Origin of the sequence: Moraxella pluranimalium (genome assembly GCF_002014825.1) — a bacterium.
Taxonomy (GTDB): domain Bacteria; phylum Pseudomonadota; class Gammaproteobacteria; order Pseudomonadales; family Moraxellaceae; genus Moraxella; species Moraxella pluranimalium.
Genome location: NZ_MUYU01000017.1, coordinates 1 through 101,151, shown reverse-complemented (window position 1 = coordinate 101,151; position 101,151 = coordinate 1). Strand labels below are relative to the sequence as shown.

Sequence of the window (101,151 nt, the reverse complement as noted above, 5' to 3'; positions counted from 1 at the left end):
GAATTGGGGGTCGGTTCAGCGCTGGCATTTTTTATTGGTTTTTTTATCAAAATCTTGCTATAGTAAATCCATCTCATTCTTACAATCATCGGAAAAAATAGCATGAAAGTATATCTGGTCGGTGGTGCGGTGCGTGATGGACTGCTTGGACTACCTATTAAGGACAAGGACTTTATGGTTGTGGGCACGGATACTGCCACCATGCTCGCTCATGGCTTTAGTCAAGTCGGTGCGGATTTTCCGGTATTTTTGCACCCTGATACGCACGCTGAATACGCACTTGCCCGCCTTGAGCGTAAAGTCGGCACAGGACATACTGCCTTTAGCGTGCATTCAAGCCCCGATGTCAGCCTAGCTGATGATTTATTACGCAGAGATTTGACCATCAATGCGCTTGCCATCGAAGTGACGGGCTTATTTGATGACACGCCAATCACAGGCGAAGTGATGGATTATTATGGCGGACTTGACGATTTGCACGCCAAAGTACTACGCCATGTCAGCCCTGCCTTTAGCGATGACCCCTTGCGTGTGCTACGAGTGGCTCGCTTTTATGTCCGCTTTGCCCCGCTTGGCTTTGTCATCCATGATGACACGCAGGCACTCATGCAAAGCATCTCCGCCCAAGGCGAATTATCACACTTAAGCCGTGAACGCATTTGGCAAGAGACAGCTCGAGCGATTGCCGAGCCACACGGTTATCATTATATCGACTGCTTGCATCAACTTGGGATTTTGGCGCATCTATTGCCGACACTTGCCGAGCGATTGGCAGATGATGACAGATATCAAGCGATGATGACAAGATTGCAAAACGCTTGTCAAGCAGACAGTCCGCTTGCCACTCGCCTAGCGATGCTGTTTTCGGTATTTGGCGATGACATTAATGGGCTTAATGACTGCCTAACACGGCTCAATGCCCCAAAAGCCATCGGTCAGTTTATCCATGCGTTTATTAATTATCATGCGACACTACTTGCCCTGCCAAATATCACCGCCGAGCAGCTACTCACCGTGATTGAGCATACCAAAGCCCATAAAGATGATACACTACTGATGTCGCTGTATGATGCTTGTGAAATTTATCAAAATAAATCAATGCCTTATCCAAAGGTATGGCTAGCTGATGCCATCACTCGCTATCAGTCAATCGGTATGGCAAATATAGATAGCACACTTACTGGCAAAGCCATTGGCGATGAGCTGACACGCCTACGCACACAGGCACTGTATGGGCTGATTGGTAATTTTCAGATGGCAAATGCGTTGACGGTATTTTAATATTTAGTTTGCTTATCAATTTATCCGTATCTTAATCACAACACTTAGCACTCATTAACTATGCCAAAAATCTACGCCATCGGTGATGTTCATGGCTGTCATGCACAGCTGACTACCTTATTAACTGCACTCTCAATTGGGCCTGATGATACGCTGATATTTTTGGGTGATGTCATTGATCGGGGCGCAGATAGTAAAGGTGTGCTAGATACCATTTTGCATTATCAGTCACTTTGCCAAGTTGTACTCATCAAAGGCAACCACGAAGAGATGATGCTAGGTGCGGTGCATGAACGAGAATATCTGAAATATTGGCTAAAATTTGGCGGTATCGAAACTTTACAATCATTTGATGTCAGCACTGATTTACAAGGCTTAAAGCAAATACCTTTTGAATATTTTAAATTGCTCAAATCTGCTGTGGATTATTATGAAACCGCAGAATTTATCTTTTGTCATGCCACGCCCTTGCCACACTTAACAATGGATAAGCAAAGCGATGAAGGCTTGCGATGGCGATTTATTCCGCCCGATGGTCAAGATGCGCATTGCACAGGCAAAACCATCATTTGTGGTCACTCAACCCAAAAAGATGGTAAAATCTATCATCATAATAACTTAATCTGCATCGATACCTGCGAACATGGCAATCATTGCCTGACAGCGATTGAAGTGACTCAAAGGCAAGTTTTTCAGGCGGATGCGACAAGCTGCCGAAGTTATTTTTTGACACCGATGAACACCGATTAGTCTGCTATGATTTGGCATATCTAAGCAAACTGATATAACCATACTGATAGAAATATTACACCACTTATGAACAAAACTGCGCTCATCACAGGTGCTGCCAAGCGAATTGGCAAAGCCATCACCACCACCCTACACGCCGATGACTATAATGTCATCATCCACTATCATCACAGCCATGATGAAGCTTGCGCCTTAGCAGATAGACTGAACGCCATTCGTCCCAACTCTGCCAAGACCATCGGTGCAAGCTTGGATGTCGTCAATGACAGTCAGATGCTTGATGCATTTACAAAACAAGTGCTGTCCTGCTTTGGCAGGTTGGATGTCTTGGTGCATAATGCGTCGAGCTTTTATGCTACGCCATTTGATGGCACGCATGAGACGATGATGGCACATTGGCAGGATTTGATGCTGACCAATGCCAAAGCACCGCTGTTGCTGACACACGCATTCGCCAAAGAACTTAAACAAAATCAAGGCAGTATCCTAAGCCTGCTTGACATTCATGCTGATGCCAAGCCCTTTGTCGGTTATCCGATTTATAATATGGCAAAGGCGGCGCATCGCATGATGGTACAGAGCTTAGCACTTGAGCTTGCGCCTGATATCCGCATCAATGGTGTCGCCCCCGGGGTGAATATCTTTCCTGATGACGACCAAAATCCCGAGCTAAACAGCCAAACCCAAGCCATCTTGACAGACTCTGTACCGCTCAAATGCATCGGCACACCCGATGACATTGCTAGCGCCGTGCTATTTATGGTTAATAGCCGCTATATCACAGGGCAAATCTTGGCAGTGGATGGTGGTCGTGGGCTGACCTTAAAAGGTGGGTGATGGTGGTATTTTATCACATTTATATAAGATATTATTGATATATTATATATAATAAAAAAAGCCAAGCAATTGATTTGCTAGGCTTTTTTATTGATATTACTAAAATATCATCTATAATATGTTTTATCAGAGCAGGTACTGGCATACCAAACTCTGATAGGTTACCGCCACCGACCTTAGTCAAGTGGTGGCATCCTAGGAGAAAGCGATGAATGTGTTAATCAGACTACTAATCGCCATCATCTTGTTCTTAATCAGCGGTAACGCTTACTAAGACAAGCACCTAAGGGTAGATGGGCTACCTAAGGTGGGCAGAAGGGAAACCCTGCCATCTCCTAAAACTTATTTTTATCTTAGCATATTTTGCCTGTTTGTCAAATCCCCTATTTTCTCAAATTCGCCCGTCAATCAACCAACTTTTCAAGATTAGAATAATTTTTCACCAATTTTTACAAAATAATTTGCCAAAATTGGTGAAAATTGAACAAATTACCAAAAAACTTGCTGACAAATCACTTTTTTTGGGCTAAAATTCACAAGAACTTACATGGGTATTGATTTTTGTTACAAACTAGCAATTTTGATACCCATTTTTTCAACCCTACTTTTTTTAATTCTTGGAGCAGATAGCCTAATCGAACCAAATTCAAACGATTGCGTTTGATACGATGAAGCTTAGTTCTCTTTTGTGTTGGCTGCATTTTGCACACTTAAAAGGAATACCATCGTTGAATACTTCACCTACCCCGAATGTCGCTAAACTAAAGCGAAATCTTGGACTTTGGCACGTCATCATCATCGGTCTTGCCTATATCCAACCAATGACTCTATTTGATACCTTTGGTATGGTATCTCGTGATAGTGGCGGTCATGTGCCAATGTCTTACCTGTTTGCTTTGATTGCGATTTTGCTGACTTCAATCAGCTACGGTCATATGATTCGCGCATATCCATCTTCAGGTTCTGCTTATACTTATACCCAAAAATCAATCAACCCAAGCATGGGCTTTATGGTAGGCTGGTCAAGCTGGCTTGACTATCTGCTATCGCCAATGGTTAATATCATCCTTGCGGTACTATACCTAGAAGCACTATTCCCATCAGTGAACCACTGGGTATGGGTGATTGGCTTGACGGCATTGATGACAGGCGTGAACATTTTTGGTTCAAAAGTGGTGGCGTATTTTAACAGCTGGATTGTCTTTGTACAGATTATCGTCATCGCTGTGTTCACCTATCTGATTTATACCAAGCTAAGCATTGGTCTGCACGCTGACGGCACGCTCAAAGAAAACACTTATGAGCTATGGAGTCTAAAGCCATTCTGGGATGAGATGACTTCTGTCGGTGCGCTAATCACAGGTGCGACCATCCTATGTTTCTCGTTCACAGGCTTTGACTCTATCTCAAGCCTAGCTGAAGAAACCAAAGATGTCAAAAACACCCTGCCAAAAGCCATGATTTTGACTACGCTGATTGCAGGTATCATCTTTATCATCAGCGCGTATTTTATGCAAACTTTCCTACCAAGCGATCCATCAATCTACTTTGAAGCGGTGGACGAAACTCAAGCAGAAATCCTGCTATTGGTCGGTGGTTCTGCATTCCAAGCAGCAGTTCTAGGCTTTGCGATTGTTACCGTCATGGCATCAGGTATCTCGGCACACGCTGGTGTATCTCGTCTGATGTATGTGATGGGTCGTGATGGCGTAATCAGCAAAAAGATCTTTGGTCAAATTCATCCAAAATTCTTCACTCCAGTGAACAATGTATTGATTGCAGGTGCGATTGCTTTGACCGCAGGCTTTATCAGTCTTGAGACTGTTGTAAACCTAATCAGCTTTGGTGCATTGACTGCGTTTAGCTTTGTGAACCTATCTGTCATCTTCCGCTATGCAATCCGTGACAAGATGGTACGCAACATCAAAGAAATCTTCAGCTATGTCGTCGTACCAGCATTGGGTTTCATTGCGATTTTCCTAATGTGGCTAGAAGTTGATGGCACGACCTTTAGTGTCGGTCTATTCTGGGCAGCACTAGGCTTTATCTGGCTAGGTATCAAGACTCGTGGCTTTAAAGCACCAGTCCCGCAGTATAAAGAAGAAGATGTATAATCTTTGATCATATACACAAAATATCCCCGATGCTTGTCGGGGATATTTTTTATTCTGCTTATAGATAATCTTATAGATTGGTTGTTATTTTTCCAAATTGTAACTATAATATAGCAATTTATTTCAGATTCCTAAGGGTTAAGTCATGCTATTTCCTACCGTGGAATATGCTTTATTTTTCATCGCTGTATTATTCTTATCATGGTATGTATTTCGTGGTAATGCCATAAAAAAAGCCTTTTTGCTCATTGCTAGTTATATTTTTTATGGCTTTTGGGATTGGATATTTGTACCGCTGTTGATTGGCATTTCGCTGATTAGCCATGTTGCCGCTTATTATATTCAACAAAATCCAGATTCACCCTATCGCAAAAAAGTACTCATTGGTGGTATTGTAATCTGCCTTGGCATCTTGGCATATTACAAATATATCGGGTTTTTCATTCTCAATATCGTCAATATTTCCAATTGGCTAGGCTCGCCACTGACCATCGATTTTGAATCACCGATTCTACCTTTAGGTGTATCATTCTTTGTGTTCCATGCAATCTCTTTGATGGGTGATGCTTATCGCAATAAAATCAGTGTCAAAATCACTACACTTGATTCATTGTTATATATCGCATTCTTCCCCCAGCTGATTGCGGGGCCAATTTTGCGCGCATCATCCTTTTTGCCACAACTTGCAATCACACCAGATGAGAATCGCATTCGTACCAATTTGGCACTTATGCTGATTGTGGCAGGCTTGTTCAAAAAAGTTATTATCTCCAACTATCTTGCCTCAATGATTGTTGATGATGTTTTTGCCACACCGACAGCTTATAGCGGTATTGATATTCTTTTTGCTGTTTATGGTTATGCCGCTCAAATCTATTGTGACTTTTCAGGCTATACCAGTATTGCAGCTGGCTGCGCTATGTTGCTAGGCTATAAGTTTCCAAAAAACTTCAATGCACCCTATACCGCTGCTAGCCCTCAGGAATTTTGGCATCGTTGGCATATCTCACTTTCAACATGGCTAAGGGATTATCTATACATTCCACTGGGCGGATCTCGCATTTCTGAAGGTCGAACGTATTTCAACCTATTCATCACCATGGTGCTTGGCGGCTTGTGGCATGGTGCAAGCTGGACTTTTGTCATTTGGGGTATCTTACACGGTGGTTATCTAGTTGTGCATCGCTATTGGTCAGGATTGGATATTGAATGGGTGCAGTCACTACGTGCATCAACTGCATGGCTTTGGATTTCTCGCTTGCTCGTATTTCACGCCGTTTGTATTGGTTGGGTATTTTTCCGTGCAACATCTTTTGAGAATGCATTCGACATCTTCAAGGGGATATTATCATGGGGAAGCTCAGAACTTCTTAATCCAATCGTCCTACTGCTAATCTTCTTGGGATTGTTTGCGCAATATCGTCCACGTCGCTGGGATCGCTTGGTTGAGTTTGAATTGTCACAATGGTCACCTGCACTGGTTGGTGTCTTATTGGCTCTATTTATTTTTGCCATTGAAGTGCTTGGTCCAACAGGTGTTGCACCGTTTATTTACTTCCAATTCTAGGGGGCGATATGAGACGCAAATATAATTATAAAACTGTTAAACAATTAAGCGTTACTGTGCTTAGCTTTATGGTAGTGTCTGCATTATTAGATGCTAAAGGGTTGGTTGCATGGGCCGAGCGGTTAGATCCTGGTGTTATTCGCACACTATCACTTCCAGTTGTTACAAAATTGGATCAAATGACCGAGCCGCTAAAACTCTCAAGCATTCGCCAACCGATTGTTGCATTTTTGCACGATACAGCACCAAGCGAGCCACAAGGTGTAGTTAATCAAGGTGACGCTACAGTTGCACAAACCTCGCCCACCAACATTACCACCACAGCACCAAAGCAAAAGGTAAGCGAAACAGACTTTGCAAGCATCAATGTCCCAATAAACACAGCGTTGCCAGCTGAATTTGCACAGCTTAATAACAATACACCAATCACAATTGCATTAGCGGGCGATTCGATGATGGCGGTTGGTTTGTCGAGCAGTATCCAAAATCACTTTGCCAACGACAAAAATCTAAAATTTGTCAAAGCAAGTAAAGCTGCCACCGGTCTTACTCGCCCTGAAATTTTTAGTTGGCCGATTAATTATCCGAAAATGATCGGTCAAAACCAACCCAATTTAGTCATTGTTGCTATTGGTGCTAATGACGCTCAGGATATTGATATTCAAGGTCGGGTAATTCATTATGGTGAACCTGAATGGTTTGCCATCTATGAAAAACACATGACTGAATATCTAGATATCATTAGCCAAAATAACGCAAAAGTTATTTGGATTGGTCTGCCTGTCATGAGACTACAAAAGTTCAACAAAAAACTTGAATTGATGAATAAATTCACTTATCAAGTAACTAAGAATTACCCAAATGTAACTTGGTACAATCCAAATCATATTTTCGCCGGAGAAAATGGCGAGTATAAAGAATTTGGCACAGGCACGGATGGCAAAAACATCCAGATTCGTAGTGGTGATGGCATCCATTTAACCAATGGCGGTGCCATGCTCATGGTACCATCGCTATTTTCTTGGTATAATCCACCCACTCATTCAGAAGATACTGGTACTTCACCATGAAATTTTTGACTAAATTATTACCATTTGCACTACTTGCCTCATCATGGGGAGTTATTATGCCCGCAACCGCAGCCGAGCCATATAGCAAAACTTATTATAAGCAAAAAGAAGTCTATCCTGCAGTAACTGCACATTCTATGGGCGAGGGCGCACAACGAGTCTATGTATTTTTGCCAACTGAGACACCTGCACATGTAAACACAAAAATGCCGGTGGTGTTTTTGCATCATGGTTGGCTTGGCATGAACCCAATGAACTTTGGTGCATTGATTGATCATCTTGCGCGATCAGGCCATGCAGTCATCTATCCTGTATATCAAGAATCAGAAGCTACTAATCCTGCAACCATAACCAAAGAGGCTGTTGACGCCGATAAGCGTGCATTAACCTTCTTGCAAGAGCAAGGATACACGATTGATCCCGATCGAGTGATGTATGTTGGCTTCTCGATGGGTTCAGCAATCAGTTTAAACATTGCATTAGATCCCACCCATTTTGGTTTGCCAAAACCAAAAGGCATGGTGTTGATGAATCCAGGTGATGCTCACCATGTCAAAAAAGGCGAACAAGCCAAAAGTATTATCTCAGACATCAGCCATTTTCCAACAGATATTCCGATTGTTGTTATGAGCGGTGAAGGAGATACAAGCATTGGTTTGCCGACTGCTCGCAAAATTGCAAGCAAGTTATGTCATCTACCAAACACTCATCGGTCTTTACTGATACTACCTTCGGATAGTCATGCAGGCAAAACCGTAAAATCAGGTCATGGCTCTGCTGGCTCACCTGATTTTCGTTATAATTTTGAATTAACATCACACGATTATCCAAAAACCTTGATTGGTAGAGAGGAATTTGAAGATACCGTCTCACTAAACCAGTTGGATTTTCATGGATTTTGGCGTGCAATTGTTGATCTCAACGACAGTTTGGCACATGGGTCGCCAGTTGTGTTGGGTGCACAAGGCGCTAAAGACTTACCATTAGGCGCATGGGATGATGGTACGCCATTCAAACCCATGCGAGTTGAAACTCCTTGTAAATAACACAAAAAAAGGGATAAAGTTTACTTTATCCCTTTTTTAAATCACATTGCTGATTACATATGATTTAAAACACCTAAATACTCATCTCCACCCGAGCGCCAATCGCATCGGCGATTTCTTCGATATCCACCGCTTCACTAAGCTCAGTGCTAAACTGCGCATTTTGTAAATCTTGCTCAGCATCGCTCTCACACTTAGGATATAGCTTTGGCAAATCAAGCATCTGCTTAACCAGTGCTTGCTTGAGTGTATCACGACGACCAAGATAGCGCTGATAAAACGTGGAATTAAGCAGGCTTGCCCCACCTTGCCCCACTGCATAAATCGTCGCCAGATAGTCTCTTGTGGTCATACCGCTATTTTGCTCTTGTAGATAGGTTTCTACAATCATCGCAAGACGCACCATCCGCTCACGACGCACCGTATATAGCTCACCAAACATCTTGTTAAGTCCAGATGTCGTTGATGACAATCGCTCTTCGATATGATTAAATAGCACCGCACGATGTGGCAAATTCAACAACTGAAGTACAATGCGCGCCACGCCTGCACCTGCGCCATCACCCACATCATTCATCAAAAACATCCGCTGTTCATAATCAATCAAGATTCGGAGCAACAGCTCATCCTTGCTCGAAAAATGCTTATACAGCGTCCCTTTTGCCAAATCAAGCTGCAACGCCAAGCTATCTAGCGTCAAATCCCCTTCGCCCGACTCCAGCAGCAGCTGCTCGGCCATTTGCAAAATCCGCGCTTCTCGAAGTTCAAACTGTTGCTTGCGATTTGTCATAGCTTTGCCCAATCAACATAATAACGCAAAATTATAGCAAACCGCACAAAAATTGGTAGTGGCTTTTTGTCAAAGTTGTGGCAATTTTGTCTTTTATTTATCAACTATTTATCACCAAAATCACCACAAAAGCACAACTCACAGCCACGCCATCGCCCAAGCCCATCATCTGTATCATTTATACTCAAGCCCCGATGTCTTTTTTGCCGTCTGTGGATGCAAATTTTTTTGCCAATAATCGTACAAAATTCATCCAAAAAACTGTGAATAATTGTTCACTTTTTATAGGAAGTATGATAGCATAATAAAAGGCGGTCACTGCGTGCAAACCTTTGCCACACCAAGCTTTGTGCAGTGCCATTGATAGGCTATTGATGGTATTTTGCCCAAATTTTTGGAATGCTGATCGCTGTTTTTGCAAACTTTTTGGAGAAAGCATTAAGTTTGTCGCCCAATTTTATAGGTAACCTTCGTTTATGAGTATCGAACGCAATCCTGAAGCCTTTAAAAATGCGCCCATCAACTGGGTGCCTGCCATCGTGCTTTTATCTACGCCACTATTGGCAATCATCCTAGTGCCTTGGTATCTATGGACACACGGGGTCAATCCTGCTATTTGGACAGCTTTTGCCATCTTTATGGCGTGGACGGGTCTATCCATCACCGCAGGCTATCACCGCCTATGGGCGCATAAGGCGTATGAAGCCCACCCGATTGTCAAATATTTCTTATTGCTTGGGGCGACCTTAGCCGTCCAAAGTTCCGCCTTTGACTGGTGCTCAGGTCATCGCACGCACCATCGCCATGTCGATGATGAATATGAAGATCCGTATTCGGCTCGCCGTGGTTTTTGGTTCAGTCATATGGACTGGATGCTACACAAATACCCAAGCGGTCAGTATGATTATAAAAATATCCCCGATCTCAAAAAAGACAAACTACTTACCCTTCAGCATAAATACTACGGCTTTTGGGTGGTTGCGACAAACCTAGTCGTCGTCGGTATCGCAGGTCTGATCACTGGCGATATGCTAGGAACATTTTTGATCGCTGGTCTATTGCGTCTTGTGCTGACACATCACTTCACCTTCTTTATCAACTCGCTTTGCCATATGATTGGCACTCGCCCTTATACTGATACCAATACTGCGCGTGATAATGGCGTGTTGGCAATTTTTACTTGGGGTGAAGGTTATCACAACTACCATCATTATTTCCAATACGACTATCGTAACGGCGTCAAATGGTGGCAATACGACCCAACCAAATGGTTCATCGCGATTTTGTCAAAAATCGGTCTCGCATCAGACCTGAAGCGTGTCGATAATCTGACCATCAAGCACGCCGAAGTCACCATGCAGTTTAAGCGTGCCCAAGAGCGTATCGCAAACGGTGGTGAACCTAGCCTAGATGAGCGTTTGATGGCGTTCAAAGAGCATATCAGCACTGAATATGACGAATTTACCAAAACCGTCGAAGAATGGCACGCTCTAAAAGCCCGAGCTATTGAACTAAAACGAGCGGAATTTGCCAATCGCCTACAAGAAGCTGATGACAAGCTCAAAGCGCAGTTTGCCGAAGTCGAAGCCAAAATCCTAGCGCACAGCGAACGCATCGAAAAAGCATTTTTACAGCTCAAAGGTAAAACTGCTTAAGCTAAAGACTAAGCTATCAAGCTTTAGCGACGCTTTTTCTCCGCCCTTTATCCGACACTTGGATAAAGGGTTTTTCTTTTTTTATTGCATTATCACACTTAGCCAAAGTGTGCTACACTTGTCTGAACCATTTATCACCACCCTTAAGATGCCATGAAATTTATCACCGACTACCATAAACATGACGAACGCCTGTACCGCCATATCAACCCCATGCCACTTGATACACCCAAGCTAGGTGCGCTCAATCGTGCATTGATTAATAAGCTTGGGCTTGGCAGTCTTAGTGATAACGACTGGCAAGATGTCATCAGTGGGCGACTGACACCACTGGCAAGCCAGAGTCCGCATGGGTTACAGCCGATTGCGATGGCGTATGCAGGGCATCAGTTTGGACAGTGGGCAGGTCAGCTTGGCGATGGGCGTGGCTTATTAATCGCACAGCTAATGGATGATGATGGACGGCTGACAGATTTACACCTAAAAGGTGCAGGACGCACGCCCTACTCTCGGCATGGCGATGGGCGAGCGATGATTGCTAGCACCATCCGTGAATATCTGTGCGGTCATGCGCTGACTTGTCTTGGTATCGGCTCATCGGATGCGATTGGCTTTGTGGTGTCGGACACGCCCATTCAACGCTATCAGATGGAGCGAGCCGCTGCACTGCTGCGTGTCAGTGATTGCCATGTCAGACTGGGGCATATCGAATGGGTGACGATGTATGCACCAGATTATTTATCGGGATTTATCACTCATATTTGCCAAAGTTATTATCCATCGCTATACGATAGCACGGCAGATACAGCAGATGTGCCTGCGCTGATAAAGCAAATCGCCATCAATACCGCACAGATGATTGCCAAGTGGCAACTGGTCGGCTTTAGTCATGGGGTGATGAATACGGATAATCTGAACATCACAGGTACGACGCTTGACTTTGGGCCCTTTGGATTTATGGAAAGCTTTAACCCTGCTTGGATTAATAACCACTCCGACCACACAGGCAGATACACTTACCAAAATCAGCCGATGATTGGCTATTGGAATTTGGCAACAGTGTTCAAAAATTTACAGCGTATCGGCGTGACACCGACCGCCATTGATGATGCGCTAGATAGCTATGAACAAGCGCTACAAGATGCTTATCATGATGGACTTGCGCATAAGCTTGGCTTTGCCAAAGCAAGTGATGAGACGACGGCGCTTGGCTATGAACTACTTGATTTGATGAAAACTTATCAGCTGGATTATACCAATACCTTTCGTGCACTGATTGCGGTGGTAGATGTTGCAGTGGATGACATGGCAAATAATACGCACAGCGATACTGCCGACACGCACGAACGCCGACTGCTTGGCACGCTCACTCGTGGCCTACCGCACAAGGCACTAGATACTTGGCAAGCATGGGTAGCACGCTTTACTCATCTTATCCAAGCCGAAAACGACACTCAAGCAGTGATACAGCGACTGACAACGCACAACCCTGTCTATGTGCTACGCAACCACATGGCACACACTGCCATCACGCACGCCCTAGCAGATGATTTTGGTGAAGTGCACCGTTTATTTGAGATACTTAGCACCCCTTATCAAGTCAGCCCCAAAGCAGTCGCCAATGACATCACGCCTGCCTTAGCCGACCAACAAATCGCCGTCAGCTGTCTATCCTAACAATCTTGCACCAAATGCACAGACAGGCGGATAATCCTTTATGCCAATCAGGATTTTTGGTAAAATAGCACAAATTTTGGGCAAAGCAACAAAAAAAGCTCTGCCAATCGGTCTAAGAGAGTGCCATGTTAAGCATTTATTTATTAATTCCGCTCAGTCTCATGCTATTTGTGGTGGCGATTTGGGCGATTTATTATGCGGTCAAGTCCAATCAGTTTGAAGACTTGGACAATGCCCCCGAGCAAATCATCCTAGATGACCGCCAAGCACGCCGAAAAATCCAACAATCAAAACATAAATAAGGCATCGTATGACTTTTGCACTGATTTTTGCTGCGCTAAGCATGGGTTTGCTTGGTTCGCCGCACTGTCTTGGGATGTGTGGCGGTATCGTGGCGGCGTTTAGCCTGTCGATGAAAGCACACAGCCCCACCAAAAAACTGCTACTCATGGCGTGCTATCATCTAGGACGCTTGGGCAGTTATGTACTGCTTGGGCTTGTGGCGGCGACCGTTGGTAAGCATATTTTTGCGCCATTGATGGCAAATGGCAATCTGCCAAAATACCTGCTTGGCGGTGTGCTGATCTTTGCAGGCTTGTTGATGTTTGGCTTGCCTGTGCTAAATAAGCTTGAAAAAGCAGGCCTTGGTCTATGGAACGCACTTGCGCCAATTCGCAGTAAGGTACTACCGATGGATACCGTGCCAAAGGCGGTGTTTGCAGGCTTGCTGTGGGGATTTTTGCCCTGTGGTCTGGTGTATGGGGCGCTTGGTGTGGCACTAGGGCTAGCGAGCAATGACCAATTTGGTCTGTCGGCAGCAGGGTTTATGGTGTTTTTTTGGCTTGGGACTTTGCCGATGTTACTTGCGACAGGTTCGCTGATTACTTGGCTAAAATCCAAAATCACCACCTTGCATCTGCGTAAATTTAGCGGTGCTATCATGATTATCTCAGGGCTTGCCATTGCCTTTAGTATGCCACTCATGCACAAACTGCACGGCAATCATGGCGACCACAGCAACCACAGTGCACACGCCAATCACAGCGACCATAGCACGCACGATACAGCAAGCGCAGATGGTAATCACACCGCCCACTCAGCGCATACAGACCACACACAGCATCAGCCTGCCAATCCATCCACCGACGCCAAGCCTGATGCACACGCCACTCATACTGACCCCAATCATACCGACCATAGTCAGCACACGCATCATTGACCAATAAAAATCAAACACCCCAATTGGCTAACAATGCTAACAATTGGGGTGTTGTGTCTTGGTTTAGTGCCATTAAAGATGCGCCAAATCACGCATCACACACATTAAGCATCGAGCAGTGCCTGCGCCGCCGCCAAATCCAGCGTCCCTTCATAAATCGCACGCCCTGTGATCGCACCAAGTAGATGCTCGCTATATGGCTTGAGCGCATGGATGTCATCAAGATTGGTCACACCCCCTGATGCGATCACCGGCAGACCGCTAAAGCGAGCCAGCTCCACCGTCTGCTCGATATTCACACCCTGCATCATGCCATCTTTGGCGATGTCGGTATAGACGATGCTTGACACGCCCGCATCAGCAAAACGCTTGGCAAGCTCGGTCGCCTTGACATCAGTGACATTCGCCCAGCCGTGTGTCGCTACCATGCCATCTTTGGCATCGATACCGACGATGATGTGTCCTGCGAACTCTCGGCACGCTTCTTCGACAAATTCAGGCGCTTCAACTGCCTTTGTGCCGATGATGATATAAGTCAGCCCGGCTGCCAAATAATGCTCAATCGTGCTCAGGCTACGCACACCGCCGCCCAGCTGAATCGGCAAATTCGGATGTGCTTTGGCAATCGCTGTCACCACATCTTTGTGCACAGGCACACCATCAAACGCACCGTTTAAATCCACCAAATGCAGACGGCGCGCGCCTTGAGCCACCCATTGACTCGCCATCGCCACAGGGTCATCGCTAAATACGGTGTCATCGTCCATTCTGCCTTGTTTTAGGCGGACGCATTTACCATCTTTTAGGTCGATGGCAGGGATAATCAGCATAGACATAAGTTTTCCTTATTAATAACGGTCTATCAATGGACAGCATTTTAGCAGGTTTTGGGCAATTATCCTAGCATTGCTTACAACAGTCTAAGGCAAAAACTTGCCAATCATCGCCCACATCACTTGTATATACTTATTAGTTTTAGAAATATAAATCGGTAAAACGGGCTTTTTTTGACAAGTTTTAATGATTTTTATCATGCAATCATTAGATAAGCCTATAATTTTTCGGCATTTTAGCGTATAATTGAAAGGTTACTTGTGTCAATTGTACTTTTTTGGTAATGTTATAGCAACATAGCTTTGATTAGCAGTTATCACTATTAGTCATTGCACAAGCCTTTAGACAAAATCAACTTGCAGCTATCTGATAGCCACAAGCTTTGGATGTTTTTAGGGAAATTTGGTAGCCAGCCATTGCAAGCCTTGTTTTGGGCTGTTGCTGTGCTGGTGTGTTTTGGTCTTAATTTAAGTATCCGCTTATGATTACCATCAAAAAAGGCTTGGACTTGCCCATCACTGGCGAGCCATCCAAGCAAATTAGCGAACACACGCCAACTCAAGTTGCGCTTGTCGGTTATGACTATATCGGTATGCGTCCAACGATGTTTGTAAAGGAAGGCGATATTGTTGCCAAAGGACAGGTGTTGTTCGAGGATAAAAAGCGTGCAGGTGTCAAATACACCGCTCCTGTGAGTGGTAAAGTCGTCGCCATCAACCGTGGCGAACGCCGTGTATTTGAAAGCCTAGTCATCGAGCGTGATGATCATGCTGCCGCCGAAATCACCTTTAATGGCTATAATTCAGAAGATTTGAGCCTGCTTGATCGTAGCACTGTGGTTGAACAGCTGGTCGCATCAGGCGAATGGACAGCACTTCGCACTCGTCCGTTTAGCCGCTCACCTGAAATTGATAGCACACCTGATGCCATCTTTGTCACCGCAACCGACACCAACCCATTGGCGGTTGATCCTGCGGTGGTATTATTTGAAGAAATTGCTTCTTTTAATGATGGCTTGGCAGTTTTATCAACGCTCTCACCAAAGACCTATGTCTGTCATGGTGATGTCGCCCCTGAGAAAGTAAGCAAAACCGCAGAAGGTAACGAAACCATCTATCAAGGTTTCACCGGTGTGCATCCAGCAGGTAATGCAGGCACGCACATTCACTTTTTGCGCCCATTGGGTCGTGGTACGACAGTTTGGACAATCAATTACCAAGATGTCATCGCCATCGGCAAGCTATTTACCACCGGTAAAATCCACACCGATCGCCTAATCAGTCTGGCAGGCCCTGTGGTCAAAAACCCACGCCTAATCCGTACCACTCGTGGTGCTGACCTGCTTGAGCTGACCCGTGACGAGCTAAACGGTGATGACAACCGTATCATCTCAGGCTCTGTGCTATCGGGTCGCAAGGCAACTGGCGCTGTGGCATTCTTGGGTCGTTTCCATAACCAAGTCTCAGCATTGGCTGAAGGTCGTGAACGCCCTGCGATGCACTTTTTTGCTCTAGGTAGCAACCGTTTTTCAAAATTGCCAATCTATATCTCGCAATTTTTCAAAGGCAAAAAATACGCCTTTACCACCAGTACCAACGGCTCACCACGCGCGATGGTGCCAATCGGTCTTTATGAGACTGTCATGCCACAAGACTACCTACCGACTCAGCTACTGCGTGCACTGATTGTCGAAGACATTATCACGGCGGTGGATTTGGGTGCTTTGGAGCTTGACGAAGAAGACTTGGCATTGTGCACCTTTGTATCACCGGGTAAATATGAATTTGGTGATATTTTGCGTGATAACTTGACCCGTATTGAGCAGGAAGGCTAACCATGAAGTTCATTCACAATATCTTTGACCGTATGGAGCCATCATTTGCCAAAGGTGGTAAGTACGAGAAATATTATGCTGTGTTTGAGATGTTTGACACCTTTTTCCGTCAGCCGTCATCTCAGACTTATAGCGCTTCTCATGTGCGTGATGGTGTGGACCTGAAGCGTATCATGATTACCGTTTGGCTATGTACTTTCCCTGTGATGTTCTGGGGTATGTACAATGTCGGCTTTCAAGCCCTTACCGCCATCCAACAACTGGGCATCACCCCTGACGGCTGGCGTACCATCATCACCGATATGGCAGGCTACGACCCAAATAGCCTTTGGGCGTGCTTCCTTTATGGTGCGATGCAATTTTTGCCAATTTATGCCGTGACCTTTGCTGTTGGTATCCTATGGGAAATCATCTTTGCGGTCGTGCGTGGCCATGAAGTGAACGAAGGTTTCTTTGTGACTTCGGTGCTATTTGCCCTATCACTACCACCAGATATTCCGCTATGGCAAGTGGCACTAGGCATCAGCTTTGGTGTTGTCGTTGCCAAAGAAGTGTTTGGCGGTACAGGTAAAAACTTCCTAAACCCTGCCCTAGCTGGTCGTGCGTTCCTATACTTTGCTTATCCTGCCTATATGTCAGGTGATGCGATTTGGACAGCGGTCGATGGCTTTAGTGGCGCAACCCCACTTGGCTTGGCAGCACTAGGCGTAACCCCTGATAAATTCGTCGATGCCTATGGCAACACCATCACTTGGATGGATGCTTTCCTTGGTAATATGCAAGGCTCTATCGGTGAAGTCTCTACCCTTGCCATCTTGATTGGTATGATTGGTCTATTGTGGACTCGTATCGCATCATGGCGTGTGATTGCAGGCTCTGTGGTGGGTCTGGTGGTGACTGCATTCATCTTCAACCTAATCGGCGGCGAAAACCCAATGATGAGCCTGCCTGCTCATTGGCACCTAGTCATCGGTGGCTTTATGTTTGGTGCGGTATTCATGGCAACTGACCCTGTGTCAGCAGCACATACCAATACAGGTCGTTGGTGCTACGGTTTACTTATCGGCTTTATGACTGTGGTTATCCGTGTGGTGAACCCTGCATTCCCAGAAGGCATCATGCTTGCCATCTTGTTTGCTAACTTATTCGCACCACTATTTGACTACTTCGTCACTCAAGCCAACATCAAACGCCAAACTGCACGGAGATTAAGCAATGTCAGCCAAAAATAGTAATATCAGCACCATGGCGACCGCACTCATTTTGTGCTTAGTGTGTTCGGTGATGGTGTCAGCTGCGGCGATTAGCTTGAAGCCTAAGCAAACAGCTAATATTGAGATTGACCGCAACAAAAACATCTTGATGGCAGCCAATATGTTTGATCCTGCCAAAAATACCAATGCAGATGCTCAAAAGCTGTTTGAAAATGTTGAGATTAAGCTTGTCGATACCAAAACTGGTCAATTCGCCACTGATGAGCAATTATCAGCGGCAGGCATCAGCGATGTCGGCGCTTATGATGCAACCAAAGCCAGCAAAGATCCAAAGACCAATATTGATCTAGGCTCTGATGACCCTGCACAAATCGGTGCATTGCCACAGTTTTTGAAAGTATATCTGATCAAAGATGAAGGCGGTCAGCTAAAAAATATCGTCCTGCCAATCAATGGTAACGGTCTATGGGGACAAATCTATGGCTTTTTGACCCTAAAAAGCGATTTGAACACCATCGAAGGTATCAGTTTTTATCAGCACAAAGAAACTCCGGGTCTAGGTGCACTGATTGAGACCCCGAAATGGCGTGCTACTTGGACGGACAAACAAGCCTATGACGAACAAGGCAACATCACCACAGGCGTGGTCAAGTCAGGTTCGCCTAAGCCAAATCCAAACTATGTCGATGGCATCACCGGTGCAACCATCACCAGTAGCGGTGTCAATCACATGGTACAGTTCTGGCTAAGTGATAGAGCTTATAAGCCATTTTTAGATAATCTAAGAAGTGCTAAGGAGCAATAAAATGGCGGAAAACAAAAAACTTCTGATTAGCCCAATCATCCAAAACAACCCGATTGCCGTTCAGGTGCTTGGTATTTGTTCTGCGCTTGCAGTCACCATCAGCATCAAAAACGCATTGGTCATGGGCATCGCTTTGACATTGGTTACGGCATTTTCTAGCTTCTTTATCTCATTGATTCGCAACAAAATTCCGTCATCAATCCGTATTATCATTCAGATGGTCATCATCGCATCGCTGGTTATCGTGGTTGACCAAATCCTAAAAGCCGTCGTCTATGACACCAGTAAGGCGTTGTCAGTCTTTATCGGTCTGATTATCACCAACTGTATCGTTATGGGTCGTGCTGAAGCATTTGCCATGAGCAACCCACCAATCCCAAGTTTCTTGGACGGTTTTGGTAATGGTCTAGGCTATTCATTGATGCTGTTTTTGGTTGCGGTGATTCGTGAATTTTTTGGTAATGGGTCATTGTTTGACATCCAAATCCTACAAAAAGTCACGGATGGCGGCTGGTATGTGCCAAACGGCTTGCTACTACTACCACCGTCAGCGTTCTTTGTGATTGCTTTGTTCATCGCTTTATTGCGTCTAAAAAACAAGCACCTACAAGAGCCTGCGGATTTTGTTATCAAGCCAAACTCTAAAGGGGGACACTAATGGAATACATTAACCTATTTATTACGTCCGTCTTTATCCAAAACATGGCGCTTGCCTACTTCTTTGGTATGTGTACCTTTATTGCGGTATCAAAAAAGGTCTCTACCGCACTGGGTCTGGGCATTGCTGTAACATTTGTGATGGCAATCACCGTACCTTTGAACAACTTGCTTTATCAATATCTACTCAAAGACGGCGCATTGGCGTGGGCAGGTTTCCCCACGCTTGACTTGTCATTTCTAGGTTTCTTGAGCTATATCGCACTGATTGCTGCTGTGGTACAGATTCTTGAGATGTTCTTGGATAAGTTCATGCCAGCACTGTACAATGCTTTGGGTATTTTCCTACCGCTAATCACCGTAAACTGTGCCATCATGGGTGGCGTACTGTTCATGGTTGAGCGTGATTATAACTTCGCCGAATCTGCGGTCTATGGCTTTAGCTCAGGCTTAGGTTGGGCGCTTGCAATCACAGCAATGGCAGGTATTCGTGAAAAGCTAAAATACTCTGATGTGCCAGCTCCTTTGCGTGGCATTGGCATCACCTTTATTACCGCAGGACTGATGGCTCTAGGCTTTATGTCCTTTGGCGGTATGTCACTATAAGGAGAGCAAGATGGATTTTGGTATTTTGTTTGGTGGTGTCGGTATGTTTATCGCCATCATCATGGCATTGGTCGTCGTCATCCTGATGGCTCGTGCCAAGCTTGTCAATACTGGCAAGGTTAATATCAATATTAACGAAAACCCTGATAATAACATCAGCGTCGAAGCAGGCGGCAAGCTACTACAAACCCTAGCAGGCGAAGGTATTTTCCTATCATCTGCCTGTGGTGGCGGTGGCTCATGCGGTCAGTGTCGCTGTAAAGTCATCTCAGGCGGTGGCGATATTTTGCCAACCGAAGAGAGCCACTTTACCCAAGGCGAAATCCGTGACGGTATGCGTCTGGCGTGTCAGGTTGCTGTTAAGCAAGATATGCAAATTGAGATTGACCCAGAATTTTTTGATGTCAAAAAATGGGAATGTACTGTTATCTCAAATGATAACGTGGCAACCTTTATTAAAGAGCTGACATTGAAGATTCCTGAAGGTGAAGTCGTCCCATTCCGTGCCGGTGGCTATGTACAGCTAGAAGCCCCACCGCACACCGTGCATTACAAGGACTTCGACATCGCCCCTGAATATCACGAAGATTGGGATAATTTCAATCTATGGCGTTATACCTCAACGGTCGATGAGCCTGTGATTCGTGCCTATTCGATGGCAAACTACCCAGAAGAAAAAGGCATCATCAAGTTCAACATCCGTATCGCAAGTCCACCGCCACGCGGCCCTGAAGGTATCCCACCGGGCAAGATGTCATCGTATGTCTTTAGCCTAAAACCGGGTGATAAAATCACCGTATCAGGCCCTTATGGTGAATTCTTTGCCAAAGATACCGATGCCGAGATGGTATTCATCGGTGGTGGTGCAGGTATGGCGCCGATGCGTTCGCACATCTTTGACCAACTAAAACGCCTAAAATCAAAACGCAAAATCAGCTTTTGGTATGGCGCTCGCTCAAAGCGTGAAATGTTCTATGTCGAAGATTATGACGGATTGGCAGCAGAGTTTGACAACTTTGAATGGCACGTCGCTCTATCTGACCCACAACCAGAAGACAACTGGGAAGGCTACATTGGCTTCATTCACAATGTGCTGTATGAAAACTATCTAAAAGACCATCCAGCACCTGAAGACTGTGAGTTCTATATGTGTGGACCTCCGGTGATGAACGCTGCGGTTATCTCAATGCTCAAATCACTGGGCGTTGAAGATGAAAACATCCTACTGGATGATTTCGGTGGCTAATCACCAAAAAACCCAAAATCCCTGCCGTTTGGCGGGGATTTTTTTGGGCAAGTCTTTTTGATAATTGGCAAGTTTATCACAAAGATTAAATCTCTATCAAAACAAAACCGCCTTTTATCACAAAAGGCGGTTTGCAGTGATTTAAACCAACAAAATCAGTCAATCGGCGGTGTGTAGTTACCGCTTGCGATGTCGTCTTTGATGCGTTCAGCCTCAGCGAGCACTTGGGCAAGTAGCGCTTGGACATTTTCAAGCGTCGCCACAGGGCTAAGTGTGGTCATCTTCAGCGACTGCACATCTTGGCAAGCATCAATCACCCGAGTTACGCCGATATTGGCTTCACCACGGGCAAACAGCTCATCAGCGACATTTTGGTTCAGACTGTCGATAAACTCGGCAGGATACCCCGCTGGCACGACACGGAACAGCACCGATGCAAACTGCGGCTCAACCAATAGCTCAAGCCCATCGGTCGCCTTGATATAATCCGCCACTTGACGAGTCAGCTTCACCCCATGGTCAATCATTGAGCCGTACAATTCTTCGCCCAATGCTTCAATAGTCATCCACAGCTTTAACGCATCAAAACGGCGTGTGGTCTGTAGCGACTTTGACACCAAATTTGGCACGCCATGCTCTTCGTCATAAGCAGAGTTCAGATATTCTGCTTCATAGTGCATAAAGCGGTAATTTTGCTCATCTTTTAGTAGGAACGCACCGCATGAGATGCTTTGGAAAAAGTGCTTATGAAAATCCAAAGTTACCGAATCCGACAGCTCAATACCATCAAGCATATCACGGTAGTCATTGGACAGCAATAACGCCCCGCCCCATGCTGCATCAATGTGCATCCACGCACCGAATTTATCAGTCAATGCACGCACCGCCTTTAAATCATCAATCGCCCCTGCATCGGTCGTGCCTGCTGTCGCCACCACACAGGCGACGATTTTGCCGTCATCTTGTAGTGCTTGCATGGTTTGCTCAAGGGCTGCGATGTCGATTTGGGCATTGTCATTGACAGGGACAGTCACCACCGACTGAAAGCCCATGCCCATCATCGCCATGTTTTTTTGGACGCTAAAATGAGCATTTTCAGAGCAAATCACCTTGACCTTTTGCATGGCGTCCGCAGGGATACCATCACGCTGTACTGACCACGGCTGACCATCAGCATTTTGATAGTTTTTGGCGATACACCAATCACGAGCCAGTAGTACACCCATCAAATTCGACTGCGTACCACCTGATGTAAAGACACCCGCCTGACCGCTACCATAGCCGACTTTTTGGCGTAACCAGTCGATGAGCTGTACTTCCATCAATGAGCCTGCAGGGCTTTGGTCCCACGAGTCCATCGATTGGTTGGTGGCGTTAATCAGCACTTCAGCGATTTGGCTTGTCACCATCGTCGGGCAGTGCAGATGTGCCAATGAATGTGGATGATGCACCTTTAGGCTTTTATTCAAAAACAGCTCAACCAGTCGCTCAAGCGATGCGTGCACACCTAAGCCTTCTTTGGTCGGCTCAAAGGCGATTTCTGAACGCAGCTGTTTGATACTACCGCCGGTGTACATTTTGTCATTTTTTAGCCAGTTGGCGACGGCTTGGGTTGCCTGCGCCATCGCTGATTCATAATCGGCGATCGATTGGGCATCGTTGCACAGTAGGGCTTGTTTATGTTGGTCAAAAGTTGGCATAATTCACCTGTTTATAAAATTTCTACAATTCAATTAATTGCAATTTATGGTCAATGAACTAATGATTAATTAACTATCAGTTAAATGCACAAAAAGCAGTTGCCATTTGATAGCAAATGACACTGCTTTTTTCATTGATGAAAGCTGATTAGCCACGCACTGCTTGTAGTGCTTCACCGACGGCTTTTTTGAAGCGTGCGATAACCTCGCTGCACTCATCAGCAGTGATGGTGATTGGGCAAAGTAAGCGCACTACCGTACCACCACGACCACCACGCTCAAGTAGCAGCTTATTATCAAAGCAGGCTTTTTGGATGGCAGCGGCAAGCTCGGCATCTGCAGGGTATGAACCCATGTGGTCAGCAGCTTTACGCTCATCGACAATTTCGATACCTGTCATCAGACCACGACCACGCACATGACCGATGCATGGATATTCTTCGGCGATTTTCTTTAATTCGCTACGCAAAAACTCGCCTTGGATGCGCGAGTTTTCGGCAAGATTATTTTTGGTGATTTCTTCTAAGACATTGTAGCCTGCTGCCATCGCCAGCTGATTGCCACGGAATGTACCTGTATGACCCGCTGGTGCCCATGCGTCAAATTTCTTATTGATTGCAAGTACGCACAGTGGCAAACCACCGCCAACAGCCTTACTCATCACCACCACATCAGGGGTGATGCCTGCGTGTTCAAAGGCGAACATCTTGCCAGAGCGAGCAAAGCCTGCTTGTACTTCATCTAGGATAAGTACGATGTCATGACGGGCAGTGACTTCACGGATTTTTTGTAGCCATTTGGCAGGTGCTGGGACGACACCGCCCTCACCCTGGATGGCCTCTAGGATGACCGCAGCAGGCTTGACCACACCGCTTTCGACATCTTCGATGAAATTCTCAAAATAATAAGTCAAGGCATCGACACCCGCTTCACCACCTAGACCCAGTGGGCAACGGTATTCGTGCGGATATGGCATGAACTGCACGCCTGCCATCAGATTGCCAACTTTTTCTTTGGCAGATAGGTTGCCTGTCATGGCAAGCGAGCCATGCGTCATGCCATGATAGCCGCCGCTAAAGGCGATGACATTGTCACGACCTGTATAAGTCTTGGCAAGCTTAATCGCAGCCTCTGTGCCGTCGGCACCTGTTGGGCCACAAAATTGCAGAACGAAGTCTTGTGGGAAAAATGACAACAACTTTTCGGTAAACGCATCTTTGATCGGCGTTGTGATGTCAAGGGTGTGCAATGGCAACCCGCTTTCCAATACATCTTTGATGGCGTTAATCGTGGCAGGATGGTTATGCCCAAGAGCAAGTGTGCCTGCGCCAGCTAAGCAGTCAAGGTACTCATTGCCCTCGACATCGGTGATCCAGCAACCTTGCGCTTTGGCGATTGCCAATGGCAGCTTGCGTGGGTAACTGCGAACATTAGACTCCATCTCATTTTGGCGAGTTAGGTAGTATTCATTGGTCGCATCAGTGATTGGTTTTACAGGTGTTGCATTCATAAAACAGCCTTAACAAAGTTTAAGTCGTGGTTATCTTTTCCTATGACTTATGGGTGAAAATGACCAAGTCTATGACTTGAGTGTATGCTTGTTTTCTATCACAAAAACAAACAAGCGCATGATACGCCTTTTTTTAAAAAATAAAAGCTTTTTTTGCCAAATTGCCAAACTTTTTTGTAACAAGGCGGATTTTAACAATCATCACACGCTTGCCATATTTACTTACGCTTTTTAGCGATTGACACAGATGATTTTATAGAAATTTTATGGCAATTTCGTTACAATAGCCAATTTAATTGACACACCAGTACAATGACCATCACCGACCCACTTCGCAACACCAAAATCCCCACCACTGACCCACAAGCAGGGCTAAAGCTCACCGAGATTTTTTATTCGCTACAAGGTGAAGCATTGGCCTCAGGATTGCCGACGATTTTTATCCGACTGACAGGCTGTCCGCTCCGCTGTACTTATTGTGATACCACTTATTCATTTACAGGCGGTGAGCGTTTTAGCTTAGATGAGATTATTGATCATATCAGTCAATATCCGTGCAAGCGAGTCTGCGTGACTGGTGGTGAGCCTCTGGCACAGCCCAATGCCATCGCTTTGATGGATAGATTATTAAGCTTGGGTTATGAAATCTCGCTTGAGACCGCAGGAGCATTATCTGTCAAGGATGTCCCTACTGCCGTCTCAAAAGTGATGGATCTAAAGACACCTTCATCCGGTGAGATGAATAAAAATCTGTGGAAGAATTTGGATTATCTCACTCATCACGACCAACTCAAAATCGTCATCGCCGACCGTGCGGACTATGACTGGGCGGTGGCACAGCTACACGCTTATGAGCTTGACAAAAAAGTCGGTACGGTATGGTTCTCGCCAATGTTTGATGTCCACACCGCTCACAAGGGCGAAGTGCCAAATATGGCAACACAACTAGCCGAATGGATACTGGCTGATGGCTTGCCGGTGCGTTTTGGGCTTCAGTTACACAAAATCATCTGGGCAGACGCCAAAGGTAAATAATCAGCAAACAAGGATGTCGTAATGCTAAAGCTTATCCTAATCGGTGTGGTCGCAGGGGCATTTTTTAGTGCGACTTTTGTGCTCAATGAGCTGATGGCAAGCCAAGGTGGTCATTGGTTCTGGTCGGCATCCATGCGCTATGTGTTTATGTGGCTACTGCTGTCCGTGATGATTGCCATCAAAAGTGGTGTGGGTACGCTTGTCGGCCTGTGCCGTTTATTTGGCGAGCATTATAAATTTTGGTGCATCGCAGGCGGTATTGGCTTTGGGTTATTTTATGCACCGCTATGCTTTGGTGCGGATCATGCACCTGGTTGGGTGATCGCAGCGACTTTTCAGTTTACGACAGTGGCAAGCCTGATCGTGCTTGCACTCTTTGGCGAGACGATCAATAAAAAAGTGATCGCCACCAGCGTGCTGATCTTTGCTGGGGTGGTGCTGACCAATATCGGTGAAGGTTTACATGGCGGTACGACAGGTTCGCTGACGACTTTGCTACTGCTTGGTGCATTGCCTTGCTTAGTGGCGGGATTTTGTTTCCCGATTGGCAATCAACTGGTTTGGTATGCCACTCGTCCACCATCAACGCATCCTTTGTTATCCAAAGTACCGCATTTGACCAGCGAGCTAATGGCTAGCCCTTTGCATAAAGTATGGCTATTATCGGTGGGCTCGCTACCGTTTTGGCTCGTGCTTGGACTCATTGCCCAGCCACCGATGCTTGGCGTGTCGCAGGCGTTCAATTCGCTGTTGGTCGCCTTATTTGCCGGTGTCATCGCCACATCGCTGTTTTTATTCGCCCGCTCTAAGGCAAGCAATAGCGGTCAAATCGCAGGAGTGGATGCCACTCAAGCCACCGAAGTGATTTTCTCATTGATTGGTGGTGTGCTACTGCTTGGTACGCCGATGCCGTCAGTGATGAGCTGGATTGGCATTGTAATGGTGAGCGTTGGGATTGTGTTATTTTGTCGGATACAAAGTTAGATGAATTTACCGTTTAGCCCTGAACAAATGATCTATCTGCTCGACATGGTCGGCATCATCGCCTGTGCCATCGCTGGGACGACGCTTGCTTTGTACAAGCGATTTGATTTGTTCGGCTGTATCTTGGTGTCGATGGTCAATGCCATCGGTGGCGGGACGCTCCGAGATGTGATGCTGGATCGCCATCCGCTGTTTTGGATGACGGATTTAAGCTATGTCGTAGTGATTACGCTAACATCCATCCTAGGGCAGATGTTCTTTCATCGTCATCAGCGGATTGATGGGATACTCAAGCTATTTGATGCGATTGGTCTTGCGGCGTTTAGCGTGATTGGGCTGACGGTGGCATTATCCTTTGATGCGCATCCGATTATCGCCATCTTGATGGCGGTGATGACGAGCATCGCAGGGGGTATCATGCGTGATATGATTTGTAACGAAATCCCCCTAGTGCTCCAAAAAGAAATCTACATCTCAGCAAGTATCGCAGGCTCGGTGCTATATCTGATACTGCTGCACTTTGGTGTCGCTGACTGGGTGCGTGAGACGGTGGCGCTAATGACCATCTTTGGCATACGGATGCTGGCGGTGAAGTTTGATTGGCATTTGCCATCGATACAGTTGAGACGGTAACGGGTTTATTTTTAATCGCCACAACAAGCCATTTTCTACAAAATGGCTTGTTGTTTAACCCATCACCCTGCGATGCCATCTATTCTCGGCTGCATAAGCATCCGCCCAAAGCCAATCACAAACAGCACAAAGCACATCACCCACAGTAGCTGCGAGTAGCTGAGCACTTGTAAATAATCATCCACCATCATCGGCAAAAACACACGCACCAGTACGCACAGTATCATCAGCCCAAACATCAGCGCAGTCAGCTTGGGCGGTGCATGGATATTACGCCCAGTATGTCCAAGACTTACCCGAGCCATCATCGCCACCGTCGTCATACCGATGGCAGTCAGCGCCAGCGAATGCACAGCAAGGCTTAGACTGTATGCTGTCCATGGTAGCCATGCAAGTAGCAGTAGTGACACCACCAAGCCCCAAAACGACAGATACAGCGACCACAAGAGCGGCTTTTGCCAAATACCCTGATGATACCAGCCAATCAATCGCCACGCATTGACCCCTGCACACACAAGCGCACTCACCGTCAAAAGTACAGGCTGCGATAACAAAGTACCAATCGCCACACCGATAAAGCTGATTAGGCTAATTCTATCTCGCCAAAGCGCATTAGGCAGTGCCACCTGCTCGCCTGTAGGCTTGCCATCACGGCCGACCATCACGCCTTTTTCGATAAAAAACGGCAACACCCGACGCCCAATCGTCAGCACCACGCCGACGATGAGAAACAGAGCAACATACAGCGACACGCTCATCCACGCCTGCTCATTACTCATCATGCCAACACCAAAGCCAAGCTGACACAGTAGCAGTAGCACAAGCTTGGCTACGATACCTGCTTGGCGCTTTTGACGAGCCAGCCACACCGCACGAGTCACCACAAAAGTCGTCAGCACCCAAAACAGCACATCGCACAGCCAAGCCATCACAAGCCCCACATCGCTACCTATGATGCCCGCACCAAGCCACAACACTCGTGCGATGAGCCACGGCACAAAAATCCCAAACAATCGCCAGCCCACAGGCATCGGCACACTCGTCCATGCCTTGACCGCTGTCAATAAAAACCCAGCAATCACCGCACAACCATAGCCAAACAGCATCTCATGCCCATGCCAAAAGATAGGGTTTAGCACCGCCAAAAACTGCACCTGCCCAATGAGCAACAAATGCCACGCCACCATCGTGATGATGGCAAAGACGGACGCACTTAGAAAAAATATCCGAAAGCCGAGATTAAGCACAGGATGTGGGGATTTTTGTGGTTTGGCGATATTAATTAGCATGGCTTAACCTTATTTGTATGTTTAATGATTATGATGACAAGCTTACACCCTGCGACTAGCGATAATCTCGTGCACCAAAAATCGCCGTGCCGACACGTACCATCGTCGCCCCCTGCGCCACCGCATCCGTCATATCATGGCTCATCCCCATACTTAGACTGTCCCAGTGTGGTAGCTCAAACTGCGCTGCCATCGCATCAAATAACGCCTTAGTACGGACAAAGGCATCACTACCCGCCTTATCAGGAATGACCATCAGCCCACGCAGGCGCAAATTCTCATAATCCATCATCGCACGGATAAGTGACGGTAACTCATCAGGCAGACAGCCAGACTTACTGTCTTCATCATCGATATTGACTTGGATAAGTACATTCAAGGGTGGTAATCCTGCTCGCTGTTCATTCAGTCGCTTGGCGATGACATCTCGCTCGATGGTGTGCACCCAATCAAAATATTTGGCAATATCACGAGTTTTGTTACGCTGAATGCTACCGATATAGTGCCAAGTGATGGGCAAATCTTTGAGCATATCGATTTTACCAAGTGCTTCTTGTAAGTAATTCTCGCCAAAATCTTGTTGCCCAATCGCCACCAAATCAGCAATCATAGTAGCAGGCTTGGTCTTGGACACTGCAATCAATCCACAAGGGCTAGCTGCGCGATTAGCAAGTACATTTGCGGTATCTAGTGCAGATTTGACAGCTTGATAATGATTAAGTAATTCATTTTTATCATAATTTTGAACATCTTGTGATGACATAGCACACCTATCGTTTGGCTGTTTTTATGATAAATATTGTAGCATAATTTGCTGATGGCTTGTGTATTTTGCCAAGTTTTGCTTTAATAAGCACATCTAATTTTAGCGATAATAAAATGACACCGAATTTGACCGACCTACTCAGCTTTGCACACGCAAAAGGCGCATCCGATTTGCACCTATCAGCACATCAGCCGGTGATGGCTCGTATTGATGGGCAGATGATACCACTTCAGCTACCCACACTCAGCCATCAGACGGTGCTTGAGATGATGCGCTCGGTGATGAGTGCTGATGAGTATCAGACTTGGCAAGCCCAAAAAGAGCTGGATTTTGGCATACAGACGGCTGTGGCTCGCTTTCGGGTGAATGCGTTTTTTGGGCAAATGGGTGCAGGAGTGGTGTTTCGTGTCATTCCATCATCCGTGCCAAGCCTTGATGCGCTTGGGATTGCGCCGCTCATCACGCCGATTGCCAATCAGCATACAGGACTTGTGCTTGTCACAGGGGCAACAGGCTCGGGCAAATCAACCACGCTGTCCGCCATCATCAACCACATCAATCACACTCGCCAAGCGCACATCATCACCATCGAAGATCCGATTGAGTTTATCCACACATCCAGCGCATCGCTCATCACTCAGCGTCAAGTTGGACGAGATACGCACAGCTTTGAGCAAGCATTGCGAGCGAGCCTGCGTGAAGATCCTGATGTGATTTTGGTGGGTGAAATGCGTGATTTGACGACCATTCGCCTAGCGCTCACCGCAGCAGAGACAGGGCATTTGGTGCTTGCCACACTACACACCACGAGCGCCGTCAAAAGCATTGATCGCATTGTCGATGTCTTTGATGCCGCCGAAAAATCACTGATTCGCACCATGCTTGCCGACTCGCTCACCGCCGTCATCGCTCAGCGGCTGCTACCTGCCACAGGTGGCGGTCGTGTGCCTGCATTTGAGATTTTGACACACACGCCTGCGGTTGCCAATTTGATTCGTGAAAATAAACCATCACAACTACAATCAGTGATCCAAACTTCGCAAGCACACGGCATGATTAGCCTTGATCAGTCGCTCAAAGCACTACTCGCACAAGGCAAAATCAGCATCGATACCGCTCGTGAGCACGCAAGCGACAGCGCTTTGTTTTGATGCTTTGTTTTGGCAAATTTAACTTGATTGCATAAACAAAAAAGCTTGGCAATGAACGCACTGCCAAGCTTTTATAAAGGCTTTTTATGTTGCCAATTTTACTGATTTGGTTTATCAGCTACCGATTAGCTGTTGCTTAATACTGCTTAGCTTTCGGCGGTTTTTTGACATTCGCTACTGTCGCACACACCATACAGCACCAGCGAATGACCCGACAGCTTAAAGCCGTTCTCTTCAGCCACTTTAAATTGTTCAGCTTCAATGACTTCGTTATGAAACTCAACAATCTTGCCACAAACATCACACACCAGATGGTCATGATGCTCATCTTGGACAATCTCAAATACCGATAGATTATTCTCAAAATTATGACGCTCAACGATACCCGCTTGCTCAAACTGCGTCAGCACACGATACACCGTCGCCAAGCCCACATCTTCGCCCTGCTCTGCCAAAGCACGATAGACATCTTCGGCGCTCATGTGGTGATGTTCGGCATTTTCAAGCAGTTCAAGAATTTTGATGCGTGGTAGCGTTACCTTCAGTCCTGCTTTGCGCAAATCTTTATTTGTAAAAGCCATAATCAACCCTTAAAAATCTCAAAATATAACAATGTATAGATAAGCCATAATTTACCACAAAAAACGCAATGTTGCACCTTTAAATCGTAACTGCAAGCAAAACATCACGATGAGTTTTACCAAATCATGGATAAGTCTTATAAAAATGTAAAATCAACGCCCAAACTTGCCAAATTTACTTGCATAATCGATGCGTTATGTTTAATATGGTCTGATTAACCGTTTATCCATGGGAGCAACCATGCAAACCACAAAAAAATCAACGCTTTTAAAATTTGCCAGCATCGGATTGGTGGCGACGCTTGCTTTGACAGGCTGTAATGTGTTTCGTGTTTATACCATCGATTTGCCACAAGGTACGCCACTGTCTCAAGCGCAGGCGGATAAGGTGCAAATCGGCATGAACGCCAACCAAGTCCTGTATCTACTTGGCTCGCCGTCGATGCGTGATACGCTTGCGCCAAACCGCTGGGACTATCTGTATGACTACACCGCAGGCACTGATGGCAAAAGAAAGAAAAAACCGAATGTCAAAGATGCCAGCCAATATCTAAGCATTTATTTTGATAATCAAGGTCGTGTCGTGCGTATCGATGGCAAAGACAGCCTGCCTGCGACTCGTCATTGATTTGATATGTATAAAAAGTCCGCCCTAGAGCGGATTTTTTTATAGCGGTTTATAGCCAAGTTTTTTGAGTGTGATTTTGGATTTGGATTTGCGTTTTGCCATCGGATCAATGGTCAAGGCTCGATAAATCTCTACCCGATCGCCGTCTGTCAGCACAGTATCTAGGCGCACTTTTTGGCTATAGATGCCGACATACCATGCCTTGTGATTGGGCTCATCAGCTTGATGCTCATCACACCATGCGCCAAACCATGCAAGCGTATCTTGCGTGTCACAGTCGCTCATACCGATCGCTTGCATGACAGTTGTACCCACAGGCACTGACAGCTCTTGATAATACTGCTTGCCATCAGCACTCACATGACTGATGGCAATCTCAATCATGCTAGCCATTCAAGCACCAATCCTACCACCGCTACCGCAATGGCAATCGGCACAATGATACGCACCAGCACACGCCACAGGTTATAACGCATCTCGCTATTGAAATTCAGTGTCTTTCTTAGATGGCTAATTTTCATCACAAAGCCTGAAAACACCGACAGCAGCAGCACTGCCACTAGACTTAGCGCAATCAGCGCCATCAATAACGCCTGCACAGGTACAACGCTCAAAGCCAAAGTCAGCACCAAAGTCGCCACTAAGCCAAGTACCATACCAAAGCGTGCCATCAACTGCATCCCTGCATAATACAGCATAAATGATGCAATCAACAGCATACCCAGACTTGTCACAATAAACGATGGCACGGTCACCAAAGCATTGCCGGCAAGCAGTGCAAACGCCCCAAAAATCAGCTGAGTAAGCCAAATAGGCACAATAAAGCCTGTCAAAGATTTTTTGGCCTGCATCAGATGCGGTGCAATACTCATCCCACCAAACCAGTACAGACCGCTACCCACGCCAACGCACAGCAGTGCCAGCACCACCGCCTTTGCCCATTCACCAAGGCTGATATCCGTCATCACAGGCACACTCACCGAGCTGTCAAGCAGAGCAATCATTGAGCCTGCGATGACAAGTAGCATCCCCACAGGTAGCAGACGAGCCTTGAGCAAGCTTAAAATCAGTGCCACCACCGACACGCCTGCCGCCACACCAAAGCTTGGTACGCCAATAGTGCGACTCATCTCACCAAACTGCGACATCGCACCTGCTGCAATACGTGCGCTGATGCTTGATGCAATCAAAATCGCCACCAACACAGACAGCACCGCAAAGCCACGCCAAACAAGGCTAGCATCTGCTTCACGGGTCAGCTTTTGCATCCCTTGCCAAGGCGTCTGCCCCGAACGAGCCGACAACGCAAATTCAGCAAATAGCACAGGCAGACCGACAACCACCATGGCAATGAACCACAGTACCCAAAAGTCCAACTCTCTGGCCATGTTTGGGGCGATTTGACCGACAAACAACAGTGGCAAACTGCTCGCCACAAAAAAGACCATATAACGATGTAGCATAGTTTTCACCATGAGTAAAAGTTTGTGCTATTTTAGCATTAAATTTGGTCAAGATGTGCAATTGTTCACACTGCCATCTTAAGCCTTGTCAATTTAAACCCTGTCAATCTTGGCACACACCAAACTTACCAAGACCGTTTTTACCACCCTGCCATCAACAAAAAAACCCCAAACGGGGCTTTTTTGGTGCAAAACACAGATTAGTGCAATGCTGAAATGTATTCTGATAGGATTTTGATATCACGATCAGACAGCTTTGAAGCAACAACTTGCATCATGCCTTTTTCGCCTTTTTTGGCAGCGTCGTTGGTACGCACTTCCATATCGGTAGCTACTTCGTCTTCACGACCAGCAGCACGGAATAGTTTTAGCTGAGTTGCGATATACGTTGCGTGCTGACCGCCTAGACGTGGGAATGCAGCAAAGGCATTGCCTGCACCTTTTGGATCATGACAGCCTGCACATGGAATCACGCCACGAGTCTTGTCACCACCTAGATATAGCTTGGTTGCAGCGGCAACGGTTGCTTTGTTACCATAGCCCGGCATCCAAGGTGCTTGGTTGGCATAGTAGCCTGCAACGTTGGCAAGATCTTGCTGAGTCAGGCCTGCCAATTGCGCTTCCATCACACCGTTACGACGTGCTTTGGTCTTAAAATCCACCAATTGCTTATAGAGATATTTGATGTTTTGACCGCCAAGGTTTGGCTGGGCAGGGGCAACGCTCACGCCATTGACACCATGACAGGCAGCACAGTTGGCATCAACGATGGCTTTACCTGCTTCGATGTCATAGGCAGGTACAGGATAAGAAACAGCATTGGCTGACAGACCTGTCAAACCGATACCCATCGCTAGGGCAAATTTGGCTAAAGTTACTTTTTTTGCAGGTTTCATATGACAATTTCCTACTAACTTGGCTAAGTCTTGGGTTTTGTTCGATGCTTGAATGACGGTGTCAATTCAGCGCATATTTATGTTCTACAGCCACTTGATTGGGCATAATCCTAAAAACTTCTGCTATTATAGCAAGAGTTGGCTAAATTTTCCTACAAAAATTGTGGTTTTAGTAACATTTTTTTCAAAAAAGTGAATTTTTGGCTAAAAATCGGGGATAAATCGCTGAATTTTGTTCAAAAATTAATCCACTTAACCGCACTTGACCCGCTTTATGTTACCAAGCCACCGCCACTCAGTCGCTCATTTATTTGCTCATATAGTCAATCAACTCGGCAAATTCTTTGTCGCTACACGTCTGACACAGACCCATCGCAGGCATCTGTGGCATCCCTTGACGAGTGGATTTGACCAAGCCGTCCATGCCTTTTTGGGTTTTGAGTTTTTGCCAAACTTGCGTGTCGCCTTTTTTTGGCGCAGACAGATTGCCACTGTCATGACAAGCGGCACAGCTTTTTTGGTAAGTACTGGCAACATCGGCTGATGCCTGAGCACCAACACCCACAGCCACGCACAGTAATGTTGCCATTAGGCTTAATTGTTTCACTAAGTTTTCCTTATGCATCAGATGATGACACTGGTTGGATACCAAAACTTATCACATCTTTTAGCCTTTTATTATCAGCATTTTTCTTGTAATTACAAGCCTAATTTGGTAACTGCTTTTTTGAATGATTGTCATTATTATTAAGCACAATGTGCCGATATCGCAACTTTGCCAAACTTTGCCTTTAAAGATGACGCCCTTCGTGGTAAACTTAGCCCAAAATCCTATCAACATTGAACTCATGAACAGCACCGACTATTTAAAAAAAATTCACCAAACCAGTTTTTTGATGTCCGCACCGACTTTCAAGCTCTGCCCCGAAGACAGTGGCTTTGAAGTGGCATTCGCTGGCCGCTCAAATGCTGGCAAGTCATCCGCCATCAACACCATCACCCACCAAAAACAGCTCGCCCGCTCATCCAAGACGCCGGGGCGTACGCAGATGATTAACTTTTTTAAGGTGGGCGCAGATGAAGCTCGTATCGTCGATTTGCCAGGTTATGGCTATGCCGCCGTGCCTGAGAGTATGAAAATCAAGTGGCAAAAAGAGCTAGAAGAATATCTGGTCTCACGCAAATCATTGGTTGGGCTTGTGTTGATGACCGATATTCGCCATCCGCTTAAGTACTTTGATGAGCAGATGCTCCACTGGGCAAAAGATGGCGGCCTGCCTGTGCACGTGCTATTGACCAAGTCAGATAAGCTAAAGCGTGGTGCTCAAAAAACCGCCCTACTTGCCACCAAAAAACAGCTACAAGCACTGGATTTGCCATTTAGCATTCAGCTGTTTTCGGCACTCAAAAAAGAAGGCATGGATGAGCTTGCACTTGTACTTGGCGAATGGCTACATTTAGCCCAGATTGATAATAAAGCCAAAGCTGATGATGCCACTTCATCAAATGACAACGCTGATACCAGTACACAAACAGACGCTCCATCAGACACTGATGCAACTGACACTCAAGCGGTGACTACCGATGAATAAAGGCGTGCTATACATCGTCGCCACACCGATTGGCAATCTGTCTGACATCACCGCTCGTGCCATCGATACGCTCAAAAGCGTCGATATCATCGCCTGCGAAGATACTCGCACATCAGCTAAATTGTTAAATTATTTTAACATAAACACCCCGACAATCGCCTATCATGAGCACAATGCCGACAGCCAAACCGAGCGATTGATTGACAAACTGCTCGGCGGGCAATCGCTTGCACTCATCAGCGATGCAGGCACGCCACTGGTGTCTGACCCCGGTTTTCGCCTAGTCAAGGCGGCGCATGAGCATGGCATCACGGTCGTGCCGATTGTCGGTGCGTGTGCGATGATTGGGGCATTGTCAGCGGCAGGCTTGGCATCGGATAAGTTTAGCTTTATTGGGTTTTTGCCAGCCAAAAGTCATGGCAGACAAAAGACGCTAGAAGCATGGCAAAATCGTACTGAGACGCTGATTTTTTATGAAGCGCCACATCGTATTATCGACAGTCTTGCTGATATGATGGCGGTATTTGGTGCACATCGTGAAGCAACGCTTTGCCGTGAATTAACCAAAACTTTTGAAACCATCAAAAAACTGCCACTTGGCGAGTTGCTTGACTTTGTCAAAAATGATGCCAATCAACAAAAAGGTGAAATCGTACTCGTCGTGGCAGGTGCTGACGACACCGAGCAAGAAGTCCAAGACTATGACACATGGCTACTACGCATCGCCCAAGAGCTACCGCCCAAAAAAGCCGCCGCTGTCGTTGCTGATGTCTTGGGACTTAAAAAATCTGCCGTCTATGACAGACTGCTTGCCCTACAAAGTGCATGATATATAATTTAAACTTAATGGTATAAACACAGGAGAATAGCAATGAGCCTAAAAGATACACTCACCGAAGCGGTCAAAACCGCCATGAAAGCCCGTGAAATGGACACCGTCAAAGTCCTACGCAATGTCCAAGCTGCGCTCAAAAAAATCGAAATTGACAGCCAAATTGAGCTTGATGACAAAGCGGTGCTTGAGCAACTACAAAAGCAAATCAAACAGCGTCAAGAGTCATTGACCATCTATCAAGCCAATGGCCGTGAAGACTTGGCGCAAAAAGAACAGTTTGAAATCACCATCATCGAGCAGTTCCTACCAGCACAGCTATCTGATGATGAGCTAACCGCCATCATCACCGCAACCATCAGCGAAACTGGTGCAGCTGGCATGAAGGACATGGGCAAAGTGATGAATGCCGTCAAAGAAAAAACCGTCGGTCAAGCTGACCCTGCGGTAATTTCAGGCTTGGTCAAAAAAGCACTAGCAGGTTAATCAATTTTTATCAAAATTGAACAAAACCCACAAAAACAAAAAGTGGCGATATCAATTGTCACTTTTTGTTTGTCTGATGCTTTTGGATAACTTTTTAAATATTTTTATCAGTTAATCAAATATGTTTTGAATTTTATAGACATACTTTGTTCATTAACAGCTAATAGCTAAGGTTTAAACTCCTGCGCATCCACAATGGCTTCTTTATCTTTTTTGAGCATGGTTAGTATCATCTTGGTGCGTTCTTGCTCGCCTGCTAGCCGTTCAGCTTGGGCAATGGACTGCAAGGCCGCTTGATATTGCCCCTGCCACAGTGCTTCTTGGCTACGCGCTCTGAGCGCATTGATGGTGGCGATGGTCTTGGCGATGTCATCTTGGGCACTTCTTGCCATCAGCTCATAGGCTTGGGCGGCGTATTGCCACGCCACTAGGTCATTTGAACCATCTTGGGTGAGTAGCGAGAGTAGGCTATTTGCCTTTTGACCATCGCCATGATGGATATGATAATTGGCAAGCACCAAGCGTAAATCTCGGCGCTCGGGATAGATAGCTTGGCATGGCGTGAGTATCTCGATGGCGCTTTGATAGTCTTTTTTGGCAAATGACAGGTGCGATTTGGTCAAGCACACAAGCGTATCAGCGGTGTCAAACGCTACGCCATCAAAGACTTGCTTGGCTTCGTCATGTCGCTGACGGTCTGCCAAATAAGTCGCTAAAGCAAGCTTTGCGCCATCACTTTGGGCGGCGTTGGCGACAAGCTCGGTATGCGATGTTTGATTAGTGAGATATTTGATACGCCACACCCAGCGGTCAAATAGCTTGGCTTGGGTTTGCTTGGCGCTCATCATAGGTGCAGGATGGCTGGCTGCTCGGGCATTGGCTTCGCTGAGCCGTTCGGCGGTGAAGGGATGCGACTGCATAAAGCTTGGCATAAAGGCATTTTTTGCTTGATTGATGTTCAGCTGTCTTTGTAATCGCCCAAAAAATCTTGGCATCGCATAGGCATCATAGCCTGCCTGCACCAAGATTTGCATACCGACACGATCAGCTTCTTTTTCGTGCTCACGGCTGTGCGTGGCGGCATTTTCGGCGGTTGCTGTCTGTGAGCCTGCCATCGCAAGCAGTGCTGCGTCACCCCCTGCTGCCGATGCAGCAATCGCCGCCAACAGACCACCCAGCTGTAGTGCCATGAGTCGCTTATTATTCTCCATGCGGTGCTCATAGTGCTTTTGGCTGATATGCGCAATCTCATGCGCGATGACGCTCGCCACTTCATCTAGTCCCTGAGCGGATAATATCGTTCCTGTATTCATACCAATCAAGCCACCCGGCACAGCAAAGGCATTGATATTCTTATCCATAATCAATGGCGTGGCATACAGCTGACGAGTACGCACGACGGCATTCATCTCGCCAGATAGCTGCATCAGCACCTGATTGACCCATGGATCGGTGACGAGCGGTAGCTCACGGTTGATTTGGCGTAATGACCAAGCGGCAATCTGCTCATTGCGATGCACTTCATAAAACCCTGCGCCCTGCGTCATGGCAGGTAGCACCAATGGCGATGGCTGTGATGGATTGGCATAAGTCAACGCAGGTTTTAGCCCCATCGATACGGCTAGTGCAACAACACCATAGGTAACTTTTGTGCATTGAATTGATTTTCGCATTTAAATTGCTCACTCATTATCAACTTAATATTTCTACATTTATTCATTATGACGAATACTTCCATCGAATTTCGGCAATTTTTGTTAAATCTATTGACATTAACGTTACATTTTGTCAATATAAGTTGTTGCCAAGTCATTTTTAGCAATATTCACGCAGTAATTTGGCAAATTCTGTTCAGGGAGATAATCAGCACGGATGTTGCTTGTTTTGTCCACAATGTTCAGCATTTGACAAATTGTAGAATGCCAAATATTCGCCAAGCACTTGGAACGCTGATTTAATTCATATAAGGACAGATTATGAAAAATTCTTTGATGACACCATCTCGCCTAGCACTTGCGCTTGGCTTTACTACCGTTTTGGCTGCCTGTGGTGGTGACAAAAAAGCCGAAAATACCGCACCAACAGCCGAACCTGCCGCAGCAGCTACTGATGCGAGCAAGGTAGAACTGGCCGAAACTCAAGAAATCACCATCAACAACGCTGCCGAGCCTGAGTCGCTTGACCCGCACAAAGTATCAGGCGTGCCTGAGTCAAATATCCTACGCCAAATGTTCGTGGGTCTAACCAGCACTGATGGCGACGGCAACACCATTCCGGGTATGGCAGAAAGCTGGGAAACCACCGATAACAAGGTCTGGACATTCAAGCTACGTGATGCCAAATGGTCCAATGGCGATCCTGTAACTGCCCATGACTTTGTGTATTCAATGCGTCGCCTTGGCGATCCTGCCACCGCATCACCGTATGCCACTTATCTAGCGGATGCCAAAGTGGTTAACGCCCAAGACATCGTTGACGGCAAAGCCAAGCCTGACACGCTAGGCGTCAAAGCCATTGATGATAAGACACTTGAAATCACCCTATCTGAGCCTGTGCCATATTTCCCTGATATGTTGATTCACACATCAGTCAAGCCTGTGAACCAAAAAGTCGTCGAAGCACATGGCGACAAATGGACTGCGCCCGAAAATATCGTCGTCAATGGTCCATACAAGCTAAGCAGCTGGCAGGTCAATGAGCGCATCACACTTGAGCGCAACCCGCAGTACTTTGATGATGCCAAGACCACCATCAACAAAGCTACCTTGCTAGTCGTACCTGCTGCAACCACTGATGTACAACGCTACAAGGCAGGTGAGATTGACATGACTGCTGACTCACTACCGCCAGAGCAATATGATCAGCTCAAAAATGAGTTGGGTGCTGAAGTCATCGAGCCACCAAAGCTTTGTACTTATTATTATGAGTTCAACCATACCAAAGCGCCATTTGATGATGTACGTGTGCGTAAGGCACTATCATTGGCTCTAGATCGTGATATCATCGTTGATAGCATCCTAAAACAAGGTCAAAAAGTCGCTTATCAATTCACCCCTGAAGCCACCCAAGGTATGAAAAACTTTGAGCCTGAGTGGAAATCTTGGGATAAAGCCAAGCGTATCGAAGAAGCGAAGAAACTCTTGGCTGAAGCTGGTTATAGCGAATCAAATCCATTGAAGTTTGAACTACTATACAACACCAACGAACAGCACAAGACTTTGGCAGTGGCAGCATCGTCATTCTGGAAAGATTCACTTGGCTTTGTTGAAGTAACACTTAACAACCAAGAATGGAAAACTTATCTAGAAACTCGCCGTACCCAAAAGCATGAGATGGCGCGTGGCGGCTGGTGTGCTGACTACAACGAAGCATCAACCTTCTTGAACACCTTTAAGTCAGACAACTCAAGCAACTACGGCAAATACAACAGCCCTGCCTTTGATAAGCTAATGGCAAGCACGCTTGGCGGTGACGTTACGGCTGAACAACGTGCTGACATCTACCGTCAAGCAGAAGCTGAGCTTGATAAAGACACTGCTACCATCTTTGTATATCAATACACTGCGCCACGCTTGGTTAAGCCATATGTCATCGGTTTTTCTGACAAAGACCCAATGGGCAATTGGCACATCAAGAACCTAAAAATTGCAAAACACTAATCCGTGATTGCAATAGCACTTCTATAATGAAGTATAGCGACAAGACCAAGTGCTTGTCGCTATTTTTTTATGCCGATATATGAATCCATCATAGGTAAATCAGGCATCAATCAACCCCTTGTCATTTGGCACACATTCAGGTATTATCTAAATAGTTTTATTCAAAACTGTTTTATCCACATATCGGATAGCCAACTTTGGTCACTGCCATGTATGAGCATGGTGATTGGTATTTAAACGCTAGACTGTTGCACTTAAGCCCATTGTGATATTTGGCTATAGCATTACTTTCAAGGACGCATTCATGTTTTTTAAACCCAGCACACTTTCTGTCGGATTGGCACTGAGTCTAGCTCTGACACTTACCGCTTGCTCAAAAGACACCGCCAAGCCTGCTGCCACCGCTAATCCAACCGGCATCACCATCAACAATGCCAGCGAGCCTGAGACGCTTGATCCGCAATTGGCTCAAGGCGTCCAAGAAGCTAATATCATCCGCCAATTTTCAGAAGGTCTAGTCAGCACGGACAATGACGGCAATCTGATTCCGGGTATCGCTACCGAATGGACGACGAGCGATAACAAGGTCTGGACATTCAAGCTGCGTGATGCCAAATGGTCAAATGGCGATCCTGTGACCGCTGAGGATTTTGTGTATAGTTTTCGCCGTCTGGTCGATCCTGCCACAGGTTCGTACTACGCAAGCTACCTAGAAGATGCTAAGCTAGTCAATGCCCAAGCCGTCATCGATGGTAAGGTTAAGCCTGAAGAGCTAGGCATCAAGGCGATTGACGATAAGACACTGGAAATCACCCTATCTGAGCCTGTGCCGTATTTTGTGGATATGATGATTCACTCATCGGTACAGCCTGTACATCGTGCGACGGTGGAGAAATTTGGCGAAAAATGGACAGATCCTGCCAATATCGTCGTCAATGGCGCGTATAAGCCAAGCGAATGGGTGATTAACGAAAAAATCGTCCTACAAAAGAACCCAAGCTACTACGATGCCGACAAAGTCAAGCTTGAGAGCCTAACGGTACTACCAATCCCACAAGCCACCACTGATGTGCTGCGCTATCAAGCCGGTGAGATTGACATCACCGCAAGCGAATTGCCACCAGAGCAATTTGAACAGCTCAAAAAAGATCATGGCGATGAACTAAAGACCGCACCAACACTATGTACTTATTATTATGACCTAAACCACGAAAAACCACCGTTTAACGATCCAAAGGTGCGTCAAGCACTGGCATTGACGCTCGATCGTGAACAAATCGCCGAAAAAGTGATGGGTCAAGGTCAAGTGGTGGCGTACCAATTCACCCCAACCGCCATCAAGGGCAATGTCAAATACACCCCAGAATGGCAAGCATGGGATAAAGCCAAGCGCATCGAAGAAGCCAAAAAACTACTTGCCGAAGCAGGCTATAGCGAGTCAAATCCGCTGAATTTTGACCTGCTTTACGACACCAACGAAAGCCACAAGAAAATCGCCGTAGCAGCCAGTAGCCTATGGAAAGACTCGCTTGGCTTTGTCAATGTCAATCTGACCAACCAAGAATGGAAGTCGTATCTCGACAGCCGTCGTAATGGCAACTATCAGATGGCTCGTGCTCGCTGGTGTGGCGACTACAACGAAGCATCGACTTTCCTAAATCTGCGTAAGTCGAACAACACCAACAACTGGACACGCTATAAGTCGGCTGAATTTGACAAAGTGATGGCGCAAACTTTGGCAGCAGATCTGTCTGATGCTGATCGTGTCAAATTGTACGAGCAAGCCGAAGGCATTCTTGATAAAGACCACGCCCACATTGATATTTTCTACTATGCCAATGTGCGTCTGGTTAAGCCACGTGTCGGCAACTACGCCAACAAAGATCCACTCGATCAATGGCACGCCAAGTACTGGACATTGCAATAATTTGATAATTATTAGCAACATTAGCACAATACTGCTTATGTCATCATGGTGGCATAAGCAGTTTTTTTTATTCGCCAATACGTCTTACTTTCTATCATTATTCCATAAATTCATAAAAATTCTTATTTATTATGCATAATTACGCTATATAATGGGGCTTTTTACGGATTTATTGATAACGTCATAGCAAAAAACTTCGAATAAACTGATAATCTGTATTCATCTTTTGATATAATAGTGTAAATGTTTGTATCTCAACAAGCATCACACTGTCACACTTAAGAGTAGTTATTAATATATAGCTGCAAAGCCAGAATCTATGTCGATATAGGCATGATTCAAGCATACTTTGCACGCCCACCACATGGATATTGATTTGTGTGGGTGGTGGTAAATCAATGGAAGCTTTTGCCAATTGGCAAAACAGAGGTTTTTTCATGTTTAAACTAATTCTTAGACGCACCTTGGAAGCAATTCCAACGCTACTTTTTCTTATTACCATCTCGTTTTTTATGATGCGTTTGGCACCGGGTAGCCCTTTTACTGGTGAGCGTAACTTGCCACCTGCCGTCCTTGCCAATATCGAAGCCAAATACAATCTCAATGACCCACTTTGGCTACAATACCTAAATTACCTAAAACAACTTCTACACGGTGATTTTGGCCCATCTTTTAAATACAAAGACCATACTATTAATGGACTACTGTCTGATGCTCTGCCAGTCTCGATTGAGCTTGGTATCTATGCATTTGTGATTGCGGTCATTATCGGTGTTACTATGGGTGTCATCGCAGCACTCAAGCAAAACAGCGTATTCGACTACAGTCTGATGACGCTGGCAATGGCTGGTGTGGCAATCCCAAGCTTTGTCAAAGCGCCGCTGATGGTGCTGATTTTTGCAGTAACGCTCAAATGGTTCCCAGCAGGTGGTTGGAACGACGGTGCGTTTATGAACCTAGTGCTACCTGTCACCGCTTTGTCCCTAAGCTATATCGCAAGTATCGCTCGTATCACTCGTGGCTCAATGATTGAGACCATGAACAGTCAATTTATCCGTACCGCACGTGCCAAAGGCTTACCGCTACGTCATATCGTCATCAAGCACGCCCTACGCCCTGCATCACTGCCAATCATCTCATATCTTGGCCCTGCATTCGTAGGTATCATCACAGGCTCAATCATCATCGAAACCATCTTTGGTCTGCCAGGGATTGGTCAGCTATTTGTTAATGGTGCATTGAACCGTGACTATAGTTTGGTGCTTAGCTTAACCATTTTGGTTGGTGTCTTGACCATCGTATTCAACGCCATCGTTGATATTCTATACGCTGTCATCGACCCAAAAATCAAATACTAAGCGTTCGATTACGATATTTTTTAAAGGATTGTTTATGTCTAACACTGCAAGTGCCACGCAAGCACCTACTCAAGTCAAAGAAATCAAAGGACGCAGTCTATGGCAAGATGCTTGGCGTCGCTTTTCTCATAACAAGGCCGCTTTGGTCAGTGGATTTATTCTGCTACTGATTACCGCTTTTGTGGTTTTTGTGCCGATGGTTGCGCCATTTGGCTATGCCGATACCGACTGGGCAAATATGGCATCAGCACCATCGATGGAGACCAAACACTATTTTGGTACGGATAACCTTGGTCGTGACCTACTGGTGCGTACCGCTGTCGGTGGTCGCATCTCACTCATGGTCGGTATCGCTGGTGCATTCGTTGCGGTACTATTTGGTACTATCTATGGCGCAATCTCAGGCTACGTCGGCGGTAAAGTGGATATGCTGATGATGCGTTTTGTTGAAGTCTTGAACGCATTCCCATTCATGTTCTTCGTGATTTTGCTTGTGACTTTATTTGGTCGTAACATCATCTTTATCTTTGTTGCCATCGGTCTGGTGTCTTGGCTTGATATTGCTCGTATCGTACGTGGTCAAACCTTGAGCCTAAAAAACAAAGAGTTCATCGAAGCGGCTCATGTCGGCGGCGTCTCTGGCTGGAAAATCGTTACCCGCCATATCGTACCAAACGTGCTTGGCGTGGTCGTGGTCTATGCATCGCTACTTGTACCGGGTATGATTATGTTTGAATCATTCCTAAGCTTTTTGGGTCTAGGTGTTCAAGAGCCGATGACCAGCTGGGGCGCACTACTACAAGAAGGCTCGCAGACCATGCAAGTCTCACCATGGCAACTGCTAGTACCGTCTGTTTTCTTGACCATCACCCTGTTCTGCTTTAACTTCATTGGTGACGGTCTGCGTGATGCACTTGATCCAAAAGATCGCTAACAGATGACACAGATTTAAGGATATTAACAAGGTATGGGGATTGTCATACCTTAGGAGAACAACATGGCTTTATTAGAAGTATCAGACCTAAAAGTCAAATTTGCCACCGAAGACGGCTTGGTCACTGCCGTCAATGGACTCAATTTCAAACTCAATCAAGGCGAAACGCTTGGCATCGTCGGTGAATCAGGCTCGGGCAAATCCCAAACCGCCTTTTCGATTCTAGGACTGCTTGCCAAAAATGGTCGCACCGAAGGCTCAATCAAATTCCGTGACCAAGAACTGGTCGGAATGCCAGAGCATGAGCTGAACAAAATTCGTGCTAATGAGATCGCCATCATCTTCCAAGATCCGATGACCAGCCTAAACCCATTTATGAAAGTGGGCGATCAGCTGTCTGAAGTCTTGGTGCTGCATAAGGGCATGAGCAAGGCCGAAGCGTGGGAAGAATCCATCCGCATGCTTGATGCGGTCAAAATCCCCGAAGCTCGCAAGCGTATCGGTATGTATCCACATGAGTTCTCAGGCGGTATGCGTCAGCGTGTGATGATTGCGATGGCGCTACTGTGCCGTCCAAAGTTACTGATCGCTGACGAACCGACCACTGCACTCGATGTCACCGTGCAAGCACAGATCATGGCACTACTAAACGACCTAAAGCGTGACTTTGACACCACCATCATCATGATTACCCATGACTTGGGCGTCGTGGCGGGGACTTGTGATCGTATCCTAGTGATGTATGCTGGTCGTACGATGGCATATGGCAAGACCGAAGAGATTTTTTATAATCCGACGCATCCATACACCATCGGTCTGCTCGGTGCTGTGCCACGCCTAGATAATGACAATGAGCGACTCACTACCATTCCGGGTAACCCACCAAACCTACTGAACCTACCAGTCGGCTGTCCATTTGTTGAGCGTTGCCAATACGCTATGGATATCTGCCACAGCACACCGCCTGAGCTGCAATTCTTGCCGAATGAGCGTCAGCGCGCCTGCCACTGGAAGCACCCAAATCTACCTGTAGGAGAATAATGCATGAGTACCCCACTATTACAAGTTCGCGATGTACAAACGCATTTTGACATTCATAAAAAAGGTGCGTTCTTTTGGCAAAAGCCTGCCACCCTAAAAGCCGTCAATGGCGTGTCATTTGACCTAAAAGCAGGCGAAACCTTAGGCGTGGTCGGTGAGTCAGGCTGTGGTAAATCGACACTGGCTCGTACCATCATTGGTCTAGTCAAAGCCAAATCAGGCAGTATTTTGTTTGATGGTGAAGAATTGGTCGGCTTATCTGAAAAAGGTTGGAAGAAAAAACGCCAAGAAATTCAGATGATTTTCCAAGATCCGTTGGCATCATTGAACCCCCGTATGACCGTCGGTGATATTATCGCTGAGCCACTGCGTACTTATCATCCTGAGCTTGGCAATGAAGAAATCGGCAAGCGTGTGCGTGAGATGATGAAAAAAGTGGGTCTATTGCCCAATGTCATCAACCGCTATCCACATGAGTTCTCAGGCGGTCAGTGTCAGCGTATCGGTATCGCTCGTGCGCTCATTCTACGCCCAAAGCTAATCATCTGTGATGAGCCAGTATCGGCACTGGATGTATCGATTCAGGCGCAGGTGATTAACCTACTCCAAGAAGTCCAAGAAGAAATGGGCTTGGCGCTGATTTTCATTGCGCACGACCTATCTGTCGTCAAGCACATCTCAGATCGTGTATTGGTGATGTATCTGGGCAATGCTGTTGAAGTCGGTACTGACACCGCCGTGTATGACAAGCCAACGCATCCCTACACCCAAGCACTGATGTCAGCCGTACCGCTGCCTGATCCGGAGCTTGAGCGTACCAAAAAAGTACAGCTACTTGAAGGCGATCTACCTAGCCCAATCAATCCGCCATCAGGCTGTGTGTTCCGCACTCGCTGCCCAAAAGCCACCGATGCTTGCGCCCAGACCAAGCCAAGCCTTGCTGGTAATGAGGATCATCAAGTGGCGTGCTTACACGCACAGGTGTAAGTTGAGATGATAAAAAATCGGTTCAATATGAGCCGATTTTTTTATTTTTGGGCAAATAATCATGCACATCAATTTTACAATCATGCTATGATAATCTTAACCAACCCATACAAGGCATCCAATGAAAAAATTCTTTTATCCAACCCTATTGGCAAGTCTAGCGATCATCCCCTTGAATGCCAATGCAAAACAGACACCCAATCAACAAAAGATTTCTGTAGTAAAGAAGGTGTATCAAAATCTTGATCAAAGACAGGATATTATCTCAAACAATGCAAGTCCCACACTAAAATTGGCACTTGATCATGACATCGCTAGCACGCCTGCAGATGGGGTACCGTGTCAAGACTGGGGTTATATTGGCGGACAAGATCCAATCATCAGAAATATTAAATATACCGTGCTAAAGAACGGTAATGTTCGTGCCACTTTTAAAAATCATGGTCAGACCGAATACAACGACTTTCAGTTCAAACAAGTTGATGGCAAATATCTCATCAATGACATTTGGGCAAGCGATACTTCATTATCATTTTTGCAAGATATAAAGTATTGCCAAGAGCACGGCTTGAATTTAGCAGAAAATATCTTTGATGATATTTAAACCTTTAATCAATCGCCGTCCAAACGAAGTTACAAAGCAAAAGTCTAAGTTGCTTGTATTATTGTGCTCAATTTCACATCACCACACAAGCAATTCACCTTGATAAATCAAGTTTTGCCCTTATAAAAAGCCCAATCACTCAAATCTATTGCCAAAATTAAGACAGTACCCATGACAAGCCCTATCTTTGATTTTTTAGATACGCCTGACCAAACAGAACTATCGGCACAGCTGACCGATCAGCTACATCAGGCTACCCTACCACTAGATACGGTGACGGCTTTTTTTGACGCACGCAATCTACCCTGCCCAATGCCACTACTCAAAGCCAAGCTTAGCCTGCGCTCAGTCGCCGATGGCAAGGCACTATATCTGATTGCCACGGACAAAAATTCTCAGCACGACTTGGTGGCATTTTGCCAAAAAAACGGTTATACCGTCCATGCATGGCAAAGTGAGCAGGCTAATACAATAATTTATCATTTTATTATCATAAAACCTTAATAAATTATATTAATTAACTAAAAATTACCGCAAACTTTGCTGATTGTAAAATTTATAAAACAACCACATCTAACACTAGCCACGACCGCCAATTTGCCGTACAATACAAAGCAATGAATAACAAAATTTAGTGGAAACAATGGCACCAAGAAACCGACACGATGACTATCACGATGATTATGATGGTCACAGCTATGATAATTATGACGACGGCTATGATGAAGATTATGCCGATTATGAAGATGTGCTTGATGATGAACTCATCGGCGAGCTCGATGATTTTGACGAGACGCTGATTGATGACATCGATGACTTGGACGAATCGGACACCCAACCCACCAACAAACGCCCACAAATCATCGATCATGGCGATACCGACAAGCACAGTATCCCGACCAAAGAGCTTGTGCCTGCGATGCCAACGCACCTAGCCGCGCCAGGGGTCAATCTCGGTGCATATATCAATACCGTGCACCAAATCCCCATTCTCACCCCAGAGCAAGAGCAAGAGCTCGCCCTGCGCTACTACAATGATGGCGATGTCGAAGCGGCGCGCCTGCTTGTCATGAGTCACCTGCGCTTTGTGATTCATATCGCACGCAGTTACTCAGGCTATGGACTCTCCCAAGCCGACCTGATCCAAGAAGGTAACCTTGGTCTGATGAAAGCAGTCAAGCGTTTTGATCCCAATAAAGGCGTGCGTTTGGTCAGCTTTGCAGTGCATTGGATCAAGGCCGAGATTCACGAGTTTGTCATCAAAAACTGGCGTATCGTCAAAGTCGCCACCACCAAGGCGCACCGCAAGCTGTTTTTTAATTTAAGAAGTCTTAAAAAATCCAGCAATCAGCTGACACTCGAAGAAGCCACCGCCATCGCCAATGATTTGAATGTCACCGTCAAACAAGTGCTTGAGATGGAATCACGGCTCACTAGCTACGATGCGTCCTTTGAAGCACAGGATTCAGATGATGAAGATGGGCGTTATGCACCGCAGTTATTCTTAGAAGATGCCGCCGACCCTGCCGATATGGTCGAAGAAGCCGACTGGGAAGAGAACACCACCAACGCCCTAAAAGATGCGATGGACAGTCTTGATGACCGCTCACGAGACATCATCACTCAGCGATGGCTCGCCGACCAAAAATCCACCCTGCATGAGCTGGCCGCGGTGTACAATATCTCCGCCGAACGAGTCCGCCAAATCGAAAAAAATGCGATGGATAAAATCAAAGAAGCCATCACGCTTGACCGTATGATTTTGGAAAATGACTAAACAATAACCATCATCCGCTTGGATAAGCTTATCAAGCCACAAGCGAATGATTCACAGATGATATGATGATGAACTGGCTAAAAATCGCAGCACTGAATCTTGCCATTGGCGTGGGTCTTGGGGCGTTTGGCGCACATGGGCTCAAAAAATTTGCCGATAGCTATGCCATCGACATTTGGCAGACGGCCACCTTGTATCTGTTTGTACACGCCTTAGGACTGCTTGCCATTGGTGTGTTGCACACAGTGAGCCAATACCGTGCTGATAAGTCTGCCTATCTGATGCAAGGCGGTATCATTATTTTTAGCGGTAGCCTGTATGCGATGGCATTAGGCGCACCCAAATGGCTCGGTGCGATTACACCGGTTGGCGGGACGCTGTTTATCGTAGCATGGCTATTGCTTGCTTTTGGTCGTCATACTGTTAAGCATTGATAAACGATTATCTTGCATCACTCAATCCATCAGATAACAAAAACGGATATCTTTATGACCCAGTTACTGCTAAACGGACAAGCGATTGAAACGACAGCTACCACCGTGCTTGAGCTACTGACCGCACAAGGACTGACCCAAGGACGCTTTGCCGTCGAAATCGATGGACTGCTCGTGCCAAAATCTCGCCTAACCGACACTCCACTTAGCAATGGCATGACCATCGAAGTGGTACAAGCTGTCGGCGGTGGCTGATGACGCTTATTAGCCTGATTAAATAAAAAAATACCCAATGATTATCACAGCCTGTTAGTAATAAAATGACAATCATTGGGTATGTTTGTACTATCGCACATCAAGCAGGTTTTTGCAAGCTGTTTTTAACTTGTTTTATACTTGGTTTGCACTTTGAGATTTTTTCTTAAATTTTATCAAATAAAGCCAAACCATAAAAGTCTAAAAAACCCATCACCCGCCAACACCACAGGGACGAGCCATGAGCACCATCCGTATCGCTAGTATTCAGCTGAACAGCCAAACCGATATCGACGCCAACCTTGCCATCATCACCCATGCCATCGGTGATGCCGTCACGCACGGTGCTCGGCTGATTGTCCTGCCTGAGAATGCTTGCGTCATGGGTCGCCAAAGCGAGCTTGCCGATAGATTTGATGAAATTTGTCAATTTTATCAATCACTTGCCAAGACTCATGGCGTACATATCCTAGCAGGTACACTGCCTTGCCCCACCAGACCCAATGGCACAGCCGTCGCCCATGACAAGGTGCGACAAGTGAGCCTACTTATCGACGACACAGGCACTATCAAGGCTCGCTATGATAAAATCCATCTGTTTCGTGCTACCGTCGATGATGCCACAGGCAATTATGATGAAGGCAAGACCTTTGAAGCGGGCGATAAACTTGTCGTCGCTGACTGCACCATCGATGGCGTGGCGGTGGGCATTGGCATGATGATTTGCTTTGATGTCAGATTTCCTGCACTAGCACAGCGGCTACGCCAAATGGGTGCGGACATCATCACCGTACCTGCGGCGTTCACTTATCAGACGGGCAAGGCACATTGGCAACTGCTCCTGCAAGCCCGTGCGCTGGATAGTCAGTGCCTAGTCGTCGGCTCGGCACAAGGCGGCAGCCATCACATCGGCTCAAGCACACGAGAGACTTGGGGGCATTCGTTGGTGGTGGATGCTAGTGGCAAAGTGATAGTAGATAGTGGCACGACCGACATCGGCGCTGATGGCTATGCAGTGGTGTATGCCGAATTTGACTCTGCCAAGCAAACCAAAATCCGCCAAGTGATGCCGATTTTTGACTGTCATCGCTTGGGCGCTTAACTCATCTGCCCTTATTGATTGGAGCTTTAGCATGAAAGCTTATCCGTTTTATCTCGTCAATGTCTTTGCCGAAAGTCATTTTGGCGGTAATCCCTTGGCGGTCTTTCCCCATGCCGATGGGCTAACTGACGAGCAAATGCAGGCGATTGCCAAGCAGTTTAATCTATCCGAGACGGTGTTTATTCATCCACCGACCAATAAGCATGGCGTGTCGGCAGCGGCTGATTTACGCATTTTTACGCCAAATTATGAATTGCCACTGGCAGGTCATCCGACGCTTGGCAGTGCGTTTATGCTAAGACAACTGGTTGATTTGCCAAGTCATTTTGTGTTAAACACCTTAGCAAAACCCGTTGAAGTCCTAAGCGATAATGACCGCATTGAAATAAAAATCAAAGGCTATAACGCCGTCAAAAGCCATGCTTCAAAAGATGCCATCGCTCAAGCAAGCGGTATCCATGCAGATGATATTGCTGATGGCGGTTATTTTATGAATAGCGGTACACAGCAATTTTTGATTGAATTAACCAATCATCAAGCACTACAAAATCTGCAACTCGACATCGCAAGACTGCGTGAATTGAATGTGAATAATCCGTTTAAGACCACTGATGAGCCGTCGGTGTATTATTGGGTAGCTGATGGCGACATCATCCATGTTCGAATGTTTTTTGAACAAAATCGGGTGATGGTCGAAGACAGCGGTACAGGCTCGGCGTGTGCCAATTTGGGGGCGTATTTTATCCTGCAAAATCAATACCCTATCGCCAAAACCATCCATCAAGGCGATGATATGGGGCGGCCCAACCGCCTAACGCTCAAAGTCGATGATGAGCAGACGATTTTTGTCGGTGGGCGTGTGGTGCAAGTTGCCAAAGGTGAGTTTTTGGTGTAAGTTTTTGGGTGTAGATAGATAAATTGGTCGCTTGACAAGTAGTTTGCCAAGCGATTAATTTATCCATCTGTGTAATTTGACGACTTATCATAACAAGCTCAATCCGCCATCAACGCAGCCGTTTAAACATAGCCATCAATCCGACCATGCCATCTTAAGCACGCTTGCCACCACCCACGGCGTCACAAGCACAGCAATGATACTGCCTGCTGCCATTAGCGCCAATGTCGGTAAGCCATTGAGCCCTGTGGCGTGCAAATCCACCGCACCGGTGGCAAAAATCAGTACCGGCAGCTGCATCGGTAGTGCAATCAGTGGCACTAAGATAGCGCCATTTTTGAGTGTCAAAGTCAAGCTACTAGCAATCGCCGACAACGCAAGCAGTAGCGGTGAACCAACGATGATGGATAAAGCCAGCACAAGCGCATCACCGGTCGCCATACCAAACAGCACAATCACAAGCAGTGATAACAACGCCACCACGCCTGCGCTAAACAGCCAATGCACCATCAGCCGAGCCAGCACCCACAGCGTCAGCGGTGCTTTGGCGACGACCATCTGCGCAAGTGTGCCATTATCAAACTCGCCACGGAACAAATCATCCACCCCAATCACAAGCGCAATCAGTGCAGCAATCCACACCGCCGACGGCGCAAGGCGAAGTAGCAGATTGGGCTCACTACCGATGGCAAGCGGAAACAAAGTAATGATGAGCAAAAACAGCACCAAAGGAAATAGCCACTGCACCGCCCCTTGTCGTTTGATTTGCCATTCACGCTGTAGCATGGTCATAAACGCTTGGTTCATCATAAGGCAAACTCCGCCAAATCCAAAGTGCAGTTGGTTGCGTGCGTCGCCTGATGGCTAGTCATCAGTACCGCACCGCCATCACGGGCGAACTGCCCGATACGAGCTTCAAGCCGCGCCACCATCGCCACATCAAGTGCCGTCAATGGCTCATCGAGTAGCCAAAATGGTGCATCTGTCGCATCCAGCACAAACAGCCGAGCCAAGCCGACACGACGCATCTGCCCTGCCGACAGCTGAACGCTTGAGACATCCGCCAAGCCCTGCAAGCCCACTTGCTCAAGCGCCCCTTCAAGCACATCATCATCCGCCTGCATACCATACAAGGATAACAAAAACCGCAGATTTTGCCCCACTGTCAAAGCCGAGCTAATCCCAAGCTGATGCGACACATACACGCACGCCCCGTTGATAGTAGCTGACCCTGTCATGATGGGTAGCAAGCCTGCAATCTGCGACATCAAGGTCGTCTTGCCCAAGCCATTTTCACCAATCAGATGGCAAATATCCCCCGAGTACAGCGTCAAATCCACACCTTGACACAGCAAAAAATCACCCCGTTGCACAGCCATCTGCTCTAGGGATAAAATCGGCTCGCCTGCACTTGGTCTTATGATATTTGACGATAAAGTCGCAACTGTCATGAAGTTCATTACCACAAAAAATTTATCCGCTATCATACCAAAAAACCACATCAAAAGCTAAAAAAGCACGCAATCGCCACAGATTTTACAAAAATTTTGGCAAATCTGCCCCTTGATAAGATGCTGATGGTAGTTTGATTGGCACTTTGGTAGAATTTTTGGTATGCTAAGCATCCAAAACACAGCACCATGACGATGATGAAATTATTAAAAAAACTAAAACAACTGCTCAATCTAGATACACCACAGGATGATGCACCCAAGCCAATCAGCGAGCCCGTACTGCCTGATACAAACAGTCAAATGCCGACTGCCAAGCCAAGCCTAAGCACGCTTGAGTATCTGCCCATCACATCCGCCATCGCCGAGTGGCTCAATCAGCACGGCTGGCAGCTTGAGCATCGCCCATCAGATGCCTACGGCATGATGCCAAGCGGTGTCGCGCAGGTGCATCATTTGATTGTGCCTTTTGGCGATGGTGGGGATGAGTGGACTTGTGTGTTTCGGATTAATGAGCGCACCAAGCTTGTGTCTGTGTTTGGCGTCTTGACCGATGTCGTGCCACTATCCCACTATGCGCCGATGATGATGGCGATAGCGATGGCAAATCTTGGCATCCCGTTTGGCAATCTTGAGATGGACCCAACCGATGGCGAAGTGCGTGCCAAAGTCAGCTTTGATGCGGAATTTACCAATCTTGACGACCATACACTGGATTGCTATTTGCAAGGTGTGGCAAGCCTATCCGAACTTGCCCAAAAGCTGTATCACGATGTGATGAGCGAACAAGAGCCAAGCCCGATTGTACTGGATTATCTCAATGCACCTTTTACATCTGGTGATACCCATGATGAGACATCTGGGCAGTTTTTTGAGCCGACACAGCAATATCAATAAGTTATTCTAAATTATAAAAATCCATCATCTATGTTCAAAATCGCCCATTCGCCCATCTTTTGTCATGCTGTGCCCGAAGGTCATCGCTTCCCGATGGCAAAGTATGAGCAACTACCCATCAAACTGATTGCTGATGGCATCACGACACCCAGTCAGTTTTTTGAGCCACCGATGGCAACAATAGATGAGATTTTAACCACGCACACGCCTGACTATTGGTACGCCCTAGACACACTGACACTACCTGCCAAAGAGTGCCGTAAAATCGGTCTGCCCATGAGCCAAGCACTCATCGACCGTGAACGCTATGTCGTCGGTGCAACCATCGCCTGCGCCAAATATGCGCTGACAGACGGCTTTGCTCTATCCACCTCTGGCGGCACACACCATGCTTTTGCCGATAGCGGAGAAGGATTTTGTATCCTCAATGATGTCTGTGTAGCGAGCAATGTCCTACTGAGAGATGGACTTGCCAAGCGCATCCTAATCCTAGACCTAGATGTCCATCAAGGCAATGGTAATGCAGCCATCATGGCGGATAATCCATCGGTGTTTGTCTTTAGTATGCATGGTGAGAAAAATTATCCCTACCACAAGCCAAAATCCGACCTAGACATCGCCCTAGCAGACGGCACAGATGATGAAGAATATTTAGCATTATTAAACTATCATCTGCCAAAGGTGCTGGATGAGTTTTGCCCTGATTTTGTGTTTTATCAAGCGGGGGTGGATGTGCTGGCTGATGACAGACTTGGGCGCATTAACCTGTCTATGGATGGACTTATCCAAAGAGAACAATTTGTCATCGAAACGCTCCACAACCACAAGCTACCAACTGTGGTTACAATGGGTGGTGGCTACGCCCCTGATATTGATGTGATTGTACAGGGGCATAGTGTGGTGTTTGGGGTGGTTAGGAGATTTGTTGTGCATTTCTAATTCTTTGAACCAGCATTATGTCCTCTCTTGTTCTAGGATTGCCCTTCATGTGACTATGATTTGGTTCATTGGCATGGCAATCTACACACAGCGCCTCAAGGTTTGAAAAACTACAATTAGCCTTATTACCATCCTTGTGATGCACATGAAGTAATCGATGGTATGAGCTTAGATTAACATTACATTTTTCACAAATCCAATACTTGGACTCTCTGTAACTTTTTGAAATCTCATCCCAATTCTTTGGATATACATTCAATCCACCCGTTTGCGGAGAGTGATCTTTTTCATCAAACACACTTCTAGGATATTTTTCAAAAAATCTTTCGAATGTAAAATCGTTTACCAAAGTATCTCTTTTACCCTGTGCCAAGTTATTATGATAGCCATCCCAGCATAACTTTGCCAAACAATTTTTACACACACTCAAAGGAGATAAGAAAGAATCTATAACAGCCCTACCATTAACAATATTAACCTTAAATAGGTTTTCATTGGGCTGAATCCCTATATATCTGCGCTTACGATGATTTTCGACCATCTGTTGATAAGTAGAACAATACGCCACATGAAATTTTGGTAAACTATATTCACCTGAATAACTTGCAATATCTCGAATATATACAACAATTCTATTGCCTTCATATACAAGTGTATGGTCACTATGTTCACAAACCTCGGTCTGAATATCAATTTCTTTGCCTTCACCTGTCAGCTCTAGATGACCCGCATATTGCTGCGCATTCCTAAAATCGCCATATACGTTTCTAGGTATACCCATCTTCTCTTTAAGCGTATTTAATGCTGTGTGGTTATAAAAATTAGGCAAACGAATTTTTATTGTCATTATCTAGATTCCTGACCCAAATCATCAATGATATTTTGAATATATTCATCAGCCTTGGTGCGAACTTTAAACTCAACCCTTTGTGAACCTTGTTGGTTTTCGCTACCATCTTCATTATAGATTAACTTCGAGGAAGACAAACCATTAGCAGTTAAATATTTTTTTACCCAATCTTTATCTTTGATACTAGGTGATGTCAGTAGATATTGTAACACACTTAAAGTTCTTGCTTGCGACAATTGCATATTCATAAAATACGCTTGATCATCAGAAACACCAACACGCCAATGGCTTGATGTATGCCCCTCAATTCGTATCTCTTCAATTTTATTCTTATATTGCGACTTGCTTAAAACTTCAATATAACGAGGAAAGAAGTCATTCAAAATAGCAATAAATTCAGGCTTTAATCTGTCGCTACCTGTATCAAACAACACATCTGGAGATTTGAAGCGAACAACCAAATTTTGCTGATCGCATTCCGCACCCCAACCATTTAGGTCATCTGCAAATTCTTGACACAAATCCCTACCAAGGCTACTTTTTGATGAGCTATACTCAGCTGCAGCGCTGCCAATTTTATGCATGTATAGGATTGCGATTAGCATAAATACCATCATCAACCCAGTCATTAAGTCGGCAAGAGGAATCCAATGATCTTCAGAATTTTTAGACATCAATCACCACCTCTTAACTGCTGGGTTTTACGCTCGATAGCCTGCAATGCATTTGCTGTTTTTTGATAATCACTTGCAAATTTTTCCGTCATTGCTGACAGATTACCACCCAATCCTGTCAATGATTCAGTTAATGCTTTTTCAAGACCGCTCACCAATGCATCAGACTGACTACTAACCCTGGTTGTTAAATCCGAAACATGACGATTAAACTCATCAGCTGAATTTCGCATAGTTGTTGCAATCCCAAGAATTTGGGTCTGTATCTGCGGTAAGTCATCGGAAGCCCTAGATACTATTGTTGCAAGCTGAGTAAGCTGTAGTTGGATTGCGTTGCGCTGCTGATCGAGATTGCTCAGAATCTCTTCCAGATTATTTGCTATATCAGCAAAGTCTTCCGCCATTTCCAAGACACTTTGATAATCCTCATGAATCTTTTCAGATGCATTTGCCAATCCAACAACCTCGGTAACGGTTTGCTGCATTGCTTGCATGATAGAATTTAAAGCGTTTTCAGACTCTTCAATATAGGATTTATATCTCTCTTGCCATTCCAATAAACCACCAACAGCTGTATTCAGTTGTTTAAAATTATCACCAAACTGCTCATTAATTTTTGTATTAAAATCCCTAACTACATCACTTAAGGCTTTAACAAGCTCCTCCGATGAAGACTTTGCTAATTTTTCCAAGGCTTCTTTTTGTGCATCTGCCAAAATCTCTAGATGTGCATTATTTTCCTGCCTTAATAGAGAAATTTCCTCCAGTAATTTTTGATTAAAACTTAACAAAGAGCGATTAAAGTCTTCATCGTAATCCAACTCTTCCTTTAAAAAGAGCAGACGTATTTTGATAACTAATGCACCAGCAATACCGAATACAGAAGCCCAGAAAGCCGTTTTTAAACTACCTAATAATGCAGGGATACCTTCTTGGATATTGGCGGTATCAAAATTCAACAAACCCCATGCAATCGCAAAAAATGTGGCAAAAATACCAAAAGTTGTTAAAATTGTCGGTGCTTGGCTGGCAATTTTGCCATTTTTACCAACCTGTGAGTAAAAATAAATCGCTGCACCTAAGATTAAGATAATAAAGAATAATGTTTCAACGGTTAGTCCATAAAACAACATAGTTTAATCCATTTCCAAAGGTATCAAATAAACAGTCCTGAGTCGAATACAAATTGAAACTGAGCCAATTACAAACTCTTCATTATATTCAATTTATACAGCCAACAGGGCGAGCAGGCATCCACCCGCCCATTTAATTACTCTAATAACTTACAACCCCTTCAACTGCTCCACCTGCTTAGCAATTTCGGCAAGCTGAGTGTTTAGCTCATCAAGTTTGGCTTTTTCGGCGGTGACCACCGCTTCAGGTGCTTTGGCGACAAAGCCTTCGTTAGATAGCTTACGAGCGATGCCATCGGCTTGTGCTTGCAGTTTTTCGGCGACTTTGGCGAGACGGCTTAGCTCTGCGGTCGGGTCAATCAGCCCTTTCATCGGTACAAGCACCTTGACCTGCCCTACCATACTTGATGAGCACAGTGGTACTTCGTCAGTATCAGCGACGATGGTGAGTGTCTCGACTTTTGCCAGTGCCTTGAACTGATTGGCAATACGGCTTAGTGATGCTTGCTCGGTGTCGTTCGCCCCTTGTAGTAGCACAGGCAGACGCACAGCATTACCCAGCTTCATCTCGCCACGGATATTACGCACCGCACCGATGAGTGCTTGTAGCCATGCCATATCCTGCTCGGTCTCGGCACTGATATCATCGGCATTTGCCACAGGGAAATCGGCGATGACGATGCTATCAGCAGATTTGCGGCCAATCAGTGGCGCAACCGTCTGCCACAGGCTCTCGGTCAGATACGGCATGATTGGGTGGGTGAATCGCATGGCGACCTCAAGCACATGAATCAGCACATAGCGAATCTGCGCCTTGCGCTCATCGCTGACACTGTCGTCATTGAGCGCTGATTTGGCAAGCTCGACATACCAGTCGCAATACTCATTCCAAATAAACTCATAAATCGCTTGGCTCACCAAGTCAAAGCGATAAGTCGCCATCGCCTCATGGATGCTTGCGATGGTTGAGTTTAGACGGCTGACAATCCATTTTTCGGGTAGTTCCCACAGCTGTTTATTGGCGGTTTTGTCAATGGGTAGCTCATTACCTGCTTTATCCACGCAGTTCATCAGCACAAAGCGGGTGGCGTTCCAAATTTTATTACAGAAATTACGGTTGCCCTCAATACGCTTGATATCAAAGTTGATATCACGGCCTGTACTTGCTAGGCTTGTAAAGGTAAAACGCAGTGCATCGGTGCCAAATGCCTCAATACCATCGGCAAATTCTTTGCGGGTAGATTTTTCGATTTTGGCGGCGTCTTTTGGGTTCATCAGCCCCGTCGTGCGTTTCGCCACCAAGCTTTCTAGGTCAATGCCATCAATCAAATCAATCGGGTCAAGCACATTACCTTTTGACTTACTCATCTTTTGACCTTGACCATCACGCACCAGACCATGCACATAGACGGTCTTGAACGGTACTTGTGGCGTGCCATCGGCATTTTTGACAAAGTGCATGGTCAGCATAATCATGCGAGCCACCCAGAAGAAGATGATATCAAAGCCAGTCACCAGTACGCTGGTTGGATGGAAAGTCTGCAATGCTCGTCCGTCATCATTTGGATTGCCCCAGTCAAGCGTACTGAATGTCCATAGACCTGAGCTAAACCAAGTATCAAGCACATCTTCATCTTGGCGCAGGATGACATCGGCAGGCAGATTGTATTTACTGCGTACTTCAGCTTCATCATGCGCCACATAGATACCGCCCTTGTCGTCATACCACGCAGGGATACGATGACCCCACCACAGCTGACGGCTGATGCACCAGTCTTGGATATCACGCATCCACGCCATGTACATATTCTTGTATTGTGCAGGCACAAACTCAATACGACCGTCTTCGACCGCCTCAATCGCAGGCTTGGCAAGTGCCTCAATCGCCACATACCATTGGTCGGTCAAATACGGCTCAACAATCTCACCACTGCGGTCGCCTCGTGGGGCTTTGAGTGCGTGCGGTTCGATTTTTTCAAGCCAGCCTTGAGTTTCGGCATCTGCCACCAGTTTTTTGCGGGCATCAAAACGAGCCAAACCTGCATAATCGCTCGGCGTCGTCTCAAGCGTCGGCTCACGCTGAGTTAGGCTCTCATAGACCTGCATATCAGCTAGGATATTGGCATTTTTGTCAAAGATATTAATCAGTGGCAGATTGTGGCGTTTACCCACTTCATAGTCATTAAAATCATGCGCAGGGGTGATTTTGACACAGCCTGTACCAAAGTCTTTTTCGACATAAGTATCCGCCACGATAGGCACGATACGACCTGTAATCGGCAGGACGATATTTTGACCAATCAGATGTGCATAGCGTTCATCTTCAGGATGTACCGCCACCGCCGTATCACCAAGCAAGGTCTCTGGGCGAGTGGTTGCCACGACCAGATAGTTCTGACCATCTTTGGTTTTAAGTTCTTGATTTTCAAAGAAATATTTAAAGTGCCACAATGAGCCTTGTTCGTCGTGATTTTCTACTTCCAAATCAGACAATGCCGTCTCAAGCTTGATATCCCAGTTTACCAGACGCTTACCACGATAGATGAGACCATCATCATACAGCTTGACGAACACATCTTGCACCGCTTTTGATAGGCCTTCATCCATCGTAAAGCGTTCACGGCTCCAGTCCACCGATGAGCCCAGACGACGGATTTGGCGAGTGATATTGCCGCCCGATTCATTTTTCCACTCCCAGACTTTTTCTAGGAATTTGTCACGGCCCAAGTCATGGCGTTTGATGCCTTGTAAGCCAAGCTGACGCTCAACGACCATTTGGGTTGCGATACCTGCATGGTCAGTACCTGCTTGCCATAGCGTGTTGTAGCCCATCATGCGGTGATAGCGAGTCAGCGTATCCATGATGGCATTATTAAAGCCGTGCCCCATGTGCAGTGAGCCTGTGACATTCGGCGGCGGCAAGGCAATTGAGAAGGCTTTTGGCTTCGTGTAATCCGGCTTAAAATAGCCTGCATTTTCCCAGCCTTGATACATCCCTGCTTCGATGTCGGCAGGATTGTAGGCAGAAGATAGGCGGTCTAGGGCAGTTTGGATGGCGTTGTTGGTCATAATCAGCTCTCAAATTTATACTTAAAAAAATGGTTCTATTTTAGCAAGTTTTCGGCGGTTTGTGGGGATTTTTGATGGGAATTTATTGGGTAACTTGTCTAGTATTTTTTATCAAAATGACTTTGGATTGATAATTTCAATTCCTTAATATTTATATGTATTTATTTGGCGTATAATAAACCCAAGCACATTCAAAATAAGAGTGATTATCATAAGGACATCATAACAGGTGTCCTTTTTTTGTTTTGATTAAATATTGAGTCTATTATGAACAAATCAAGCTTAGGCTTTAAGCCCATTCCTATGCTGATTGCCATCGCTTTGGCGGTGGCGATTATCCTGATTCCAACCCCTGATGGCGTGACACCGCAAGCATGGAATCTACTTGCGTTATTTGTCGGGGTGATTGCAGCGATTATCGGCAAAGCCATGCCAATCGGCGCAATCTCAATCATCGCTATCACTTTGGTGGCTGTCACAGGCATCACCGTCAGCGATGGCAAGGCGGATGCCGCCATGAAAGATGCCCTATCAAGCTTTGCCAATCCACTGATTTGGCTGATTGGTGTGTCCATCATGATTTCTCGTGGTCTATTAAAGACAGGGCTTGGTGCACGCATTGGTTATATTTTTATTGCAATTTTTGGCAAAAAGACACTTGGCATCGGCTATAGCTTGGCATTATCCGAGCTCATCTTAGCCCCTGTCACCCCAAGTAATACCGCTCGTGGTGGCGCTATCATGCACCCGATTATGCGCTCTATCGCCGAAAGCTATGATTCAAACCCCGCCAAAAACACCCAAGATAAAATGGGTAAATACCTAGCGCTGGTCAATTATCACAGCAACCCAATCAGCTCGGCGATGTTCATCACCGCCACCGCCCCAAACCCAATGGTGGTCAATCTCATCGCCGAAAGTCTGGGCAGTGAGTTTCGCCTAAGCTGGAGTCAGTGGGCGTTGGCAATGCTTGTGCCGGGTCTTGTGGCGTTTATCTTGATGCCTTTGGTACTGTATTTTCTTTACCCACCGACCATCAAGCACACGCCAAATGCCGTGCAGTTCGCCAAAGATAAGCTTGCCGAGATGGGCAAAATGAGCCGTGATGAGACAATCATGCTTGCCATCTTTGGTATCTTGCTCGCTTGCTGGGCGGGCGTGCCTGAGCTGTTGTTCGGCTTTAAGATTGATGCCACTGCCACTGCCTTTATTGGGCTTTGCTTATTGCTACTATCAGGTGTTCTGACTTGGGCGGATGTCACTTCCGAAAAAAGCGCATGGGATACCATCGTCTGGTTCTCAGCACTGATTATGATGGCGACATTCTTAAATAAGCTTGGCTTAATCGAATGGTTCTCAAACTCGCTTGAGACAAGTATTAGCGGTCTAGGCTTAAGTGGTATGATGGCAGGCTTATTGCTACTGGTTGCTTATATGTATGCACACTATATGTTTGCAAGCACCACAGCGCATATCACGGCGATGTTTGGCGCATTTTTGACCGCAGGTATTGCACTTGGTGCGCCGCCGATGTTCTTTGCGCTATTGATGGCGGCAGCATCTAGCCTGATGATGACTTTGACGCATTATGCCACAGGGACTTCGCCGGTGATTTTTGGTTCAGGCTTTACGACCTTGCCTGAATGGTGGAAAGCAGGCTTTGTGATGAGCGTGGTCAATCTGCTGGTATTTGTCATCATTGGTGGCGCTTGGTGGAAAGTGCTTGGCTATTGGTGATATTCATTTGTTAAACAATCATTTAAAACCATCTTGTGATATCAAGATGGTTTTTTGACTGCTGAACGCTTATAATTAATGAGCGTATTTGACAAATCCATGCACCGCTTATCTTACTCGGTCAAAAGCCCCACCCCATAAACCAGCACTTCGACACCGCCATCCATATCGCACATCTCAAAGCGTAAGCCATAGATGACATCACAGCCTGCTTTGTGCGCTTGGGACTTAGCACGCACCACCGCTTCACGGCGAGCACGGTCAAGCAGGCTTTCATAGACGGTCAAGTTCTTGCCAAATAAGCTAAGCACACTTGCAATCACAAGCTTAAATCTATCTTGGGCGATGACAACATTACCCGTCACAAACACAGGCTCGCCTGCGCCATCAGGCACATCGATACGCTCGCTCGATACTCGGATATGACGGTATTTGGCTTCATCGGCGACTAGGCTTGCCAAATGGCGACGCTCGGCACGAGAACCAAAATACCACCCGACAAAGAACAAGATAATCGCAATCAGCCAATCAATATTTCTTAATAATATTGCAGAAATGTCCATGATTATTCTGTGCCGTCAGCCTGCCCAAAAGGATTGAATTTCTTTTGCACCTTGACCGCCGTGCCATAGACGAACAGCTCTGATGCGCCTGCGGTGATGTTCGATGTCGAAAAGCGAATACCCACGATGGCATCTGCACCCAGTGCTTGTGCTTTGGCAATCATTCGTGACATGGCTTCTTGGCGAGCTTCTTCGAGCAGCTCGGTATAAGCAGTCAGCTCACCGCCGACGATATTTTTTAGACCTGCTAATAAATCCTTACCCACGTGCTTACTACGCACGGTGCTACCATAGACGACATCAAGTCGCTCGGTGATGATATAATTTGGCAAATGCTCAAGATTGGATAACTGCATAACTTCCCCACATGATTCATATTTGATAAAAAAGCAGGATGTACACACCCTGCTTATCGCTTTGTCAATGACTATCAATGCTTAGTCATCGGTGTGAAATAGCAAGAACAGCTCGGTGATGTTATCTTCAAGGGCGTTTGCCATATCAGCTAGCATCTCATCGCTGCGAATCTCATCAAGCTCTTCGTCAATGCCTGATAGCACTACCATTGGCAAGGTCAAATCCGCCACATCTTGCTCGGTGTTTTCGTCATCAAACCAATCGACATTTTCATCTGAATACATCGCATCCACAAAGCCAATCGCCCATGCCGCTAGGTCGCCATCTTCGCTAAAGTCTTCGGCTTCTTCGCTGGCATCGAACGGTAGCTCAATCGGCTGTTCGGCTTTTAGAGTGTCAATCAGCTCTTGACGCCATGCTTGTAGTGCATCTTTGACTTCGCTTGGTACGCTTGCATCCGCCCCTTCAAAGAATGCTGATAGCCAATTTGGCAATGGCTTACCCACCACAGTTGCGGTCAAAAAGCCATGCGCTGCAATCGGGTCTAGACCCATTTCATTGGCAGGTGACTCAAGATAAGCAAACAGTTCTTGTTTATTCATTTTTCATACTCTTTTTAAAAATAAGGCTTATACCAACACAATGTCAGTATAAGCAAACATCTTGTCATTGACAGCTAGGATCAAAAATCATCGTCCAAGTCATCAAAGTCATCATCAAGATCATCAAACTCCGCAAAATCGTCTTCTTCTAGCGCACGCTTGAGTTTGTTGATGCGTTGCTCTTCGAGTAGTGCGTCGATTTTTAGGCGTTTTTCTAGGGGTTTTGCCTTGCCTTCATCGGCAAGCTTGGCATCAGCATCTTCTTCAAAGTTATCATCATCAAAATCATCATCAATATTACTCATAATGACTCCTTAGCTATCGTTGCAGTCGAATTACCCAATCAGCCATCACAACGGATTTTTCCTAACTCCATGATAAATCTTGGGCGTGTTGTAGCCTTATAAATCAGCTTGTGCGTTTTGTCAAGTGTTTTTGCCAATTCATTGAGATTTTTGATAAAAAAACCATTCAATCTTCCAAGAATACCGCATCACGTGCCACACGCAGACGGCTGACGGTGCTTTGGCTCATCGATGTGATGATTTGGCAATTACGCTCTGATGGCGAGCTTGGGTTGTGGATTTTGGTCAATGTGCCAAAGATTGCCACTTCTTGGCTTGCTGATGGCTCAAACAATACCAACAACGGCTGTCCACGACGCTTTGAGATACTATAAATAGTATTGGCCTGTGCGGTGTCACTGGCAGTTGTGGCGAATTTGAGTGCAAATTGCCCAAGCTCACGGTGTCTGTCATAGACGATTTGGTTCACCATCAAAATCAGCTTGGATAGCATCAATGCAGCTGTGGCAACTTTGGCATAATCATTGTCACGCACAAGCTCAATGCTTGCCCCAGTTTCATCAAAGCTTTTGATGGCACGGATAGACACGCCTGCCAATAGCGGTGTTTCAAGTAGTTTGGTTGCTGCCTTAGACACCATCTGATCACACAGTGCAAAGTACATTTTTTTGTGGTCATAGCTGACTGCTTGGATCAGCTGATTGGGGTCATCAAATCGCACCTGAACTGTGTAGCTATCCACCGCCGGCGGTGTCGCTGCTGTCTGCTGATTTGTGCCATCATCAGATGCATCAGTCTTAGCAGTATCTACCGCTGATGCCGGTTCAGCTGATGCATTATCTTCGCTCGGTGTAGGCGGGGCTTCAGTTGGCGTTGGGGTAGCCACTTCACCGGTTAATAAGCCTTGACTTAATAGGCGGTCACGGGTCTGTCTGGCAATCTGTAGCTTGAGCTCTTTGGTCGGGCGAGCGATATGTCCATAGACCACCCACAATAGCCCATGAATGACCAGCATAGCCAATAAAAATAGCCACTGACCTGACAAGATGGTTGCTGTGCTCACCGCTTTGGTCTCTAGCACTACCGAGCCTAACACCTTATCACCAACGACAATGGTCTCGTTTCGTGTGCGATAGCCATTTTCGCCTTCACCTATCGAAACAACGATATTATCATCAGCATCATAAATCGCCACAAATGCCACTTGGGGCTCTTGGGCGTACTGACCTGCGATATGGCTCATGCTCACACGGTCATTGGCAGCACTCGGCATCGCAAGCTCTGCGCCCAATTCAGCGACCAAGCGCTCTGCCACCACTCGGTGCTGTTCTGTCGTTTGTCTATCTGAACTGATGACAAAAAACACCGTATGCAAAAATAAGCTAATAAGCAGAATAATTAAAAATAAGGTTCTATTGGGCGCTGAATAAGTCATGATAACTTTAAAATAACCAAGTGAATAAGGCAAAAACACTTTTGTTTTGCAAAATAAACTAATTTTCCCATGTTTACTATGATTACGCAACTGTTTTTGAGCCAAATACACAATTCCATCACATTACCCTTTTATAAAAGCTGGTTTGGTGCTAATATGTTCACTCTATGGCGGATTTATCTGCGGTTTTATTTCACCAAAAAAAACGAGTTTTATCATGACCATCACTTATGCCCTACCAAATAACAGCCAAGCATGGCTACACGCCTTTTCACAGCTACAAACACTGCCACCTGCACTGCACGGGGTGGATTTGACCACAGGTCAGCACAGCGAGCAGATTGAAGAGCTGCCGATTTTTGGTATTGTCGTGGTGGCAAGCTCGCCTGCCGTCGATATTGATGTGCTGATGAGCGAGTGGGTGCAAGCACAGCCCAACTGGCAACTTAGCATCGTCAATGATGACGAAGCCGCCAAAGCATCTGCCCATCTGATTGAGAGCAATGAGACACTGACCGCCGTCGCCATTCACCGCTATCTGCTGTCTTATACAGGCGCACCGATGAGTCAGGACAAACGAGTGGCGGCCGCACACATCATTGATGAGCAAATTACCCAGCATCTATCCGCGCAGCTACAGGCCGATGTGCATATCTTATCCGCTAACAAGCTACTGACACAGCATCGCTTGGCGTGCTTTGATATGGATTCGACGCTGATTCAAGAAGAAGTCATCGTTGAGCTTGCCAAATTCTGCGGTATCGAAGATAAAGTGGCGGATATCACCGAGCAGGCGATGCGTGGTGAGATTGATTTTGCAACGAGTTTTGCTCGTCGTGTGGCACTACTTGCTGATGCACCGATTGGCATTGTCGATGAGATTATCGCCAAGCACATTCATTTTCAGCCGGGTGCAGCAGCCACCATCAAAGCACTCAAGGCACTTGGCTATCATACCGTGCTGATTTCGGGTGGCTTTGAGCCATTTGCCCAATATGTCGCAAGCACGCTTGGCATGGATGAATATTATGCCAATCCGCTACTCAATGACGGCAAAACATTAAGCGGACTGGTCGATGACAATATCCTAGATGGCAACCAAAAAGCCATCATCGCCCAAACCGTCGCCAAACGCCTAGGGCTGTCAATGAAAGAAGTCGTCTGTATCGGCGATGGTGCGAACGATTTGCCTATGATGGCGGTGAGTGATTTGGGTATTGCTTATCATGCCAAGCCCATCGTACAGGCGCGTGCTGATGCCGCTGTCAATCTGACAGGGCTTGAAGGCGTGCTATATGCACTGGGTCATCGACTCGATGTACGCTGATTGGTTACAAATTTTTCGTCGAAAAATCACGGATAATCTGCTACCCTTTTCATTTTAATTTGTCATTTATTTATCGATAGGATTTTTATGCTGACCATTCCCGTAATCAATGTCAAAGCCGACCCGCTAGACGCTCTTTTGGCAGGCTTAGGACTGCGTTTGCAAAACCTTGCCAAAGCTCGCAATAACGAGTCGTTTAATAATCTTGTCAAAGAACGCACCGTCTGCATTCAGTTCGTTGCACCCAATGTTGAGCGTTATTTTCGCTTTGACCAAGGACATTTTGGACAAACACTCGGCACAGCGCACGATGCGGATTTGACCATTGATTTTAAAGACTCGATGACCGGTGTCAAGCTACTGACCAAAGGCGATGTGGCGGCCTTTATGACAGCTATCCAAGATGGCGATGTCAAAATCACGGGTGATTATAAGCTGGTGCTATGGTTTGTAGGTATCGGCAAGCAAGCAGCGACCATTCCCGAAGAATATCGTGGCTATGTCGAGCAGGCCAAGCCCTATATCGAGCTTGCCAAGCCTTATGCCGAGACCGCCAAAGATGCACTACTTAGCCTAAAGAAAAAGCTGGGTAAATAACCGTTTTGCCAATGATTTCACCCAAAACTGCAAATGGATTTGCTATTTGGCAAAAATTTCAGTACAATCGTTCACCAACTATCGACCGATAAGATGCGTCAAATCACGCATATTAAACACAATAAACACCGACAATACGACGATGACCACCATGACACAAGCTACCACCAAGGACGAAATTGCTCGTTTATTTAACCTACCGCTGATGGATTTGCTGATGCAAGCCCAGACGGTGCACCGTGAGCATTTCAACGCCAATGAAGTGCAAATCAGCACCCTATTATCCATCAAAACAGGCAACTGCCCCGAAGACTGCGGCTACTGCTCACAGTCAGGTCATCATCGTGACAAGACAGGCTTAACTGCCGAAAAACGCCTAGAAATCGAAAAAGTGCTTGCAGCTGCACGCCGTGCTAAGGCGCAGGGCTCATCACGCTTTTGTATGGGTGCAGCGTGGAAACATCCAAGCGCCAAAGATATGCCGTATTTGGTTGAGCTTATCAGCGAAGTCAAAGCACTTGGGCTTGAGACCTGCATGACTTTGGGTATGCTAAATCCCGACCAAGCCAAAACCTTAGCAGATGCCGGCTTAGATTATTATAATCATAACCTAGACACATCTCGCAGCTACTATGACAGCGTCGCCACCACACGCAGTTATGATGACCGCCTTGAGACCATCGAATATGTCCGCAATGCGGGTATCAATGTCTGCTCGGGCAGTATCGTTGGCATGGGCGAGAGCCGCCAAGACCGCATTGACTGGATTTATGAGCTAACCCAAATGCCGATTCCACCACAGTCAATCCCTGTGAATCTATTAGTACCCATCAAGGGCACACCGCTTGGTGATAAGGTGCTTGCCGAAGGTCAGCTGTCTGTCATCGAGTGGATTCGCACCATCGCGGTAACTCGTATCTGCTGTCCGACAAGCTATGTACGCCTATCTGCTGGCCGTGAGAGCCTAAGCGATGGCGAGCAGGCATTGGCGTTTATGGCGGGGGCGAATTCATTTTTTTATGGGGATAAGCTACTGACCACAGGCAACCAATCTACCGCACACGATGACAGACTGATGGCAGAGCTTGGGCTGACCCCAACTCGCCCCATGCCAAAGCCACAAATCATCGATGCCATGAGTGGCACTGCCATCAATCAAGAACGCCCCGAAGGTTGTCCGCTAAGCGCCTAATGAGTGGCTAATGAGTAGCTAAGCGGTCGTCCATTACCATCTACTCGGCAAATCAATGACACCAAAAGATGTGCTATAATAAGCGCATCTTTTTTATTGGACGTCACAATGCTAGAGTACATCAGAGCCTTTCATATCATCAGTATGGTTTGTTGGTTTGCAGGGATTTTTTATTTGCCACGCCTATTCGTGTATCATGCGATGAGTGATGATACACTAAGCCAAGAGCGATTTGCCCTGATGGAGCGCAAGCTGTATCGTGGGATTATGACGCCTGCGATGATTGCCACTTGGGGGTGTGGACTTCTGATGATTGCCCTAGCACCAAGCATCTATCTATCTCAAGGCTGGCTACACGCCAAGCTTGTTCTTGTGGTGCTACTTACCCTGTATCACCTGTCCTGCGGTCGCTTTCGTGTTCGCTTGATGGATAATCCTAAGCTTAAAAGCCATGTCTATTGGCGATGGTTCAATGAGATTCCTGTGTTTATCTTGATTGCGGTGGTGATTTTGGCAGTGGTCAAGCCGTTTTAAGCAGTACTTATGCCCCAAAAAAACTAAAGCCCTAGCTGATGCTTAGGGCTTTAGTTTTGCCATCTTATCAATCCGCTGTGCTGACCATCTTAATAACGGCGTTTTTCTTGGCGATGCTTTGACCATCAAGCACCGCTTTGGCAATGCTCATCTCTCGCTCGCCTGCAAAGCCTGTAAAATGATACTCAATGCCACGGTCTTTGACAATTAGCCATACGCCATTGATGTCCACCTGTGCAGACTCGGACAATGTCAAGGACTTATCATCAATCATAAATCGCTTGGGTGTCAGCCTTAATTCACCAACACCAAACACATGACGGCGCTTCGCCTGATGACGCTTGATATTAAAGCCAAACATCGCCACAGCGAACACAAACAACGAGCCGATGGCATACGCAACAGGCATGGTAAAGCAAATCACCGCTACGACAATCCCAAGCACAAGCAGTCCCACCGACCACCAAAACAATGGGTCGCCCCCTTGTCCTGTCAGACGAATGCTGACGCCATCATCATTGACCGTCAGCATCTTACCAGCCCAATGCTTGCTGCTGCGCTTCGATGATTTGGCGGATACCAGCTTCAGCCAGACTTAGCATACTATCAGCTTCAGCTCGGGTGAATGGCTTATCTTCTGCCGTGCCCTGAATCTCAATAAAGCCCCCTGCTTGGGTCATCACCACATTCAAATCGGTATCACAGGTTGAATCTTCGGCATAGTTCAAATCCAGATACGCCTTGCCATCTTTGATACCTACAGACACCGCACCGACCAAGCCCAGTAGTGGGTCTTGGGTCAGTTTCTTTTCTCGTTGTAGGTATTCAAGCGCATCAATCAGCGCCACCGCCGCCCCTGAGATACTCGCTGTGCGTGTACCGCCATCGGCTTGGATGACATCACAGTCGATGTGAATGGTATTCTCGCCAAGCTTTGATAAATCAAGCATCGCACGCAGGCTACGACCAATCAGACGCTGAATCTCTTGGGTGCGACCTGACTGCTTACCACGAGCAGCTTCACGCTGAGTGCGTGTGCCTGTCGCACGCGGTAACATTCCATATTCAGCGGTCAGCCAGCCTTGCCCTTGTCCCTTGAGCCATCTTGGTACACCTGCTTCGACACTGGCAGTGCATAGCACTTTGGTATCGCCAAAGCACACGAGTACCGAGCCTTCGGCGTGCTTGGTGTAGTGGCGGGTAAAGCTGATTGGGCGAAGTTCGTTCAATTGTCTGCCATCAATACGCATAAAAATCTCTGGTCATTGTTGTGAATTTAAGCAATTTTACCAAGTTATGCCCAAAAACACAAAACAAAAACCTGCCATCACTCGATGATAGGTGATGACAGGTTTTGATAAGTCGATATCACTTATTTGCTTTCTTCAAGCTTACGCAAGTCTTTGCGCAAAATCTTACCGACATTCGACTTCGGCAGCTCACTGATGAACTCGATGTATTTTGGACGCTTGTAGCCGGTTAGATTTTCTTTTGCCCACGCACGCACTTCTTCGACGGTCAGGCTTGCATCTTTTTTGACCACAAAGATTTTTGGCACTTCGCCACTGTGCTCATCCGCCACACCGATGACACCACATTCTAGGATTTTTGGATGCGCAGTCATCACATCTTCGACTTCGTTTGGATAGACATTAAAGCCTGAGACCAAAATCATGTCTTTTTTGCGGTCAACAATCTTGATAAAGCCTTTTTCGTCCATCACGCCGATATCACCTGTGCGGAAATAGCCATCAGCGGTCATCACTTTGGCGGTCTCATCAGGACGCTTCCAGTAGCCCGGCATCACTTGCGGGCCTTTGGCGCAGATTTCACCCGGCTCACCCATTGCCACTTCGTTGTCATTCTCATCTAGCAAGATAACATCGGTTGCAGGGAATGGGATACCGATTTTGCCGGTATAACCGCCTGGTGGGTTTAGGGTCAAGACAGGGGAAGTCTCAGACAGGCCATAGCCTTCAATGATGTAATTGCCCGTCAGACGCTCCCACGCTTTGGCAGTGTCAGACAGTACCGACATACCGCCACCTAAGGATAGTTTTAGATTGCTGTGGTCAAGCGCACGGAAACCTTCGTCATGCACCAAGCCATTAAACAGCGTATTGACTGCAGGGAAAAATACAGGACGATATTTTTCAAAGTCCTTGCACAGTGATTTGAAATCTCGTGGGTTGGTGATAAGCAGCATACTAAAGCCCATCTTCATACCCAGTAGCGCACACGCTGTAAATGAAAAAATATGGTACAAAGGCAGCGCCACAGCGATATATTTACCGCTCAAATCCTGCTCGGGGAACACCTTAGAAACAAACGGAATACACTGCTCAACATTCGATGCTAAGTTGGCATGAGTCAGCATCGCACCCTTAGCAACGCCTGTCGTACCGCCTGTGTACTGTAGTGCAGCGATGTCATCGAGCGACACCTGTGGGCGATTATAAGCCGATGCAGATACTTGATTTAGCGCTTCTTTAAAGCTGATATGACCCGGGATATTCCACGATGGTACCATTTTTTTGACATGGCGTACCACCGCATTGACAATAAAGCCCTTGATACCCAGCATATCACCAAGCGATGTGACAATCACGTGCTTGACTTGACCCTTATTCTCCACACGCTCAAAGGTCTGCGCAAAGTTCTCAACGATAAACAACGCCTTAGCTTCAGAGTCATTGAGCTGATGCTCAAGCTCATGTGGTGTGTATAGCGGATTGACATTGACAAGTGTCAATCCTGCACGCACGATACCAATCATTGCAATCGGATATTGCAAGATATTTGGCATCATCACTGCTACTTTGTCGCCCTTGACCAAGCCAATCGATTGCAGATAGGCGGCGATTTGACGGCTATAATTATCCAGCTCTCGATAAGTAATCGATGCACCCATGCAGGTGAATGCTACCTTGTTGCCATGACGGGCAAAGGCTTGTTCAAAAATATCAATCAGCGAATTAATATTATCAGGTAGGCTAAAATCAATCTCAAGACCATGTTCTTGATATGTCTTACGCCAAGGACGGTCAGCAGGCGTGCTAAAAGTTTGTGCAGTCATAATACTTCCTTATGTCTAAAAATCCATCATCCGATACCCAGTCGTATCATAGGCTTGGGCACTGTCAAAACACCCACCTTAAATCTATCATAAGTTGGACGCTGAAACAAGGAGATTGGACGATTTTTTGAGAATACAGTTGTAAGCCATTACACCATGTTTTGCACAATTTTCCAAGTAAAATCAATCAAAATCGCCAAAATATTGCAAAATTTTACAAATAAGACCAACTCGCTTGAGATTTTTCGCCATATCACCATCCATTTATCAGCACAAAAAAAAGACACCGTGATAGACACGATGTCTTTTATGATTAAAAATCAGTCAAATATCATTCAAGCATGGCTTATAGCTTTCTTAGCTCTTTACGCAGGATTTTGCCGACATTGGATTTGGGCAATTCATCGACAAAGGCGATTTGCTTAGGGCGTTTATAACCGGTCAAGTTTTTCTTCGCCCATGCTTTGATGTCATCGGTGGTGAGACTGTCATCTTTTTTGACCACAAAGACTTTGACCACTTCACCGCTATGTCCATCAGGCACGCCGATAGCGCCACATTCAAGCACTTTTGGGTGTGCTGCGATGACTTCTTCAACTTCGTTTGGATAGACATTAAAGCCTGAGACCAAAATCATGTCTTTTTTGCGGTCCACGATTTTGAAATAGCCCTGCTCGTCCATCACGCCGATGTCGCCTGTGCGAAAATAACCATCAGCAGTCATCACTTTGGCAGTCTCTTCAGGCTGTTTCCAGTAGCCTTTCATCACCTGCGGGCCTTTGGCGCAAATCTCGCCTGCTTCGCCCATCGCCACTTCATTGCCGTCATCATCCAGTAGGATAATGTCGGTCGATGGGAATGGCACGCCGATTTTACCCGTGTAGCTACCGAGCGGGTTAAAGGTCAAGACAGGGGAAGTCTCGGACAAGCCATAGCCTTCGACGATGTAATTACCAGTCAATTTCTCCCATGCGTCAGCCGTGCTTGGCAAGACTGTCATGCCACCGCCCAAAGAGATTTTCATATTGCTATGGTCAAGCGCACCAAAGCCCTTGTGGTGGGTCAAGGCATTGAACAGCGTATTGACCGCAGGGAAAAACTGCGGGCGATATTTGGCAAATTGCTTGGTCAAATCATCAAAATCACGGGCGTTCGGGATAAGTAGCATCGCAAAGCCCATCTTCATGCCAAGCATCGTCACCATAAACGAAAAAATATGATACAAAGGCAGTGCCACCGCCATGTATTCACCATGCTGATATGGCCTATCAAAGCCTGATTTGACATAAGTCATGCACTGCTCGACATTGGCAATCAAATTACCATGCGTCAGCATCGCACCCTTAGCGACGCCTGTCGTACCGCCTGTGTACTGCAAAATCACCACATCATCAAGGGTCAGCGTTGGGCGAGTGTAGTTGGTAGAAGTTTTTAGTATATCTTTAAAGTTAATCTTATTTGGGATGCAATAATTGGGCACCATTTTCTTGATATGACGCACGACGGCATTAATCACAATGCCCTTAATGCCCATCATATCGCCGATGCCTGTGGTGATGACATGGCTAATTTGCCCTTTATCCTGCACCTTTTCAAAGGTATGGGCAAAGTTCTCAACGATAAACAATACTTTGGCTTCACTGTCTTTGAGCTGATGCTCGAGCTCATGGGCGGTATATAGCGGATTGACATTGACAAGCACAAGCCCTGCTCGCACAATCCCCATCATCACCGCCAGATACTGCGGTGTGTTTGGCATCATCACCGCAACTTTATCGCCTTGATTAAGCCCTAGCGACTGCAAATACGCTGCGATTTTTAAGCTTATCTTATCAAGTTCGTCATAGCCGATATGCACACCCATAAAGGTGATGGCTTTTTGCCCCCGATTGGCACGAAAATTGACATCAAAAAAATCCAGCAAATTATTCACGCCATCAGGCATGACAAGCTGAATATCCAGATTGTTTTTGCGGTAAGTGGCTTGCCAAGCACGGTCGGCAGGCGTGGTAAATGATGAGTAATCGGTCATGTTTCTTCCTATGAATGTTGTTGTCATTGACGGTGGCGGTCAAATGCCCAAGCTGATAACCAAGCGAATAATTAGATAATCATGTGCAAAGTTACGCAAGCCACCGACTTTTGACAATCAATTTTTGTGAACCAGTTTTCATAGTTTTTGATTGACAAGCGAATGAAAATTTGGCTTAAGTGTATTTATTTTATAGAGTAATTATTACTACTAATCAATGCGATACAATCCACCAACTGCCTTGCGATGGTGGATTTTGGGGCTTTGGGCAGTTTTTGGGCGGTTTTGGCATATTTATCAGCAAAAAACACCATCATCGCATTATCATCACTACCAAAGCCGATACTGGTGTCAGACACATCATTGACGGCAATCATGTCCAAGTTTTTGGCGACAAGCTTGCCTTTGGCGTAGGTTTCGGTGTCTTGGGTCTCAGCTGCAAAGCCCACCGACAGCACATCAGGATAGGTCTTGACGATGGTGGCAAGCACATCGGGATTTTTGATGAGCTCAAGGGTCATGCCATCGACGCCATCGGTTTTTTTGATTTTGTGCGGGGCGATGGTCGCCATCTTATAGTCTGCCACAGCAGCGGTAGCGATGAACACATCGGCTGTGCGGCAGACATCTAGGCAGACAGCAAGCATCTCATCAGCCGTGCCGACATCGATACGGCGGACACCCTGTGGCGCTTGTAGATGCACCCGCTTACCGCTCACGAGCACCACATCCGCCCCTGCATCACGGCACGCTGCTGCCAGTGCATAGCCCATCTTGCCGGTAGAATGATTGGACAAAAACCGCACAGGGTCAATCGGCTCAAGCGTCGCCCCTGCAGTGATGACCACTGTCTTGCCCGCCAATGACTGTGGCAGGTGGCGACGTGCCACAAATGCCAAAATCGTCTCACACAACACTTCAGGCTCAGGCAATCGCCCCATGCCCACATCACCGCACGCCTGCTCACCGCTATCTGGTGTGATAAGCTCATAGCCAAAGCGGGTAAGCTTAATCAAATTATCCTGCACAATGGCATTTGCCCACATCTGCTGATTCATCGCAGGTGCGATAAGAATCGGCGCATCAGTCGCAAGACACACGGTGGTAAGTAGATTATCCGCCAAGCCATTGGCAAGCTTGCCGATGGTATTGGCAGAAGCTGGTGCTATCACCACCACATCCGCCCATTTGGCAAGCTCAATATGTCCCATGCCAAGCTCGGCAGTCTCATCAAGTAGCTCGGTATGCACTTCATGCCCTGTCAGCGCCTGCAAGGTCATGGGTGTAATAAACTCACACGCCGCCGCCGTCATCATCACACGCACTTCACAGCCTGCCTTGATAAGCAGACGAGCCAGCACTGCCGATTTATAAGCGGCAATACCGCCTGTGATGCCAAGTAGGATTTTTGGGGAAGTGGTCAAATCAGTCATGGCTATCGCCTATGTGGGGAAATGGGGTATTATAACGCACTTTGGCAAGATGGGGAAATGAATGTGTGTTTTTGCTTTGTTGCTAACAGCATCAAAACCAATGCAAAAAGTTAAATTGAATATCCAAAAAGATTAAAATTCCCCAATAAATCAAACTACAAATCGCAAAAGCCATCAAGCCAAGCAAAGTATGAATCACACCGCCCAAGCCGTGCTTGACACCTGCTAATATCATACCGACAAGATACAGCACAAAGAAAATCGCCCAAATAATTACAAACAACCACATCAGTATTGTCATCGTATCCCGCCTATTTTTGTCATCAAAGCGTATTGGCGAATCAATGCTTAAAATAGCTTAAAATGAACCGCTCGTAACTTCACCAAAACACATACCGCACCACCATCGCAAAGCACATCAGCACAATCACAGGACGGATAAATTTAGCACCGCCTTTGACCACCATCTGCGAACCAAAAAACGCGCCAATCACCTGCCCTGCCATCATCACAAAGCCCACTTTCCAAAGCACTTGACCGCCGACGATAAACAGTGCAAGGCTTGCGATATTGGTGGCGAAGTTTAGCAGCTTGGCGGTGCCTGTGGCTCGTATCAAATCCATTCCACGCAAAGCGACATTGGACAGTGCAAAAAATGTCCCCGTACCCGGCCCAAGATAACCATCATAAAAGCCGATGAGTGGTACGATGGTTTTTTGCCATGTGCTTTGGCTGATTTTGGGCGCGCGTTCAATCTGCCCAAGATTGGGCGCAAACAGCGTATAAAGCCCCACGCCTGCGACCAGAAACGGAATGACAACTTTTAACATCTCAGGCGGTGATAGTTGCACCAATATCGAGCCAATTGCCGAGCCGATGGCCGCCATCATAAAGGCGATTTTGATATCTTTTGGGTTGATGACGCCTTTTTTTATCATCGTAAGACTTGCCGAGAACGACCCTGCCGATGCTTGAAGCTTATTGGTGGCAAGGGTGGCAATCGGTGGCACACCTGACAGCAATAACGCAGGAATGGTCAACAGACCGCCACCGCCTGCCATCGCATCGACAAAGCCCGCCACCATCGCCACACCAAACAACAGCATCAATATTTCTAAGCCTAGCTGAATATCCATTATAATATCACTTATCAAGTCGTCGAAAATACCAAAAAATGCTTTATTATACGCCCAATTTTTGATACATTGGAAAAAATGATAACACTTATCAGAAAACAATCAAAGACCCAAAGCAAGCCTTAAGTTTGCACTTACCGTCTTGTTATTAGGAAAAACTTTACCATGTTTGCACAGATTAAGAAATTTTTGGCACTCGAAGCTGCCGGTGGTATCATTCTTGCCATCGCTGCGATTTTGGCGATGATTGTCGCCAACTCACCCCTACACGATGCGTATCATGCGTTCATTCATGCGCCTGTGGTGGTACAAATCGGTGCGTTTGAGATTGCCAAAGATGCCCATCACTGGATTAATGATGGCTTGATGGCGATTTTTTTCTTTTTGGTGGGGCTTGAACTCAAGCGTGAAGCACTGATTGGTGAGCTGGCTGATGTTAAGCAAATCTTAATGCCTGCACTCGCTGCTATCGGTGGTATGATTGCACCTGCGTTGATTTATGCAGGGCTAAATTATCAGCACCCAGAACAGCTTGCCGGCTGGGCAATCCCTGCAGCGACCGACATTGCCTTTGCGCTTGGGGTGCTCAGCCTACTTGGTAATCGTGTGCCAAATGCACTCAAGGTATTTTTGGTGTCGATTGCGATTTTTGATGACCTTGGGGCGATTATCATCATCGCATTGTTTTATACATCTGAATTATCACTGGTTTCGCTTGGCATTGCAGGGATTTGCTTGCCGTTTTTGTATCTATTAAATCGCATGAATGTCGTGCGTCTGACGCCGTATCTGCTGATTGGTCTGATTATGTGGGCGGCCTTGCTCAAATCGGGTGTTCATGCGACTTTGTCAGGGGTGCTGTTGGCATTTTTTATTCCTTTAAAGAATAAATTTGACCCAGAACATTCACCGCTCGAAGAGCTTGAGCATGATTTGCACGGTACGGTGGCGTTTGGGATTTTGCCGTTATTTGCCTTTGCCAATGCAGGGATTTCGTTGGCGGGCACAAGCCTAGACACCCTGCTACATCCTGTACCACTTGGCATTGCTGCAGGCCTATTTATCGGTAAGCAAATTGGCGTGATGGCAGCGGTGCTACTTTGTCTAAAGCTTGGTCTAGCAAACCTACCGACAGGCACGAACATGAAACAAATCTATGGTGCATCACTGCTGTGCGGTATCGGCTTTACCATGAGTTTGTTCATCTCGGGGCTTGCTTTTGGTGGTATTCCAGAAGGCTTTGACCCACGACTTGGCATTATCTTAGGCTCTATCATCTCAGGTGTTGCAGGCTATCTGTTACTGCGTAAAGCTGTGCCAAATGCCGAGCATCCTGTGCTTGCCAAAGATAGTGGCGATGGCTATATCCCATCTACGCACTAAGCAATATCTTGACCAAAAAGCAATCCCCCATTCTGTAGAATAGGGGATTTTTTGATGATAAATGGTTAATTGTCATCACTTATCTTTCGCTAATCCAATATCGACTCACCTGTACGCCATTAGACTTAGTCAAGATATTTTCTAAGATGCCACCGTTTTTCTCAATGACTCTTGCCGATGCAAGATTGTCATGCTGACAAGTAACCAATACCTTGTGCACACCCATCTCATTGAGTGTACGGACAGCAAATGCCAGCACACGAGTTGCAATGCCCCGTCCTTGATAAGCAGGATGCGTACTATATCCGACATGACCGCCTTGTTGTAGCAGCGCATCATTGAGCGTGTGGCGTATATGCACAATCGCAACCACCACATCATCTATCAATGCAATATAGGTGCTGTCGGCGACTTTTTGGTATTCAAACCACTGCGTGCCTGCTGGTGCATTGATATAATTAATCCAACCGACAAAGCCACCGTCCATAAAAGCATTGAGCTCATTTGCGCCGTGCATGGCATCAAAGACGGCATTAAATTCACGGCGAAAAGTCAAAATACGCGCTTTATCATCCAGTGTCGGGGTTTTAAACTGCAAATCCATCATCGTTATCCATGCACCACATCCGCCACAAGCCGTGCGACCAAATCCGCCATCGACTCATCACGGCACTGACTCACGCCTGTACCTGCCCATAGGCTCATCAGGTTGTCATCTTGTGTGCTAGCTCCATGCGCTCTTAGCGACTTGGTCATGGCATTCATCGTCGGATAAATCGGAACGTGTGGATGACGCACCAGTCCATCAAGATGAATAAAGTCCTGCATATAACCTGTCACCAAGCCCCGAGCAAGCTTGCCCGAATACAGCCGAGTCAGCCGAGTCTCGCCACCTGCTAATAGGCGTGATTTCCACAATGGCGATATGCACGACTCCGCCGTACTCAAAAAAGCCGTACCGACAGCGACGGCTACCGCCCCGTGATTGAGATAATGGCGTACCTGCTTGTCATCATGAATACCGCCTGCTGCAATGAGTGCAATCTGTACTTGCTCATCACTTAGCCTGTCTGTCACCGCTGTGAACAGCTGTGCCAATGCCATCGGTGATGCTGATTCATCCAGCCAGCCACCACGATGTCCGCCTGCTTCAGCACCCTGCACCACGACCGCATCAGCACCGACATCCGCCCATGCAATGACTTCATCAGGGCAGTTGGCAGTGCCAATGACAAGCGTGCCCACTTGCTTAAGTGCCTGCACCTGCTCAATGCTGATTATCCCAAAGGTAAAGCTTGCCACAGGCACAGGATTGTCAAGCAGTACTTGAAATTGGCCATCGAACAACTGCGCAGGCTTATCATCCAGCACAGGCGCAATGCCAAGCTTATCATAGTACTCACCAAGCCACTTAGGCATCGGCTCGCTGTATCGCTCGGTGATGGCTTGTGGTAGCACCATCAGATTGACACAAAACGGCAAATCAGTCGCCGATTTGATATCATCAATGCTTTGGTGTATCTGCTGTGGCGTCATCATCCCCGCGCCAAGCGAGCCCAATGCCCCTGCTTGGCAGGCAGTAACCACAGTTGCACTATTACTCGCCCCTGCCATCGGTGCTTGGATGATGGGTGATGATAATAGTGCTTGTAGCGATGGCTTCATGCTTACCTACCCCGATTGATTAATCAGACTAAAAACTGGTCTCAACCACTCGCCCTGTCAGCGTCTGACCGCTAAATGGCGTGTTTTTGCCTTTTGAATACATGGTGTCACTACCCACTACCCACGATACAGTTGGGTCGATGACAATCGCACCGCCGATGGCTTGATAGTCGTGAATGCCTGCGATTTTGGCAGGGTTTAGGCAGATTTTTTGAACCAATTCATCCGCCGTCAAGATACCATCATTGACAAGCTTCACCCCAAGCGCCACAAAGGTATCAAAGTTACTAATCCCCGGTATCGCTTCGCCAAATGGTGCTTGCTTGGCAGATGATGACAATGGCTCATGATGACTACAAATCGCATCAATCGTGCCATCTTTTAGCCCTGCAATCAGTGCTTTTTGGTCGGTATTACTACGAAGTGGTGGCAGTACATATGCCGATGCGTCATAGCCTTCGATATCGTCATCGGTCAGGTGCAGCTGATGCATGGCAACATCACAAGTGATCGGCAGACCGCGCGATTTCGCCCAGCGGATCAACTCCACCGAAGTGCGGCAGGTGATTTGGCTAAAATGCGCGCTGATGCCTGTTTCTTCAACCATCAATAGCTGTTTGGATAATGCCACTGTCTCGGCAAGCCAAGGAATGCCCTGCAAGCCGTGAAACGATGCGATATAGCCTTCGTGTGCCACACCGCCTTTGGACAGGCTTGGCTCATCAGGATAAAAGAACACTTTGAGCCCAAAAGTCGCTGCATATTCTAGCGTGCGCAGCATCACCATATCATTGGCAAAGCCGCAATTGGCATTGGTCACAGCGATCGCACCGCCTTGCTTAAGACCTGCTAGATTCGCAGGCTGCTCACCATTGAGCCCATCGGTCAGCGCGCCTAAGATATGCAGATACACACCGCCATCTTGCATGGCTTTTTCGCGAAGCCCTTTTAGCAGCGAGCCATTTTGTAAAATTGGGTCAGTATCAGGTGGTAGGACAATATGCAAGATGCCATTTTTGCGAGCCGCTAGACCCTCAGATGCCAGCGTGCCATGTGCTTGATGACCTGGTTCACGCAGTCGTGCACACAAATCGACAATCGGCGGAAATACCCAATGATTATCATCAAATTTATTTGCAAAAGTGACGGTTTGCCAGTCGCTTGGTAGATAATTTTTCATGATTTGCCTTATTAAAAATCTGTACAATCCGTTAAAACATTCTAATTACTTACAAACTTTATTTATAAGCCCTTATAAGCATCTTGACCTGCGACCGACAGCGCCATCACCGCCATGCGCACCGCAATACCGTTATTGACCTGCTTTAGAATCACTGACTGCGGGCCATCGGCGACACTGGATGCGATTTCAACACCACGGTTCATCGGACCTGGGTGCATGACCAGTGCATTTGGGCGCGCCTTTGCCACGCGCTCATCGGTGATGCCATATGCCTTAAAATACTCACTCGATGATGCCAACAACGGCGAGCCAATGCGTTCATTTTGGATGCGCAGACCGATCAGCACATCACAATCCACCACGCCTTCATCGATATTCTCAAACACGCTGACGCCATAACGCTCAATCCCTTTGGGTAATAAAGTGCGTGGTGCAATGACGCGAATGTCCTTGACGCCGAGTGTCTTTAATGCAGAGATATCAGAGCGTGCCACACGGCTGTGCTTGATATCACCGATGATGGCGACAGACAGCTCATCAAATGGCTTGGTTGCTTCACGATGGATGGTCAGCATATCAAGCATTGCTTGGGTTGGGTGAGCGTGCCAGCCGTCGCCTGCATTGATGATGGCGATATTTGGCGTGACTTGTGTCGCCATAAAATGCGCCGCCCCTGATGCATTGTGGCGGACGACAAACATATCAGCACTCATTGCTTCAAGATTCCACAGTGTATCTCGCAAGCTCTCACCCTTGGTGGTGCTTGAGCGTGCGATGTCGATATTGAGCACATTTGCCCCCAAGCGTTTTTGGGCAGCTTCAAAGGTCATGCGTGTGCGAGTGCTCGGCTCAAAAAACAGATTCATCACCGTGCGTCCTGCCAGCTCTTCGGTGTTGGTCAATTTACCATCTTGGTCAAAATAGCTCATTGCCTTGGTGATGATATTTTCAAGCTGAGCTTTGTTTAGCCCTTCCACGCCCAAAAAGTGACGAATCGCCCCATCGTCATTCAGCTGTGGGCGGACTAGCGATGCATTGAGTCGTGCATCGACATCGGTCAAGATATTTTGCGACATAGAGATATCCTTGCAAGTAGTTTAAAAAGCATTACCCAATCACCACACAAAAACCTATGATTTCTAGGGCAAATTTGCTACACTATTAGCCAGATTGTTTGGCAAGTACGCACTGTGCCGACAATTAATTTATTTTATAAAATAATGTGTACAATGGCTTTGGAATCGTGATTTGGATTGATGCTTTATAGTTTAGCCGATTTACCGCCAACTACAAAGCAAAAAATGAGATTTTTTATCAAGAAAATCGCCAATCTGACACCGCCATCGCCATAACAACCGCCATGACAACAAAGGATGAACCATGACAACTTTACACGACTATCTGCAAACACATAGCACACCTGAGATTGCAAGCACCTTGACCACGCTTGCCACCGCCAGTATCTCAATCAGCCATCTACTGGACAAAGGTGCATTGGCTGGCATTCATGGCGAAGCGGGTAACGAAAATGTCCAAGGCGAAGCCCAAAAGAAACTCGATGTCATCTCAAATGATCTGCTACTGGGCGCTTTAACTCGTAATCCACACTGTGCAGGCGTGGCATCCGAAGAGCTTGATGACATCAGCCCTGCCAACGAAGATGGCTCATTGCTCGTACTGTTTGATCCACTCGATGGCTCAAGCAATATCGACATCAACATGACTGTTGGGACGATTTTCTCGATTTTGCCGTATCATAATGTCGGCAAAACAGCCACTGCCGAAGATTTTTTGCAAAAAGGTGAAAACCAAGTTGCCGCTGGTTACTTTATTTATGGCACATCGACCATGCTGGCGCTGACTTTGGGTGATGGCGTGGCGATGTTTAGTTTTGACCCAAATACCCAAGCTTATATCCTTATCAATGAACGCGTACAAATCGCCAAATCCACCGCCGAATACGCCATCAACGCATCAAATCATCGCTACTGGCTACCACCAATCCAAGAATACATCGATGGTCTGGTCGCTGGTGATACAGGCGTACGAAACAAAGACTACAATATGCGCTGGGTGGCTGCGATGATTGCTGATGTCCACCGCATCTTGATCCGTGGCGGTGTATTTATGTATCCATTTGATACCAAGATTGCTGGCAAAGCAGGCAAACTACGCCTGATGTACGAAGCCAATCCGATGAGCTTTGTGATTGAGCAAGCAGGCGGTGCATCAACCGATGCTGTGGCTCGCATCATGGAGATTGAGCCGACACACATCCATCAGCGCATCCCTGTGGTACTCGGTGCTGTCGAAGAAGTGGCATTTGTCAAAGAATTGCACGCCAAAGCAGGTATCTTGGCAAATGGTGAGCCAGCCTAACACCGACCATCAGCATTAAGGGCGAGATTTTCGCCCTTTTTGTGGCATTTTTATCATCAAAAAAAACGATATCATGACCATCATCTCATCTGCCCAAAATCCCACCATTAAACACGCTCATGCACTACTGACCAATCACCGTACTCGTAAAAAAAGTATGCAGACCGTGCTTGAAGGTGTGCATTTATTGACCGCTTATTTGGATAAAGGCTTGACGGTGGACAAGCTGATCATCAGCGAAACTGCCATCCATCATCCAGAGATCGCACCCATCATCGCACAAATGGATGAGCGAGCCATCATCACCATCACCGATAAGCTCTACAAAGACATCCGCACATTAGGCGATGGCGTCGATGTGATGGCAATCATCGATGTGCCGACACAGGCGCTCGGCACCATCACGGATGACTGCCTAATCCTAAATGGCATACAGGACGCAGGCAATGCCGGCACGCTACTTCGCAGTGCATCATCGGTCGGTATCAGCACCATCATCAGCACGGCAGGGTCGGCAAGCCTTTGGTCGCCCAAGTGCCTACGCGCTGGCATGGGGGCGCAGTTTTCGCTGACCATCATCGAGCAGGTGAGTACTGATGCACTACTATCATCTGTCAAAACGCCGCTGTACGCCACCAGTAGTCATGTGGATAAGGTGATTTATGATCATGATTTGACTGGTAAGGTCGCTTGGGTGCTCGGACACGAAGGTCAAGGCGTCGAAGCTGCTATCCTAAACCAAGCCACCGCCATCGCTCTGCCGCAGCCTGGTGGTCAAGAGAGTCTCAATGTCGGCGTGGCAGGCAGTATCTGCTTTTATGAGATGCTCCGCCAAAGACAGTATTAGACCTAGATACTATGCGTCATTGGTTTGGCTCGATTCGGTTTTGGATAGCGGTTGCGATTTTATTGGTTATCAGTATCATCGCGACCGATGACCGCATCATCGTACGGCACTACACTTGGCAAGCACCGCATGACTCACCTGCCACAGAGACGCTGAGCATTGCCATCATCACCGATTTGCACAGCTGTTTTTATGGCAACAACCAAAGCCAAATCATCGATATCCTGACATCTCGACACATCGATGCCATCGTACTTGGCGGTGATATCTATGATGATGTATTGCCACAGACGCACGCAGATGTATTATTATCCCAGTTGTCTGCCATCACGCCCAATGTCTATTATGTCAATGGCAATCACGAACTATACCTGCCCCATGACACCTATCAGCAGATAGAACAAAAAATCCGCCAATACGGTATCCATATCCTACATGGTCAAGGTCAAGCCATCAGTGCTGACAGCCCTGTGATGATTTGGGGTGTGTCAGATCCTGTCAGCGGCCGATTCGCACAGGATCTCAGGACAGTTGGACAGCTTGCCAAGGCTCAAAAGCCCAATATCTTAATCAGCCATCGCCCTGAGCACATCACCGATTATACGCGCTATCCTTTTGACATCGTCATCAGTGGGCACGCACATGGTGGACAGTGGCGTGTGCCGTATCTGATCAATGGGCTATTTGCACCCAATCAAGGCATCCTGCCAAAATACGCTGGTGGCAGCTATCAACTGCCCAACCCATCAAGCCACAGTCAGCAGACACAGCTCATCGTCAGCCGTGGACTGGCTCGTGAATCGACACGCTATATTCCTAGGATTTTTAATCGCCCTGAAGTGGTGTTTTTGACCATCAATCCCAAATCGGGGCAGTTGTGAAATGGTTGTGGTGTGTGCATACAACAACTTTTTGATTTAAATTGTGTTTTTTTATGGTGTGTAGTATGTACTCTACCGTACTTTTATAACAACCCTAGATAGAGATTCACAAACCATTCATAAACAGCTTGCTCACGAAAGAAAGTGGCGGAATGGCTAGTGCGACCACGACTTCCTGATATCAGTTGCCATTCATTGGTATCGGACTGATTAAGGATAAAACCACCACATTCACCATAAATATCTCCCCAAGACCAATCATTGATGTTACCTAAGGGCAACATTTCAGGGCGAATAATTTGCCATTGTCTAAACACTTCAATTTCTTTGATGCGCTCAATAAAATCACCATAAGTATTCAAGGGCTTAAGCATGATTTGCATTGCTTGACAGACTTCATCATAAGTTTTATATTTATTTTGCCATATCAGATTAGAAGCAATCACTTCTTCTGAAAAAACAGGCAACTGCCTACCTAGATAGCCGTATTGGTCTAGGAATATTTGGATGCGGAAGGTGTCATCATCATATGTTGATACGGAAATTGACTGATTATCTCTTAATAAATGTATTAGAGACTTCTTTTTATATTTTTCCTGATAATCCAGCCCCATTCTTTGAGCATTTACACCCGAACTGGCTTTTAAAGGAAACCCAAACCCACCAATTCTATCAAAGTCAATATTAAAATGAGTAAAAAAGAATTCGTCAAGAATATTACCACTTATTAAAAAATCTTTTAATTCACTATTTGATTTCACGGATATATTCTCCTTCTATTAAATTTTGAATTTTGTTATCTGTGATAAGTGCATCATTAGCCCAAGCATAGGTTGCATACAACACACCATCAAGAACCATTCATTCAATGGCGTGCAGTACACACTCTACTGTACTGTACTTCACCAAATCAATCCCCATAATTTATAAGCCACAGTTCATTTATTTGGTAAGATTGATTAATGCCAGTGTATCATTTAATCCGTGCTTTTGGTAGCCATCAGCGTATACAAAGCACACCTTCCATACAAAAAACAAGCCCATCACCCAATAAAAAACCTTGAAACCATTACAGTTTCAAGGTTTTTTGATGTTTATCAAATCACAGCTTAGCAGTCAGCTCTGGCACGACAGTGAACAAATCCCCTTCTAGGAAATAGTCCGCCACGCCTGCGATTGGTGCTTCTGGGTCGGTATTGATAGCGACGATGGTCTTAGAGTCTTTCATACCCGCCAAATGCTGAATCGCACCTGAGATACCCACAGCGATGTATAGATTTGGGGCGACGATTTTACCAGTTTGACCGACTTGATAGTCATTCGGTACAAAGCCTGCATCCACCGCTGCACGGCTTGCGCCCACCGCTGCGCCTAGCTTGTCAGCTAGTGGCTCGATGTATTTGGTGAAGTTCTCACCGCTGGCTAGTGCACGGCCACCTGAAACAACGATGCTTGCCGAAGTCAGCTCTGGACGGTCAGATACTGCAAGCTCTTCTTTGACAAAGCTTGATTTGCCTGCGTCAGTCGCTGTCGCTACCGCTTCGATGGCAGCTGAGCCAGTCAGCTCAGCTGGCTCAAATGCAGTGGTACGCACGCTGACGATGATGATAGATTCGCTTGATTTGACGGTAGCGGTGGCGTTGCCTGCGTAGATTGGACGCTCAAAGGTATTGGCATCAACCACAGCGGTGATGTCTGATACCATGCTGACATCCAGTAGCGCTGCGACGCGTGGCAGGAAGTTCTTGCCTGTGGTGGTCGCAGGTGCGACGATGTGGCTATAGCCTGCCGCTAGGTCTTTGACCAATAGCGAGACATTCTCAGCCAGCTGATTGGCATAGGCGGCATTGTCCGCTAGCAATACTTTGCTGACGCCTGCGACTTTGGCAGCTTGGTCAGCGACTGCTTGACAGCCTGCACCTGCAACCAATAGATGCACGTCACCACCCATCTTGGTCGCAGCGGTTACGGTGGCGAGCGTTGCTGATTTTAATTCTTTATTGTCGTGTTCTGCATAGACTAAAATTGCCATAATTCTTATCCTTAATCTGTAATAACCGTATTAGATGACGCGTGCTTCATTTTTTAGCTTGTCAATCAGCTCATCAACAGAAGCCACTTTGACACCTGCTGAACGCTCTTTTGGCGCAACGACTTTTAGCGTCTCAAGCTTAGAAGTCATATCCACACCGAAGTCCGCTGGCGTCTTGGTTTCTAGTGGTTTTTTCTTGGCTGCCATGATGTTTGGCAGTTTTGGGAAGCGTGGTTCGTTCAGACGCAAGTCGGTGGTGATGACCGCAGGCAGTGGCAAGGCAACGGTTTGCAGGCCACCGTCAATCTCACGAGTGACATTTACTTTATCACCTTCGACGACCACTTCTGATGCAAAAGTACCTTGACCCACACCCATCAGTGCCGCTAGCATCTGACCGGTTTGGTTATTGTCATCATCGATGGCTTGCTTACCAAGTAGGACGATTTGCGCGCCTTCTTGTTCGGCGATGCCTTTTAGGATTTTAGCAACTTGTAGCGGATATGGCTTGGCATCAGTCTCAACCAAGATACCACGGTCAGCACCCAGTGCCAATGCTGAGCGGATTTGCTCTTGGGCTTGGGTTGTGCCGACGCTCACTGCGATGATTTCGGTAGCGACGCCTTTTTCTTTTAGGCGTACCGCTTCTTCGATGGCGATTTCACAAAATGGATTGACTGACATCTTGGCATTGGCAAGCTCGACACCAGTTTCGTCTGCCTTGACACGCACTTTGACATTGTGATCGACGACGCGTTTTACCGCAACTACTATCTTCATAAAGTCCTCTTTAATTTTCAGATGTAAAGGTGAAAAAGTTTAATGAATAGGGTACACATTTAGCAGGGATTTGTAAACCTTTTGGGGCAACTTTTTGGGGGCGAAATGCCAATTTTGACTACCCAGTCACATTGCTTGAAATCGCAAATTTTATCTTAAACAATCCATCCCAAAAACTCAAACCACATTCATTCATAAGCCTAGAACCATTTGGCATAGCAGATGACAATTGGCATGATGGATAATGACAAGTCATCACCAACCCGATGTGTCCTGCCTTGATATACAGCCCATTGATAATCTGTTACAATGACCCTTCCGTCACGACAGATACCGCCATGAAAACACTCGCCACGATGACCGATGACCAACAAGGTTATTTTTTTACCCTCATTACCATGCTGATTTGGGGCAGTTTTAGCCTGATTGCACGGCTAAACGCCTATTGGCAAATCCAAGTATGGGATGTGCTTGCCATGCGATTTGGGATAGCGGCGATGATTTTGTTGCCGATTTTGTGGCTAAAAAAAGACTATCGCTTTTTGTTCGATTATCGCATGGTGCTATTGGCGCTGTCGGGTAGTATCGGCTATTGTGTGTTTGTGTATAGTGGATTTTTTTATGCGCCCGTGGTGCATGGCGTGGTGTTTTTGAACGGGACTTTTCCGCTATTTGCCGCACTGATCGCCTATCTGATGCTCGGGCAAAAAGTCGATCGCCAAACAGGTATCGGGCTATCCATCATCGTCATCACGCTGATTGCTATGACGGTGATGATGTCGATGACCGATGGTGGCTTTGGCGTGGGGGATGCGATGTTCGTCGGCAGTGCGGTGTGCTGGGGGCTGTTTTCGGTGCTGCTACGCAGATGGTCATTTACGCCGTGGCAGGTGATGAGCGGTGTCGGCATCTGGTCGGCGGTGCTGTATCTGCCTGTGTATGCGATGTTTGTGACGCCACAGTTTGCCCATGCCGAGCCACTACATTTGGCGGTGCAGGGGCTGTTTCACGGCATTGCGGTGGTGATCGTGGCGACGCTTACTTATGCCAAGGCGGTGGAAAAAATTGGACTGTTTAAGGCGGGTAGCATCGCCAATCTTGCGCCATTTATCGCAAGTATCCTAGCCGTGCCACTGCTTGGTGAGTCGCTCAATCCCATCATGGTCTGCGGTCTCATCGGTATGGCGCTTGGGGCACTACAGCCGTGGCGGTGGGTGGTGCGGTAAGAATTTAAAAAAACAGGGCAAATATTAATCGCCCTGTTTTGTGGTTATGTGTGGTTATTTTCTTTTTGCAATCGCTTTAACCGCATCATATTGGCATAATAGAAATGCCTCTCTTTGATAGCCAGTATCAGAATACGGCAAGCCGTCAGGTTGAATACCTTGATGTTTAGCTATGCATTGCTTATCTGCTTTTTGAAATCTAGCCTTCTGAGACTTATTGAATAATTTTACATAGCCATTAACAGCATTCTCAATACAATTATTCGCGGGCGCCGATGCTTGAGCTTCCCTAAAGCACTTCTTAAACACTCTATCGATTTTTTGATATTTTGCAGTATTGGCGTAAGCTGGGTTGCTCAGTGTAGCCATTGCCACAACTGCTACAGCAAGTACTTTGACCGACTTCATCATACACTCCGGTTGATTAACAAAAAATAAGTACTACATTAGCACATTCAAAAGATTTTTTGTAGAATTATTTTTACATAGCAAATACCGCCCACCCATAGGCAGACGGTATTTGCAGGATGACTTGGTATCAGTCAGCCAATCATCAAACCGCTTGAATCGCAGTCAAGGCGATGGTATAAACGATGTCATCTACCAAGCAGCCACGAGATAGGTCATTGACAGGCTTGTTCAGACCTTGTAGCATTGGGCCGACAGCGATGACATTGGCGTTGCGTTGTACCGCTTTATACAGCGCATTACCCACTGATAAGCTTGGGAAAATAAAGACATTCGCCTGACCTGCTACAGGTGAGTTTGGCGCTTTTGATTTTGCCACGCTCTCAACTACTGCTGCATCGTATTGTAGCGGGCCATCGACTGCCAATTCTGGCTTTCTTTGGCGGACGATTTCGGTTGCATTTGCCACAAGATCAACATCCGCGCCTGCACCTGATGTACCAGTTGAGTAGCTGATCATTGCTACTTTTGGCTCGATGCCAAAGGCTTTTGCTGAATCAGCAGTTTGGATAGCGATCTCTGCCAGCTCTTCGGCGTTTGGATTTGGGTTCACTGCACAGTCAGCATAGACCGCTACAGATTCAGGCAGCAGCATAAAGAAACAGCTAGATACTAGGCTGTACTGCGGTGCAGTTTTGATCAGCTGAAACGCAGGACGGATGGTGTTCGCTGTGGTGTGAATCGCACCTGATACCAAGCCATCGACATCGCCCATTTGTAGCATCATCGTACCCAGTACGACAGTGTCTTGGAGTTGCTCTTTTGCCCCTGCTTCATCAAGCTTACCCTTACGACGCTCAACCATCGGTGCGACATATTGCTCTTGCAAAGTGGCAGGATCAATGATTTGTAGATCGCTTGGTAGGGTTAGACCTTTTTCATCAGCGACTTTTTGTACTTCGTCTTTGGTCGCTAGCAAGATACAGTCAGCGATGCCACGAGTTTGGCAAATCACCGCTGCTTCGACCGTGCGTGGTTCAGCACCTTCTGGTAGGACGATGCGTTTTTTGGCGGCTTGAGCTTTTTTGACCAGCTCAACACGGAACGCCGATGGTGATAGATTTGGCTTACGGGTGCCTGCTTTGATAAATGCTTTGGCATCGCCTGTGGTTGCAACTTCACCGACTACACGCTCGCCATACACTGCCTTGCCGATGCTAAGTAGTGCTGTGTTATCACCCACCAATACCACATCAGCATCTAGCGCTAGTGCCAAATCACGGTTGACTTGGTTGGCATACGGATGTTTTGGATTGATACCTGCCACAACCTTGATGGCGTCGCTGTTTTCATTTGCTTTGGCATAGATCAGCTCAAGCAAATCATCTAGATTGTTCTTTGCCAAAGCTGTTTCAAATGCCGCTTGACCAAATGATGCAAATGGCAAAAACGCATTGTCAGCGGTTTTGGTTGCAAAGCCATCGATGTCAAATTCTTCGACAGGCACAAGTAAAATTGTCGTCATAGTTTTTCCTAAAAATTATCTTTATCTAGCTAATTAACTTAAAATCAATCAAAAACGCACCGTCAAAAACAGTGCGTTTTTATGATCACAGACCAAGCACCGCACGGCTTTCGCTAGCGATTTGGAATTCTTCGTCAGTTGGGATAACCCACAGCTCAACCGCTGAATCTGCCGCGTGGAAGCTACCTTCTGCACCACGGAATAGCTCAGCATTTTTTGCCAAGTCCGCTTTTGCACCGATGTGCTTGAGTGCGCCGACGATGGCAGCGCGCATATCAGCGCCATTTTCGCCCACACCACCAGTAAATGCAATACCAGTCAGCTCAGGCAAAGCAGCGGTCAAGCCTAGGATATATTTGGCAGTGCGATAAGCGAACATTTGTAGTGCAAGCTTGGCATCTTCGTTGCCTTCTTTGTCGGCGGCTTCTAGGTTACGCATATCGTTTGAAACGGTTGATACGCCCAATAGACCGCTCTTTTTGTTCAATAGTGTATCAATCTCATCGATCGACATACCTAGAGTGCGGCTTAGATGGATGTGCAGACCTGGATCAACATCACCGCTACGAGTACCCATCATTAAGCCTTCTAGCGGGGTGATACCCATGCTGGTGTCTTGGCTTTTGCCGTCATAGACCGCAGTTGCCGAGCAGCCGTTACCTAGGTGAGCGATGATCCAGCCATGTGTACCTGCTTTGTCAGTCAGCTCGCTAGCACGGTTTGACACATAAGCGTGTGATGAGCCGTGGAAGCCATAGCGACGGATTTGGTGCTCAGTGTATAGTGCTTTTGGCACAGCATAGCGATAAGCGTGCGCAGGCATGGTTTGGTGGAAGGCGGTATCAAAGATCGCCACTTGTGGCAAATCAGGATAGATGCTATTGATCGCACGGATACCAGCAGCGTTTGCAGGGTTGTGTAGTGGTGCAAGTGTGGTCAGCTCATCGATGGTCGCTAGCACTTCATCAGTGATGACGGTCGCTGATTTGAATTTATCACCGCCATGTACGACACGATGACCCACTGCCACAGGCTTGTGTTCTTTGATTAGATCTTCTAGGATGACTTTTAGAGCATCAGCATGGACGCCGTTTGGAATCTCGATTACGGTTGCTTCGCCATCTAGGTTTTTGTGCTTGATGCGTGCTTCAGGGTTGCCCAAGCCTTCTGCCAAACCTTCGATACGGCTTTCGCCATCTTCGCTGATTAGGGCGTATTTGATTGATGATGAACCGCAGTTCAGGACTAGAGTAGGATTCACTAAGCTCATAAATGCTCCGACGTGATGTGATTTGTTGTTGATGTTCCATATGGGTTTGTCCGCCCACATTTTTTGTATGGATAACCAAATAAATTAACCTTGATTGACCCTATTGTCAAGCTATAAATCATAGATTTGAATAAATTAATCCATCTTGGCAAGTCAAATCACCGCCACGCACCCAAGCCACTTGATACAATTTAACAAAATATTGACAAAATAATGAACCATCGCTTGGCTTGTGGCATGAAATTTTTTGCCAAAAAACCTGACAATTTTGGCGTAAGTATCTGAAATTATGCTACAATGAGAGCATTTTATTCTCAAGCATTTTGGATAGCGACCATGAAACACACTTTAGCATGGCTTTTGATTGGCTCTGCCGTTTTGCTCACCGCCTGCGGTCAAAAAGGCGCATTATACCTGCCGACAGACAGCACGCCTGCCATTGATAGCACGCCAAGTATCGACACTAATGGCGATGCGACGACCATCAATCCAGATGATTATTAATTAACCCAATTCTCCATCATTGACTAAATATTGACCAAATAATAAGAGATTCTAATGACTTTTTTGCCTGCCAGTCGTACCATTGATGGTGCGCTTAGCATTGATGCTAGTGTATTGACCGATGCTTTGCCGTATTTTTCTTATGTGGATAATATCCTACATATTGATGGTGTCAGTAGCCAAACTTTAAAATCACACTATGGCACGCCCCTGTATGTCTATTCACGCCGTGCGTTATTGGATAATTATCATGCTTATACACAAGCATTTGATGAGATTGAGCATCAGATTTGCTACGCTATCAAAGCCAACTCAAATCTTGCGGTGCTAAAGACCCTAGCCGATGCTGGTGCAGGCTTCGATATCGTCTCAAAAGGTGAGTTGGCTCGTGTGCTACAAGTCACCGATGCCAAAAAAGTCGTCTATTCAGGCGTGGGCAAAACCCATGACGATATCGAATATGCGCTAAGTGCCGATATCCACTGCTTTAATGTCGAAGCGGTGAGCGAGCTTGATAGTATCAGTCGTGTGGCAGTGAAGCTTGGCAAAACCGCTCGCATCTCCCTGCGTATCAATCCTGATGTCGATGCCAAGACGCATCCGTATATCTCAACTGGCATGAAAGATAATAAATTTGGCATCAGTCATGAACAGGCGGTGGCCGCTTATCTGCACGCCAATAGCCTACCAAATCTACAAATCACTGGTATCGACTGCCATATCGGCTCACAGCTACTCGATGCACAGGGCTTTAGTGATGCACTTGATAAGCTTATCGAGCTAATTGATGAGCTATCTGCCAATGGTATCACGCTTAATCATATTGACCTTGGCGGCGGTCTTGGCGTGCGTTATATTGACGAAAACCCTGTCAGCGTCGATGACTATGCCAAGCTACTTTTGCCACGCCTAAAAGCACTAGGGCTTAAGCTATACCTAGAGCCGGGTCGTAGCTTGGTTGCCAATACAGGCGTACTCTTGACCAGTGTCGATGTGCTAAAGCCTACCGAGTTTAAGAACTTCGCCATCGTCGATAGCTCAATGAGCGAGCTGATTCGCCCTGCGCTGTATGAGTCGGTGATGGCGATTATCCCGACAGACCTATCCAAATCGGGCGACGAAAAAGTATGGGATGTGGTCGGCACAGTCTGCGAGTCGAGCGATTTTATTGGTAAAGATCGCCTGCTGTCACTGTCTGTCGGTGATACTTTGGCGGTGACAGGTGCAGGCGCTTATGGCTTTACGATGGCGAGCAACTACAACACTCGTCCACGCCCTTGTGAAGTGATGGTCAATGACGGCGCGCATCGTGTGGTGCGTAAGCGTGAAGTACTATCAGATCTGTGGCGTGATGAGATTGCTTAATGAGCAAGTTTAGCAAGTCATGAAAATAAAAAAAGATGAGCAGTGTCGATTGCTCATCTTTTTTTCCAAAATCAGCCGTGCAATGCCTTATAAATCGTACTTGCCAAGACTTTGCCAATACCCTTGACTTCGCTGATGTCTTTTTCGGATGCACCCAGTAGCTGCCCCATGCCGCCAAAATGATTGAGCAAATCACGGCGACGTGTTGCCCCAAGCCCCGGAATAACTTCAAGCACCGAGCCTGCTCGTTTCTTATCACGCTTTTTGCGGTGGGCTGTGATGGCGAAACGGTGTGCTTCATCACGCACCTGCATGATTAGGTGTAATGCCTTGCTATCAGCAGGTAAGTCTAGTGGCTCATGATTGACAAAATGCAGCACCTCAAGCCCTGCTTTACGCCCTTCGCCTTTTGCCACACTCACAAGCAAGGTATCATCTAGCTTACCAAGTGCCGTCAGCACTTCGATGGCGATATTGAGCTGACCCTTACCGCCATCAACAAGTAGCAAATCAGGCAGTGGCTGTTTGCTATATCGCCGTGTCAGCACCTGCCTCATGGCAGCATAGTCATCACCTGCGGTGATGTCATGGATGGCGTATTGGCGATAGTCTCGCTTACGTGCACCACCTTGGTCAAACACCACGCACGAACCAATCGCCGCTTCACCCATCGTATGACTGATGTCAAAGCACTCGATACGATCAATGGTGCGATCTGTTACGCCATCAAGCGCCACTCTAAGTGCCTCAAAGCGCGCGTGTAGCTCTCGGTGGTCTTTGAGCTGTGCGGCTAGTGCATTATTGGCATTGAGTGTGGCGATATTGAGCCAATCTGCTCGATGTGTCTGCACTCGGTGCTTGATGGTGGTCTTATGCCCAAACTGACTTGCCAACGCCTCACTCACCGCATCGGCATCTTCAAGTGCGGCATTGATGATGATTTCGCTTGGCAAATCATCACTCACCTGAAAATAAAACGACAGCAAAAACTCAGACAGTTTCTCACCCAGATGCTTGGCATCAGGTGCAATCTCATCCGGAAAATAATTCTTACCACCCAATACCTGCCCACCGCGCACCGTCAGCACATGAATCGCCGTCACGCCTGCTTGCTCAGTGATGGCAAAGACATCTGCCTCGCCATCGAGTCGATACACCGACTGCTTGGCAGACAAATCATTAATCATCGTCAAGCGATCTCGATAAAACACCGCCTGTTCAAAATTCATCTGCGATGCCGCTTCTTCCATCTTGGCAATGAGCATTGTTTGAATCTGCCCTGTATCACCCTGCAAAAATTTCAAGGTCGCATCGACATCAGCATCATATTCTGCCTGCGATACCATGCCAACACACGGTGCCTTGCAGCGTTTGATTTGGTATTCTAGACAAGGGCGTTTACGCTGATTAAAAAAATTATTGGTGCAGCTTCTTAGCATAAATAGCTTTTGCATCAGTGCAAGTGACGTCTTGGCACTCGTAGCCGATGGATAAGGCCCAAAGAACCGCCCTTGTACATGATTACCCTTGCCCCGACCGATACCCAAGCGTGGAAATTTATCCGTACTGACATAGACATACAGATAGGACTTATCGTCTCTTAGGATGACATTATAAGGTGGTAGATGATTTTTGATTAAATTTTGTTCAAGCAATAACGCTTCGGTCTCGCTGGTGGTGGTGATGATTTCGACATCATAGATTCGCTGTACGAGCGCTTGAGTCTTTGGATGTTCGATGGTCTTGGCAAAGTAGCTATTGACCCGATTTTTGAGCGATTTGGCTTTGCCGACATATAGGATGTCGCCAGTTTTGCCCAGCATCTTATATACCCCAGGCAAGTTGGGTAAGCCTTTGACCAATGCCGACAGATGTGCCTTGCGATCGACACCATCCGCCAATACATTGCGTGACATCACCTGCTTGGATACTGGCAGCACCATTTCATCATCGATAGGCTCGTTCATCTCATCAATGAGTTGGTCTAAATCTGGGCGGTCTTGGTTGGTCGGCATAGCAAAACATCATCACAAAAGATGCATTATTTTAGCACAAATTTGATCAACTCAGGCATCAACAAAAGACGCATTTATCCTGCACAAAAATTAAACAGCTTTATTTCATCTACAAAATATGGCACAATACTGCGATAATTTTGAGGATCGATACATGGCTCTAACGACCGCCAAAAACAAACTCGGCAAGCTGATTAAACAAGGCAAAGAAGCCACTTATCCACAGCTTGTACCACACATCATCAAAAGCAAGCTGAATACTTTTGCACCGTTTCTGGGTGCAGGCATTCGCCTTGAGATGGTGGATCTGGACAATGGCTTATGCGTGGTGGGACTGCCGATGACACGGCTGAATAAGAGCCTAACTAGTACGCAGTTTGGTGCCAGTATGCATATGATGACCGACCCATTTATCTGCACCATGCTGGCACATAAGCTCGGCAAGGACTATCAGGTCTGGGATATCTCATCGACCATCGAGTATCTAAGCACTACCGATGATAAGGTCACCGCCCGTATCAAAATCAGTACAGATGAAGTGCTTGAGATTCTTGAGCTTGCCAAATCAGGTGATACCATCCACCGTGATTATCACATCGACATCACCGACAGCCAACAAAAAATCATCGCCAAAGTGACCAAAACCATTGGCATCAAGCGATTAGAAAAAGCTTAAGAAAAAGTTTGGGCGGGTTTGATTGTAGTGTATTACATTTATTAAATGTCCATACCAACATCCCAAACTTTGCCTACAATAAAATCTCCTGCCTTTGCGTTACAGTACAAGAAATACTTTTGTTGGTTTTACTAAATTCCAGTTCTATTATCTCATCATCCTCAATCACATAGCCTGACCCATTCGTCATATAAGTGACAATACCCACATCTTCATCTTTAAAAAATTTGCTTTTAATCAATTGATTATAAATAGTCTTTTGTTGCGTGTAAAACCCGCGCTTTTTCAACTCCCTTCGAAAAGAATCGTAAAAATCAGGACTGTCCGGTTTTGCTGCCCAATATGCAACTCCCAACTCTCTGCCCGCATTCTTTTTATAAAAGGTGGATTGATAGGTTTTTAATACTTCATCTTCACTATTTAGCCACACCCCATTAGAATCATACTGTGGCATATTTCTTATTTCACTAACCCAATACTTCTTTGTGCCAGCATGTTCAATATGATCAACATTTCCTGCAAAAAAGGATGGCAATAATTTCATAAAATCTTGATTGGCAAATTTCATTTGCACAGATAGACCGCCTTCAACCATGCCATAGCCCACTTTTAATACTTTTAGCGACTGACCAAATGCGGTTGCATTTTTCAAATTTAGCGTGACTTCTGCTACGGCACCATCGTATTCCGGTGAAATGCTAATCACACTTGATTTGAGTTTTTTGGGTATTTTAGGTGTTACAGATTCAGTTTGTGGATCTACAGGTAAAATGGCAGTAATAGTACTAGCATCACAATTATACTGCATACTATCCAAAAAAGGAGTCCAGTCCACAGGTGCAGCATATGACACAGTTGCCATCGATAATAATAGCGTGGCGGTAGCATATTTTAACATTTAAACTCCTTGCATATATTAAACCAAATAATTAGACTTTGTAAATTATTATACCACATTCTGCCACACTGCCCGCTGATGAAAATCAGGTGGTACAGCATGCTGATATGCATAATAAATCGGCACAGCTTGACTATCAATCACAGGGTATAAAATCACCGTTGGGTTAATCTTTAGCCGTGCTACATCGATGCTTGTCGTAGTTTCTGTCGCTTCATTAGCCACTTCAAAGCCAAAGCAAAATGCTACTTCATCTTGATGGGCAAAGCTTTGTACGTCGTACGCATGATTTGCCACAGGTGGCATCACATCGGGTGTGCGATAGTCATCAAACTGATAGCTATTAAATTCACCTGCGGTATTGGCATTGATTTCTAGATAAGCAGGCTCATCCATATGACCGATAAAGCACTCAAAGCAATCTTGTTGCCACAAAAAATCCGCTCGGCACATGGGTAATTGCTTGGCAGATTCGCCCAAGTCCGCCACCGCAAACACATCTTTGGTGTGGCAAGTTTTTTCTACCATAAAGCTCACCTGCATCGCACCATCCATCACCGACACAGATGCTGTGATGGCGGGCACTGATACCACCTTGTCCAAATGCACAAAATCGCCATCAATGACAGCGATTAGGGGAAATGTACGCACCGTCTCAATCACACGATGCGTAAACAATAACCGATGCAGATTCATCAGATAACCATCAAAAACCAAAACGGCTTAGGTTAGATAGCTTTGGATTTGGCTCAGGGTTGGCACGCAGTAGTAGCACCATGCGTCCGATGTGGTGAATCACTTCAGACTCAGTAGCAGCAGCGATGGCATTGGCGCACTCTTTGCGTTCATCGGCTGAACCTGCTGGGATTTTGATTTTGATGAGTTCGTGGTCGTGCAAGGCGCGTGCCACTTCTTCGATTAGGGTTGGGGTAAGACCGTTTGCGCCGACGATGACGATTGGGCTAAGCTGATGGCCGATGCCACGCAGGGCTTTGATGTCTTGAAGTTTTGCTTTTTTGCTCATATGAACTCGTAAGATACATTTTAAAGCGTTTATTATATCAAACCAAGCTTAACTTTTCATCCAAATAAAAAAAATAACATAAGATTTTGCCAAAAACTTGACAACACTTTTAAAAATGTTATCTTAACTACTAGTTGCTACCTTATTGCAATCCTGTACTGTATATTTGTACAAATATTAAGCTTTTGTACAAACCAACTGTTTTTTCGGTTATTGACACCGTATTTTAAGGAGAAATTATGACAGTTTCAGTAGTTAAAGTCTTAGCGGTTAGTATGTCAGCCATCGCCCTAGCTGCGTGCAGTAGCGGTGGCTCTTCGTCAAGCAGTAGTACAACAACCACGCCAGTTGTTACCAGCCCAACCACAGGTTCAACCAATAGCAATACAACGAACAACGCCATCAAAGGCAACCAAATCAATCTAGGCAGCAATCAAGTCGCTGGCGCAAATCAAGCGACCGCTGCTACAAACAATGTAGCGACAGTTACCATTGATGGCAAATCTGTCAGCTTTGATATGCAAGGCATTTCTGCTCAAAAGGTTAATATTACCTCTTGAATTGTCAAACCAAGTGCAACGATTTTTTGAAGTAAACTTCATAAGGTGTTTTCCAACCTAAACATTTACGTGGTCGTAAATTCAGTTTATTGATCACCTGTTGAATATCAACTTCGCTCCACTGATTGATGTCTTGGTGCTTCGGAAAGTATTCACGAAGTAACCCATTTGTGTTTTCATTCGTTCCCCGTGTCCATGGTTGATGTGGCTCAGGGAAGTAAAATTCTACGCCCAGTGCTTCTGTTACCAAACGATGTTGGGCAAATTCTTTACCACGGTCTGGCGTAATTGACCGCAATATATGTGAATCCAGCAATTCAATCATGGCTTTTTGGACTGCTTCGGCTTTTTTGGCAGGAATTTTCTTCACCAACTCAAAACGACTTTTGCGTTCCGTCAGCGTCAGCAAACAAGCTCCACCCGCTTTACCCAGTACGGTATTGGCTTCCCAATGTCCAAAGCGACTGCGATTTTGCGCCGAAATGGGACGGTCGTTCAAATGGTTGGATATCTGAATTTTGCCACGTTTTTCATGATGATTTTTTGTATGCCGTGTTTTGCCTTTGTGGCGCAGTTTGCGACTGGCTTTGCGTTCTCCTATATCAAACAGCCCTGAATAAATACCACGATAAATGGTTGAATAACTAATGGATAATTCAGATTTTTCCAATTTTAATCGTGCACTGATTTGTTCGGGAGACCAGTTTTCTGTCAGAAACTTTTCTTGCACCAAATTGAAATATTCAGGCTGCTCTAATTTGCGCTGTGCTTTGCTATTTTGACGATGCTTCAAATAGCTGTTTTGTGCGTTCGTTGCACTATGGTGCTGGAGCTACGTCCCAGTGCTTTGGCAATTTCTGCTTGTTTTTTGCCCTGTGCGAGTAAAATCATTATCTTTTCTCGCTCGTTTATTGTAAGATGTCGGTAGGAAGTACTCATCATTTGGAAGTGGTTTTTGTGTGGAAACAAAATTATATTCTAGTTGATGAGTACTTCTTTTTTTGTTGCACTTGGATTGTAAATTCAGCTTCATTTATTCCTTCAACCAATGTGTCAAATGATTCCATATTCTAGTGTTTTCTTACATTACCGCCAACGGTTAGTATATGAAAAGTAGGCGATTTCGAAGTGCCAAATTTTCGGTTAAGCACAAAGTATAATACGAGCCAAAAGCCTTGAATTTACTACTGTTTCGCCTATTTTTTATATACATTGTTAGCGGGTCGTTGTTTTTGTTTATCAGTCATTTATGTGTTTTTCTATTCCATCAATTATTGATTTCCAATCATCAACGTGTAATTCGTGTCCTGTACCTTCAAGGGTGATTAGATTTGAACCTTTTATTTTTTCTAGTAAAAAACCTGCATTCTTATAATGCCAAATTTTGTCGTCTGTTCCGTGGATAATTAAGGTGGGTTGTTTGATTTCGTTTAATCTGTTCCAATATTCTTCACCACCTTGCAATGCAGC

At 46.3% G+C, this 101,151-nt stretch carries 99 protein-coding genes and 2 pseudogenes; 54 read left to right on the top strand and 47 right to left on the bottom strand.

From position 1 onward, the window contains the following. Positions 1 to 102 precede the first annotated feature (102 nt). From B0680_RS07520 to B0680_RS07485, 7 genes are all read left to right on the top strand, one after another. Positions 103 to 1,281 carry a tRNA nucleotidyltransferase gene (locus tag B0680_RS07520; protein WP_078254483.1) on the top strand — a complete coding sequence of 393 codons (1,179 nt, stop codon included), beginning with the start codon at positions 103 to 105 and terminating at the stop codon, positions 1,279 to 1,281. Between the two features lie 60 nt (positions 1,282 to 1,341). Beyond that, positions 1,342 to 2,031 carry a metallophosphoesterase family protein gene (locus B0680_RS07515; RefSeq protein WP_078254482.1) on the top strand — a complete coding sequence of 230 codons (690 nt, stop codon included), beginning with the start codon at positions 1,342 to 1,344 and terminating at the stop codon, positions 2,029 to 2,031. A gap of 66 nt (positions 2,032 to 2,097) precedes the next feature. After that, on the top strand, positions 2,098 to 2,868 hold the full coding sequence (locus tag B0680_RS07510) for a pteridine reductase (RefSeq protein ID WP_078254481.1): 771 nt from the start codon (positions 2,098 to 2,100) through the stop codon (positions 2,866 to 2,868). A gap of 728 nt (positions 2,869 to 3,596) precedes the next feature. Beyond that, positions 3,597 to 4,982 carry an APC family permease gene (locus B0680_RS07500; RefSeq protein ID WP_078254479.1) on the top strand — a complete coding sequence of 462 codons (1,386 nt, stop codon included), beginning with the start codon at positions 3,597 to 3,599 and terminating at the stop codon, positions 4,980 to 4,982. A gap of 298 nt (positions 4,983 to 5,280) precedes the next feature. Further along, positions 5,281 to 6,549 (top strand): MBOAT family O-acyltransferase, encoded by a 1,269-nt coding sequence (locus tag B0680_RS07495; protein WP_158078312.1) that lies wholly within the window; start codon positions 5,281 to 5,283, stop codon positions 6,547 to 6,549. Between the two features lie 8 nt (positions 6,550 to 6,557). Next, on the top strand, positions 6,558 to 7,619 hold the full coding sequence (locus B0680_RS07490) for an SGNH/GDSL hydrolase family protein (RefSeq protein WP_078254477.1): 1,062 nt from the start codon (positions 6,558 to 6,560) through the stop codon (positions 7,617 to 7,619). Beyond that, positions 7,616 to 8,665, top strand: coding sequence for an alpha/beta hydrolase (locus B0680_RS07485; RefSeq protein WP_143821389.1), 1,050 nt, complete (start codon positions 7,616 to 7,618; stop codon positions 8,663 to 8,665). Before B0680_RS07490 ends, B0680_RS07485 begins: the two co-directional genes overlap by 4 nt. Before the next feature lie 73 nt (positions 8,666 to 8,738). Here B0680_RS07485 and B0680_RS07480 read toward each other — a convergent pair whose 3' ends face one another. Both B0680_RS07480 and B0680_RS07475 read right to left on the bottom strand, forming a co-directional pair. Beyond that, complete coding sequence (locus B0680_RS07480; RefSeq protein ID WP_078254475.1) at positions 8,739 to 9,455, bottom strand: TetR/AcrR family transcriptional regulator; 717 nt, start codon at positions 9,453 to 9,455, stop codon at positions 8,739 to 8,741. A gap of 184 nt (positions 9,456 to 9,639) precedes the next feature. Continuing rightward, positions 9,640 to 9,894 (bottom strand): hypothetical protein, encoded by a 255-nt coding sequence (locus tag B0680_RS07475; RefSeq protein ID WP_078254474.1) that lies wholly within the window; start codon positions 9,892 to 9,894, stop codon positions 9,640 to 9,642. Between the two features lie 37 nt (positions 9,895 to 9,931). Between B0680_RS07475 and B0680_RS07470 the strand changes: the two genes are divergently transcribed. The 4 genes from B0680_RS07470 to B0680_RS07455 all read left to right on the top strand — a co-directional run bounded on the left by B0680_RS07470 (position 9,932) and on the right by B0680_RS07455 (position 14,006). After that, positions 9,932 to 11,110, top strand: coding sequence for an acyl-CoA desaturase (locus B0680_RS07470; RefSeq protein WP_078254473.1), 1,179 nt, complete (start codon positions 9,932 to 9,934; stop codon positions 11,108 to 11,110). Positions 11,111 to 11,263: 153 nt separating this feature from the next. After that, positions 11,264 to 12,787, top strand: a complete 1,524-nt coding sequence (locus B0680_RS07465; RefSeq protein ID WP_078254472.1) for a protein adenylyltransferase SelO family protein — start codon at positions 11,264 to 11,266, stop codon at positions 12,785 to 12,787. Between the two features lie 125 nt (positions 12,788 to 12,912). Then, positions 12,913 to 13,089, top strand: a complete 177-nt coding sequence (gene ccoS / locus B0680_RS07460) for a cbb3-type cytochrome oxidase assembly protein CcoS (RefSeq protein WP_078254471.1) — start codon at positions 12,913 to 12,915, stop codon at positions 13,087 to 13,089. Positions 13,090 to 13,097: 8 nt separating this feature from the next. Further along, positions 13,098 to 14,006, top strand: a complete 909-nt coding sequence (locus B0680_RS07455) for a sulfite exporter TauE/SafE family protein (RefSeq protein WP_078254470.1) — start codon at positions 13,098 to 13,100, stop codon at positions 14,004 to 14,006. Positions 14,007 to 14,110: 104 nt separating this feature from the next. Here B0680_RS07455 and hisA read toward each other — a convergent pair whose 3' ends face one another. Further along, positions 14,111 to 14,836: a 1-(5-phosphoribosyl)-5-[(5-phosphoribosylamino)methylideneamino]imidazole-4-carboxamide isomerase gene (gene hisA / locus B0680_RS07450; RefSeq protein ID WP_078254491.1), complete on the bottom strand. Its 726-nt coding sequence runs from the start codon at positions 14,834 to 14,836 to the stop codon at positions 14,111 to 14,113. Positions 14,837 to 15,321: 485 nt separating this feature from the next. Here hisA and B0680_RS07445 point away from each other — a divergent pair, with 485 nt between their 5' ends. The 6 genes from B0680_RS07445 to nqrF are packed head-to-tail and all read left to right on the top strand — an operon-like array spanning position 15,322 to position 21,202. Next, the gene (locus tag B0680_RS07445; protein ID WP_078254469.1) at positions 15,322 to 16,674 is read left to right on the top strand and encodes a Na(+)-translocating NADH-quinone reductase subunit A; all 1,353 of its coding nucleotides are present in this window, start codon (positions 15,322 to 15,324) and stop codon (positions 16,672 to 16,674) included. Positions 16,675 to 16,676: 2 nt separating this feature from the next. Further along, a complete protein-coding gene (locus tag B0680_RS07440) occupies positions 16,677 to 17,906 on the top strand; it encodes an NADH:ubiquinone reductase (Na(+)-transporting) subunit B (protein ID WP_078254468.1) in 1,230 nt (409 codons plus the stop codon). Then, on the top strand, positions 17,890 to 18,693 hold the full coding sequence (locus tag B0680_RS07435; RefSeq protein ID WP_078254467.1) for a Na(+)-translocating NADH-quinone reductase subunit C: 804 nt from the start codon (positions 17,890 to 17,892) through the stop codon (positions 18,691 to 18,693). The genes B0680_RS07440 and B0680_RS07435 overlap by 17 nt, the downstream gene beginning before the upstream one ends. Position 18,694: 1 nt before the next feature. Continuing rightward, positions 18,695 to 19,351 (top strand): NADH:ubiquinone reductase (Na(+)-transporting) subunit D, encoded by a 657-nt coding sequence (locus tag B0680_RS07430; protein ID WP_078254466.1) that lies wholly within the window; start codon positions 18,695 to 18,697, stop codon positions 19,349 to 19,351. Next, positions 19,351 to 19,956 carry an NADH:ubiquinone reductase (Na(+)-transporting) subunit E gene (nqrE, locus tag B0680_RS07425; RefSeq protein ID WP_078254465.1) on the top strand — a complete coding sequence of 202 codons (606 nt, stop codon included), beginning with the start codon at positions 19,351 to 19,353 and terminating at the stop codon, positions 19,954 to 19,956. Before B0680_RS07430 ends, nqrE begins: the two co-directional genes overlap by 1 nt. Positions 19,957 to 19,966: 10 nt before the next feature. After that, positions 19,967 to 21,202: an NADH:ubiquinone reductase (Na(+)-transporting) subunit F gene (gene nqrF / locus B0680_RS07420; RefSeq protein WP_078254464.1), complete on the top strand. Its 1,236-nt coding sequence runs from the start codon at positions 19,967 to 19,969 to the stop codon at positions 21,200 to 21,202. A gap of 155 nt (positions 21,203 to 21,357) precedes the next feature. Here nqrF and B0680_RS07415 read toward each other — a convergent pair whose 3' ends face one another. Next, positions 21,358 to 22,902 (bottom strand): pyridoxal phosphate-dependent decarboxylase family protein, encoded by a 1,545-nt coding sequence (locus B0680_RS07415; protein ID WP_078254463.1) that lies wholly within the window; start codon positions 22,900 to 22,902, stop codon positions 21,358 to 21,360. Between the two features lie 148 nt (positions 22,903 to 23,050). Beyond that, positions 23,051 to 24,412, bottom strand: a complete 1,362-nt coding sequence (locus B0680_RS07410; RefSeq protein ID WP_078254462.1) for a diaminobutyrate--2-oxoglutarate transaminase — start codon at positions 24,410 to 24,412, stop codon at positions 23,051 to 23,053. A gap of 312 nt (positions 24,413 to 24,724) precedes the next feature. On the opposite strand from B0680_RS07410, the gene queE reads away from it, so the two are divergent. The 3 genes from queE to B0680_RS07390 are packed head-to-tail and all read left to right on the top strand — an operon-like array spanning position 24,725 to position 27,064. Then, positions 24,725 to 25,447, top strand: a complete 723-nt coding sequence (gene queE, locus B0680_RS07400) for a 7-carboxy-7-deazaguanine synthase QueE (protein ID WP_078254460.1) — start codon at positions 24,725 to 24,727, stop codon at positions 25,445 to 25,447. Between the two features lie 21 nt (positions 25,448 to 25,468). Continuing rightward, the gene (locus B0680_RS07395) at positions 25,469 to 26,431 is read left to right on the top strand and encodes a multidrug resistance efflux transporter family protein (protein ID WP_078254459.1); all 963 of its coding nucleotides are present in this window, start codon (positions 25,469 to 25,471) and stop codon (positions 26,429 to 26,431) included. Then, positions 26,432 to 27,064: a trimeric intracellular cation channel family protein gene (locus B0680_RS07390; protein ID WP_078254458.1), complete on the top strand. Its 633-nt coding sequence runs from the start codon at positions 26,432 to 26,434 to the stop codon at positions 27,062 to 27,064. Positions 27,065 to 27,126: 62 nt separating this feature from the next. On the opposite strand, the gene B0680_RS07385 is transcribed toward B0680_RS07390, so the two are convergent. Together B0680_RS07385 and B0680_RS07380 are read right to left on the bottom strand one after the other, a co-directional pair. Further along, entirely contained in the window at positions 27,127 to 28,353 is a 1,227-nt protein-coding gene (locus B0680_RS07385; protein ID WP_078254457.1) for an NnrS family protein, read from the bottom strand. A gap of 55 nt (positions 28,354 to 28,408) precedes the next feature. Beyond that, positions 28,409 to 29,116 (bottom strand): YggS family pyridoxal phosphate-dependent enzyme, encoded by a 708-nt coding sequence (locus tag B0680_RS07380; protein ID WP_078254456.1) that lies wholly within the window; start codon positions 29,114 to 29,116, stop codon positions 28,409 to 28,411. Positions 29,117 to 29,232: 116 nt separating this feature from the next. Between B0680_RS07380 and B0680_RS07375 the strand changes: the two genes are divergently transcribed. After that, positions 29,233 to 30,270, top strand: coding sequence for a type IV pilus twitching motility protein PilT (locus B0680_RS07375; protein ID WP_078254455.1), 1,038 nt, complete (start codon positions 29,233 to 29,235; stop codon positions 30,268 to 30,270). Positions 30,271 to 30,416: 146 nt separating this feature from the next. Here the strand turns inward: B0680_RS07375 and fur are convergent, their stop codons facing one another. Next, positions 30,417 to 30,851: a ferric iron uptake transcriptional regulator gene (gene fur, locus B0680_RS07370; protein WP_078254454.1), complete on the bottom strand. Its 435-nt coding sequence runs from the start codon at positions 30,849 to 30,851 to the stop codon at positions 30,417 to 30,419. Between the two features lie 241 nt (positions 30,852 to 31,092). Here fur and B0680_RS07365 point away from each other — a divergent pair, with 241 nt between their 5' ends. Continuing rightward, the gene (locus tag B0680_RS07365) at positions 31,093 to 31,479 is read left to right on the top strand and encodes an outer membrane protein assembly factor BamE (RefSeq protein WP_078254453.1); all 387 of its coding nucleotides are present in this window, start codon (positions 31,093 to 31,095) and stop codon (positions 31,477 to 31,479) included. Between the two features lie 39 nt (positions 31,480 to 31,518). Here the strand turns inward: B0680_RS07365 and B0680_RS07360 are convergent, their stop codons facing one another. The 4 genes from B0680_RS07360 to B0680_RS07345 form a co-directional block, all read right to left on the bottom strand. Next, the gene (locus B0680_RS07360) at positions 31,519 to 31,872 is read right to left on the bottom strand and encodes an RnfH family protein (RefSeq protein WP_078254452.1); all 354 of its coding nucleotides are present in this window, start codon (positions 31,870 to 31,872) and stop codon (positions 31,519 to 31,521) included. Then, positions 31,860 to 32,942 carry a hypothetical protein gene (locus B0680_RS07355; protein WP_078254451.1) on the bottom strand — a complete coding sequence of 361 codons (1,083 nt, stop codon included), beginning with the start codon at positions 32,940 to 32,942 and terminating at the stop codon, positions 31,860 to 31,862. The genes B0680_RS07360 and B0680_RS07355 overlap by 13 nt, the downstream gene beginning before the upstream one ends. A gap of 200 nt (positions 32,943 to 33,142) precedes the next feature. Continuing rightward, on the bottom strand, positions 33,143 to 33,838 hold the full coding sequence (locus B0680_RS07350; protein ID WP_078254450.1) for a c-type cytochrome: 696 nt from the start codon (positions 33,836 to 33,838) through the stop codon (positions 33,143 to 33,145). Between the two features lie 307 nt (positions 33,839 to 34,145). Then, on the bottom strand, positions 34,146 to 34,445 hold the full coding sequence (locus tag B0680_RS07345) for a c-type cytochrome (protein ID WP_228143770.1): 300 nt from the start codon (positions 34,443 to 34,445) through the stop codon (positions 34,146 to 34,148). A gap of 241 nt (positions 34,446 to 34,686) precedes the next feature. Between B0680_RS07345 and yihA the strand changes: the two genes are divergently transcribed. The 3 genes from yihA to B0680_RS07325 are packed head-to-tail and all read left to right on the top strand — an operon-like array spanning position 34,687 to position 36,748. Continuing rightward, positions 34,687 to 35,430 carry a ribosome biogenesis GTP-binding protein YihA/YsxC gene (gene yihA, locus B0680_RS07335; protein WP_228143769.1) on the top strand — a complete coding sequence of 248 codons (744 nt, stop codon included), beginning with the start codon at positions 34,687 to 34,689 and terminating at the stop codon, positions 35,428 to 35,430. After that, a complete protein-coding gene (gene rsmI / locus B0680_RS07330) occupies positions 35,423 to 36,259 on the top strand; it encodes a 16S rRNA (cytidine(1402)-2'-O)-methyltransferase (RefSeq protein WP_078254447.1) in 837 nt (278 codons plus the stop codon). Before yihA ends, rsmI begins: the two co-directional genes overlap by 8 nt. Before the next feature lie 42 nt (positions 36,260 to 36,301). Then, entirely contained in the window at positions 36,302 to 36,748 is a 447-nt protein-coding gene (locus tag B0680_RS07325; protein ID WP_078254446.1) for a GatB/YqeY domain-containing protein, read from the top strand. A gap of 167 nt (positions 36,749 to 36,915) precedes the next feature. On the opposite strand, the gene B0680_RS07320 is transcribed toward B0680_RS07325, so the two are convergent. Beyond that, a complete protein-coding gene (locus B0680_RS07320; protein ID WP_078254445.1) occupies positions 36,916 to 38,421 on the bottom strand; it encodes a M48 family metalloprotease in 1,506 nt (501 codons plus the stop codon). 303 nt (positions 38,422 to 38,724) lie between these two features. Between B0680_RS07320 and B0680_RS07315 the strand changes: the two genes are divergently transcribed. From B0680_RS07315 to B0680_RS07255, 13 genes are all read left to right on the top strand, one after another. After that, entirely contained in the window at positions 38,725 to 40,407 is a 1,683-nt protein-coding gene (locus tag B0680_RS07315; RefSeq protein ID WP_078254444.1) for an ABC transporter substrate-binding protein, read from the top strand. Between the two features lie 304 nt (positions 40,408 to 40,711). After that, positions 40,712 to 42,334 carry an ABC transporter substrate-binding protein gene (locus tag B0680_RS07310; RefSeq protein WP_078254443.1) on the top strand — a complete coding sequence of 541 codons (1,623 nt, stop codon included), beginning with the start codon at positions 40,712 to 40,714 and terminating at the stop codon, positions 42,332 to 42,334. Positions 42,335 to 42,771: 437 nt separating this feature from the next. Continuing rightward, the gene (gene oppB, locus B0680_RS07305) at positions 42,772 to 43,692 is read left to right on the top strand and encodes an oligopeptide ABC transporter permease OppB (protein ID WP_078254490.1); all 921 of its coding nucleotides are present in this window, start codon (positions 42,772 to 42,774) and stop codon (positions 43,690 to 43,692) included. 34 nt (positions 43,693 to 43,726) lie between these two features. After that, entirely contained in the window at positions 43,727 to 44,626 is a 900-nt protein-coding gene (oppC, locus tag B0680_RS07300; RefSeq protein WP_078254442.1) for an oligopeptide ABC transporter permease OppC, read from the top strand. A 63-nt stretch (positions 44,627 to 44,689) separates the two neighbouring features. After that, positions 44,690 to 45,667, top strand: a complete 978-nt coding sequence (gene oppD, locus B0680_RS07295; protein WP_078254441.1) for an oligopeptide ABC transporter ATP-binding protein OppD — start codon at positions 44,690 to 44,692, stop codon at positions 45,665 to 45,667. Positions 45,668 to 45,670: 3 nt separating this feature from the next. Then, a complete protein-coding gene (gene oppF, locus B0680_RS07290; protein ID WP_078254440.1) occupies positions 45,671 to 46,654 on the top strand; it encodes a murein tripeptide/oligopeptide ABC transporter ATP binding protein OppF in 984 nt (327 codons plus the stop codon). A 172-nt stretch (positions 46,655 to 46,826) separates the two neighbouring features. Then, positions 46,827 to 47,258, top strand: a complete 432-nt coding sequence (locus B0680_RS07285) for a hypothetical protein (RefSeq protein WP_143821388.1) — start codon at positions 46,827 to 46,829, stop codon at positions 47,256 to 47,258. A gap of 171 nt (positions 47,259 to 47,429) precedes the next feature. Further along, positions 47,430 to 47,762 carry a sulfurtransferase TusA family protein gene (locus B0680_RS07280; RefSeq protein WP_078254438.1) on the top strand — a complete coding sequence of 111 codons (333 nt, stop codon included), beginning with the start codon at positions 47,430 to 47,432 and terminating at the stop codon, positions 47,760 to 47,762. A 415-nt stretch (positions 47,763 to 48,177) separates the two neighbouring features. Continuing rightward, positions 48,178 to 49,035, top strand: a complete 858-nt coding sequence (gene rpoH / locus B0680_RS07275) for an RNA polymerase sigma factor RpoH (RefSeq protein WP_211271266.1) — start codon at positions 48,178 to 48,180, stop codon at positions 49,033 to 49,035. Positions 49,036 to 49,100: 65 nt separating this feature from the next. Further along, a complete protein-coding gene (locus B0680_RS07270) occupies positions 49,101 to 49,469 on the top strand; it encodes a DUF423 domain-containing protein (RefSeq protein WP_078254489.1) in 369 nt (122 codons plus the stop codon). A gap of 54 nt (positions 49,470 to 49,523) precedes the next feature. Beyond that, a complete protein-coding gene (gene thiS, locus B0680_RS07265; protein WP_078254436.1) occupies positions 49,524 to 49,724 on the top strand; it encodes a sulfur carrier protein ThiS in 201 nt (66 codons plus the stop codon). 241 nt (positions 49,725 to 49,965) lie between these two features. Continuing rightward, a complete protein-coding gene (locus B0680_RS07260) occupies positions 49,966 to 50,826 on the top strand; it encodes a carbon-nitrogen hydrolase family protein (RefSeq protein ID WP_078254435.1) in 861 nt (286 codons plus the stop codon). Positions 50,827 to 50,857: 31 nt separating this feature from the next. Then, positions 50,858 to 51,721, top strand: coding sequence for a PhzF family phenazine biosynthesis protein (locus tag B0680_RS07255; RefSeq protein WP_078254434.1), 864 nt, complete (start codon positions 50,858 to 50,860; stop codon positions 51,719 to 51,721). Positions 51,722 to 51,856: 135 nt separating this feature from the next. Here the strand turns inward: B0680_RS07255 and B0680_RS07250 are convergent, their stop codons facing one another. Both B0680_RS07250 and ccmA read right to left on the bottom strand, forming a co-directional pair. Further along, a complete protein-coding gene (locus tag B0680_RS07250) occupies positions 51,857 to 52,531 on the bottom strand; it encodes a heme exporter protein CcmB (RefSeq protein WP_078254433.1) in 675 nt (224 codons plus the stop codon). After that, the gene (ccmA, locus tag B0680_RS07245) at positions 52,528 to 53,172 is read right to left on the bottom strand and encodes a heme ABC exporter ATP-binding protein CcmA (RefSeq protein ID WP_228143768.1); all 645 of its coding nucleotides are present in this window, start codon (positions 53,170 to 53,172) and stop codon (positions 52,528 to 52,530) included. The genes B0680_RS07250 and ccmA overlap by 4 nt, the downstream gene beginning before the upstream one ends. A 198-nt stretch (positions 53,173 to 53,370) precedes the next feature. Here ccmA and B0680_RS07240 point away from each other — a divergent pair, with 198 nt between their 5' ends. Continuing rightward, positions 53,371 to 54,069, top strand: coding sequence for a type III secretion system chaperone family protein (locus B0680_RS07240; protein ID WP_078254488.1), 699 nt, complete (start codon positions 53,371 to 53,373; stop codon positions 54,067 to 54,069). Positions 54,070 to 54,099: 30 nt separating this feature from the next. After that, entirely contained in the window at positions 54,100 to 55,008 is a 909-nt protein-coding gene (locus B0680_RS07235; RefSeq protein WP_078254431.1) for a histone deacetylase family protein, read from the top strand. Here B0680_RS07235 and B0680_RS07230 read toward each other — a convergent pair. The 4 genes from B0680_RS07230 to B0680_RS07215 all read right to left on the bottom strand — a co-directional run bounded on the left by B0680_RS07230 (position 54,983) and on the right by B0680_RS07215 (position 60,734). Next, entirely contained in the window at positions 54,983 to 55,855 is an 873-nt protein-coding gene (locus B0680_RS07230; protein WP_078254430.1) for an HNH endonuclease family protein, read from the bottom strand. The two genes, B0680_RS07235 and B0680_RS07230, sit on opposite strands and share 26 nt — an antisense overlap. Next, complete coding sequence (locus B0680_RS07225) at positions 55,855 to 56,532, bottom strand: OmpA/MotB family protein (protein WP_078254429.1); 678 nt, start codon at positions 56,530 to 56,532, stop codon at positions 55,855 to 55,857. The genes B0680_RS07230 and B0680_RS07225 overlap by 1 nt, the downstream gene beginning before the upstream one ends. Continuing rightward, positions 56,532 to 57,665, bottom strand: coding sequence for a hypothetical protein (locus B0680_RS07220; protein ID WP_078254428.1), 1,134 nt, complete (start codon positions 57,663 to 57,665; stop codon positions 56,532 to 56,534). Before B0680_RS07220 ends, B0680_RS07225 begins: the two co-directional genes overlap by 1 nt. A gap of 150 nt (positions 57,666 to 57,815) precedes the next feature. Then, positions 57,816 to 60,734, bottom strand: coding sequence for a valine--tRNA ligase (locus B0680_RS07215; RefSeq protein ID WP_078254427.1), 2,919 nt, complete (start codon positions 60,732 to 60,734; stop codon positions 57,816 to 57,818). A gap of 267 nt (positions 60,735 to 61,001) precedes the next feature. Here B0680_RS07215 and B0680_RS07210 point away from each other — a divergent pair, with 267 nt between their 5' ends. Next, positions 61,002 to 62,471: a DASS family sodium-coupled anion symporter gene (locus B0680_RS07210; RefSeq protein WP_078254426.1), complete on the top strand. Its 1,470-nt coding sequence runs from the start codon at positions 61,002 to 61,004 to the stop codon at positions 62,469 to 62,471. Positions 62,472 to 62,584: 113 nt separating this feature from the next. Here the strand turns inward: B0680_RS07210 and B0680_RS07205 are convergent, their stop codons facing one another. From B0680_RS07205 to B0680_RS07185, 5 genes are all read right to left on the bottom strand, one after another. Next, the gene (locus B0680_RS07205; RefSeq protein WP_078254425.1) at positions 62,585 to 63,034 is read right to left on the bottom strand and encodes a YbjQ family protein; all 450 of its coding nucleotides are present in this window, start codon (positions 63,032 to 63,034) and stop codon (positions 62,585 to 62,587) included. Positions 63,035 to 63,036: 2 nt separating this feature from the next. Further along, a complete protein-coding gene (locus B0680_RS07200; protein WP_078254424.1) occupies positions 63,037 to 63,390 on the bottom strand; it encodes a YbjQ family protein in 354 nt (117 codons plus the stop codon). Between the two features lie 81 nt (positions 63,391 to 63,471). Continuing rightward, entirely contained in the window at positions 63,472 to 63,993 is a 522-nt protein-coding gene (locus B0680_RS07195) for a UPF0149 family protein (RefSeq protein ID WP_078254423.1), read from the bottom strand. 80 nt (positions 63,994 to 64,073) lie between these two features. After that, complete coding sequence (locus tag B0680_RS07190; protein WP_078254422.1) at positions 64,074 to 64,298, bottom strand: PA3496 family putative envelope integrity protein; 225 nt, start codon at positions 64,296 to 64,298, stop codon at positions 64,074 to 64,076. Positions 64,299 to 64,464: 166 nt separating this feature from the next. After that, entirely contained in the window at positions 64,465 to 65,733 is a 1,269-nt protein-coding gene (locus tag B0680_RS07185; RefSeq protein WP_143821387.1) for a hypothetical protein, read from the bottom strand. Between the two features lie 217 nt (positions 65,734 to 65,950). On the opposite strand from B0680_RS07185, the gene serB reads away from it, so the two are divergent. From serB to hemJ, 4 genes are all read left to right on the top strand, one after another. Next, positions 65,951 to 67,060, top strand: a complete 1,110-nt coding sequence (serB, locus tag B0680_RS07180; RefSeq protein ID WP_078254420.1) for a phosphoserine phosphatase SerB — start codon at positions 65,951 to 65,953, stop codon at positions 67,058 to 67,060. An 87-nt stretch (positions 67,061 to 67,147) separates the two neighbouring features. Beyond that, positions 67,148 to 67,657 (top strand): hypothetical protein, encoded by a 510-nt coding sequence (locus B0680_RS07175; protein WP_078254419.1) that lies wholly within the window; start codon positions 67,148 to 67,150, stop codon positions 67,655 to 67,657. A 151-nt stretch (positions 67,658 to 67,808) separates the two neighbouring features. Beyond that, positions 67,809 to 68,849: a biotin synthase BioB gene (bioB, locus tag B0680_RS07170; protein ID WP_078254487.1), complete on the top strand. Its 1,041-nt coding sequence runs from the start codon at positions 67,809 to 67,811 to the stop codon at positions 68,847 to 68,849. Between the two features lie 108 nt (positions 68,850 to 68,957). Then, a complete protein-coding gene (gene hemJ, locus B0680_RS07165) occupies positions 68,958 to 69,383 on the top strand; it encodes a protoporphyrinogen oxidase HemJ (protein WP_078254418.1) in 426 nt (141 codons plus the stop codon). A gap of 67 nt (positions 69,384 to 69,450) precedes the next feature. Here the strand turns inward: hemJ and B0680_RS07160 are convergent, their stop codons facing one another. The 7 genes from B0680_RS07160 to B0680_RS07130 all read right to left on the bottom strand — a co-directional run bounded on the left by B0680_RS07160 (position 69,451) and on the right by B0680_RS07130 (position 77,060). Further along, on the bottom strand, positions 69,451 to 69,915 hold the full coding sequence (locus B0680_RS07160; protein ID WP_078254417.1) for a hypothetical protein: 465 nt from the start codon (positions 69,913 to 69,915) through the stop codon (positions 69,451 to 69,453). A gap of 1 nt (position 69,916) precedes the next feature. Next, positions 69,917 to 70,633: a ribonuclease PH gene (gene rph, locus B0680_RS07155; RefSeq protein ID WP_078254416.1), complete on the bottom strand. Its 717-nt coding sequence runs from the start codon at positions 70,631 to 70,633 to the stop codon at positions 69,917 to 69,919. Between the two features lie 122 nt (positions 70,634 to 70,755). Continuing rightward, a complete protein-coding gene (locus tag B0680_RS07150; RefSeq protein WP_078254415.1) occupies positions 70,756 to 72,459 on the bottom strand; it encodes an AMP-binding protein in 1,704 nt (567 codons plus the stop codon). Positions 72,460 to 72,805: 346 nt separating this feature from the next. Then, the gene (locus B0680_RS07145; RefSeq protein ID WP_078254414.1) at positions 72,806 to 74,491 is read right to left on the bottom strand and encodes an AMP-binding protein; all 1,686 of its coding nucleotides are present in this window, start codon (positions 74,489 to 74,491) and stop codon (positions 72,806 to 72,808) included. Positions 74,492 to 74,676: 185 nt separating this feature from the next. After that, positions 74,677 to 75,924, bottom strand: coding sequence for a bifunctional phosphopantothenoylcysteine decarboxylase/phosphopantothenate--cysteine ligase CoaBC (gene coaBC / locus B0680_RS07140; protein ID WP_078254413.1), 1,248 nt, complete (start codon positions 75,922 to 75,924; stop codon positions 74,677 to 74,679). A 91-nt stretch (positions 75,925 to 76,015) separates the two neighbouring features. Beyond that, complete coding sequence (locus B0680_RS07135) at positions 76,016 to 76,225, bottom strand: hypothetical protein (RefSeq protein WP_078254412.1); 210 nt, start codon at positions 76,223 to 76,225, stop codon at positions 76,016 to 76,018. Between the two features lie 79 nt (positions 76,226 to 76,304). After that, positions 76,305 to 77,060 (bottom strand): TSUP family transporter, encoded by a 756-nt coding sequence (locus tag B0680_RS07130; protein WP_078254411.1) that lies wholly within the window; start codon positions 77,058 to 77,060, stop codon positions 76,305 to 76,307. Positions 77,061 to 77,225: 165 nt separating this feature from the next. On the opposite strand from B0680_RS07130, the gene nhaA reads away from it, so the two are divergent. Further along, positions 77,226 to 78,443, top strand: a complete 1,218-nt coding sequence (gene nhaA, locus B0680_RS07125) for a Na+/H+ antiporter NhaA (protein ID WP_078254410.1) — start codon at positions 77,226 to 77,228, stop codon at positions 78,441 to 78,443. Positions 78,444 to 78,522: 79 nt separating this feature from the next. On the opposite strand, the gene B0680_RS07120 is transcribed toward nhaA, so the two are convergent. The 4 genes from B0680_RS07120 to B0680_RS07105 form a co-directional block, all read right to left on the bottom strand. Beyond that, positions 78,523 to 79,047: a GNAT family N-acetyltransferase gene (locus B0680_RS07120; protein WP_158078311.1), complete on the bottom strand. Its 525-nt coding sequence runs from the start codon at positions 79,045 to 79,047 to the stop codon at positions 78,523 to 78,525. A 5-nt stretch (positions 79,048 to 79,052) separates the two neighbouring features. Continuing rightward, entirely contained in the window at positions 79,053 to 80,108 is a 1,056-nt protein-coding gene (locus B0680_RS07115; protein ID WP_078254408.1) for an NAD(P)H-dependent flavin oxidoreductase, read from the bottom strand. A 28-nt stretch (positions 80,109 to 80,136) separates the two neighbouring features. Beyond that, a complete protein-coding gene (locus tag B0680_RS07110) occupies positions 80,137 to 81,288 on the bottom strand; it encodes a dihydroorotase (RefSeq protein WP_078254407.1) in 1,152 nt (383 codons plus the stop codon). Positions 81,289 to 81,350: 62 nt separating this feature from the next. After that, positions 81,351 to 82,367 carry an aspartate carbamoyltransferase catalytic subunit gene (locus B0680_RS07105; RefSeq protein WP_211271263.1) on the bottom strand — a complete coding sequence of 339 codons (1,017 nt, stop codon included), beginning with the start codon at positions 82,365 to 82,367 and terminating at the stop codon, positions 81,351 to 81,353. Positions 82,368 to 82,671: 304 nt separating this feature from the next. Here B0680_RS07105 and B0680_RS07100 point away from each other — a divergent pair, with 304 nt between their 5' ends. The 3 genes from B0680_RS07100 (at position 82,672) to B0680_RS07090 (ending at position 85,398) form a co-directional block, all read left to right on the top strand. Continuing rightward, complete coding sequence (locus B0680_RS07100) at positions 82,672 to 83,670, top strand: class 1 fructose-bisphosphatase (RefSeq protein ID WP_078254406.1); 999 nt, start codon at positions 82,672 to 82,674, stop codon at positions 83,668 to 83,670. Positions 83,671 to 83,743: 73 nt separating this feature from the next. Continuing rightward, on the top strand, positions 83,744 to 84,517 hold the full coding sequence (locus B0680_RS07095; protein WP_078254405.1) for a TrmH family RNA methyltransferase: 774 nt from the start codon (positions 83,744 to 83,746) through the stop codon (positions 84,515 to 84,517). An 11-nt stretch (positions 84,518 to 84,528) separates the two neighbouring features. Continuing rightward, positions 84,529 to 85,398 (top strand): metallophosphoesterase, encoded by an 870-nt coding sequence (locus B0680_RS07090; protein ID WP_078254404.1) that lies wholly within the window; start codon positions 84,529 to 84,531, stop codon positions 85,396 to 85,398. Positions 85,399 to 85,481: 83 nt separating this feature from the next. Here the strand turns inward: B0680_RS07090 and B0680_RS07085 are convergent, their stop codons facing one another. The 3 genes from B0680_RS07085 to B0680_RS07075 all read right to left on the bottom strand — a co-directional run bounded on the left by B0680_RS07085 (position 85,482) and on the right by B0680_RS07075 (position 88,210). Continuing rightward, the gene (locus B0680_RS07085; RefSeq protein ID WP_078254403.1) at positions 85,482 to 86,159 is read right to left on the bottom strand and encodes a hypothetical protein; all 678 of its coding nucleotides are present in this window, start codon (positions 86,157 to 86,159) and stop codon (positions 85,482 to 85,484) included. 341 nt (positions 86,160 to 86,500) lie between these two features. Further along, positions 86,501 to 87,430 carry an electron transfer flavoprotein subunit alpha/FixB family protein gene (locus B0680_RS07080; RefSeq protein ID WP_078254402.1) on the bottom strand — a complete coding sequence of 310 codons (930 nt, stop codon included), beginning with the start codon at positions 87,428 to 87,430 and terminating at the stop codon, positions 86,501 to 86,503. Positions 87,431 to 87,460: 30 nt separating this feature from the next. After that, positions 87,461 to 88,210 (bottom strand): electron transfer flavoprotein subunit beta/FixA family protein, encoded by a 750-nt coding sequence (locus tag B0680_RS07075; RefSeq protein ID WP_078254401.1) that lies wholly within the window; start codon positions 88,208 to 88,210, stop codon positions 87,461 to 87,463. A 356-nt stretch (positions 88,211 to 88,566) separates the two neighbouring features. Between B0680_RS07075 and B0680_RS07070 the strand changes: the two genes are divergently transcribed. Next, positions 88,567 to 89,436, top strand: a complete 870-nt coding sequence (locus B0680_RS07070) for a DMT family transporter (RefSeq protein WP_078254485.1) — start codon at positions 88,567 to 88,569, stop codon at positions 89,434 to 89,436. A gap of 54 nt (positions 89,437 to 89,490) precedes the next feature. On the opposite strand, the gene B0680_RS07065 is transcribed toward B0680_RS07070, so the two are convergent. From B0680_RS07065 to B0680_RS07055, 3 genes and pseudogenes are all read right to left on the bottom strand, one after another. After that, positions 89,491 to 89,844 carry a hypothetical protein gene (locus B0680_RS07065; RefSeq protein ID WP_143821386.1) on the bottom strand — a complete coding sequence of 118 codons (354 nt, stop codon included), beginning with the start codon at positions 89,842 to 89,844 and terminating at the stop codon, positions 89,491 to 89,493. Positions 89,845 to 89,989: 145 nt separating this feature from the next. Continuing rightward, a pseudogene (gene pta, locus B0680_RS07060) lies at positions 89,990 to 90,982 on the bottom strand (phosphate acetyltransferase); the annotation flags it as partial. A 472-nt stretch (positions 90,983 to 91,454) separates the two neighbouring features. Continuing rightward, positions 91,455 to 92,639, bottom strand: a complete 1,185-nt coding sequence (locus tag B0680_RS07055) for an acetate/propionate family kinase (protein WP_078254398.1) — start codon at positions 92,637 to 92,639, stop codon at positions 91,455 to 91,457. 336 nt (positions 92,640 to 92,975) lie between these two features. Here B0680_RS07055 and lptM point away from each other — a divergent pair, with 336 nt between their 5' ends. Next, the gene (gene lptM / locus B0680_RS07050) at positions 92,976 to 93,143 is read left to right on the top strand and encodes an LPS translocon maturation chaperone LptM (RefSeq protein ID WP_143821385.1); all 168 of its coding nucleotides are present in this window, start codon (positions 92,976 to 92,978) and stop codon (positions 93,141 to 93,143) included. A 54-nt stretch (positions 93,144 to 93,197) separates the two neighbouring features. Then, complete coding sequence (lysA, locus tag B0680_RS07045; RefSeq protein ID WP_078254396.1) at positions 93,198 to 94,508, top strand: diaminopimelate decarboxylase; 1,311 nt, start codon at positions 93,198 to 93,200, stop codon at positions 94,506 to 94,508. Between the two features lie 71 nt (positions 94,509 to 94,579). Here lysA and uvrC read toward each other — a convergent pair whose 3' ends face one another. Beyond that, complete coding sequence (gene uvrC, locus B0680_RS07040; protein WP_228143771.1) at positions 94,580 to 96,424, bottom strand: excinuclease ABC subunit UvrC; 1,845 nt, start codon at positions 96,422 to 96,424, stop codon at positions 94,580 to 94,582. 253 nt (positions 96,425 to 96,677) lie between these two features. On the opposite strand from uvrC, the gene B0680_RS07035 reads away from it, so the two are divergent. Next, on the top strand, positions 96,678 to 97,199 hold the full coding sequence (locus B0680_RS07035; protein ID WP_143821384.1) for a DUF4442 domain-containing protein: 522 nt from the start codon (positions 96,678 to 96,680) through the stop codon (positions 97,197 to 97,199). A 73-nt stretch (positions 97,200 to 97,272) separates the two neighbouring features. Here B0680_RS07035 and B0680_RS07030 read toward each other — a convergent pair whose 3' ends face one another. From B0680_RS07030 to B0680_RS07020, 3 genes are read right to left on the bottom strand one after another with little or no spacing between them, the layout of a single operon-like run. After that, a complete protein-coding gene (locus B0680_RS07030) occupies positions 97,273 to 98,097 on the bottom strand; it encodes a hypothetical protein (protein WP_078254394.1) in 825 nt (274 codons plus the stop codon). A gap of 48 nt (positions 98,098 to 98,145) precedes the next feature. Next, positions 98,146 to 98,793, bottom strand: coding sequence for a DOMON domain-containing protein (locus B0680_RS07025; protein ID WP_078254393.1), 648 nt, complete (start codon positions 98,791 to 98,793; stop codon positions 98,146 to 98,148). 10 nt (positions 98,794 to 98,803) lie between these two features. Further along, the gene (locus tag B0680_RS07020; protein ID WP_078254392.1) at positions 98,804 to 99,121 is read right to left on the bottom strand and encodes a YhbY family RNA-binding protein; all 318 of its coding nucleotides are present in this window, start codon (positions 99,119 to 99,121) and stop codon (positions 98,804 to 98,806) included. A gap of 239 nt (positions 99,122 to 99,360) precedes the next feature. On the opposite strand from B0680_RS07020, the gene B0680_RS07015 reads away from it, so the two are divergent. Continuing rightward, positions 99,361 to 99,681 carry a hypothetical protein gene (locus B0680_RS07015; RefSeq protein WP_143821383.1) on the top strand — a complete coding sequence of 107 codons (321 nt, stop codon included), beginning with the start codon at positions 99,361 to 99,363 and terminating at the stop codon, positions 99,679 to 99,681. Positions 99,682 to 99,685: 4 nt separating this feature from the next. Here the strand turns inward: B0680_RS07015 and B0680_RS07010 are convergent. Together B0680_RS07010 and B0680_RS07000 are read right to left on the bottom strand one after the other, a co-directional pair. Continuing rightward, positions 99,686 to 100,623 (bottom strand): annotated as a pseudogene (locus B0680_RS07010) (IS30 family transposase). A gap of 297 nt (positions 100,624 to 100,920) precedes the next feature. Continuing rightward, positions 100,921 to 101,151 (bottom strand): alpha/beta fold hydrolase (locus B0680_RS07000; RefSeq protein WP_143821382.1); only part of this gene is annotated, 231 nt, incomplete at its 5' end.

Excerpts from the sequence above, each read along its gene's own strand:
- B0680_RS07025 (WP_078254393.1), bottom strand. The coding sequence starts at position 98,793 with ATGAATCTGCATCGGTTATTGTTTACGCATCGTGTGATTGAGACGGTG.
- B0680_RS07200 (WP_078254424.1), bottom strand. The coding sequence starts at position 63,390 with ATGCAGTTATCCAATCTTGAGCATTTGCCAAATTATATCATCACCGAG.
- B0680_RS07430 (WP_078254466.1), top strand. The coding sequence starts at position 18,695 with ATGGCGGAAAACAAAAAACTTCTGATTAGCCCAATCATCCAAAACAAC.
- bioB (WP_078254487.1), top strand. The coding sequence starts at position 67,809 with ATGACACAAGCTACCACCAAGGACGAAATTGCTCGTTTATTTAACCTA.
- B0680_RS07190 (WP_078254422.1), bottom strand. The coding sequence starts at position 64,298 with ATGAGTAATATTGATGATGATTTTGATGATGATAACTTTGAAGAAGAT.
- B0680_RS07030 (WP_078254394.1), bottom strand. The coding sequence starts at position 98,097 with ATGTTAAAATATGCTACCGCCACGCTATTATTATCGATGGCAACTGTG.
- B0680_RS07065 (WP_143821386.1), bottom strand. The coding sequence starts at position 89,844 with ATGAAGTCGGTCAAAGTACTTGCTGTAGCAGTTGTGGCAATGGCTACA.
- yihA (WP_228143769.1), top strand. The coding sequence starts at position 34,687 with ATGAACAGCACCGACTATTTAAAAAAAATTCACCAAACCAGTTTTTTG.
- B0680_RS07075 (WP_078254401.1), bottom strand. The coding sequence starts at position 88,210 with ATGAAGATAGTAGTTGCGGTAAAACGCGTCGTCGATCACAATGTCAAA.
- B0680_RS07160 (WP_078254417.1), bottom strand. The coding sequence starts at position 69,915 with ATGCTGACGGTCAATGATGATGGCGTCAGCATTCGTCTGACAGGACAA.
- nhaA (WP_078254410.1), top strand. The coding sequence starts at position 77,226 with ATGTTTGCACAGATTAAGAAATTTTTGGCACTCGAAGCTGCCGGTGGT.
- B0680_RS07255 (WP_078254434.1), top strand. The coding sequence starts at position 50,858 with ATGAAAGCTTATCCGTTTTATCTCGTCAATGTCTTTGCCGAAAGTCAT.
- hisA (WP_078254491.1), bottom strand. The coding sequence starts at position 14,836 with ATGCTGATTATCCCTGCCATCGACCTAAAAGATGGTAAATGCGTCCGC.
- B0680_RS07145 (WP_078254414.1), bottom strand. The coding sequence starts at position 74,491 with ATGACCGATTACTCATCATTTACCACGCCTGCCGACCGTGCTTGGCAA.
- B0680_RS07280 (WP_078254438.1), top strand. The coding sequence starts at position 47,430 with ATGACAAGCCCTATCTTTGATTTTTTAGATACGCCTGACCAAACAGAA.
- B0680_RS07320 (WP_078254445.1), bottom strand. The coding sequence starts at position 38,421 with ATGCGAAAATCAATTCAATGCACAAAAGTTACCTATGGTGTTGTTGCA.
- B0680_RS07070 (WP_078254485.1), top strand. The coding sequence starts at position 88,567 with ATGACCGATGACCAACAAGGTTATTTTTTTACCCTCATTACCATGCTG.
- B0680_RS07115 (WP_078254408.1), bottom strand. The coding sequence starts at position 80,108 with ATGAAGCCATCGCTACAAGCACTATTATCATCACCCATCATCCAAGCA.
- B0680_RS07375 (WP_078254455.1), top strand. The coding sequence starts at position 29,233 with ATGACACCGAATTTGACCGACCTACTCAGCTTTGCACACGCAAAAGGC.
- B0680_RS07210 (WP_078254426.1), top strand. The coding sequence starts at position 61,002 with ATGAACAAATCAAGCTTAGGCTTTAAGCCCATTCCTATGCTGATTGCC.
- rpoH (WP_211271266.1), top strand. The coding sequence starts at position 48,178 with ATGCCAACGCACCTAGCCGCGCCAGGGGTCAATCTCGGTGCATATATC.
- oppD (WP_078254441.1), top strand. The coding sequence starts at position 44,690 with ATGGCTTTATTAGAAGTATCAGACCTAAAAGTCAAATTTGCCACCGAA.
- B0680_RS07105 (WP_211271263.1), bottom strand. The coding sequence starts at position 82,367 with ATGTCGCAAAATATCTTGACCGATGTCGATGCACGACTCAATGCATCG.
- B0680_RS07120 (WP_158078311.1), bottom strand. The coding sequence starts at position 79,047 with ATGGATTTGCAGTTTAAAACCCCGACACTGGATGATAAAGCGCGTATT.
- hemJ (WP_078254418.1), top strand. The coding sequence starts at position 68,958 with ATGCTAGAGTACATCAGAGCCTTTCATATCATCAGTATGGTTTGTTGG.
- B0680_RS07325 (WP_078254446.1), top strand. The coding sequence starts at position 36,302 with ATGAGCCTAAAAGATACACTCACCGAAGCGGTCAAAACCGCCATGAAA.
- oppB (WP_078254490.1), top strand. The coding sequence starts at position 42,772 with ATGTTTAAACTAATTCTTAGACGCACCTTGGAAGCAATTCCAACGCTA.
- B0680_RS07510 (WP_078254481.1), top strand. The coding sequence starts at position 2,098 with ATGAACAAAACTGCGCTCATCACAGGTGCTGCCAAGCGAATTGGCAAA.
- B0680_RS07225 (WP_078254429.1), bottom strand. The coding sequence starts at position 56,532 with ATGTCTAAAAATTCTGAAGATCATTGGATTCCTCTTGCCGACTTAATG.
- queE (WP_078254460.1), top strand. The coding sequence starts at position 24,725 with ATGACCATCACCGACCCACTTCGCAACACCAAAATCCCCACCACTGAC.
- B0680_RS07100 (WP_078254406.1), top strand. The coding sequence starts at position 82,672 with ATGACAACTTTACACGACTATCTGCAAACACATAGCACACCTGAGATT.
- B0680_RS07485 (WP_143821389.1), top strand. The coding sequence starts at position 7,616 with ATGAAATTTTTGACTAAATTATTACCATTTGCACTACTTGCCTCATCA.
- B0680_RS07475 (WP_078254474.1), bottom strand. The coding sequence starts at position 9,894 with ATGCTTTCTCCAAAAAGTTTGCAAAAACAGCGATCAGCATTCCAAAAA.
- B0680_RS07270 (WP_078254489.1), top strand. The coding sequence starts at position 49,101 with ATGATGAACTGGCTAAAAATCGCAGCACTGAATCTTGCCATTGGCGTG.
- lptM (WP_143821385.1), top strand. The coding sequence starts at position 92,976 with ATGAAACACACTTTAGCATGGCTTTTGATTGGCTCTGCCGTTTTGCTC.
- B0680_RS07240 (WP_078254488.1), top strand. The coding sequence starts at position 53,371 with ATGAAATTATTAAAAAAACTAAAACAACTGCTCAATCTAGATACACCA.
- B0680_RS07135 (WP_078254412.1), bottom strand. The coding sequence starts at position 76,225 with ATGACAATACTGATGTGGTTGTTTGTAATTATTTGGGCGATTTTCTTT.
- coaBC (WP_078254413.1), bottom strand. The coding sequence starts at position 75,924 with ATGACTGATTTGACCACTTCCCCAAAAATCCTACTTGGCATCACAGGC.
- B0680_RS07250 (WP_078254433.1), bottom strand. The coding sequence starts at position 52,531 with ATGATGAACCAAGCGTTTATGACCATGCTACAGCGTGAATGGCAAATC.
- B0680_RS07360 (WP_078254452.1), bottom strand. The coding sequence starts at position 31,872 with ATGGCTAGCATGATTGAGATTGCCATCAGTCATGTGAGTGCTGATGGC.
- B0680_RS07310 (WP_078254443.1), top strand. The coding sequence starts at position 40,712 with ATGTTTTTTAAACCCAGCACACTTTCTGTCGGATTGGCACTGAGTCTA.
- oppC (WP_078254442.1), top strand. The coding sequence starts at position 43,727 with ATGTCTAACACTGCAAGTGCCACGCAAGCACCTACTCAAGTCAAAGAA.
- nqrF (WP_078254464.1), top strand. The coding sequence starts at position 19,967 with ATGGATTTTGGTATTTTGTTTGGTGGTGTCGGTATGTTTATCGCCATC.
- lysA (WP_078254396.1), top strand. The coding sequence starts at position 93,198 with ATGACTTTTTTGCCTGCCAGTCGTACCATTGATGGTGCGCTTAGCATT.
- serB (WP_078254420.1), top strand. The coding sequence starts at position 65,951 with ATGACCATCACTTATGCCCTACCAAATAACAGCCAAGCATGGCTACAC.
- B0680_RS07185 (WP_143821387.1), bottom strand. The coding sequence starts at position 65,733 with ATGACTTATTCAGCGCCCAATAGAACCTTATTTTTAATTATTCTGCTT.
- uvrC (WP_228143771.1), bottom strand. The coding sequence starts at position 96,424 with ATGTCACGCAATGTATTGGCGGATGGTGTCGATCGCAAGGCACATCTG.
- B0680_RS07110 (WP_078254407.1), bottom strand. The coding sequence starts at position 81,288 with ATGAAAAATTATCTACCAAGCGACTGGCAAACCGTCACTTTTGCAAAT.
- B0680_RS07465 (WP_078254472.1), top strand. The coding sequence starts at position 11,264 with ATGAAATTTATCACCGACTACCATAAACATGACGAACGCCTGTACCGC.
- oppF (WP_078254440.1), top strand. The coding sequence starts at position 45,671 with ATGAGTACCCCACTATTACAAGTTCGCGATGTACAAACGCATTTTGAC.
- rsmI (WP_078254447.1), top strand. The coding sequence starts at position 35,423 with ATGAATAAAGGCGTGCTATACATCGTCGCCACACCGATTGGCAATCTG.
- B0680_RS07175 (WP_078254419.1), top strand. The coding sequence starts at position 67,148 with ATGCTGACCATTCCCGTAATCAATGTCAAAGCCGACCCGCTAGACGCT.
- thiS (WP_078254436.1), top strand. The coding sequence starts at position 49,524 with ATGACCCAGTTACTGCTAAACGGACAAGCGATTGAAACGACAGCTACC.
- B0680_RS07150 (WP_078254415.1), bottom strand. The coding sequence starts at position 72,459 with ATGACTGCACAAACTTTTAGCACGCCTGCTGACCGTCCTTGGCGTAAG.
- fur (WP_078254454.1), bottom strand. The coding sequence starts at position 30,851 with ATGGCTTTTACAAATAAAGATTTGCGCAAAGCAGGACTGAAGGTAACG.
- B0680_RS07440 (WP_078254468.1), top strand. The coding sequence starts at position 16,677 with ATGAAGTTCATTCACAATATCTTTGACCGTATGGAGCCATCATTTGCC.
- B0680_RS07445 (WP_078254469.1), top strand. The coding sequence starts at position 15,322 with ATGATTACCATCAAAAAAGGCTTGGACTTGCCCATCACTGGCGAGCCA.
- B0680_RS07355 (WP_078254451.1), bottom strand. The coding sequence starts at position 32,942 with ATGCTACATCGTTATATGGTCTTTTTTGTGGCGAGCAGTTTGCCACTG.
- B0680_RS07130 (WP_078254411.1), bottom strand. The coding sequence starts at position 77,060 with ATGGATATTCAGCTAGGCTTAGAAATATTGATGCTGTTGTTTGGTGTG.
- B0680_RS07260 (WP_078254435.1), top strand. The coding sequence starts at position 49,966 with ATGAGCACCATCCGTATCGCTAGTATTCAGCTGAACAGCCAAACCGAT.
- B0680_RS07350 (WP_078254450.1), bottom strand. The coding sequence starts at position 33,838 with ATGAAACCTGCAAAAAAAGTAACTTTAGCCAAATTTGCCCTAGCGATG.
- B0680_RS07395 (WP_078254459.1), top strand. The coding sequence starts at position 25,469 with ATGCTAAAGCTTATCCTAATCGGTGTGGTCGCAGGGGCATTTTTTAGT.
- B0680_RS07055 (WP_078254398.1), bottom strand. The coding sequence starts at position 92,639 with ATGAGCTTAGTGAATCCTACTCTAGTCCTGAACTGCGGTTCATCATCA.
- B0680_RS07215 (WP_078254427.1), bottom strand. The coding sequence starts at position 60,734 with ATGACCAACAACGCCATCCAAACTGCCCTAGACCGCCTATCTTCTGCC.
- B0680_RS07520 (WP_078254483.1), top strand. The coding sequence starts at position 103 with ATGAAAGTATATCTGGTCGGTGGTGCGGTGCGTGATGGACTGCTTGGA.
- B0680_RS07455 (WP_078254470.1), top strand. The coding sequence starts at position 13,098 with ATGACTTTTGCACTGATTTTTGCTGCGCTAAGCATGGGTTTGCTTGGT.
- B0680_RS07480 (WP_078254475.1), bottom strand. The coding sequence starts at position 9,455 with ATGACAAATCGCAAGCAACAGTTTGAACTTCGAGAAGCGCGGATTTTG.
- ccmA (WP_228143768.1), bottom strand. The coding sequence starts at position 53,172 with ATGACAGTTGCGACTTTATCGTCAAATATCATAAGACCAAGTGCAGGC.
- B0680_RS07080 (WP_078254402.1), bottom strand. The coding sequence starts at position 87,430 with ATGGCAATTTTAGTCTATGCAGAACACGACAATAAAGAATTAAAATCA.
- B0680_RS07415 (WP_078254463.1), bottom strand. The coding sequence starts at position 22,902 with ATGCCAACTTTTGACCAACATAAACAAGCCCTACTGTGCAACGATGCC.
- nqrE (WP_078254465.1), top strand. The coding sequence starts at position 19,351 with ATGGAATACATTAACCTATTTATTACGTCCGTCTTTATCCAAAACATG.
- B0680_RS07490 (WP_078254477.1), top strand. The coding sequence starts at position 6,558 with ATGAGACGCAAATATAATTATAAAACTGTTAAACAATTAAGCGTTACT.
- B0680_RS07230 (WP_078254430.1), bottom strand. The coding sequence starts at position 55,855 with ATGACAATAAAAATTCGTTTGCCTAATTTTTATAACCACACAGCATTA.
- B0680_RS07365 (WP_078254453.1), top strand. The coding sequence starts at position 31,093 with ATGCAAACCACAAAAAAATCAACGCTTTTAAAATTTGCCAGCATCGGA.
- rph (WP_078254416.1), bottom strand. The coding sequence starts at position 70,633 with ATGCGTATTGATGGCAGACAATTGAACGAACTTCGCCCAATCAGCTTT.
- B0680_RS07035 (WP_143821384.1), top strand. The coding sequence starts at position 96,678 with ATGGCTCTAACGACCGCCAAAAACAAACTCGGCAAGCTGATTAAACAA.
- B0680_RS07315 (WP_078254444.1), top strand. The coding sequence starts at position 38,725 with ATGAAAAATTCTTTGATGACACCATCTCGCCTAGCACTTGCGCTTGGC.
- B0680_RS07095 (WP_078254405.1), top strand. The coding sequence starts at position 83,744 with ATGACCATCATCTCATCTGCCCAAAATCCCACCATTAAACACGCTCAT.
- B0680_RS07515 (WP_078254482.1), top strand. The coding sequence starts at position 1,342 with ATGCCAAAAATCTACGCCATCGGTGATGTTCATGGCTGTCATGCACAG.
- B0680_RS07195 (WP_078254423.1), bottom strand. The coding sequence starts at position 63,993 with ATGAATAAACAAGAACTGTTTGCTTATCTTGAGTCACCTGCCAATGAA.
- ccoS (WP_078254471.1), top strand. The coding sequence starts at position 12,913 with ATGTTAAGCATTTATTTATTAATTCCGCTCAGTCTCATGCTATTTGTG.
- B0680_RS07470 (WP_078254473.1), top strand. The coding sequence starts at position 9,932 with ATGAGTATCGAACGCAATCCTGAAGCCTTTAAAAATGCGCCCATCAAC.
- B0680_RS07390 (WP_078254458.1), top strand. The coding sequence starts at position 26,432 with ATGAATTTACCGTTTAGCCCTGAACAAATGATCTATCTGCTCGACATG.
- B0680_RS07090 (WP_078254404.1), top strand. The coding sequence starts at position 84,529 with ATGCGTCATTGGTTTGGCTCGATTCGGTTTTGGATAGCGGTTGCGATT.
- B0680_RS07435 (WP_078254467.1), top strand. The coding sequence starts at position 17,890 with ATGTCAGCCAAAAATAGTAATATCAGCACCATGGCGACCGCACTCATT.
- B0680_RS07015 (WP_143821383.1), top strand. The coding sequence starts at position 99,361 with ATGACAGTTTCAGTAGTTAAAGTCTTAGCGGTTAGTATGTCAGCCATC.
- B0680_RS07385 (WP_078254457.1), bottom strand. The coding sequence starts at position 28,353 with ATGCTAATTAATATCGCCAAACCACAAAAATCCCCACATCCTGTGCTT.
- B0680_RS07020 (WP_078254392.1), bottom strand. The coding sequence starts at position 99,121 with ATGAGCAAAAAAGCAAAACTTCAAGACATCAAAGCCCTGCGTGGCATC.
- B0680_RS07380 (WP_078254456.1), bottom strand. The coding sequence starts at position 29,116 with ATGTCATCACAAGATGTTCAAAATTATGATAAAAATGAATTACTTAAT.
- B0680_RS07235 (WP_078254431.1), top strand. The coding sequence starts at position 54,100 with ATGTTCAAAATCGCCCATTCGCCCATCTTTTGTCATGCTGTGCCCGAA.
- B0680_RS07410 (WP_078254462.1), bottom strand. The coding sequence starts at position 24,412 with ATGAATGCAACACCTGTAAAACCAATCACTGATGCGACCAATGAATAC.
- B0680_RS07220 (WP_078254428.1), bottom strand. The coding sequence starts at position 57,665 with ATGTTGTTTTATGGACTAACCGTTGAAACATTATTCTTTATTATCTTA.
- B0680_RS07205 (WP_078254425.1), bottom strand. The coding sequence starts at position 63,034 with ATGGACATTTCTGCAATATTATTAAGAAATATTGATTGGCTGATTGCG.